Annotated in this window: 91 protein-coding genes and 1 pseudogene (1 of these 92 running past the window's edge); 50 read left to right on the top strand and 42 right to left on the bottom strand. The window is 71.7% G+C overall.

From position 1 onward, the window contains the following. The 3 genes in view from AB0K00_RS26515 to AB0K00_RS26505 are tightly spaced (at most 42 nt apart) and all read right to left on the bottom strand, a layout consistent with a single transcriptional unit that may run on beyond the window. Positions 1-1,707, bottom strand: partial view of an ATP-binding protein gene (locus AB0K00_RS26515; protein ID WP_363524868.1) — the 5' portion only. It extends 486 nt beyond the left edge of the window; the window shows 1,707 of its 2,193 coding nt (coding positions 1-1,707); the start codon lies at positions 1,705-1,707; its stop codon lies beyond the left edge, outside the window. Positions 1,708-1,749: 42 nt separating this feature from the next. Beyond that, the gene (locus tag AB0K00_RS26510) at positions 1,750-2,535 is read right to left on the bottom strand and encodes an ABC transporter permease (protein WP_363524865.1); all 786 of its coding nucleotides are present in this window, start codon (positions 2,533-2,535) and stop codon (positions 1,750-1,752) included. Next, complete coding sequence (locus AB0K00_RS26505) at positions 2,532-3,374, bottom strand: ABC transporter ATP-binding protein (RefSeq protein WP_363524863.1); 843 nt, start codon at positions 3,372-3,374, stop codon at positions 2,532-2,534. Before AB0K00_RS26505 ends, AB0K00_RS26510 begins: the two co-directional genes overlap by 4 nt. Before the next feature lie 78 nt (positions 3,375-3,452). On the opposite strand from AB0K00_RS26505, the gene AB0K00_RS26500 reads away from it, so the two are divergent. Genes AB0K00_RS26500 through AB0K00_RS26490 form a run of 3 tightly spaced genes read left to right on the top strand, consistent with a single transcriptional unit; the run spans position 3,453 to position 6,703 of the window. Next, entirely contained in the window at positions 3,453-5,444 is a 1,992-nt protein-coding gene (locus AB0K00_RS26500) for a protein meaA (protein WP_363524860.1), read from the top strand. A 54-nt stretch (positions 5,445-5,498) separates the two neighbouring features. Further along, a complete protein-coding gene (locus tag AB0K00_RS26495) occupies positions 5,499-5,987 on the top strand; it encodes a SigE family RNA polymerase sigma factor (RefSeq protein ID WP_363524857.1) in 489 nt (162 codons plus the stop codon). After that, positions 5,984-6,703, top strand: coding sequence for a hypothetical protein (locus tag AB0K00_RS26490; protein ID WP_363524855.1), 720 nt, complete (start codon positions 5,984-5,986; stop codon positions 6,701-6,703). Before AB0K00_RS26495 ends, AB0K00_RS26490 begins: the two co-directional genes overlap by 4 nt. 8 nt (positions 6,704-6,711) lie before the next feature. Here AB0K00_RS26490 and AB0K00_RS26485 read toward each other — a convergent pair whose 3' ends face one another. Beyond that, positions 6,712-7,341: a DUF4126 domain-containing protein gene (locus tag AB0K00_RS26485; protein ID WP_363524852.1), complete on the bottom strand. Its 630-nt coding sequence runs from the start codon at positions 7,339-7,341 to the stop codon at positions 6,712-6,714. An 89-nt stretch (positions 7,342-7,430) separates the two neighbouring features. Here AB0K00_RS26485 and nucS point away from each other — a divergent pair, with 89 nt between their 5' ends. Beyond that, positions 7,431-8,090 carry an endonuclease NucS gene (gene nucS / locus AB0K00_RS26480; RefSeq protein ID WP_363524849.1) on the top strand — a complete coding sequence of 220 codons (660 nt, stop codon included), beginning with the start codon at positions 7,431-7,433 and terminating at the stop codon, positions 8,088-8,090. Positions 8,091-8,212: 122 nt separating this feature from the next. On the opposite strand, the gene AB0K00_RS26475 is transcribed toward nucS, so the two are convergent. Then, positions 8,213-9,718 carry an aldehyde dehydrogenase family protein gene (locus AB0K00_RS26475; RefSeq protein ID WP_363524846.1) on the bottom strand — a complete coding sequence of 502 codons (1,506 nt, stop codon included), beginning with the start codon at positions 9,716-9,718 and terminating at the stop codon, positions 8,213-8,215. 102 nt (positions 9,719-9,820) lie between these two features. Here AB0K00_RS26475 and AB0K00_RS26470 point away from each other — a divergent pair, with 102 nt between their 5' ends. Then, positions 9,821-10,633 carry an alpha/beta fold hydrolase gene (locus tag AB0K00_RS26470; protein ID WP_363524843.1) on the top strand — a complete coding sequence of 271 codons (813 nt, stop codon included), beginning with the start codon at positions 9,821-9,823 and terminating at the stop codon, positions 10,631-10,633. Here the strand turns inward: AB0K00_RS26470 and AB0K00_RS26465 are convergent. The 3 genes from AB0K00_RS26465 to AB0K00_RS26455 all read right to left on the bottom strand — a co-directional run bounded on the left by AB0K00_RS26465 (position 10,630) and on the right by AB0K00_RS26455 (position 12,321). Beyond that, entirely contained in the window at positions 10,630-11,331 is a 702-nt protein-coding gene (locus AB0K00_RS26465) for an SDR family NAD(P)-dependent oxidoreductase (RefSeq protein WP_363524840.1), read from the bottom strand. The genes AB0K00_RS26470 and AB0K00_RS26465 overlap by 4 nt on opposite strands. Before the next feature lie 76 nt (positions 11,332-11,407). After that, positions 11,408-11,908, bottom strand: a complete 501-nt coding sequence (locus AB0K00_RS26460) for a MarR family transcriptional regulator (RefSeq protein WP_363524837.1) — start codon at positions 11,906-11,908, stop codon at positions 11,408-11,410. Positions 11,909-11,964: 56 nt separating this feature from the next. Then, positions 11,965-12,321 carry a DoxX family protein gene (locus AB0K00_RS26455; RefSeq protein WP_363524834.1) on the bottom strand — a complete coding sequence of 119 codons (357 nt, stop codon included), beginning with the start codon at positions 12,319-12,321 and terminating at the stop codon, positions 11,965-11,967. 137 nt (positions 12,322-12,458) lie between these two features. On the opposite strand from AB0K00_RS26455, the gene AB0K00_RS26450 reads away from it, so the two are divergent. The 6 genes from AB0K00_RS26450 (at position 12,459) to AB0K00_RS26425 (ending at position 18,255) form a co-directional block, all read left to right on the top strand. Then, positions 12,459-12,875, top strand: a complete 417-nt coding sequence (locus AB0K00_RS26450) for a hypothetical protein (RefSeq protein ID WP_363524831.1) — start codon at positions 12,459-12,461, stop codon at positions 12,873-12,875. A 30-nt stretch (positions 12,876-12,905) separates the two neighbouring features. Next, positions 12,906-13,889, top strand: a complete 984-nt coding sequence (locus AB0K00_RS26445) for an alpha/beta hydrolase (protein ID WP_363524828.1) — start codon at positions 12,906-12,908, stop codon at positions 13,887-13,889. 16 nt (positions 13,890-13,905) lie between these two features. After that, entirely contained in the window at positions 13,906-14,400 is a 495-nt protein-coding gene (locus tag AB0K00_RS26440; protein WP_363525058.1) for a DUF456 domain-containing protein, read from the top strand. A gap of 35 nt (positions 14,401-14,435) precedes the next feature. Continuing rightward, positions 14,436-15,191 (top strand): maleylpyruvate isomerase family mycothiol-dependent enzyme, encoded by a 756-nt coding sequence (locus AB0K00_RS26435; RefSeq protein WP_363524825.1) that lies wholly within the window; start codon positions 14,436-14,438, stop codon positions 15,189-15,191. Between the two features lie 930 nt (positions 15,192-16,121). Continuing rightward, on the top strand, positions 16,122-17,906 hold the full coding sequence (locus AB0K00_RS26430; RefSeq protein ID WP_363524822.1) for a 3-hydroxybutyryl-CoA dehydrogenase: 1,785 nt from the start codon (positions 16,122-16,124) through the stop codon (positions 17,904-17,906). A gap of 19 nt (positions 17,907-17,925) precedes the next feature. Then, positions 17,926-18,255 carry a hypothetical protein gene (locus AB0K00_RS26425; RefSeq protein WP_363524819.1) on the top strand — a complete coding sequence of 110 codons (330 nt, stop codon included), beginning with the start codon at positions 17,926-17,928 and terminating at the stop codon, positions 18,253-18,255. Here AB0K00_RS26425 and AB0K00_RS26420 read toward each other — a convergent pair. From AB0K00_RS26420 to AB0K00_RS26355, 14 genes are all read right to left on the bottom strand, one after another. Next, positions 18,246-19,259, bottom strand: coding sequence for a glycosyltransferase family 2 protein (locus tag AB0K00_RS26420; protein WP_363524816.1), 1,014 nt, complete (start codon positions 19,257-19,259; stop codon positions 18,246-18,248). The genes AB0K00_RS26425 and AB0K00_RS26420 overlap by 10 nt on opposite strands. Then, positions 19,256-20,074: a glycosyltransferase family 2 protein gene (locus AB0K00_RS26415; RefSeq protein WP_363524813.1), complete on the bottom strand. Its 819-nt coding sequence runs from the start codon at positions 20,072-20,074 to the stop codon at positions 19,256-19,258. The genes AB0K00_RS26420 and AB0K00_RS26415 overlap by 4 nt, the downstream gene beginning before the upstream one ends. A gap of 14 nt (positions 20,075-20,088) precedes the next feature. Beyond that, positions 20,089-21,579: an O-antigen ligase family protein gene (locus AB0K00_RS26410; RefSeq protein WP_363524810.1), complete on the bottom strand. Its 1,491-nt coding sequence runs from the start codon at positions 21,577-21,579 to the stop codon at positions 20,089-20,091. Further along, positions 21,576-22,589 (bottom strand): hypothetical protein, encoded by a 1,014-nt coding sequence (locus tag AB0K00_RS26405; RefSeq protein WP_363524807.1) that lies wholly within the window; start codon positions 22,587-22,589, stop codon positions 21,576-21,578. Before AB0K00_RS26405 ends, AB0K00_RS26410 begins: the two co-directional genes overlap by 4 nt. A gap of 54 nt (positions 22,590-22,643) precedes the next feature. Further along, positions 22,644-23,882, bottom strand: a complete 1,239-nt coding sequence (locus AB0K00_RS26400) for a glycosyltransferase family 4 protein (RefSeq protein WP_363524804.1) — start codon at positions 23,880-23,882, stop codon at positions 22,644-22,646. A 29-nt stretch (positions 23,883-23,911) separates the two neighbouring features. Continuing rightward, complete coding sequence (locus AB0K00_RS26395) at positions 23,912-24,790, bottom strand: sugar transferase (protein ID WP_363524802.1); 879 nt, start codon at positions 24,788-24,790, stop codon at positions 23,912-23,914. 57 nt (positions 24,791-24,847) lie between these two features. After that, positions 24,848-25,975: a DegT/DnrJ/EryC1/StrS family aminotransferase gene (locus AB0K00_RS26390; protein ID WP_363524799.1), complete on the bottom strand. Its 1,128-nt coding sequence runs from the start codon at positions 25,973-25,975 to the stop codon at positions 24,848-24,850. A gap of 38 nt (positions 25,976-26,013) precedes the next feature. Further along, positions 26,014-27,021: a Gfo/Idh/MocA family oxidoreductase gene (locus AB0K00_RS26385; protein ID WP_363524797.1), complete on the bottom strand. Its 1,008-nt coding sequence runs from the start codon at positions 27,019-27,021 to the stop codon at positions 26,014-26,016. 418 nt (positions 27,022-27,439) lie between these two features. Beyond that, a complete protein-coding gene (locus tag AB0K00_RS26380) occupies positions 27,440-28,702 on the bottom strand; it encodes a hypothetical protein (RefSeq protein WP_363524794.1) in 1,263 nt (420 codons plus the stop codon). Between the two features lie 10 nt (positions 28,703-28,712). After that, positions 28,713-30,023: a glutamate-1-semialdehyde 2,1-aminomutase gene (locus tag AB0K00_RS26375; RefSeq protein ID WP_363524792.1), complete on the bottom strand. Its 1,311-nt coding sequence runs from the start codon at positions 30,021-30,023 to the stop codon at positions 28,713-28,715. Between the two features lie 11 nt (positions 30,024-30,034). Beyond that, positions 30,035-31,642: a lipopolysaccharide biosynthesis protein gene (locus tag AB0K00_RS26370; protein WP_363524789.1), complete on the bottom strand. Its 1,608-nt coding sequence runs from the start codon at positions 31,640-31,642 to the stop codon at positions 30,035-30,037. Between the two features lie 8 nt (positions 31,643-31,650). After that, the gene (locus AB0K00_RS26365) at positions 31,651-32,616 is read right to left on the bottom strand and encodes a glycosyltransferase (protein ID WP_363524786.1); all 966 of its coding nucleotides are present in this window, start codon (positions 32,614-32,616) and stop codon (positions 31,651-31,653) included. Continuing rightward, complete coding sequence (locus AB0K00_RS26360) at positions 32,616-33,800, bottom strand: methyltransferase domain-containing protein (protein ID WP_363524784.1); 1,185 nt, start codon at positions 33,798-33,800, stop codon at positions 32,616-32,618. Before AB0K00_RS26360 ends, AB0K00_RS26365 begins: the two co-directional genes overlap by 1 nt. Then, positions 33,797-34,825 carry an SDR family oxidoreductase gene (locus tag AB0K00_RS26355; protein WP_363524783.1) on the bottom strand — a complete coding sequence of 343 codons (1,029 nt, stop codon included), beginning with the start codon at positions 34,823-34,825 and terminating at the stop codon, positions 33,797-33,799. The genes AB0K00_RS26360 and AB0K00_RS26355 overlap by 4 nt, the downstream gene beginning before the upstream one ends. 228 nt (positions 34,826-35,053) lie before the next feature. Between AB0K00_RS26355 and AB0K00_RS26350 the strand changes: the two genes are divergently transcribed. From AB0K00_RS26350 to AB0K00_RS26340, 3 genes are all read left to right on the top strand, one after another. Beyond that, entirely contained in the window at positions 35,054-36,286 is a 1,233-nt protein-coding gene (locus AB0K00_RS26350; RefSeq protein WP_363524780.1) for a class I SAM-dependent methyltransferase, read from the top strand. A gap of 6 nt (positions 36,287-36,292) precedes the next feature. Beyond that, positions 36,293-37,105: a sugar phosphate nucleotidyltransferase gene (locus tag AB0K00_RS26345; RefSeq protein ID WP_363524778.1), complete on the top strand. Its 813-nt coding sequence runs from the start codon at positions 36,293-36,295 to the stop codon at positions 37,103-37,105. A 79-nt stretch (positions 37,106-37,184) separates the two neighbouring features. Beyond that, entirely contained in the window at positions 37,185-37,814 is a 630-nt protein-coding gene (locus AB0K00_RS26340; RefSeq protein ID WP_363524775.1) for a PIG-L family deacetylase, read from the top strand. Here the strand turns inward: AB0K00_RS26340 and AB0K00_RS26335 are convergent. From AB0K00_RS26335 to mce, 5 genes are all read right to left on the bottom strand, one after another. Then, positions 37,811-39,163, bottom strand: a complete 1,353-nt coding sequence (locus AB0K00_RS26335; protein WP_363524772.1) for a hypothetical protein — start codon at positions 39,161-39,163, stop codon at positions 37,811-37,813. The two genes, AB0K00_RS26340 and AB0K00_RS26335, sit on opposite strands and share 4 nt — an antisense overlap. A gap of 255 nt (positions 39,164-39,418) precedes the next feature. Continuing rightward, positions 39,419-41,899, bottom strand: a complete 2,481-nt coding sequence (locus AB0K00_RS26330) for a hypothetical protein (protein WP_363524769.1) — start codon at positions 41,897-41,899, stop codon at positions 39,419-39,421. 121 nt (positions 41,900-42,020) lie between these two features. After that, a complete protein-coding gene (locus AB0K00_RS26325) occupies positions 42,021-43,268 on the bottom strand; it encodes a cell division protein DivIVA (protein WP_363524766.1) in 1,248 nt (415 codons plus the stop codon). Positions 43,269-43,580: 312 nt separating this feature from the next. After that, entirely contained in the window at positions 43,581-44,930 is a 1,350-nt protein-coding gene (ccrA, locus tag AB0K00_RS26320) for a crotonyl-CoA carboxylase/reductase (RefSeq protein WP_363524763.1), read from the bottom strand. Positions 44,931-45,087: 157 nt separating this feature from the next. Next, the gene (gene mce, locus AB0K00_RS26315; protein ID WP_363524760.1) at positions 45,088-45,564 is read right to left on the bottom strand and encodes a methylmalonyl-CoA epimerase; all 477 of its coding nucleotides are present in this window, start codon (positions 45,562-45,564) and stop codon (positions 45,088-45,090) included. Between the two features lie 73 nt (positions 45,565-45,637). On the opposite strand from mce, the gene AB0K00_RS26310 reads away from it, so the two are divergent. The 12 genes and pseudogenes from AB0K00_RS26310 to AB0K00_RS26255 all read left to right on the top strand — a co-directional run. Continuing rightward, positions 45,638-46,825, top strand: coding sequence for an acetyl-CoA C-acetyltransferase (locus tag AB0K00_RS26310; protein ID WP_363524758.1), 1,188 nt, complete (start codon positions 45,638-45,640; stop codon positions 46,823-46,825). A 72-nt stretch (positions 46,826-46,897) separates the two neighbouring features. Continuing rightward, positions 46,898-47,875 carry a methylmalonyl Co-A mutase-associated GTPase MeaB gene (gene meaB / locus AB0K00_RS26305; protein WP_363524755.1) on the top strand — a complete coding sequence of 326 codons (978 nt, stop codon included), beginning with the start codon at positions 46,898-46,900 and terminating at the stop codon, positions 47,873-47,875. Between the two features lie 45 nt (positions 47,876-47,920). Then, entirely contained in the window at positions 47,921-50,962 is a 3,042-nt protein-coding gene (locus AB0K00_RS26300; protein WP_363524752.1) for an FtsX-like permease family protein, read from the top strand. Beyond that, positions 50,959-51,828: an ATP-binding cassette domain-containing protein gene (locus tag AB0K00_RS26295; RefSeq protein ID WP_363524749.1), complete on the top strand. Its 870-nt coding sequence runs from the start codon at positions 50,959-50,961 to the stop codon at positions 51,826-51,828. The genes AB0K00_RS26300 and AB0K00_RS26295 overlap by 4 nt, the downstream gene beginning before the upstream one ends. Further along, entirely contained in the window at positions 51,825-52,475 is a 651-nt protein-coding gene (locus AB0K00_RS26290; RefSeq protein ID WP_363524746.1) for an ATP-binding cassette domain-containing protein, read from the top strand. Before AB0K00_RS26295 ends, AB0K00_RS26290 begins: the two co-directional genes overlap by 4 nt. Positions 52,476-52,546: 71 nt before the next feature. Then, on the top strand, positions 52,547-53,224 hold the full coding sequence (locus AB0K00_RS26285; RefSeq protein WP_363524743.1) for an Asp23/Gls24 family envelope stress response protein: 678 nt from the start codon (positions 52,547-52,549) through the stop codon (positions 53,222-53,224). A 115-nt stretch (positions 53,225-53,339) separates the two neighbouring features. After that, positions 53,340-55,013 (top strand): methylmalonyl-CoA mutase family protein, encoded by a 1,674-nt coding sequence (locus AB0K00_RS26280; RefSeq protein WP_363524740.1) that lies wholly within the window; start codon positions 53,340-53,342, stop codon positions 55,011-55,013. Positions 55,014-55,097: 84 nt separating this feature from the next. Beyond that, a complete protein-coding gene (locus tag AB0K00_RS26275; RefSeq protein ID WP_363524737.1) occupies positions 55,098-58,064 on the top strand; it encodes an FtsX-like permease family protein in 2,967 nt (988 codons plus the stop codon). Next, entirely contained in the window at positions 58,061-61,075 is a 3,015-nt protein-coding gene (locus tag AB0K00_RS26270) for an FtsX-like permease family protein (protein ID WP_363524735.1), read from the top strand. The genes AB0K00_RS26275 and AB0K00_RS26270 overlap by 4 nt, the downstream gene beginning before the upstream one ends. A gap of 12 nt (positions 61,076-61,087) precedes the next feature. Further along, positions 61,088-61,960, top strand: a complete 873-nt coding sequence (locus AB0K00_RS26265; protein ID WP_327005949.1) for an ATP-binding cassette domain-containing protein — start codon at positions 61,088-61,090, stop codon at positions 61,958-61,960. Positions 61,961-61,964: 4 nt separating this feature from the next. Continuing rightward, positions 61,965-62,846, top strand: a complete 882-nt coding sequence (locus AB0K00_RS26260; protein WP_363524732.1) for a tetratricopeptide repeat protein — start codon at positions 61,965-61,967, stop codon at positions 62,844-62,846. Positions 62,847-62,857: 11 nt separating this feature from the next. Then, positions 62,858-63,757: pseudogene (locus AB0K00_RS26255) on the top strand (arginase family protein); the annotation flags it as partial. A 1,417-nt stretch (positions 63,758-65,174) separates the two neighbouring features. Here AB0K00_RS26255 and AB0K00_RS26250 read toward each other — a convergent pair. Next, positions 65,175-67,064, bottom strand: a complete 1,890-nt coding sequence (locus tag AB0K00_RS26250) for a penicillin-binding transpeptidase domain-containing protein (RefSeq protein WP_363524729.1) — start codon at positions 67,062-67,064, stop codon at positions 65,175-65,177. Positions 67,065-67,270: 206 nt separating this feature from the next. On the opposite strand from AB0K00_RS26250, the gene AB0K00_RS26245 reads away from it, so the two are divergent. Continuing rightward, the gene (locus AB0K00_RS26245) at positions 67,271-72,130 is read left to right on the top strand and encodes an NAD-glutamate dehydrogenase (RefSeq protein ID WP_363524726.1); all 4,860 of its coding nucleotides are present in this window, start codon (positions 67,271-67,273) and stop codon (positions 72,128-72,130) included. Between the two features lie 630 nt (positions 72,131-72,760). Here the strand turns inward: AB0K00_RS26245 and AB0K00_RS26240 are convergent. Then, positions 72,761-74,212: a glycoside hydrolase family 3 N-terminal domain-containing protein gene (locus AB0K00_RS26240; RefSeq protein WP_363524723.1), complete on the bottom strand. Its 1,452-nt coding sequence runs from the start codon at positions 74,210-74,212 to the stop codon at positions 72,761-72,763. A gap of 185 nt (positions 74,213-74,397) precedes the next feature. On the opposite strand from AB0K00_RS26240, the gene AB0K00_RS26235 reads away from it, so the two are divergent. After that, complete coding sequence (locus AB0K00_RS26235; protein ID WP_363524721.1) at positions 74,398-75,570, top strand: ROK family transcriptional regulator; 1,173 nt, start codon at positions 74,398-74,400, stop codon at positions 75,568-75,570. Positions 75,571-75,610: 40 nt separating this feature from the next. Here AB0K00_RS26235 and AB0K00_RS26230 read toward each other — a convergent pair whose 3' ends face one another. Both AB0K00_RS26230 and AB0K00_RS26225 read right to left on the bottom strand, forming a co-directional pair. Further along, positions 75,611-76,612 carry an ABC transporter permease subunit gene (locus tag AB0K00_RS26230; protein WP_363524718.1) on the bottom strand — a complete coding sequence of 334 codons (1,002 nt, stop codon included), beginning with the start codon at positions 76,610-76,612 and terminating at the stop codon, positions 75,611-75,613. After that, the gene (locus AB0K00_RS26225) at positions 76,609-77,634 is read right to left on the bottom strand and encodes an ATP-binding cassette domain-containing protein (RefSeq protein ID WP_363524716.1); all 1,026 of its coding nucleotides are present in this window, start codon (positions 77,632-77,634) and stop codon (positions 76,609-76,611) included. The genes AB0K00_RS26230 and AB0K00_RS26225 overlap by 4 nt, the downstream gene beginning before the upstream one ends. Before the next feature lie 31 nt (positions 77,635-77,665). Between AB0K00_RS26225 and AB0K00_RS26220 the strand changes: the two genes are divergently transcribed. From AB0K00_RS26220 to AB0K00_RS26210, 3 genes are read left to right on the top strand one after another with little or no spacing between them, the layout of a single operon-like run. Then, a complete protein-coding gene (locus AB0K00_RS26220; protein WP_363524713.1) occupies positions 77,666-78,496 on the top strand; it encodes an ABC transporter ATP-binding protein in 831 nt (276 codons plus the stop codon). Positions 78,497-78,550: 54 nt separating this feature from the next. Then, positions 78,551-79,549: a transporter substrate-binding domain-containing protein gene (locus AB0K00_RS26215; protein WP_363524710.1), complete on the top strand. Its 999-nt coding sequence runs from the start codon at positions 78,551-78,553 to the stop codon at positions 79,547-79,549. Then, on the top strand, positions 79,531-80,493 hold the full coding sequence (locus tag AB0K00_RS26210; protein WP_363524707.1) for a hypothetical protein: 963 nt from the start codon (positions 79,531-79,533) through the stop codon (positions 80,491-80,493). Before AB0K00_RS26215 ends, AB0K00_RS26210 begins: the two co-directional genes overlap by 19 nt. 123 nt (positions 80,494-80,616) lie before the next feature. Here AB0K00_RS26210 and AB0K00_RS26205 read toward each other — a convergent pair whose 3' ends face one another. Further along, positions 80,617-81,390, bottom strand: a complete 774-nt coding sequence (locus AB0K00_RS26205) for an enoyl-CoA hydratase-related protein (protein ID WP_363524704.1) — start codon at positions 81,388-81,390, stop codon at positions 80,617-80,619. 62 nt (positions 81,391-81,452) lie between these two features. Here AB0K00_RS26205 and AB0K00_RS26200 point away from each other — a divergent pair, with 62 nt between their 5' ends. From AB0K00_RS26200 to AB0K00_RS26185, 4 genes are all read left to right on the top strand, one after another. Next, entirely contained in the window at positions 81,453-81,923 is a 471-nt protein-coding gene (locus AB0K00_RS26200) for a DUF6232 family protein (RefSeq protein WP_363524701.1), read from the top strand. A gap of 17 nt (positions 81,924-81,940) precedes the next feature. Beyond that, positions 81,941-84,157 (top strand): Hsp70 family protein, encoded by a 2,217-nt coding sequence (locus AB0K00_RS26195; RefSeq protein WP_363524700.1) that lies wholly within the window; start codon positions 81,941-81,943, stop codon positions 84,155-84,157. A gap of 33 nt (positions 84,158-84,190) precedes the next feature. Then, complete coding sequence (locus AB0K00_RS26190) at positions 84,191-86,530, top strand: Hsp70 family protein (RefSeq protein WP_363524697.1); 2,340 nt, start codon at positions 84,191-84,193, stop codon at positions 86,528-86,530. A gap of 99 nt (positions 86,531-86,629) precedes the next feature. Then, positions 86,630-88,252 (top strand): acetolactate synthase, encoded by a 1,623-nt coding sequence (locus tag AB0K00_RS26185; RefSeq protein ID WP_363524694.1) that lies wholly within the window; start codon positions 86,630-86,632, stop codon positions 88,250-88,252. A 16-nt stretch (positions 88,253-88,268) separates the two neighbouring features. Here the strand turns inward: AB0K00_RS26185 and AB0K00_RS26180 are convergent, their stop codons facing one another. The 3 genes from AB0K00_RS26180 to AB0K00_RS26170 are packed head-to-tail and all read right to left on the bottom strand — an operon-like array spanning position 88,269 to position 91,939. After that, a complete protein-coding gene (locus AB0K00_RS26180; RefSeq protein WP_363524692.1) occupies positions 88,269-88,949 on the bottom strand; it encodes a phosphonatase-like hydrolase in 681 nt (226 codons plus the stop codon). Positions 88,950-89,000: 51 nt separating this feature from the next. Beyond that, complete coding sequence (locus AB0K00_RS26175; RefSeq protein WP_363524690.1) at positions 89,001-90,512, bottom strand: phospholipase D-like domain-containing protein; 1,512 nt, start codon at positions 90,510-90,512, stop codon at positions 89,001-89,003. Continuing rightward, positions 90,509-91,939, bottom strand: coding sequence for a phosphatase PAP2 family protein (locus AB0K00_RS26170; protein ID WP_363524687.1), 1,431 nt, complete (start codon positions 91,937-91,939; stop codon positions 90,509-90,511). The genes AB0K00_RS26175 and AB0K00_RS26170 overlap by 4 nt, the downstream gene beginning before the upstream one ends. A gap of 36 nt (positions 91,940-91,975) precedes the next feature. Here AB0K00_RS26170 and AB0K00_RS26165 point away from each other — a divergent pair, with 36 nt between their 5' ends. Both AB0K00_RS26165 and AB0K00_RS26160 read left to right on the top strand, forming a co-directional pair. Further along, on the top strand, positions 91,976-92,791 hold the full coding sequence (locus tag AB0K00_RS26165) for a DUF1206 domain-containing protein (RefSeq protein ID WP_363524684.1): 816 nt from the start codon (positions 91,976-91,978) through the stop codon (positions 92,789-92,791). Next, entirely contained in the window at positions 92,788-93,717 is a 930-nt protein-coding gene (locus AB0K00_RS26160) for a diacylglycerol kinase family protein (RefSeq protein ID WP_363524681.1), read from the top strand. Before AB0K00_RS26165 ends, AB0K00_RS26160 begins: the two co-directional genes overlap by 4 nt. Here AB0K00_RS26160 and AB0K00_RS26155 read toward each other — a convergent pair. Genes AB0K00_RS26155 through AB0K00_RS26145 form a run of 3 tightly spaced genes read right to left on the bottom strand, consistent with a single transcriptional unit; the run spans position 93,692 to position 94,764 of the window. Then, a complete protein-coding gene (locus tag AB0K00_RS26155) occupies positions 93,692-94,063 on the bottom strand; it encodes a PLD nuclease N-terminal domain-containing protein (protein ID WP_363524678.1) in 372 nt (123 codons plus the stop codon). The genes AB0K00_RS26160 and AB0K00_RS26155 overlap by 26 nt on opposite strands. A gap of 27 nt (positions 94,064-94,090) precedes the next feature. Next, a complete protein-coding gene (locus tag AB0K00_RS26150; RefSeq protein WP_363524675.1) occupies positions 94,091-94,402 on the bottom strand; it encodes a DUF202 domain-containing protein in 312 nt (103 codons plus the stop codon). Continuing rightward, a complete protein-coding gene (locus AB0K00_RS26145; protein ID WP_363524672.1) occupies positions 94,399-94,764 on the bottom strand; it encodes a DUF202 domain-containing protein in 366 nt (121 codons plus the stop codon). The genes AB0K00_RS26150 and AB0K00_RS26145 overlap by 4 nt, the downstream gene beginning before the upstream one ends. 39 nt (positions 94,765-94,803) lie before the next feature. Here AB0K00_RS26145 and AB0K00_RS26140 point away from each other — a divergent pair, with 39 nt between their 5' ends. Beyond that, positions 94,804-97,329, top strand: a complete 2,526-nt coding sequence (locus AB0K00_RS26140; RefSeq protein WP_363524669.1) for an FtsX-like permease family protein — start codon at positions 94,804-94,806, stop codon at positions 97,327-97,329. On the opposite strand, the gene AB0K00_RS26135 is transcribed toward AB0K00_RS26140, so the two are convergent. Then, positions 97,326-97,511, bottom strand: a complete 186-nt coding sequence (locus AB0K00_RS26135; RefSeq protein WP_363524666.1) for a hypothetical protein — start codon at positions 97,509-97,511, stop codon at positions 97,326-97,328. The genes AB0K00_RS26140 and AB0K00_RS26135 overlap by 4 nt on opposite strands. Before the next feature lie 179 nt (positions 97,512-97,690). Between AB0K00_RS26135 and AB0K00_RS26130 the strand changes: the two genes are divergently transcribed. Beyond that, on the top strand, positions 97,691-98,470 hold the full coding sequence (locus AB0K00_RS26130) for an electron transfer flavoprotein subunit beta/FixA family protein (RefSeq protein ID WP_363524663.1): 780 nt from the start codon (positions 97,691-97,693) through the stop codon (positions 98,468-98,470). A 14-nt stretch (positions 98,471-98,484) separates the two neighbouring features. Further along, positions 98,485-99,435, top strand: a complete 951-nt coding sequence (locus tag AB0K00_RS26125) for an electron transfer flavoprotein subunit alpha/FixB family protein (protein WP_363524660.1) — start codon at positions 98,485-98,487, stop codon at positions 99,433-99,435. A 45-nt stretch (positions 99,436-99,480) separates the two neighbouring features. Here AB0K00_RS26125 and AB0K00_RS26120 read toward each other — a convergent pair whose 3' ends face one another. Continuing rightward, complete coding sequence (locus AB0K00_RS26120; protein WP_363524657.1) at positions 99,481-100,320, bottom strand: anti-sigma factor; 840 nt, start codon at positions 100,318-100,320, stop codon at positions 99,481-99,483. Then, the gene (locus AB0K00_RS26115; protein WP_363524654.1) at positions 100,274-100,894 is read right to left on the bottom strand and encodes a sigma-70 family RNA polymerase sigma factor; all 621 of its coding nucleotides are present in this window, start codon (positions 100,892-100,894) and stop codon (positions 100,274-100,276) included. The genes AB0K00_RS26120 and AB0K00_RS26115 overlap by 47 nt, the downstream gene beginning before the upstream one ends. A gap of 173 nt (positions 100,895-101,067) precedes the next feature. Between AB0K00_RS26115 and AB0K00_RS26110 the strand changes: the two genes are divergently transcribed. The 9 genes from AB0K00_RS26110 to gatA all read left to right on the top strand — a co-directional run bounded on the left by AB0K00_RS26110 (position 101,068) and on the right by gatA (position 113,427). After that, complete coding sequence (locus AB0K00_RS26110) at positions 101,068-101,889, top strand: DUF4397 domain-containing protein (RefSeq protein ID WP_363524651.1); 822 nt, start codon at positions 101,068-101,070, stop codon at positions 101,887-101,889. A gap of 14 nt (positions 101,890-101,903) precedes the next feature. Then, the gene (locus AB0K00_RS26105) at positions 101,904-102,560 is read left to right on the top strand and encodes a class F sortase (protein ID WP_363524648.1); all 657 of its coding nucleotides are present in this window, start codon (positions 101,904-101,906) and stop codon (positions 102,558-102,560) included. A 29-nt stretch (positions 102,561-102,589) separates the two neighbouring features. Further along, a complete protein-coding gene (locus AB0K00_RS26100) occupies positions 102,590-103,756 on the top strand; it encodes a cysteine desulfurase family protein (protein WP_363524645.1) in 1,167 nt (388 codons plus the stop codon). A 21-nt stretch (positions 103,757-103,777) separates the two neighbouring features. Further along, positions 103,778-104,848 (top strand): tRNA 2-thiouridine(34) synthase MnmA, encoded by a 1,071-nt coding sequence (gene mnmA / locus AB0K00_RS26095; protein WP_363524642.1) that lies wholly within the window; start codon positions 103,778-103,780, stop codon positions 104,846-104,848. Beyond that, complete coding sequence (locus AB0K00_RS26090; RefSeq protein ID WP_363524639.1) at positions 104,845-105,795, top strand: methionine synthase; 951 nt, start codon at positions 104,845-104,847, stop codon at positions 105,793-105,795. The genes mnmA and AB0K00_RS26090 overlap by 4 nt, the downstream gene beginning before the upstream one ends. A 38-nt stretch (positions 105,796-105,833) precedes the next feature. Next, entirely contained in the window at positions 105,834-107,984 is a 2,151-nt protein-coding gene (ligA, locus tag AB0K00_RS26085) for an NAD-dependent DNA ligase LigA (protein ID WP_363524636.1), read from the top strand. A 1,604-nt stretch (positions 107,985-109,588) separates the two neighbouring features. Further along, a complete protein-coding gene (locus AB0K00_RS26080; protein ID WP_363524633.1) occupies positions 109,589-111,598 on the top strand; it encodes an EAL domain-containing protein in 2,010 nt (669 codons plus the stop codon). Positions 111,599-111,649: 51 nt separating this feature from the next. Beyond that, positions 111,650-111,949, top strand: coding sequence for an Asp-tRNA(Asn)/Glu-tRNA(Gln) amidotransferase subunit GatC (gene gatC / locus AB0K00_RS26075; RefSeq protein WP_203846342.1), 300 nt, complete (start codon positions 111,650-111,652; stop codon positions 111,947-111,949). A 2-nt stretch (positions 111,950-111,951) separates the two neighbouring features. After that, the gene (gene gatA / locus AB0K00_RS26070; protein WP_363524630.1) at positions 111,952-113,427 is read left to right on the top strand and encodes an Asp-tRNA(Asn)/Glu-tRNA(Gln) amidotransferase subunit GatA; all 1,476 of its coding nucleotides are present in this window, start codon (positions 111,952-111,954) and stop codon (positions 113,425-113,427) included. Between the two features lie 49 nt (positions 113,428-113,476). On the opposite strand, the gene AB0K00_RS26065 is transcribed toward gatA, so the two are convergent. Further along, complete coding sequence (locus tag AB0K00_RS26065) at positions 113,477-113,653, bottom strand: DUF4236 domain-containing protein (RefSeq protein ID WP_360369307.1); 177 nt, start codon at positions 113,651-113,653, stop codon at positions 113,477-113,479. Positions 113,654-113,730: 77 nt separating this feature from the next. On the opposite strand from AB0K00_RS26065, the gene gatB reads away from it, so the two are divergent. Then, positions 113,731-115,224 (top strand): Asp-tRNA(Asn)/Glu-tRNA(Gln) amidotransferase subunit GatB, encoded by a 1,494-nt coding sequence (gatB, locus tag AB0K00_RS26060; protein WP_363524627.1) that lies wholly within the window; start codon positions 113,731-113,733, stop codon positions 115,222-115,224. The last annotated feature ends 119 nt before the right edge of the window (positions 115,225-115,343 follow it).

The raw sequence follows: 115,343 nt of genomic DNA, 5'->3' as shown, positions 1-115,343 counted from the left end.
CAGCGGCTGCGGCTTGAGGGCCGCGTCGCGGGCGGTGGTGTAGGCGAGCAGGTCGTCGATGAGCCGTCGCATCCGCACCACCCCGGCGCTGACCCGGTCGATGCTGGCGCTGGCCTCCCGGGCTTCCCGCGACTGCGGCACGGCCGGCTCGAGCGCGTCGTGCGCCATCTCGGCGTGCGCGGCGATGACCGTCAGCGGGTTCTTGAGGTCGTGCGCGACGATGCCGGCGAACGCGGTCAGGTCGCCCTCGCGCTCCCGCACCTCCGTGATGTCGTGGAACACCGCGATGGCGCCGCGCCGCCCGTCGACGTCGAGCGGGCGGCCGCTGACGGACAGCAGGGTGCCCTCGGGCCGGGCCGCGTTGCGGATGACCATCTCGACCCGGTCCGTCGACTCGCCGGCGAGGGCCCGGACCAGCGGCAGCTCCTCGATCGGGAACTCGGTCAGGCCGTCGGGCCGGTAGATGCCGTAGTGCTGCTGCCAGCCGTCGACGCCGTCCGCGTCGGCGTCCACGCCCAGCATCGCCTTCGCCGCGGGGTTGTGCACCAGGAACACGCCCTGCTCGTCGACGACGCCCACGCCGTCGCTGATCCGGTCGAGGATGCCGTTGAGCAGGTCGACCTGGCGGTGCGCGGTGCGTTCGGCCTCGCGCAGCTCGGCGGTCGCCGCGACGACCCGGGCTTCGGCGCGGGCCCGCCCGCCGGCCAGGGCCCACAGCATGCACACGACCAGCAGGGTCAGCATCGTGCCGCCGGCGCCGATCGCGAGCGGGGCGGTATTGGCCGGGCCGGTCAGGCCGGCCAGCCGGTTGGAGTCGGCGGTCAGGGTCAGCCGCCACTGCCGGTTGGCGATCGGGATGGTCACCTCCCGGCGCAGGTCCGGGTGGGCGATGCGGTGCAGGAACGCGACCCGGGTGTCCTGCCCGCCACCGTTGTCGGCCCACAGGTCGGCGTCGACCTTGCCCTGGGTGGCGTCGTCCAGGGCGCCGCCGACGAAGTTCTGCCCGCGCAGGCCGAAGACCACCCAGCCCTTGAACGTCTTGGTGCCCGCCGCGGTCGGGTTGCCGTACACCGGCGCTGCGATCGCGAACGACAGCTGCTGCCGCGTCACCGGCAGGGCCCGGTCGCGCAGCAGCACGTAGGTGTCGGAGACCGCCGCGGCACCGGCGCGCCGGGACTCGTTGAGCGCGGCGGTCGGCTCGGCGGACTGGGACAGGTCGGTGCCGGCCGTGGTGCTGGGCGCGCCGTCCAGCGGGCGGGAGAAGATGACGAACAGGTGCTCCCGGCCGCTGCCCTTGGCGGTCAGGTCGAGCCCGGTGACGCCGCGGTCACGCCAGAACCGCTCGACGTCGTCCAGCTGCGAGTCCTCCGCCGGCACGACGAAGACCAGCGACGTGGCGCCCGGCAGCCCGGCGTCCCGCAGCGGCGCCGTGGTGGTGGCGAAGTCGTCGAAGGTCAGCGTCTCGTGCGCCCCCACGGCGGCGGCGACGGTGCGCAGCGCATCCGGGTACCGGTGGATCTCGGTGCGCACGGCGGCCTCGGCGAGGGACGTGTCGCGGTCCATGACCGCGTTGGCGCGCGCCTGCTGGTTGTGCCGCAGTGAGGCGGCGGCATTCCAGGACGCCGCGAGGCCGAGGGCGAGGACGAGGAGCATCGCCAGGATGCCGACCGTGCCGGCATGCCGGACCGCCCTGCCCAGCCGACCCATCACCTCGCCCTGATCGGCGTCGCGGGCGCGGCCTTGAGCGAATTACCCCCGGTCGGTCCAGCGGAACGTGAACACGCACAGCGCCAGCCCGATGACGACCCACGCGGCGAGCGCGATCGCGACGTGGCCGAGCTGCCAGGCGCCGCCGACCTCCTGGGCCGCGAACGAGTCCGGCAGGAACACCGAACGCATGCCCTGGCACATCCATTTCAGCGGGAACAGCGACGCGATGGTGCGCATCCAGTCGGGGATGCTCGTGTACTGGAAGAAGACCCCGGAGATGAACTGCAGCACCAGCGCGACGGGGGTCACGATCGCCGGCGCGCCACGCCCGCTCCGGGCGAGGGAGGAGAAGGCGATCCCGCACAGCGTGCACGCGGTGATCCCGAGCAGCGACACCCAGGCGAACGTCGCCCATTTCTCCGCGGTCGAGGGCAACGGCAGGCCGTAGAACGCCGCGGCGGTCGCCACCAGCACCACGGTCTCCGCCGCGCCGATCGCGAGCACCATGACGACCTTGCCGATGAAGTACGCGGTGCGCGGCATCGGCGTGCCCCGCAGCCGCTTCAGGATGCCCTTCTCGCGCTCGATCGGGATCTGGATCGCCAGGGCCTGGAACCCGGTGGTCAGCAGCCCGGCGGCGATGATGCCGGCCGCGAAGTACTGCGTGAACGACACGCCGGGCGCGATCTCGGCGTCGAAGACCGCGCCGAAGATGACGAGCAGCAGGAGCGGGAAGACGAGCGTGAAGATCACCGACTCCCGGCTGCGCAGGAACTGCTTGATCTCCAGCCCGCCGCGGGCCAGGCCGAGCCGCAACGTCGTCATTCGCCGGCGCCGATCATCCGCAGGTACACGTCCTCGAGGCTGGGCCTGGCGACGGTCAGGCCGGGGACCTCGCCACCGAACTGCTCGGCGAGCCTGGCCACGACCGCGGTCGGGGTGTCGGTCTGCTCCTGCCGGGGGCCGTCGGCGGTGTGCCAGCCGACCGTGGCGGCGGCGGTGCCCCGGTTGCCGAGCCGCGACGGGGCGTCGACGGCGACGAGCTTGCCGCCGACGAGCACGCCGACCCGGTCGGCGAGGGTCTCGGCCTCGTCCAGGTAGTGCGTGGTGAGCAGGATCGTGGTGCCGACCGCGGCCAGCTGGCGGATCAGGCCCCAGAACTCGCGGCGCGCCTCCGGGTCGAAGCCGGTCGTCGGCTCGTCGAGGAACAGCAGCTCCGGCCGGCCGATGATGCCGAGCGCCACGTCGAGGCGGCGCTTCTGCCCGCCGGACAGGACCCTGGTGCGGGCGCCGCGCTTGTCGTTGAGCCCGACCCGCTCGATGACGGCGTCCGGGTCGTCGGCGTTGCGGTAGTACAGCGCGAAGTGGTGCACGACCTCGCGGACCGTCAGGTCGTCGAACTCCCCGGTGCTCTGCAGCACGATGCCGACCCGCTGCTTCCACGCCGCGTCGGCGTTCTGGGGGTCGACGCCGAGGACCGACGCCTCGCCGGACGTGCGCCGCCGGAACCCCTCGAGGATCTCCACGGTGGTGGTCTTGCCCGCGCCGTTCGGGCCAAGCAGGGCGAACACCTCACCGCGGTGCACGTCGAGGTCGACGCCGTCGACGGCGACATGTCCCCGGTACCGCTTGTGTAGCCCGCGCACGGTGATCGCTTCCGTCACGGCGTTCACTATAGGCACCAGGCATCCGGTGAGGATTTTCACCGCTCCGATCAAGTTACCCCTGAGTAAGGTGCTCCTATGGCGAAGCTCCCCGAGCGCGACCGCCCATGGGTCATGCGCACCTATGCCGGCCACTCGTCGGCAGCCGCTTCCAACGCCCTGTTCCGGCGCAACCTGGGCAAGGGGCAGACCGGCCTGTCGGTCGCCTTCGACCTGCCCACGCAGACCGGCTACGACCCCGACGCAGAGCTGGCGCGCGGCGAGGTCGGCCGGGTCGGCGTGCCGATCTCGCACCTCGGCGACATGCGCACCCTCTTCGGCGGCATCGACCTCGGCCTCGCCAACACGTCGATGACGATCAACGCCACCGCAATGTGGCTGCTGAGCCTCTACGTCACCGTCGCACGGGAGCAGGGCGCGCCCCTTGAGGCACTGGCCGGCACCACGCAGAACGACATCGTCAAGGAGTACCTGTCCCGGGGCACGCACATCTTCCCGCCGGGGCCGTCGCTGCGCCTGACCACCGACACGATCGCGTGGACCGTGGCGAACTGCCCGAAGTGGAACCCGGTCAACATCTGCTCGTATCACCTGCAGGAGGCGGGGGCGACCCCCGTGCAGGAGCTGGCGTTCGCGCTCGCCACGGCGATCGCCGTGCTCGACGCGGTGCGTGACTCCGGCCAGCTGCCACCGGAACGCTTCACCCAGGTCGCGGCGCGCATCTCGTTCTTCGTCAACGCCTCGGTCCGCTTCGTCGAGGAGACCGCGAAGATGCGGGCGTTCGGCGTGCTCTGGGCCCGCCTGCTGACCGACAGATACGAAATTTCCGACAAGTCGGCAAAGCGGTTCCGGTACGGGGTGCAGGTCAACAGCCTCGGCCTCACCGAGTCGCAGCCCGAGAACAACGTGCAGCGCATCGTGCTGGAGATGCTGGGCGTGACGCTGTCCCGTGACGCCCGGGCGCGTGCCGTACAACTCCCGGCCTGGAACGAGGCACTCGGCCTGCCCCGCCCCTGGGACCAGCAGTGGTCCCTGCGCATGCAGCAGGTCCTGGCGTTCGAGTCCGACCTGCTGGAATACCCCGACCTGTTCGAGGGCTCGCACGTCATGACCGCCCTCGTCGACGACCTGGTCGCCGGGGCGACCGCCGAGCTCGACCGGGTCCTGGAGATGGGCGGCGTCGTCGCGGCCGTCGAGTCCGGCTACCTCAAGAGTGCCCTCGTGGCGTCGCTGGCCGAGCGGCGCGGCCGGATGGAGCGCGGCGAGGACGTCGTGGTCGGCGTCAACCGCTTCCCCGAGACCGAGCCGTCGCCGCTGGTCGCCGCCGGTGCCGCGGCGATCGAGCAGATCGACCCGGCGGTCGAGGCCGCGGCCGTGGAGTCCCTGGCCGCCTGGCGCGCCTCCCGCGACGCCGGCGAGGTCGCCGCGACCCTCGACCGGCTGCGGGAGGCCGCCGGCGGCACGGGCAACCTCATGGAGGCCACCCTCGACTGCGTCCGCGCGGGCGTGACCACCGGCGAGTGGGCGTCCGTGCTGCGGGACGTCTTCGGCGAGTACCGCGCGCCCACCGGCCTCACCGGCGCGGTGTCCTCCTCCGCGCCCGGCACCGCGCTGGTCGCCGTGCGCGAGCGGGTCCGCCGCACCGCGGAGGAGCTCGGCGCCGGCCGGCTGCGGATGCTGGTCGGCAAGCCCGGCCTCGACGGGCACTCCAACGGGGCCGAGCAGATCGCCGTGCGTGCCCGCGACGCCGGCTTCGAGGTGGTGTACCAGGGGATCCGCCTGACCCCGGCACAGATCGTCGCGGCGGCGGTCGAGGAGGACGTGGACCTCGTCGGCCTCTCGGTCCTGTCCGGCTCGCATCTGGCGGCGGTCGCGTCGGTACTGGCGGGGCTGCGCGCCGAGGGGCTCGACGACCTGCCGGTCGTGGTGGGCGGCATCATCCCGCCCGAGGACGCGCTGGTGCTGCGCGCCTCCGGGGTGGCCAGAGTCTTCACGCCGAAGGACTTCGCGATCACCGACGTCGTCGACGAGCTCGTCACCGTCGTGCGGGAGGCGCACAAGCTCCCTTAGCCTGCAACCTTTCTCCGGTTCGCGTCGTCGTAGCGCGGAGAAAGGGGGAGGCCGATGCCGCAGGACGACGAGTTCCGCGAGTACGTCGCCGTGCGGATGGACCGCTGGCGCCGCACCGCGTTCCTGCTCTGCCGTGACTGGCACGCCGCCGACGACCTGGTGTCGATCATGGTGGGCAAGCTGTACTGGCACTGGGCGAAGGTCAGCCGGGCCGACAACCGCGACGCGTTCGCCCAGAAGGTGCTGACCCGCACCTGGCTCGACGAACGCCGCCGGCCCTGGTCGCGGGAGCGGGCCAGCGCGCACCTGCCCGAGCCGGTGCACAGCCCGCACGACCGCGTCGACGACCGGGCCTCGCTCAACGACCTGCTCGGTTCGCTCGGCCCGCGCCAGCGGGCGGTGTTGGTGCTGCGCTTCTATCTCAACTGCTCGGTCGAGGAGACCGCGGACCTGCTCGGCGTCTCCGCCGGCACGGTCAAGAGCCAGTCCGCGCGCGCCCTGGAAGCGCTGCGCCAACTCGCCGCATCGGGGGACCAGCGATGACACAGCAACTCTTCGACGAGATGATCGGCAACCCGCCGCCGTCCACCGTGGACGTCGACGGGATCGTGCGCCGCAAGACGGGCCAGCGCCGGCTGCGGCGCGCGGCGCTGGGCGTCACCGCGATGGTCGCGGTCCTCGCGGTCGTGGGCGTCGCCGCGCTCCTGCCCCACGGCGACCGTCCCGGCCCGGGCGTCGCCGATCGCCCCAGCGGGTCGGCGGCACCGTCCGGGGGCGTGGACTCCCGGCCGGATCCCAGCGCGTTCTTCGAGGAGTCGATGCGCAACTGGCTGCCGCAGCGGCTGCGGTGGCTCGACCTGCCGCCGAAGATCGTGCCGCCGTCGGACGGTGGTGTGCCGTCGACGGCACGGGCCCGGGTGGACGTCGCCGGACGTCAGGGCACCGTGGTGGTGACGGTCTGGCCGCGCGGCGTGGATGCCGCCGACGGCTGCGACGGCCTGCAGCAATGCCTGCCGTTGTCAGAACCGGGCGAGATCCCGTCCTGCGGCTGGATCCGCGACGTCGCGGTCCGGCCCGAGCTGGGGCTGACCAGGCCGGGCTGGGAGGTGCGGTGCGTCAAGGTGGGCGGCCGGGCGGTCTCGATCATGGTCACCAACCAGACCGGCGCCCCCACCGACCCGCTGCCCCAGGCGGAGCTGCCGGTCCACCTCGCCGACGTGCTCCCGATCATCGCGGTCCTGGTCGAATACGTGCAGTGACCGGTGCGTCAGGTGGGCCGGTACCCCTGGGACTGTGCCCACTTGGCGGCGGCCTTCTCCTCCTTGCGGCGCTTCCGGCGGCGCATCATCCACCAGAATGCGACGAACAGCAGCACCACGAACAGCAGCACCAGCACCGGCAGGATGATCGCGACCAGCGCCATGGAGACGCTCACGATGTCCTCGATGGTGCTCACGACCGGCGCGCCGAAGCCCGCCGTGCTCGCGTTGATCACGGGTCTGGACGCTGCCTTCATCCCGTGTACGCCCAGCGAGATCGCGCCGCCGACCACGATCGGCACCCATTGATGACTGCTGAAGAACGAGCCCGGGTCGGTCACGGTCACGGTCTCGGAGCTCGACGCCGCGCCGAAGGCGAGACCGCCCGCGGTCGGCCGCACGAACGTCTGGAGCACGTCGTTGACGTGGTCGACCACCGGCACCTTGTCAGCGACGAACTCGATCGCCAGCAGCATGGCGACGATCGCGAGGGTCCACCCGTTCTCCATCCACGACCAGTTGCCGGGCAGCGTGATGAGATCGGTATACCTCGCCAGCACACCGATCGCGAGCAACGGGATGTAGGCGTTCAACCCGGCCGATGTGGCCAGGCCGAGGCCCGTCAATGACTCCAGCACGCCCCTAGCATGACATCGACGCGCCACCCCGGCTCTGCGCACCGGGTGTCAGTCCGGCATCACCAGCCGCTGCGGCTAGGCTGTCGCGCGTGCGTCTCGTCATCGCCAAGTGCTCGGTCGACTACGTCGGCCGGCTCACGGCCCACCTGCCGCCCGCCATCCGCCTCATCATGGTCAAGTCCGACGGCTCGGTCCTGGTGCATTCCGACACCGGCGGCTACAAGCCGCTGATGTGGATGACCCCGCCCTGCCGCCTGGAGGAGTCCGAGGGACTGTGGAGGGTGGTCAACAAGGGCGGTGAGGAGCTGCAGATCACCGTCGAGGAGATCCTGCACGACGGCGCCCACTCCCTCGGCATCGATCCCGGCCTGGTCAAGGACGGCGTCGAGGCGCACCTGCAGGTGCTGCTCGCCGCCCACCCGCAGACCCTCGGCGAGGGCTACACGCTGGTCCGCCGGGAGTACATGACCGCGATCGGCCCGGTCGACCTGCTGTGCAAGGACGCCCAGGGCGCCTCGGTCGCGGTCGAGATCAAGCGCCGCGGCGAGATCGACGGCGTGGAGCAGCTCACCCGCTACCTGGAGCTGATGGGCCGCGACCCGCTGCTCGCCCCGGTGCGCGGCATCTTCGCCGCCCAGGAGATCAAGCCCCAGGCCAGGGTGCTGGCCGAGGACCGCGGCATCCGCTGCGTCGTCCTCGACTACAACGCCCTGCGCGGCCTGGTGAAAGACGAGCTCACGCTGTTCTAGACCTGCGCACCGGACCTCGATGGTGACGGCCGATTCAACCAAATCCTAGCCTGGCCATGGAAATTGATCTCCGGCGTCGTCACCTTCTGTAGTCTGCGCAGCCTACCAGTCCCGCGCGCCGGCTACTTGGAGCGGCCGTGGACGAGCTTCACGATCTTCAGGACCTGCTTCATGGTCTTCGGGGTGCGGTCGAAGGTCATGGTGGGCAGCAGGGTCGGGCCGCGGCGCTTCACGATCGCCTTCGCCCGGGTGAACTCGCGCAGGCCGTCCTCGCCGTGGATGCGGCCGAAGCCTGACCCGCCGACGCCGCCGAACGGCAGGGACGGCATGCCGGCGAAGGTGAGCGCCGAGTTGACCGACGTCATGCCGGAGCGGACGCCCCGGGCCAGCTCCAGGCCCCGCGACTTGGAGAAGATCGAGCCGCCCAGGCCGTACCCGGTGCCGTTGGCGAGCCTGACGGCCTCATCGGCGTCCTTGACGCGGGCGACGGTGAGCGTCGGGCCGAAGGTCTCCTCCTGCACGGCGGCCGCGTCCTCGGGCACGTCGACCAGGATCGTCGGGCTGACGAACGGCGGGCGGACCGCCTCGGCGCCGCCCAGGACCGCGCGGCCGCCACGGGTCAGCGCGTCCTCGATGTGGCGCCGGATGATGTCGATCTGCGACGGCATGGTGATCGGGCCGATGTCGGCGGTGCCCTCCTCGCCGACGGTGAGCTTCGCCGCGCGGGCGACCACGCGGCCGAGGAACTCGTCGTAGACGCCGGTGGCCACGTACACCCGCTCGATGCCGACGCAGGTCTGGCCCGCGTTGGTCAGGCCGCCCCAGACGCACGCCTCGGCGGCGGCGTCGAGGTCGGCGTCGGCGGCGACGATCATGGCGTCCTTGCCGCCGCACTCAAGCAGCACGGGGGTCAGCGACTCGGCGGCGGCCGCCATGACCTTCTTCCCGGTTGCCGTCGACCCGGTGAACGCGATCTTGTCGACCCCGGAGCGGCACAGCGCCCCGCCGACGTCGCCCATGCCGTGCACGATCTGCAGCACCGGCTGCTCCGGCACCACCTCGGCGAACCGGTCGACGATCCACTGGCCCACCGCGGGCGTGTACTCGCTCGGCTTGAACACCACCGCGTTGCCGGCGGCGAGGGCGTACGCGATGGAGCCCATCGGCGTCAGCACCGGATAGTTCCACGGCCCGATGACACCGATGACGCCGAACGGCAGGTATTCCAGGTAGGAGGTGTGCTCGGTGAGCAGGATCGACGAGCCGACCCGGCGCCGCCCGAGGACCTTGCGGGCGTGGTGCGCGGCCCAGGCCACGTGGTCGATCGCGCCGATCGCCTCGACCAGGGCGTCCGCGGTGGGCTTGCCGCCCTCGCGGTGCATCAGCTCGGCGAGCTCCTCGAGGCGGTTGGTGAGCACGCTGCGGAACGCGAGCAGCCGCTTGCGCCGGCCGGCGAAGCCGAGTCCGGCCCACCAACCCGCCGCGTCCCGGGCGCGCCGGACGGCGTCGGTGACATGATCGGGGGAAGCCACGGGGAAGCGGCCGACCTCTTCGCCGCTGGCCGGGCTGGTCGAGATCAGCGAGCCCTCGTCGATGGCGGGGACGCCGGGAGTTCGCGTGGCGGTCATGGCGCGAGTGTAAACCCGGAAATTACTCACGAGTAGCCCCGAAACCATGTCGAGAACGCCGCGCCCGCCACGACCGTCGGGCAGCAGCCATGAGGAGGAATCATGAAGGTCGAAACGCTGGTCGTGCCCGGGGCCACGCTGCGCTACGAGGTCCGTGGCAACGGTCCGGTCCTGTTGCTGATCTGCGGCGGGGTGTACGACGCCGAGGGTTTCTCGGGCCTCGCCGACGCGCTTGCCGAGGACCGGACCGTCGTCACCTACGACCGTCGCGGCAACTCGCGCAGCCGCCTGGACGGCCCGCCCGCGGTGCAGTCGGTCGAGGAGCACGGCGACGACGCGTACCGGCTGCTCGCCGCCGTCGGGGTCACCGAGGACGACCCGGCCGACGTGTTCGGCAACAGCTCCGGCGCCGAGATCGCCCTGGAGCTCGCGGCCCGGCACCCGGAGCTGGTGCGCACCGTGGTGGCGCACGAGCCGCCGGCGTTCGAGCTGCTCGGCGACGCCGTCCACTGGCGGGAGCTGATGCGCACGGTCGAGGAGACGTTCCACCGCGACGGCTGGGCCGCGGCGATGGGCGTCTTCGGCGAGGGCATGCACATGGCCGGCGAGGAGACCCCGGCGCAGGAGCCGTCCCCGGAGTTCATGGCGCGGATGCAGGGCAACCTGCCGTTCTTCGCCGGTTACGAGGTGCCGGCCTTCGGGGTGTGGGTGCCCGACCTCGACACGCTGCGCTCGAGCACCGCCCGGATCGTGCCCGCGGTCGGCGCGGCCAGCGCCGGCGAGGCCCCGCACCGCGTCGGCGTGGAGCTGGCGTCGCGGCTCGGGGTCGAGGTCGCCGAGTTCCCGGGCGGGCACGGCGGCCACGGCAACCCCGCGGTCTTCGCCCCGCGGCTGCGCGAGGTGCTGGCGCCTTAAGGAGCGTGCTCCTTGAGGATCCGCTCGGCGACGGTCATGGGATCGGCGAGCCGCCCCTCGGCGTGCGCGTCGATCCACCGCTGCTGGCCGGGGAAGTAGGTGCCGGACGCCGCGGCCCGGCGGATGTTGTCCTGCATGCCGGTGTCCATCTGCCCCGGGTCGACGCTGACGACGGTGATCCGCTCCTCGTCGGCGACCTGGGAGGCGACCGTCTCGAAGAAGGTCTCGCCGGCGGCCTTCGTGGTGCAGTAGAGCGACCAGCCGTCGATGATCCGGTGCGCTGCGCCGGAGGAGACGAAGAGCACCCGCAGCCGCGCCTCGCGGGGCGCCGCGCGCAGGAACGTGTTGGTCAGCACCACGGGCGCGGTCAGGTTGACCGCGATCGCGTGCGTGATCGCCTCGGTGCTGAGCTTGCCGACGGCGCCGATCGGATCGACGACGGCCGCGTTGTGCAGCAGCACCGCCTCGTCCGCGTCGCGCAGGAACGCCCGCAGCGTGTCGTGGTCGGGCAGCCAGTGGGCGTCGGCCACGTCGGTGGAGAAGAGGGTGATGTCGCCCGGCCGGTCGTCGCGGCCCTGGCGCTGTTCGGGGGTGAAGTGCCGGCCGACCGCAAGGATCCGATCGCCGCGCGCGTTGCACACATCGAAGAGGGCGGCGCCCAGGCCGCGGGACACCCCGGTGATCACGACGGCACGCATGCGGTCACTCTATTCCTGTCCGACCACGCGCCGACAGGCTCTGTGGTCCCGATGCGGTGACGGCTTTCCGGTTGGCTCAGCTTCGCGCCTTTGGTACCGGTGGACCCTTCGGCGCACCCGGGCAGGTCGAGCCGAGCCGGTCGGCGACCGCCCCGAGCGCGTCGGCCAATGCGGCGGTCTGTGCCTCGTCGAGGTGGTCGAAGATGAGCCGCCGCACGTCGGCCAGGTGCGCGGGGGAGACCTGCGCGGCGAAGCGGCGGCCGGCCTCGGTGACCCGGGCGATGCTGACCCGCCCGTCGCAGGCGTCGCCGGTCACCTCCACGTAGCCGAGGTCGACCAGCTTGCGCATGCGGTGACTGAGCCGGCTCTGTGACATGTTCATCTGGGCTGCCAGTTCCGACAGGCGCAGTCCCTCGTCCTCGTTGCTGAGCGCGGCCAGCAGCCCGTACTCCACGTGTACGAGACCGTGCGGGCGGAACGTGCGCTCCAGCTCCGGAAAACCGACGAGCACGACGGCCAGCAACGACATCCAAGCGCGCCGCTCGGTGTCGTCCAACCATCGTGTCTCGTCGTTCATGCCGTCCATGGTGCCTGGAGGTCCGGTACCGCGGCCAACGCCACGTCCGATACGCGTCAGAACCGGCCGATCGCGATGACCAGCGCGAGCGCGCCGAGCAGCAGGTTGAACGGCAGGACGCTGTATTCCTTGGCGCGCACGTGGTCGCCGATCGCGAGCAGCATCACGACGAGCAGGCCCACCGCGGCGATCGGGGTCAGGACGGGCGCGATGTCGGTCGCCCACGGCAGGATGAGGCCGAGGCCGCCGAGCACCTCCATCACCCCGATGAACTTGATTGTGCCGGCGCTGCGGCGCTGGGTCCAGGTCATGTTGGCCGGCAGCTTCTCCTTGGGCTGGATCACCTTCATCAGCCCGGCCGCGATGAAGGCCGCGCCGAGCAGGCCCTGCAGGACCCACAGAACGATGTTCATGGTTGCGTCTCCCTAAGTGTTTTAATCTTCAAGTACATAGTGGGGCCGTGATACTTGAAGCGTCAAGCACTGTCCTGGAGTCGACCGTCCTGGGTGGGTGAGCGTGGTTCACCTCCGGGCGGCCCACGGTGGGCCGCATGAGTACGACATCGACAACGGGCCGCCAATCCGGCTGGGTCACCGGCTTCGCCGTCTTCGCCGGCAGCATGATGGTCGTCATCGGCATCTTCCAGATCGTGGTCGGCCTGACCGCGATCTTCGAGGACACCTTCTACGTGCTCACCGACAACTACCTCTTCGGCTTCGACGTCCAGACGTGGGGCTGGATCCACCTGGCGCTCGGCGTGGTGGTCGCCGCCGGCGGGGTCGGGGTGCTCGCCGGCCAGGTCTGGGCGAGGGTCCTCGGCATCGTCCTCGCCGCGATCAGCGCGGTAGCCAACTTCCTGTTCCTGCCGTACTACCCGTTGTGGTCGATGCTCATCATTGCCGCGGACGTCGCGGTCATCTGGGCCCTCACCAAGTACGACCGGAACATGTGGGCCGACCACATGTGACACGCAATTCCGGGGTGTCACGATGCGGTGATGCACGTCACCACCCGCGGCCCCGTCGACGGCCCTCCGGTCCTGCTCATCCACGGCAACTGCTCATCATCGGGGTTCTGGGAGCCCCTGCTCCGTCACCTGCCGCAGGACTGGCGGATCGTCGCGCCGGACCTGCGCGGGTACGGCGCCAGCCCCGCACTCGGCGTCGACGCCACCCGGGGTGTACGCGACTTCGCCGACGACATCGCCCCGCTGCTGGACACCTTCGACCGCAAACCTGTCATCGTCGGGCACTCCCTCGGTGGCGGCGTCGCGATGCAGCTGCTGCTCGACCACCCTTCGTCCATCGCCGCGCTCGTGCTGGAGGCGCCGGTGTCGCCGTACGGCTTCGGCGGCACCCGCGACCTGGACGGCACCCCCACCACGCCGGACTTCGCCGGTACCGGCGGCGGCTCGGCCAACCCCGACTTCGTGCGGCTCCTCGCCGCCAAGGACCGTGGCACCGACGACCAGGCCAGCCCGCGCAACGTCATGCACGCCTTCTATGTCGCCGACGCCTCGTCGTTCGGCGACGACGAGGAGCTGCTGCTGGACACCATGCTCAGCACCGCCGTCGGCGACGACAACTACCCCGGCACCGGCACGACCAGCGACAACTGGCCCGGCGTCGGACCCGGCGACCGCGGGGTGCTCAACACGCTGTCCCCGCGCTGGCTGAACCTGTCCGGCATCGTCGACCTGCCGGTCAAGCCCCCGATCACCTGGATCCGCGGCGAGCAGGACGCGATCGTGTCCGACGCCTCGTTCTTCGACCTCGCCCAGCTCGGCAAGCTCGGCCTGGTCCCCGGCTGGCCCGGCGAGGACGCGTGCCCGCCCCAGCCGATGATCGGCCAGACCAGGGCGGTGCTCGCCGCGTACGGCCCGTACACCGAGATCGTCTACGAAGGCTGCGGCCACTCCCCGCACGTGGAACGCGCCGCGGACTTCGCCTCGGAATTGGCGCGGGTGGTCGCGTCCGCCTAGCCTGATCACCGTGGATATGACCGACAGCTCCGGCCTGGTGGCCTTCATCTCCGGCGCCGCGGTGCTGATCGGAGTCGTCGGTGTCCTGATCCCCATGCTCCCCGGCCTGCTCCTGTGCTGGGCCGGGGTCATGGTCTGGGCCGTCTTCGGCGGCCACGGCGCCACCGGCTGGACCGTCGCCGTCGCCGCGACCCTGGTGCTCGGCCTCGGCTTCGCCGCCAAGTACCTGGTCCCCGGCCGCAACCTGAAACGCGCCGGCGTGCCCAACCTGACCCTGTTCCTCGGCGGCGTCGTCGGCATCATCGGGTTCTTCCTCATCCCGATCGTCGGCCTGGTCCTCGGCTTCGTCCTCGGCGTCTTCGTCGTCGAACGCATCCGCCAGAAGGACAACGCCCTCGCCTGGCAGTCCACCAAGCACGCCCTCAAGGCCGCCGGCGTCTCGATGCTGATCGAGCTCGCCACCGCCCTGATCATCGCGGGCATCTGGGTCGCCGGCCTCCTCATCGCCTGAGCTTTTTTGTCGGGGGGTCGGCTTAGCATGTCGGCATGGAAATCGGGCAGCACATCGATGCGCTGGAGCGTGCCGGGCTCGACTTCGTCGACGCGGCGGAGAAGGCGGGCCTCGACGCCGCCGTGCCGACCTGCCCCGACTGGACGGTCCGCGACCTCGTCCAGCACGTGGGCTATGTCCACCGCTGGGCGACCGCCTATGTCCGCGACGCCCGGCCCGCCGTCCTCACCGACGACGAGGAGGAGGGCGCCGTCGGCCCCATGCCCGCCGACGCGGACCTCGTCCCCTGGTTCCAGGCCGGCCACGTCGCCCTCGTCGACCAGCTGCGCGCCGCCCCCGCCGACCTGACCTGCTGGCACTTCCTCCCGGCCGACTCCCCGCTCTCCTTCTGGGCCCGCCGCCAGGCCCACGAGACGATCATCCACCGCGCCGACCTCCACGCCGCCGCCGGCCAGCCCGACGGCGTCGACCGCGACCTCGGCGTCGACGGCATCGACGAGCTGCTCATGGCCTTCTATGCCGCCCGCGGCCGCCGCCTGCGCTGCGACGAGCCCGCCGTCCTCGCCGTCGAGGCCGCCGACGCCCCCCACTCCTGGACCGTCCGCATGGGCCCCACCGGCGCCGAGATCACCCGCGGCACCCCGACCACCGCCGACTGCACCCTCCGCGGCCCCGCCAGCGACCTCTACCTAGCCCTGTGGAACCGCCGCACCACCACCGACCTCCACGTCCACGGCGACCAGACCGTCCTGGCCCTCTGGCGCGCCCGCGCCACCATCCGCTGGACCTGACCAAGCCCACCCCGGCCCACCCGACGCACTCCATTTCGCCCCGCCAGCCGGCCCCGCCACCTCGCCCGCGCCAGCCCGCCCGCCCGCGCCAGCCCGCCCGCCCGCGCCAGCCCGCCCGCGCCAGCCCGCCCGCGCCAGCCCGCCCGCGCCAGCCCGCCCGCGCCAGCCCGCCTGGCCCGGCCCGCCCGCGCTCCGGCCCACCTCGCCCGCCTCCAGTTCGCCCGCGCCGGCCTGCCTGGCTCGGCCCGCGCGCTCCGGCCCGCCTCGCTCTAGTTCGCCCGCGCCAGCCCGCCTGTCCCGGGCCGCCGCGCTCCGGCCTGCCTCGCTCCAGTTCGCCCGCTTCGGCCTGCCTCGTCACGCGCCCGGTCCGTCTGCCGCTCCACACGTGCGCTGCGAGCATCTTCCTGGCTCGGCCTGGTCCGAAATGCCGGTTCGGCCCGATGCTTGGCCCCGGTCCGCGGGTCACATCCCTACCGGCGTGTGGCCTGCGGGTCGTGAAGGCGCCGACCTGCTGTTGGTGCCTATGGATGCGGTCCGTGTGCGTGATGGGGTAACGCGGTTGCCGTCCGTGCCGTCGTAACGGTGATGCCAAGCCAGGCCCGGCGTCCCCCACTCCGGTGGCCCCGCACCTGGATGGGCCTGCCTTCGCGTCTCGCGCGCAGGGCAGGCGAATTGGACGACAGACCTGGTGAGACGGAAACCTTGACCACCGGTCTTCGATTGCCGCGCGCATGCGCGTGTTTCGGCCGCGCCCCTGGGCGCAGGGCGTGCGAGCGAAGCGAGCATGGGGGGCTCCGGGGTGGGAACCCCCCGGCCGGCCGCGGCGGTAGCCGCCCGAAGCTAGGAACAGCCAGAAATCCCACACAACAGGGGAGAGGGTGGCGTGGGAGACTCGCCAGTAACCTGAGTGGTCGTTAGGGAGGTCGTGCGATGGGGCGCGAGTTTGGTTCCGTGGGGGTTGTCGGCCTGGGCACCATGGGCGCCGGCATCGTCGAGGTCTTCGCCCGCAGCGGGGTGGCGGTCACCGCGGTCGAGATCAGTGACACGGCGCTGCACCGCGGTGAGGTGACGATGCGCGGGTCGCTCGATCGGGCCGTCGCCAAGGGCAAGCTCTCCGCTGCCGACCGGGACGCGCTGCTCGGACGGGTCACGTTCGCCGTCGGGCTGGAAGCGTTGCACGAGGTGGACCTGGTGATCGAGGCGGTGCCCGAGCATCTGGACCTCAAGCAGCGGATCTTCGCCGAGCTCGACCGGGTCTGCAAGCCCGAGGCGATCCTCGCCACCAACACCTCCAGCCTGTCGGTCACCGAGATCTCGGTGGCCACGACCAGGCCGAACCAGGTCATCGGCATGCACTTCTTCAACCCGGCGCCGATCATGAAGCTGGTCGAGGTGGTGCGGACGGTGGTGACGTCGCAGGACGTGGTCACCGACATCGAGGCGTTGTGCGAGCGGCTCGGCAAGGTGGACGTGACGATCACGGACCGGGCCGGGTTCATCGCCAACGCGCTGCTGTTCGGATATCTCAACCAGGCCGTCTCGATGGTCGAGGCGAAGTACGCGACCCGCGAGGACATCGACGCGGCCATGAAGCTCGGCTGCGGGCTGCCGATGGGGCCGCTCGCGCTGATGGACCTGATCGGGCTGGACACCGCGTACGAGATCCTCGACACGATGTACCGGCGCGGCGGCCGGGACAGAAGGCACGCGCCGGTGCCGCTGATCAAGCAGATGGTGACGGCGGGGCTGCTCGGGCGGAAGTCGGGGCGGGGGTTCTACACCTACGAGAAGCCGGGCTCGCCGGTCGTCGTCGCCGACGAGGCCACGCCGGTGGCGGCCGACACCACGCCGGCCAGCAGGCACATCACGAAGGTGGGCGTCGTCGGCTCCGGCACGATGGCGACCGGCATCATCGAGGTGTTCGCGAAGGCGGGCTTCGAGGTCGTGTCCGTGACCCGGGGCGCGGAGAAGTCGGCGCAGGTGTGCGAGCGGTTGAAGACGTCGCTGAACAAGGGTGTCGTGCGGGGCAAGCTCACCGAGCAGGACCGGGACGCCGCGATCGGGCGGGTCACGTGGTCGGCGACGATCGATCATCTCTCCGACGTCGACCTGGTGGTCGAGGCGGTCGTCGAGGAACTGTCCGTGAAGAAGGCGCTGTTCGCCTCGCTGGACGAGATCTGCAAGCCGGGGGTCGTGCTCGCCACGACGACGTCGAGCCTGCCGGTCATCGAGTGCGCGGTCGCGACCGAGCGGCCCGCGGACGTGATCGGGCTGCACTTCTTCAACCCGGCGCCGGTGATGGGGCTGGTCGAGGTGGTCCGCACGATCCGCACCTCGGACGCGACCGTGAAGACCGCGACCGACGTGTGCCAGGCCCTGGCGAAGCACGCGGTGGTGTGCGCCGACCGGTCCGGGTTCGTGGTCAACGCGCTGCTGTTCCCGTACCTCAACGACGCGGTGAAGATGGTCGAGGCGTCGTACTCGACCGCAGACGATATCGACTACGCGATGAAGCTGGGCTGCGGGTATCCGATGGGGCCGTTCGAGCTGCTCGACGTCGTCGGGCTGGACGTGTCCCTCGCCATCCAGCGGGAGCTGTACCTGGAGCTGCGCGAGCCCGGCTTCGCGCCGGCGCCGCTGCTGGAGCACCTGGTGACCGCCGGTTACCTGGGCCGGAAGGTCGGCCGCGGGTTCCGCGACTACTCGAAACGGTGATCATCGGTACGCTGGAACGGTGAGCCCTCGTCGCAACCATCCCCGTCGCGACGCCGCACCGGAGCCGATCGATCTCGAACGGGTCAAGCGCGGCGTCGAGGGGGTGCAGGCGTGGAGCGACGGCGAGTGGCAGGTCCGCAACATCCCGGCGAGCGCGGCCACGAAGGCGTACCGGTGCCCCGGCTGTGACCAGGAGGTCGCACCTGGCGTGCCGCACCTCGTGGCGTGGCCGGCGGACGGCCGCGGCGACCTCGGCGACCGCCGTCACTGGCACACCGGCTGCTGGCGCGCCCGGGAGCGGCGCACCCCGAACATCCAGCGCAGCCGCAGCGCCCCGCGCTACGGCTGAGACAGGCCCGACCGCTGCGGCGCGGAATCAGCGGCGGGGGACGAGGGCACGGCGGAGATCGGCGCGGGCAGCGCCTGCGCGGGGATGAACGGCGAGCCGGCCGGGGCGGGCCAGCCGTTCAGCCACGACGCCCGCTGGCGCCACACGTCCCGCCACCCGGCTCCGGCGGCAGCGCGCACCAGTACACCGGCGGAAATGAGGAGCCGGGCAACCTTGGCGCGGCCGGGCGACCAGCGCAGCCGGACGAACGTCGTCTTGCCCCGCAGCACCATGATCCGCTTGTTGACCGTGCTGGACGCGGCGCCGCCGACGTGCAGCAGCTGCGCCTCAGGGACGAGGACCGGGCGCGCGCCGAGGTCGCGGGCGCGGGCGCTGAGGTCGATGTCCTCGCTGTACATGAAGTAGTCCGGGGTGAAGCCGCCCAGCTGCTGCCAGAGGGGCCGGTCGATGAGCAGCAGGCAGCCGGACACGGCCGGTACCTCGCCGCCGATCGCGCGGTCCAGGCCGGGCAGCTCGTCGGGGTTGAACAGCGGCGAGCGCCGGCGCAGCGACGACAGGCCGGTGGCGAAGCAGAAGTATCCCCATAGGCTCGGCAGCGCGTGCACCGAGTGGCCGTCGTCGGTGTGGTCGGCGCGCAGCGTCCGGCCGGTGTAGATCCGGCTCTCGGGGTGGCTGCCGGCGTATTCGACGAGGGTGCGGATCACGTCGCCGACCGGCTCGGTGTCCGGGTTGATCAGCAGGATCCAGCGGCCCGTGGCCCGCGCGGCGCCGAGGTTGACCGCGTTGCCGAAGCCGAGGTTCTCCGGCTGGCGCAGGACGCGGACCTCCGGATACGCGTGGCTGATCGCGGCGGCCGAGTTGTCGGTCGAGGCGTTGTCGACCACGATGATCTCGATCGGTACGGCGGTGCCCGCCTGCAGGCCCGCGAGGTTCTTGAGCGTCAGCTCGCGGGTGTTGTATGAGACGAGGACGACGCTGACGAGTGGTTCGGCGTTGCTGCTCACTGCTGTGCTCCGACTGCTCCGCGGGTGGACGTGTCGTGGCCCCATCCGACGTCACGGCGGCGGGCGGCGCGCGACGCGGCGACGGTGAGCGCAACGTAGCCCACCGCCGCAGGCAGAAGCCAGGGCCTGGGGAGCACGACGTCGCGCAACCACGAGGAGCGCGCCGCCGGACGGGCGGCACCCGCGGCGCGCAGGGCCGCGTTACCCGCTCGTACCCTGGCCAAACGCTTCACGAGATCCGAAGTGCGGCGGGGGGTCTCCACGACGGCGACGACTGCGGGCGTCTCGGCCTTCTCGCCCGGGCCGAAGAGGCCGTCCAGGAACAGGTCGTCGGCGACCACCTCGGGGAACGTGTCGAACCTGGCCCGGCCCGCCTCGGACAGGGCGATGACGCCGCGGCCGTAGAGCGCGTCGCGGTACGCGGGGAGCCGGCCGTTGATGGCGCTGTGCGCCTTCACCAGCAGCGGCCGGCCGCGGGTGTCGAGGGCCCGGTGCGCCGTGGCGGCCAGCAGTCCCCGGTCACTGAGCATCCCGGCGAGCACCCGCAGGTCCGCGGCGGTCAGCGGGATGTCGGCGTCCAGGTAGATGCGGGGGAAGCCGGTCGCGACGGCGTCGCCTGCGTTCAGGGCGCCCGACTTGCCCGGCTCCGGGCGGTCGATCACCCGCACGCCCGGCCGGCTCGCCGCGACCGCGGCGGTGTCGTCGCTGCAGCCGTTGGCCACGACGGTCACGTCGATGTCGGGGGCGAGGATGCCGTCGAGGCAGCGGCCGATGACCGCCGCCTCGTTGTGCGCGGCGATGACGACAGAGATCACCAATGCTCCAAAAATCAGCGCTGCTGCAGCGCGCCGACGGCGGCGCCGCGGGTGGTGCGGGCCGGGTGCGTGAAGCGCCACATCGCGCCGGCGGCACCGAGCTGCAGGGCGAGCACGACCACGAAGGTGCTGAACGAGAACGAGTCGAACGTGAGGCCGGTGAGCGCCGCGATGAGCGGGACGGCCGAGATGGCCGCGCACAGGTGGCGGTCGACCTCATTCTCTGCCCGGCGGAACGCGATGATCGCGAGGAACACGCCGGAGAAGTGCAGCACGACCATGCCGGCGATGCCGAGGTAGCCGTTGTTCATGAGCGTCATCAGCCACTGGTTGTCCAGGTAGCGGTACAGCTCGGGGATGAACGTGCCGGTGCCCCGGCCCAGCCAGGGCCGTTCGGAGGCGTACTGGAAGACGATGGCGTAGTCGTCGGTGCGGCCCTTGATGCTCGGGTCGTCCTCGGCGTTGCTGAACAGGGACCGCAGCGTGCCCAGCAGCCCGGGACGCACGACGGACAGCACGGCGAGCAGGCCGACGCTGACGACCAGCACGTTGAAGCGGAAGCGCCAGTTCCACGCCGGCCACATGCACAGCAGGGCGATGCCGACGGCGAGGATGCCGGTGCGGGACAGGGCCAGCGGGATCGAGCCGGCGATCACCAGCGTGGTGACGAGGAAGATCCGGCGCTCCAGCTTCGTCTTCGCGTAGCGGGCGTAGTGGATGCCCAGCGGCACCGCGAACGCCATGACGACGCTGAACTCGATGAAGTGGCCGGTGGTGCCGGCGACCCGGATGAGACCGCCGCCGCCGCGGTCGGCGAGGCCGACCAGCTCGCCCTGCAGGGTCAGGCCGGGGATGACGATGTTCTGGGTCAGGTCCTTCTTGGTGACGAACTGCAGGATGCCGAGCAGGGCGTTGATCCCGGTGCAGTAGACCAGGACCCGCTGCACGTCGTCGAGGCGCTCCCGGGTCGGCACGCCGTCGGCGGTCATGAAGACGATGCCCATGAACGCGAGGGCGCCGAGCAGGGCCCGGTCGGCGGAGTTGGCCTCCAGCACCGGCAGGCCGCGGAACTGACCGGCCGCATAGGACAGCAGCAGCGTCAGCAGGTAGACCACGAACGCCCAGCGCATCGGCTGCGGGCCGATCATCGCCAGGCGCGGGTGCAGCTTGGACAGCATCCACCACACGGCCAGCAGCAGGCCGATCAGCAGCCCGGGCCGGCCGACCGAGGTCAGGTCCGGCACCACGAGGCGGGAGGGCAGCAGCTGGATCAGCACCACGACCAGGACGAGCAGCGACGCGGCGTCGATGTGGCTGCGCCGACGGCGGGAGGCATAGGTGCGCTCGTCGACCAGGACCGGCAGCAGATCGGGCGACGGGCGGTAACCCTGGACCCGCTTCCGCTTCGGCTTGCGCTTGAAGATCCGCAGGTCGTCGGGCGCCACCGCGGTGGGTGGCGCCTTGCTACGCGTGCGGCTCTCGCCGGCAACGGTGCTGGAGGTCAACGGTTGCGCGCCTCAGCGTCCTTGTCGCGCCCCTCCCGGCCGGCCCACGGCGTGTTGCCCAGGGGCAGGATGATCGTCGCGTCGTCGGGCTCGACCCCGCGGCGATCGTCGTCCGGAGCGATCTCGGCCTGCCGGTAGGCGACGGTGAGTCCCGCGCCGGCGGCGTTGCCGTTGCCGGCGGCGTTGCCGTTGCCGGCGGCGTTGCCGTTGGCGACGGTGCTCTTGATCCTCGCGCTGCTGAGCACGGCCGTCTCGTCCTGCTTCGCCACGGCTTCCTTGCCGTTGGCCACGCTGTTGGTCCCGTTGACGCGGCCGGCCGGCATCCGGTCGGTGTCGGCGATGACGTCGGAGTCGTCACCGGGGTCGAGGTCGCCGGTCTTCTGCCGCCGCAACAGCTGGGCGCGGGCCCGGCGGCGCAGGATGTTGTCGCCGACGATGGTCACCGCGGCGGTGAGCAGCAGACCGACGCCGATGATGACGACGGCGGCGCGCTTGACCTTCGAGGAGACGACCTCGATGGTGTCGCCGGCGTCGAGGACCTGGGTGCTGATCGCGCGGCCCGCCTTGGGCTTGTAGCGCGCCTGCATCTCCTCGACCTCGCGGGTGATCTGCTTCTGCAGCCGCTGCACGGTCGCCTGGGCGGCCTCGGCGGTGGTCGCGGTCGCGGTCACGGTGAGGATGCTGGAGCGGTCCTCGGCGGCCACCTCGAAGGCCGTGGAGAAGCCCTCGCCCTCGATCTCCTTGTGGGTCTGGTTGGTGTTCAGCGAGATCGACAGGGCCTTGGCCATGATGTCCTCGCCGACCTCGACCCACGTGTTGGTCGACTGCAGCTCGGCCGGGGTGAGCGGGGTGCGGTCGGCCGGTGGGATCAGCATGACCTGACCGGTCGACGTGTAGTCGGGCTTGATCGTGAGCAGCGCCCAGCTGGTCGCGGCAAGGGTCAAGATGACCATCGGTGCCATGAGATACCAGCGCCGACCCATCAGCTTGGCGAGATCCCAGAGGTCCACGTCATCCCCTCACACAAGCGCGGTCGCCGGTCGGGCGGTATTCATTTGCGCGCATCACTGTCGTTGCTCTGCCTGACTGACGTCTGCGGGGCCGGCTTGCCGAATGATCGCCGATCCCGCTTTGTACCTCTCGCGGCGGGTGGACAGCAACTCGTCCCATAGTCGGACATATGCCGCCGCCTGGTGTTCCCAGGCCAACGTGTTACGGAACCGTGCGAGCGCGACATTGCGCATCGACGCGCGTGCCACCGGGTCGTCGAGCAGGCGGTGCAGTGCGACGGCGAACTCCTCGGGGGTGCCGTGCTCGACGTAGACCCCGGCGTCCCCGGCACTGCGCCGGGTCTCCCGCATGTCCACGCCGACGACCGGCAGTCCCCGGGCGAGGTATTCGACAGTCTTCGCCATTGTCGACACCTCGGCGTGCGCACTGCGAGGATCTGGCTGCAATCCGACCGAAGCCGTGCGCAACAACCGGTCGATCTCCTCGACGCCGAGCCAGCCGGTGAACTCCACGACGTCCTCGAGCTTGCGCTCGACGGTCAACGCCTTGAGGCTGTCCAGGCACTCGCCGTCACCGGCGACCACCAGGCGCCAGCCCAGCCGGCCGCGCAGCTCGACCAGGCGCTCGGCGGCCAGGATGGCGTTGTCGACGCCGTCCTGCGCACCGAGGACACCCAGGTAGACGATGGTGTGGTCGTCGATGTCGGCCGGCGCGGAGGCGACCGGCTTGACCTCGGCGGCCGAGGGGCCGTTGCGGACCACGACGACCCGGGCCGGGTCGCAGCCGCCGCGGCTGATCGCGAGCTCCCGGTAGGACTCGTTGGTCGACACGACCGCCGAGGCGGCGCGCTGCGACCACTTCTCGAAGCGCAGCAGCACCTTGTCCAGCAGCGAGCCGGGGCGTCCACCGCGGGCCTGGTACACCTCGGGGGACAGGTCGTGGTGGTCGAAGATCCACGGCCGGCCCAGCATCCGCATGAGCAGGGCGAGGGGGAAGAAGACGTCGGGCGGGTTGCACACCTGCGCGGCGACGGCCCGGTCGCGGATCACCGCGGCCATCAGGTGCCAGCCGATGCAGACGAAGGACCAGGCGAACTCGACGGCGAAGGACACCGCACCGCCGGAGGACTCGTACATCTTGTACGAGCGGACCTTGGCGTCGATGGTGCCCGGCACATGGGTGATCTTCGAGACGCCGCGCGGGCAGATCACCGTGACCCGGTAGCCGGCCGCCTCCAGGGCTTTCACCTCACGGATGACCCGCCGGTCCCGCTCGACCGGCAGATTAGCCACCGCGATCACGACATGCAGCCGTGGATCTTTCACCGTGCAACCGATCTGTTGAAGACGACCCCGACGGTCCGCCAGAGGATCGAGATGTCGTACCAGACCGACTTCTTCTCGACGTACGTGACGTCGAGCTCGAGGGCGGCCTTGAAGTCCAGGGTGCTGCGGCCGGAGACCTGCCAGAGTCCGGTCATGCCGGGCCGGCACGCGAAGCGGCGCTCCGCCTCCGGCGGGAACAGGTCGGCCTCCCAGGCGAGGACCGGGCGCGGGCCGACGAGGGACATCTCGCCGCGCACGACATTCCACAGCTGGGGCAGCTCGTCGATGCTGGTGCGCCGCAGGAAGCCGCCGATGGGCGTGATCCGCGGGTCGTTGACCAGCTTGTAGACGCCCTGCTCGCCGCCGTCGACGTCATCGTCGGAGGTGAGCATCTTCTTGACGAACTCGCGGTGCTGCGCGTCGCTGTTCTTGTTGCTCATCGTGCGGAACTTGATGATCTTGAACGTGCTCCGGTGCAGGCCCAGCCGCTCCTGCCGGAACAGCATCGGGCCCTCGCTGGTCCACTTGACCGCGAGCGCCACCACCAGCAGCACCGGCGACAGCATGGCGAGGATCGCCAGCGCGACGAGCCCCTCCGCGAGCTGACGCAGGGACCGCTTCGGGATGAGCGAGCGACCTTCGCGGTGCCCTTGGATCAGGCCCCAGCCGCTGCCGACCTTGCGCAGTACCCGCTGCGGCATCGGGATCTCGACGGTGGCGTCGTCGGGGATCTCGAGCTCGCCGCCGATCGGCGCGGTGGCCGGCTGGGGCAGGGACGAGATCACGACGGTGGCGTCATCCGTGGCCTGATCCGAGGACGAGGCCAAGGGCGGCGTGGTGTTCAGTGCTGCGTCGACGGCCTGTGGCGCGGTCAACGGCGACACCTCCTCACTGTGCGTTGGTGCGACAACGAACGAGCGAGCTGACGAAGATCAGAGCGCGGTGATCGCCTTGGCGAGGTGGTCCGCGACATAGGCGACCTCTTCGTCCCGCAGGTGCGGGAAGAAGGGAAGGGAGAGGATCTCGGCGGCGGCCTGCTCGGCCGCCGGAAGGCTGGTGGTCTGGTCGGTAGCGTATGCGTGCTGCCGGTGACACGGAACCGGGTAGTGGACCCCGGTGCCGATGCCGGCCTCGTCGAGCAGGCGGCGCACAGCCTCGCGCCCCGGCACCCGCGCGACGAGCAGGTGCCATGCGCTGTCCACTCCGGGCAGCGGTGCCACCAGCGGGATGCCGTGGGCGGCAAGGGCCTCCGCGTAGACCGACGCGACGCGCCGGCGCTGCCCGGTGGCTGAGTCCAGGTCGGCCAGCTTGCGGCGCAGGACAGTTGCCTGCAACGCGTCGAGCCGGCTGTTGCGCCCGATGTAGCGGTGTTCGTAGTGGTCGGTGCCTTCGGACCGGCCGTGGTTGGCCAGTGACCGGATCCGTGAGGCGAGCTGTGCGTCGTCGGTCACGACCGCGCCGCCGTCGCCCCAGGCGCCGAGGTTCTTGCCTGGGTAAAAGCTAAAGGTTCCGGCGACGCCGTAGGAACCGGCTCGAACCTTCTCACCTGAGGCGTCATCCGGGGCGTTGGCGCCGTGCGCCTGCGCCGAATCCTCGATCACGGCGAGGCCGTGCTTGGCCGCGAACGGCAGCACGTCGGCCGGCGGCACCATGTGCCCGTAGAGGTGCACCGGGATCACCGCGGCGGTCCGCTCGGTCACGCCGGCCTCCAGCGAGGCGGGCGTGACGAGGAGGCTGACCGGGTCCACGTCGACGAAGACGGGGGTGGCGCCGGTGGCCGCGACGGCGGAGGCGGTCGCGATGAACGTGTTGGCCGGGACCAGGACCTCGTCGCCGCCGCCGATGCCGAGCGCCCGCAGCGTCAGCTCGATCGCGTCGGTGCCGTTGGCGACCCCCACGGCGTGCGTGGTGCGGCAGTACGCCGCGAAGTCCTGCTCGAAGGCCTCGACGGCCGGCCCGCCGATGAAGCGGGAGTTGCCGGCCAGCGCGCGCACCTCCGCGACGACGTCTTCGACGATCGACGCGTGCGGTGTGGCGAGGTCATTGAACGGGATACGCACGGGACGTGAGGTCCTTTCCTGGAAGGAGAAGCAGCGGGTCAGACGTTGGCGTGCTGGGAGATCTCGACGGTGCGGCCGGTCGCCATGGACTCGGCGGCGGCCTCGAGGACCTCCACGACCGCGAGGCCGCGGCGGCCGTCGACCTGCGGGGTGCGGCCGGTCAGCGCCGACTGCACGAAGTCGCGGTCGACCTCGCCGAGGGGCTCGGTCATCGGGATGTGCGGCGCGGTGATGCCGCCGTAGCGGTACGACATCGGCACGGTGCCGTCCAGCGGGGCGCCCTGGACGCCCTTGTCGTAGATGCGCAGCCGGCCCTCGTCGAGCATGTCGTCGTAGACCGCCATGCGCTGGCTGCCGACCACCGTGACGCGGCGGACCTTCGACGGGTCGAGCCAGCTGACGTGGATGTTGGCGGTGGCACCGATCGCGCCGTACTCCAGCCGCAGGTAGGCGACGTCCTCGAAGGGCGTGCCGGCGTGGCTGGCGCCCCAGGCGCTCACCGCGGTCGGCGTGCTGCCCAGCACCATGTTGATGATCGAGATGTCGTGCGGCGCGAGGTCCCAGACGACGTTGACGTCGGGCTGGTAGAGCCCGAGGTTCAGCCGCGCGGTGTCGATGTAGTAGATCTTGCCGAGCTCCTCGGCGGCGACCATGTCACGCAGGTGCTTGACCACCGCGTTGTGCTCGAAGGTGTGCCCGGTGGCCAGGGTGAGCCCGGCCTCGTCGGCCATCGCGATGAGCTCGCGGGCCTCCGCGGTCGAGGCGGTCATCGGCTTCTCGACCATGACGTGCTTGCCGGCGGCGAGCAGGCGCTTCGCGAGGGGCGCGTGCGAGCGCGGCGGGGTGGCGATGATCGCGGCATCGATGAGGTCGATCACCTCGTCGAGGCTGGTGACGCAGAGCGCGCTCGGATACATCCGGCGCAACGGCTCGATCCGCTCCGTCTGCGCGTCGATCGCGACGACCAGGGACACCTCGGGGAGCGACGAGAGCACGCGGACGTGCTTCGCTCCCCAGTAACCACAGCCGATGACGCCAACCTTCATGACCGACCCTGCTCCCGAAGAATAATCATCGCGGCGCCCCCTCGGCAGTCGCCTAGCGACACTGGCGGATAACGCGTGTGGGAGGCAAGTGGGCACTGGCAATCTCGCCGTGTCGCATTCTTTACATGCCCTCTTTTAAGGCAACATGAAATGCCACTTCACGCGTTCAACAATAACAAAAAACGCAAATTAGAACTATGGTACTAATGTGGCGAAACGGACAGAAGTGATCTTCTGTTTCGCAGCTCAGCGTACATGTGGGCCCTGGAATGTGAATCTCGTTCCGGGGTGTAGCGACGTCCGTCGTTCCGCCAGGCAACCCTGCCCGAACGGCCGAGGAAATTCAGGCTTTAACTCTGGAGTGGATCATAGTTCGCCTGATAATTGCTTGTCCGACGATGACCGGATTGCCATGGGGTCATTTTCTGTCGACATAGTCACACGGCAGCGCAACGTGCCATCCGGGCGCCGCCAGCGGGGTCACCTCGACCGTGGCGGTGCCCGCCGGATCGGCCGCGCAGGCCGCCTCGGCACCCCGTAACCCGGTGTGCCAGTCCGGCCCGTCGGCGCGGGCGTTGTCCACCCGGAAGTTCACCGCACAGACCACCAGCAGCAGCGCCGCGAGCGCCCGCACCCCGGTCACGTCGTTGAGCAGCGCGACCAGGGTGACCAGGACCAGCAGGGCCGGCGCCACGTTGTAGCGAGGGGTGGCGATGCCGCTCAGCGCGACCGGCGCGATGTAGACCAGTGCGCTGTGCACCCCCGCCGCGATCACCAGCGTCCACCGTGGGCGGATGACCTTGCGCAGGCCGAGGACCAGCACCGCGGCGATGAGCAGCCACGCGACCGCGGCGAAGAGGATGCTGCGGGTGCTGACGGTCTGGCCGACCCACCGCTCGCCGAACAGGGCCGTCGGCACCGCGCGCAGCACGAAGCCGGTCACCGCCCGCACCGGGTCCGGCGCCAGGCCCTCCCGCTCGCTCGCCCCGGTCAGCAGCCCGAGCACCTGCACGGCCAGCGGCACCACGAACGCGACCGCCTTCGCCACCGCGTACCGGTCCCGGTGGAACCACAGGACGAACGCCACGAACGGCAGGTAGACGCCGGTGAGGATGTCGCTGCCCACGACCAGCACGATCCCGGCGCAGGTGAGGACCTTCCCGGCGGTCGAGGCGGGCCGGCACAGCAGGAACCAGAACAGCACGTACAGGCCGGTCCAGTGCAGGTTCGCGGGCGAGTTCAGCACGTCACCCTGCGCCATCGGCAGCACCGCGACCGGCACCGACACCACCAGCCGGGCCACGGTCGAGGACAGGTACTCCCCGCTCAGGGCGTACGCGGCGACCGCGAAGAGCGTCGTGACCAGCGCCGCGCCGATCGCGAGCGCGGCCGCGGCCTGCGACGCCGGCAGCAGCGCGGCGACGCCGGCGACCATGCGGGCGACCAGGTGGTAGTAGCCGGCGTAGGACGTGGTGAACGCTCCGGCGCCGTCGCGCGCCGCCTGGGTCAGGAAGATCTCGCCGTCCTCGGCCCAGATCGTGTCCAGCGCGCCGGGGCCCGGCTGCCGCAGGATCGAGGCGACCGTCCCGACCGCGAGGGCCCCCACAACCAGGGCGGCCTTCACCGGAGTGCGGGAAGGGCGCCGGACCTCTTGTTCCCGTTGTTCGCTGACTGCGACCACGATGTAACCCCTAGACGTAAGGGCGGAATACCGGCTTGACGGCACGGCCGACCAGATAGGCCTCGACGCCGTCGCTCAGCGCCTTGGCGTAGACGGCGAGGGCGCCGTCGACCGCCTCCACGGTGCGGTCGATGTCGGCGTCGGTGTGCGAGTAGCTGACCACGAACGACGGGGCGATCACGCCGCGGCGGATCAGCTCCTGCAGCAGCAGCGTCCGGAACGCCTGGGACCGCTCGCCCCGCTCGTCCTTGGTCAGGTAGATGAGGTTGCTGTCGCGGCCGGCCACGCCGACGAAGTCCTCGACCCCGTGCGCCGCCGCGGCCGCCCGCACCCCGTCGGCCAGCCGCCGCCCCTGCCGGTGCAGGTGCTCGATGACCGGCTCCTGCTCGTACACGTCGAGGACCGCCATCGCCGCGGCGAGCGTGTGTGTGTCGGCGCCATACGTCGTGGACAGCAGGAAGACCCGCTCCCGGTCGGTGTGCAGGCCGCCGAGCGCCATGATGTCGGGCCGGCCGACGAGCGCGGCGACCGCGAAGCCGTTGCCGAGCGCCTTGCCGTAGGTGGTCAGGTCCGCCTGGACGCCGTGCACGTGCGACGCGCCGCGCACGTGCCAGCGGAACCCGGTGATGATCTCGTCGAGGATCAGCACGATGCCGTGCCGGTCGCACAGCGCCCGCAGGCCGGACAGGAAGCCCGGCGCCGGCGGCTCGGTGGTCTCGACCTCCTGCACGAGGCAGGCGATCCGCCCGGGGTGCGCCGCTATCAGCGCCTCGACGCTCGCCAGGTCGTTGTAGCCGTACCGCACGGTCAGGTCACGGATCGCGGCCGGAATACCGGCCGGCATCCCGGTCGTGCCGATGAACCAGTCGTCGGTGGAGAAGAACGGGTGGTCGGCGCAGACCGCGACGAGGTCCCGCCCGGTGAACGCGCGGGCGAGCTTCACCGCGGCGCTCGTCGCGTCGGAGCCGTTCTTCGCGAACTTCACCATCCGGTCGGGCACCCCGAGCGCGGTGCGCAACCGCTGTGCCGCGGCCAGTTCGATGGTGGCCGGGCGGCTGAAGTTGAGCCCTTCCGCCATCTGCCGCGCCGCGGCCTGCACCACCGGCGCGTACCCGTGACCGAGGGTGACCGAGCGCAGGCCCATGCCGTACTCGACGAACTCGTTGCCGTCGGCGTCCCACACGTGACAGCCGCTGCCCCGCACGATGAAGCCCGGCGCCTCCTGCGGGAACTGGTCGTCGCCCTTCGCGTAGGTGTGCGCGCCGCCGGGAATGACGGCGTGCGCCAACGGCCGCAGGCGGTTGGACTCGTCGAACTGCAAGGAACTGCTCCCTAAGCTCTGCGCAGCATCGGTTGTACTTTCCGCATGACCATTCCCCGGGTGCGAGTGTCGAGCGCGAGCAGCAGGCCGCCGGAGATGCCGGTGGCGAGCACGCCGTAGACCACGAACTTGAGCACCCACGGGCCGCCGACCAGACCGAAGCGGTCGACCAGGAAGGGGATGAGGAAGCCCAGCGACCCGGCGATGAACGCCGGCACCGTCGGGCCGAGGATCTGCCAGGTGTTGACCTTCAGTACCCGCACGAACGTGATGTACATCATCAGAATCGTGATCGACAGCTCGACCGCGGACATGCCGATCGCGATCGCGGCGACCTGCGCCCGGTCGTCCTGGGTGCCATTGAGCCAACGGCCGATCAGGTAGAACGTGCCGACGCCGACGCACAGCTGGAACCAGGACAGCGCTGTGTTGATGCCGGGCCGCCCGACCGCCTGCAGGGCGGGGCCGAGCAGCACCCCGTAGACGTTGACGACGCCGACGATGCACAGCAGCTGCATGCCGGTCCCGGCCGGCGACCACTCCGGGCCGAGCAGCGCGACGAGCGGCTTCGCGGTGGCCGCGAGGATGCCCAGCGCGGGCAGCCCGGCGACGGCGGAGACGTGCATCATCTTCGCCAGCCGGTCACCCAGCTCCGCCGGCTTGCGCTGCAACCTGGCCAGCTCCGGCAGCGACACCTGTTGCAGCGACCGGCTGGTGACCTCGGTGAGCATGTCGGGCAGGCGCTGCGCGATGCGGTAGAGGCCGACCGCGATCGGGCCGAAGAACTTGGCGATGACCAGGATGTCCATGCGGATGGCCAGGAACACACCGATGCCGCCGAGGGCTGCCTGCGCGGAGAAGCCCCGCAGGTCTTTGACGGCCTGCCGCGGCAGCCGCCAGCGGGGCCGCCAGTCGGTGACCGTCCACAGCACGACCGCGCCGACCACGCCGGTCACCAGCTGCTGCGCCACGAGTGCCCATGCCTGGTAGTCGGCGAGTGCCATGACGATGCCGACCACGCCACCGATGACGGTCGCGATCAGCGTCCGGATTGCGAGGGGCCGGAACGTCATCTTCCGCCGCATGATCGCCTCGGGGACCACGGTCAGCCCTTGCAGCAGGATCATCGGCGTGAGCGCGACGCAGATCCGGGTGACCTCCGGCTGGTTGTTGAACGCCGCCCACAGCGGTGCCGCGCCGGCGGCCAGGGCCGTCAGCGAGAGACTGCCGAGGATGACGATCCAGAACCCGGCGTCGAGGTGGTCGGGGTCGAGCTTCTCCCGCTGGATGATCGTGGTGAGCAGCGTCTGCTGGAGCAGCATCTGCGTGATCATCACGAACAGCAGCGCCGTGCCGACGACGCCGAACGCGTGCGGGCCGAGCATGTGCGCCAGCACGAACGTGACGATGGTCGTGGTGCCGAGCCGGCCGGCGGTCAGTGCGTAGGACCAGAAGATCGCCGACTTGAGGCGCTTACGCGGCGCCTCCTCGGGGTCCTCGGCCTTGACGGCCGGCGGCGCCGGCGGCGTCGGCGGCTTCAGGGCACCGATCTCGATGGTGCTGTCCAGGTCGACGGTGCGGTCGAGCGGATCGACGGTACGGTCGACGCTCTGACTCATGCGAGCTCCTAGGCCTGCGACTGCTGCTGATCGTTCGGCTGTTCCCACGGCGGTGGGGCGATCGGGGTGCGGGTGATCGAGCGGCGGATCCGGCCCAGCTTGGCCCGCCCCCGGCGGGTGCCCCACGAGGTCAGGAACGCCCCGGTGGCCACCGCCCGCTCGGTCACGGGCAGCTCGTTGCTCATGAGCGCCTTGGTGATCTCCCAGGTCATCCTGGTGTGGTGGCTCTGGTCCGAGGCCGGCTTGCGCTTGCGGGTCTTGCCCTTGGCCGCGCCCGGCTCCAGCCACTCGAGCACCTCGTCGGTGTCGCGCTGGGCGCCGAACGTGTTGGTCGCGTGCATCCGGCGGAAGAACAGCCGCTGCGGCACCTGGACGAACTCGCCGCGCAGCGCCAGCTCGTGCAGCATCCGCACGTCGCTGGACAGGAACGGGCCGAGCAGCCGGGTCTTGCGCAGCACGTCGGTGCGGATCACGCCGAAGACCTCGTTGCAGAGGTTCCACTTGCGCGCATACCAGCTCACCCGGCTGCGCGAGCGCAGGTCGTGGGTGTCCATGGCGTCGTCCCACGGGCCGATCTCGTTGCCGTCGCTGTCGATCAGCATCGTCTGCGGGAAGGCCAGGATCGCCTCCGGGTGTGCGTCGAGCGCCTCCACGCACCGGCTGATCAGCGTCGGCGCGGCGAGGTCGTCGTGCGCGGCCAGGCGGAACAGCTCGCCGCGGGCCAGCTGCACCACCCGCCGGAAGTTGCCGGCCTCGCCGAGGTTCTCCGGGTTGCGGTACACCCGGACCCGCTCGTCCTTGGCGGCGTAGCGCTCCAGGATCTCCCAGGTGCTGTCCGTCGACAGGTTGTCGCAGACGACGATCTCGAAGTCGGGGTAGTCCTGCGCGAGCATGGACTCGATGGCGAGCGGCAGGTACTTCTCGACGTTGTACGTCGTCATACCGATCGTCACCCGCGGCTTGACCTCAGGCATCAGGCCACCAGAATCTCTGCGGTCACGCCGAGGTCGGCGAGGGACTTGGCGATCTCTTCCTTGTACGCCGGGTTCGTGATCACCACGGCCTTCGGCTGCAGCGTGGTCAGCGTCGACGGCGGGTCGACCCGGTGCCCGGTGACCGGCAGGAACCGGCCCCACTTGCGCGGGTTGAGGTCGACGACGCCGTGCAGGCCCAGCTCGCGGTCGGCGAGGGTGAGGAACTGCACGCCGCGCGAGCCCGCGCCCCACAGCACCGGCCGGGCGCCGTCGGCGTTGAGCGTCGCGATCGTGGTGCGCCAGCGCTCCCGCTCGGCGTGGTGCCGCTCCGCGAAACCGGCGATCGCCGCGAGCTGCTTGTCGCGGGCCCGGAACGACGGCAGCTCGCCGGTGTGCGCGACGTGACCGCCGGCGCGCGGCCGGTTCGCCGACACCTCGATGTAGCGGAACATGCCCGAGAACAGCGTGCCGGTCGACTCGACCGTCCAGCCGGCCCGGCCGAAGATGCTCGCCAGGGAGTACGCGTCGAAGTACGACACGTGCGGGTAGATGACCTCCCAGCCGGCGGTCGCGAGGTCGTACACCGCGTCGGGGACCTCGACGTAGCCGAAGACCTCGCGCCCCTTCGCCTGCTCCCGCAGGTCGACCAGGAACTCGTGCGGGTCGTCGAGGTGCTCGAACCAGTGCCGCGAGGTGAAGAAGTCATACGCCGGCAGGCCGGCGACCCGCGGGGCGAGCCCGCTGTGGAAGGTGGTCGCGCCGCTGGTGCCGGTCTCGCCCGCGTACATCGCGTCGTAGCCGACGCCGGTCGCGCCGCTGACGTGGGTGAGCTCCTTGAGGAACTCGCCCTGGCCGCAGCCGATGTCGAGCACGAGCTTGCCGCTCAGGTCGTACCGCTCGCTGAGGCTCTGCACCAGGTCCGCGGAGAACCGCTGGAACGCGGGGGAGAAGTGCAGGTTGGTGTCCATCGTCGTGTCGTAGACCAGCAGGTCCGGGTCGAACGCGACGTTGCGGACATACGCGCAGCGCGGGCAGTGCGCCAGCTCCATCTTGCCGACCGGGGACGCGACGGCGTCGCCGTGCGCCTCCCAGTGCACCCCGCACAGGACCGGGATGTCACCCAGGTCGGCGAACGGGACCAGCCGCTCCTCGCCGCACGCGTCGCAGACACGGTCCGTGCTCATGCCACCCACCGCAGGTTGTTGTCGAGCTTGCCATCGGCCATCAGCGACTTGATCCGCTTGATCCGCTGGTGGGTCTCGCTGCCGAACTGCTCGATCGTGAGGCCGTGCCGCTGGTACTGCTCGATCAGCTGCTCGACGCCGAGCTTGACGGTCCACTTCGGCTGGAACTCGGGGACCTCGGCCGCGATCAGGTCGCAGGTGACCCGGTAGTTGCGCAGGTCCGTGCCGGCGCCCTCGGCGAAGGTGACCTCGCTGCCCGGCACCACCTCCGACACCAGCGTCGCCACGTCGCGGATCAGGTAGTTCTCGCTGCTCTTGCCGACGTTGTAGGCCTTGGCATGCACCCGGGCCCGGTCGACCTCCAGCAGCGCCAGGAACGCGGCGGAGATGTCCTCGATGTGCACCAGGGGCCGCCACGCCTTGCCGTCCGACAGCAGCCGGACCTGCCCGGTGAGCAGCGCGTGCGCGGCGAGGTCGTTGACCACCAGGTCCCCGCGCAGCCGGGGGGAGAACCCGTAGGCCGTGGAGTTGCGCAGGAACACCGGCGAGAAGTCGTCGTCGGCGAGCTCCAGCAGGCCCTGCTCCGACAGGATCTTCGACTCGCCATAGGGCGTCACCGGCTGGAAGCCGGCCGTCTCGTCCAGCGGGGTGTCGTCGGCGCCCTTGCCGTAGAGCGAGCAGGACGACGAGAACAGGAACCGCTGCACCCCCGCGGCCTTCGCGGCCTTCGCCAGGCGGATCGTCGAGCGGTGGTTGACGTCATACGTCAGGTCGGGGTTGAGGTTGCCCAGCGGGTCGTTGCACAGCGCGGCCAGGTGCATGACCGCGTCGAACCCGGTGACGTGGGACGGCTCGACGTCGCGGAGGTCGACGCGCAGCGTCTTGACCTCCTCGGGGGCCGGCCCGAGGACGCAGTCCGCGAACAACCCCGTGTCCAGACCGACCACCTCGTGCCCGGCCTGCCGGAGTATCGGCACCAGCACGCTGCCGATGTATCCGTCGTGACCAGTGACGAGAACGCGCATGGTGAAGCTCCCGAACGCTCGGCGGGTGGAAGGCGAGTCTAAGAGGGACCGAAAGTGCCCTCGGTGGTGTGTCGGACTTCTTACTCTGGCGTTGAACCGCTGTCTTCTGTGACCGCTAGCTTCTTGGCTTGGATTCTGCCTTAGGCTGACGCGTCCACATCTTGCTCCCGCGGTATAGCTTCCGCCTTGTAGCAGGAGCCTAGCGCCAACGATTATTTTGGGGGACGCATGCCCGTTGTCTCGTGCCGGCTCTGTGGCGCCGAGCTCACCGAGACCTTCGTCGACCTCGGTATGTCACCTTTGTGTGAGAGCTATGTCTCCGCAGACAAGGTCGACGCGCCGGAAACGTTCTACCCACTGCACGTGCGCACCTGCTCTGAGTGTCTGTTGGTGCAGCTCCCGGCGTACGTGGCGGGTGAGGAGATCTTTTCCGACTACCTCTACTTCTCCTCCTATTCATCATCCTGGGTGGAGCACGCACGGCAGTACTCGGTCGCGATGATCGAGAAGCTCAACCTAACGGCCGAGAGCCTGGTCGCCGAAGTGGCCAGTAATGACGGGTACCTTCTGCAGCACTTCGTGACCGCGGGTATTCCGGTGATCGGCGTTGAGCCAGCCGGAAATGTCGCAGCGGTGGCCCGCGAAAAGGGGATCCGGACGGAGGTGTGCTTTCTCGGACCGGAAACCGGCGAATCGGTCGCGGCGCAATACGGCCGCGCAGACCTGGTTGCCGCAAATAACGTCTATGCGCACATTCCGGACATTATTGGCTTCAGCCAAGGTCTGGCAAACTTGGTCAAACCGGACGGATTGGTCACGCTCGAGTTCCCGCACCTGCTCCGCCTGATCGAGCGCCGGCAGTTCGACACGATCTACCACGAGCACTACCAGTACCTGTCGCTGCTCACCGCGTCGCGGGCCCTCGCCAAGGGCGGGCTGACCGTCGTCGACGTGGAGGAGCTCGGCACGCACGGGGGTTCGCTGCGCGTCCACGCGCAGCGGAGTGAGACGGCGGGTGAACCTTCGGTCGCCGTCAAAGCCGTCCTCGACGCCGAGGCCACGGCCGGACTGCACACCTTCGAGGGGCACCAGGGTTTCGCCGACGAGGTCTTCACCATCAAGCGCGACCTGCTCGACTTCCTGATGCGGGCCCGCGCCGAGGGCAAGCGGGTCGTCGGCTACGGCGCCCCGGGCAAGGGCAACACCCTGCTCAACCACTGCGGCATCCGCGAGGACCTGCTCGAGTACACGGTCGACCGGTCGCCGCACAAGCAGGGCATGTTCCTGCCGGGCACGCACATCCCGATCCATGAGCCGGAGCGCATCGCCGCGGACCGGCCCGACTACGTCCTCGTCCTGCCGTGGAACCTGCGCACCGAGATCAGCGCGCAGCTGTCCTACGTGCGTGACTGGGGCGGCAAGCTGGTCTACCCGATCCCGGCTCTCGACGTTGAGGGGTAGTTTGTCGTGAAGGTCGTCCTGTTCTGCGGTGGTCTCGGCATGCGGATGCGCGAGGGCACGAGCAACGTGCCCAAGCCGATGGCGATGATCGGCGATCGGCCGCTGCTGTGGCATGTCATGCGCTACTACGCCCACTTCGGACACACCGACTTCGTCCTCGCCCTGGGCTACGGCGCGGCCGTGGTCAAGGACTACTTCCTGCACTACGACGAGACGCTGTCCAACGACTTCACCCTCGTCGGCGGCAACCGTGACGTGCAGCTGTTCTCGACCGACATCACCGACTGGAACATCACGTTCATCGACACCGGCCTCAAGGCCACGATCGGTGAGCGGCTCATGCGCGTGCGCAAGTACGTCGAGGACGAGCCGATGTTCCTGGCCAACTACGCCGACACGCTGACCGACGCGCCGCTGCCGGAGATGGTGGAGCGTTTCCGGGAGTCCTCCGCGGCGGTCAGCATGCTCGCCGTGCCGCCGGTCTCCACGCACCACGTCGTGGAGATGGGCCCCGACGGTGCCGTCTCGCGGGTCCGGGACTTCCGCGAGCTGATGACCTGGGAGAACGGCGGCTACTTCATCATGCGGCCGGACATCTTCGACGCCCTGCGCGACGGCGAGGACATGGTGCCGCACGCCTTCGACCGGCTCATCCCGGACCGGAAGCTGCTCGCCCAGCAGTACGACGGGTTCTGGCGCGCGGTCGACACGTTCAAGGACCGCGCGGAGATGGAGGAGGCCTACAACCACGGCAACTGCCCGTGGATGCTGTGGGATTCCGCCCGCCGCCCGTCCCTCGTCCCCACGCAGCGCGCATGACCGGTCCGGAGCGTAGCGGAGGGGCCGGTCATCAGGGGCGCAGTGTCAGATCAGGCGGCCGGAGCGGAGCGGAGGTCGCGTGATCGAGTTTTCGCTGGCCGGCGTGCGATCCGTCGTCGCCCTGGGTGCCCACCCGGACGACATCGAGATCGCCGCCGGCGGCCTGCTGCTGTCCCTGCCGGCCGGCGTCACCGTCGACTACGTCCTGGCGACCGGCGTGCCGGCCCGCCAGGACGAGGCCCGCGCGGCCGCGACCGCGTTCCTGTCCCAGGGCACGGTCACGTTCCACCTCAACGACCTGCCCGACGGCCGCCTGCCCGCGCACTGGAACGCGACCAAGGAGATCGTCGAGGCCGCGGCCCGGCTCGGCACCCCGGACCTGGTTCTCGCGCCGTCAACCGACGACGCGCACCAGGACCACCGGTTGCTCGGCTCGCTGGCCTCGACCGCGTTCCGGGACTCCCTCGTCATGCACTACGAGATCCCGAAATGGGACGGCGACCTGTCCCGGCGCAACGTCTACGTGCCGCTGTCCCGCGAGCAGGGCCGGCGGAAGGTCGAGCTGCTGCACGAGCACTTCCCGTCGCAGAAGGCCCGCGACTGGTGGGACGACGAGGTGTTCCTCGGCCTGGCCCGGATCCGCGGCATGGAGTGCCGGGCCCACTACGCCGAGGCGTACACCGTCACGAAGTCCGTGGTGCGCTTCTAAGGTCCTTGGGTGACGGGCTTGCCGCCATCGAGGTAGACGTTGCTGGCTTCCCAGGTGACGCCGTCGAGGTCCTCGTTGGAGGCAGGCCCGTACCGGCTGTTCTGCACGAACACGTTGTTGCGGAACACGACCTTCTCCGCCTTGGTGTCCGGGCGCAGGTTCACCGTGTAGTTGCCGCCGGTGAACAGGTTGTCCTCGACCAGGAGGTCGCTCAGCTTCGGGGCGGTCTCCGAGCCGAGCTGGAAGCCCGCGTTGAACGGGTCGTTGGTCGTCGGGTTGAACGCCTCAAGGGTGTTGTGCCGCACGATCATGTGCTCGCCGCCGGTCGTCTGCAGGATGTCCTGGTGGTCCTTCTCATCGGTGAAGACGAGATCGTGGATCCAGTTGTCCTCGATGACGGCGCCGTCGGAGACGCGCGGGCCCTCGTTGAGGTGGTGCATGTTGACGCGGCGCATCGTGTAGTGGCCGAAGCCGACACCGAGCCCCTGGCCCTCGCCCACGATCTCCGTGTCCTCGATGAGCAGGCTCGCGCCGGGCACCACGTCGTCGAACACCCGGATGATCATGCCGCCCTTGTTCTTGCAGCTGATCTTCGACCGCTTGATCGTGACGTTCTTCGCCTTGATGTCCAGGCAGTCGGTGAGGATCTTCCCGTCGATGACGGCGTCGTTCTGGGTGATCGCATACGGTCCCGTGTACGGGGTGAGCACCGTCCCGGCGGGCACGCCCGTGTTGTCCGGGCCTGGCCAGGGCTTCGCCGCCTTGACCGGACCCGCGACCAGGCCGGCGCCGGCGGTCGCGTGCTTCTTGCCCGGCTCTGAGAAGGCGTAGCTCGCCTTGTAGGGCTGGTCGTCGACCGTCGAGTCCGTGACCACCGCGGGGGCGCCGGCGAAGTGCTGGAAGCCGGTGGCGCAACCGTGGACCTTCACCTTGGTCGCGGTGTAGCCGCCGTTGCCGACGCCGACCATGTCCTTGGCGTCGCACCACACCTCGGTGTTCTCCACGACGGTGCCGCTGACGCCGGGGAACACCCGGATCGCCACGGTGCCCTTGTGGTGGACGGTCGAGTTGATCACTTTCACGTTGTCGGCCTTGATGTGCAGCGCCGTGGTCAGCTGTTGCCCGTCGATGACGGTGCCGGCGGTGCTGATGACGGTGGCCTTCTCGCCGCTGCTCGGCTGGCCCTTCGACCCGCCCGACGCATACTGCACGACCGCGAACGTGCCGGCCGCCAGCACGAGCACGATGGCGACGCCGATCGCGACGCGACCGGTGAGCCGGCGTGGTCTGGAAGGCGGGGCGGTGTGGCGTCCGGGCTGGTTTCGTTGCACCTGCTCCGTGCTGCTCACGCCGTCACCTCCGCTGCGCTGCGGCGCCGCCGTGAGCTCAACCTGCAATCCCGGTGAGCGGCTCCTTCGCGACGCTTCGGACCGCTCACAAAATCCCCCTTGTACGTGACTCGGCGCGCAGACCCGCGGACGATACGTGATCCGTCACCACGTCCTCAACCTGAGTGTCGGCTTTCCGCACCTGGCGCACAGGGACTTTCGGCAGTTCGGACAGGCTGGACCGACGTGATGTCAGACTTCTCGCCCGATCTGCCGCTATTCGGCGGAGACCTTCACCTTGCCGTTGCCGTTGGTCCCGCCCCCAGCGGTGCTCGTGGCCGGGGCGGTGGTTGCCGCGGACTGCGTCGGGGCGGCGCCGGCCGGCGCGGTCTCCGCGTCCCGGCGGGCGGCCTCCCGGATCGCCTCGGCAGCCCGCTCGGCCTCCGCGACGGTTTGCGCGGCGCGCTCGGCGGCCTCGGACCCGGCGGCGTTCGCGAGCTCGTCGATCTCCTGTGCCCGCCGCTGCGCGGCCTCGACCCGCTCCTCGGCCTGGCGCAGCCGCTCCTCGGCCGCGGCGACCTTCTCGCTCAGCGCGTCGGCGTCGACGGTCTGCTGCCGCAGCTCGGCCAGGCGCGCCTCGGCGGCCGCGACCTGGGTCGTCAGGTCCGACTCCTGCGAGCGCAACCCGGCCAGCTCGGTGCTCAGCGCCGCCTCGGCCTGGGCGACCTTGCTGGTCAGCGCCGTCTCCTGCTCGCGCAGCTCGGCGAGGCGGGACTCCGTGGTCGCGGACTCCTTGACCCGCCGCCGCAGCTCGGCCTCCTGCGCCGCGGCCTCGGTCAGCCGCCCCTGCAGCGCCGTCTCCTGCGTCCGCAGCTCGGCGAGCCGGGCCTCGGCGTCGGCGGCCTCCTTCGCCCGCTCCCGCAGCTGCGCCTCCTGGGCCGTCAGCTCGGTGATCCGCTGCTCGGCGGCGTCGGCCGCGGCCAGCCGCTCGGTCAGCGCCCGCTCCTGCTCGCGCAGCTCGGTCAGGCGCGCCTCGGTGGCGGTGACGTCCTTCTCCCGCTGCTCCTGGCCGTCCTGCGCCGCGGCGGTGGCGGCGAGCCGCTCGGTGAGGGCCTGCTCCTGCTCGCGCAGCTCGGCGAGGCGCGCCTCGACGGCGGTGGCGTCCTTGAGGCGCTCGCGGAGGGCGACCTCCTGCGACTGAACCTCGGCCAGCCGGGCCTCGGCCGCGGCGAGCTTCGCCGTGACCGCCTCGACCTCGGCGGCCTTGGCGCTCGCCTCGGTGGCGGCGGTGGCTTCGGCGGCGGTCACGGCCGAGGCCGCCTCGGTGCGCAGCGCGTCGGCCTCGGTGTTCGCGGCGGCGCGGAGCTGGTCGGCCTCGGCCTTTGCCGTGGCGCGTGCCTCGGCGAGCTCGCGCTCGGCCGTGGCGCGCAGCTCGGCGAGCTCGGTGTCATGGGCGGCGCGCAGGTCGCGCAGCTCCTGCTCGATCGCGGCGCGGGCGGCGGCCGCCTGCTGCGCGGCCTCGGCGCCGGCCTTCTGCGTCGCCTCGTCGGTGCGCTTCTGATGTGCCTCGGTGGCGGTGGCGTGCGCCTCGGCGGCCGCGGCCTCGGCCTTCGACACCGCCGTGTCGGCGATGGCCTTCGCCTGCGCGGCAGCCTGCTCGGTGACGGCGGTCGCGGACTGCTCCGCCTGGGCGGCGACGGCCGCGGCCGCCTCCTGCGCCTGGGCGGTGACGCTCGCAGCCTGCTCCTCGGCCCGCGCGGCGACGGTGGCCGCGGCCTCCTGCGCCTTGGTCGCGACATCCGCGGCGGCCTGCTGTGCCTGCGCGGTCACCGCCTCGGCCTGCTGCTGTGCCTGCGCCGTGACCGCGGCCGCCTGCTGCTGCGCCTGCGCGGTCACGGCGTCGGCCTGCTGCTGTGCCTGCGTGGTCAGGGCGGTGGCCTGGTCCTTCGCCTGCGCGAGGGTGGCCGCCGCCTGCTGCTGCGCCTGCGCGGTGACGGCGTCGGCCTGCTGCTGGGCCTGGGTGGTGACGGTGGTCGCGTGCTGCTGCGCGGCGGCGGCGTGCTGGTCGGCGTGGGCGCGGACCTGCGTCGAGTGCTGCTCGGCGCTCGCCCGCAGCGACTGCAGCTCCTGCTCCGCCTGGAGCCGGGCCTGCTCGAGCTGGGCGGTGACGGCGGCGGTGATGCGCTGCGCCTCGGCGTGTGCCTGCGTGACGATCCGCTCGGCCTCGGCGCGTCCGGCGGCAGCCCGCTCCTCGACCGCGCGGGTCTCCGCGTCGAGGGCAGCGCGACGCTCCGTAACCAGACGCTCCTCCTCCGCACGGCGGGCGGCGAGGGCGAGCTCGAAGTCCTCGTTGGCCTTCGCGGCACGGCCACGGGCGTCGGCGAGCAGCCGCTCGGCCTCACCCCGCAGGCCGGAGATGTCATGCACGGCGTTGGCGCGGATCGACTCGGCCTGATCTTCGGCGAGGCCGAGGATCTGCTCGACGCGGGCGCCCAGGTGCCGGAACGAGACTTCGCCCACGGGACCGCGTCGCCGCAGGTCAGCCAGCTCCATCTGCAGGTCCTGGACCTGTGACGCGAGCGCCTGGACCTGGCCCCAGACCTCTTCGTTCTCCAGCTTCAGGGCATGGATCTCGTTCTCTGACTGAGTCCAGTACTTGTCGACCTGGCTGCGGTTATACCCACGCAGTGCGGTCTCGAAGTCGGGCTCTGAAGAGACGCCGCCCGGGCCTGTGTCGAAGAGGTCGCCGTCTGCCATAACACCCATCCTCACACGCAACGTCCCGCCACGCGCAATTACACACCGCGCATGACGGGACGTGCGATCGAACTCCCCGTGAATGATCGAGAAGCGGCCGGATCACCGCGCCCCGCGAGCGTCAGGCAGAGACCTTGTCACCGTCGCCGGACTTGGCCTTCTTGGCGTCGGCCGGGCCACCCTGCTGCGGCGGCTGGACCGACGGCATGATCCCGGCGAGACCGGAGAGCATCTGGCCGAGCTGCGAGGTGACCGCGTCCTTCTGGCGGGTGAGGTCGTCGACCTCGCGCCGGGCGCGCTGCGTGGTCTCCTCGGCTTCGGCGCGAGCCTCGCTGAGCTGACGGTGTGCCTCGGCGCGAGCCTCGTTGACCGTCTTCTCCGACAGGTTCTTGGCCTTCTCGAGGGTCTCGGCGGCGCTGCGCTCGGACTCGACCCGACGGGCCTCGGCCCGCTGCTCGATCTCCTTGGCCCGGTCCTCGGCGGCCCGTGCCCGGCTCTCGGCCTCGCCGACCAGCTTCTGGGTCGCGGCGACCGCGGAGGCGTGGCGGGCGGACTCGTCGCGCTCCGCCTTCTCCTGCCGCTCGGCGATCTCCAGCGCCAGGGACTGCAGGTCCTTGTCGCGCTTGTCGCGGGCGTCGGTGAGCAGCTTGGTCGCCTCGGCGCGCTTCTCCTCCGCCTCGCGGGCGGCCTTGGCACGCAGCTGGGTGATCTCCCGCTCGGCGGTGGCCCGCAGCGTCGCCACCTCACGCTCGACGGTCGCCTTCAGCTCGGCCACCTCGTGCGCGGTCGCGGTGCGCAGCTGCTTGGTCTCCCGCTCGGCGTCGGCGCGCAGCGTGTCAGCCTCGCGGCGGGCCTGGACCCGGACCTCGGCGGCCTCCCGCTCGGCGGCGGTGCGCACGTTGCCGGCCTCGCGCTCAGCGGTCGCCTTCATGGCGGCGGACTCGGCCCGCGCCTTGTCGGTGATCTCGCGAGCCTCGAGACGCGCGGCGGAATTGATGCCCTCGGACTCCCGCTTGGCCTCGCTCCGGTGGTCGTTGGCCTGCTCCTCGGCGAGCCGCAGGATCTGCTCGACCCGCGTGCCCAGCCCCGACAGCGTCGGACGGTTGTTCTCTTCCAGCTGCTTGTTCGTGTCGCTCAGCTTCTGCTCCATCGTGCCGAGCCGCTGCTCGGTCTGACGGATGCGCCGCTGGGACTCGGCGAGGCGACCCTCGGCCTCTTCGCGAGCCTGGTTGGCCTGCTGGAGCTGCGCGTTGATGCGCTGCATCTTGGCGTCGACCTGGGCACGGTCATAGCCGCGCAGGACGACACTCAGCTCTTCGTGGTCCGAGCCGTTCTGAAAGAAGTCAACCGAGGACTGCTGCTGGGGCATTGGCACATACTTGCAGACCACGGGGGGGCTTTCGCAAGGGTGCAACGGCACTCTTCCGAGATGGTCACAAGGTCAACTTCACCGTGGCAGGACACGCCACGTTTTTGTCCTGCTTTGTCGGCGTGTCGACTGGCCGTCCGGCCAGCTCAAGGTCACCGAACGGCGCGCGGACCGAGAGAATGCCCACCCTGGATGACATGGCGTTTTTGCCGGCAGCGGGCAAAAACAACCGTGCCGGGAGGGCCACATCGTTGTGACCGTCCCGGCGCGGGGTCCTTCGGATGGGCCTGCCTCCGCGTCTCGCGCGAAGGGTCAGCTGTCGCGGAAGCGGTTGATCGCCTGTTCGTGCTTGGCGCGCAGGTCTGGGTCGCGGACGCCCAAGCCTTCCGAGGGGGCGAGGCAGAGCACGCCGACCTTGCCCTGGTGCGCGTTGCGGTGCACGTCGTGGGCGGCCTGGCCGGTCTGGTCCAGTGCGTACGTGCGTGACAGCGTCGGGTGGATCCGGCCCTGGGCGATGAGCCGGTTCGCCTCCCACGCCTCGCGGTAATTGGCGAAGTGGCTGCCCACGATGCGCTTGAGGCTCATCCAGAGGTACCGGTTGTCGTACTGGTGCATGAACCCGGAGGTCGACGCGCAGGTGACGATGGTGCCGCCGCGCTTGGCGACGTAGACGCTGACGCCGAACGTCTCGCGGCCGGGGTGCTCGAACACGATGTCCGGGTCGTCGCCGCCGGTCAGGGAGCGGATCTCCGCGCCGAACCGCCGCCACTCCGCGGTGTCCTGGGTGTGCTCGTCCTTCCAGAAGGTGTACGAGGAGCGGTCGATCACCAGTTCGGCACCCATGGCCCGGCACAGGTCGGCCTTCTGCGGGCTGGACACGACGCAGACCGGGGTCGCGCCGCCGTTGAGGGCGAACTGCGTCGCGTAGGAGCCCAGGCCGCCGGACGCGCCCCAGATGAGGACGGTGTCGCCCTGCTTCATCTGGGCGCCGTGGTGCGAGACGAGCTGCCGGTACGCGGTGGAGTTGACCAGCCCGGGGCAGGCCGCCTCCTCCCAGGACAGGTGGGTGGGCTTCGGCATGAGCTGGTTGGCCTTGACCAGGGCCAGCTCGGCGAGGCCGCCGAAGTTGGTCTCGAAGCCCCAGATCCGCTGCTGCGGGTCGAGCATGGTGTCGTCGTGGCCGGCGGCGTCCTCGAGCTCGACGCTCAGGCAGTGCGCGACCACCTCGTCGCCCGGCTTCCACTTGCTCACGCCCGGGCCGACCTTGAGCACCACGCCGGCGGCGTCGGAGCCGACCACGTGATAGGGCAGGTCGTGGCGCTTCGAGAGGTCGTTGAGCCGGCCGTACCGCTGCAGGAAGCCGAACGTCGAAACCGGCTCGAAGATCGAGGTCCAGACGGTGTTGTAGTTGACCGCGCTGCCCATGACCGCGATCAGCGCCTCGCCGGGGCCGACCTCCGGGGTCGGCACCTCCTGCACGTGCAGGGACTTGCGGGGGTCCTTGTCGCGGGTCGCGAGCCCGTCGAACATGTCGGTCTCGTCGGCGCGCACGACCACGCCGCGGTACGACGCCGGCACCGGCAGGCCGGCCACGGCGCGGAGCTCGGCTGCCGGGTCCGCGGCCCGCTCCGCCTGCATGATCGCGTCGAGGATCTGCTGCACCGCTGGCTCCTAACGTCCGGGATGAAGGCAACAAGCGTGGGACCCCGGAAAGTGGGGTGCCTATGGGGATCGGCGACACATCTCGATGCCCTCAACCGGACGTTACTGAACGGTAGCTAGCTCAGGAACGGGCCTGTGAAGAAGTCCACTGGCCAGTTCAGGAGTGGTTGCTCGAAGTTGCGCGGAATGGCTCCACCAGCTCCACGAGTACGCCCCCGGCGTCCTTCGGGTGAACGAAATTGATGCGCGAGTCGGACGTGCCGCGGCGCGGCGACTCGTACAGCAGGCGGACGCCGCGGGACCGCAGCTCGGCGCAGGTCGCATCGATGTCGATCACCGTGTACGCGAGCTGTTGCAGGCCCGGACCGCTGCGGTCCAGGAACTTCGCGATGTTCGAGGCCGGGCTCAGCGGGGCGAGCAGCTGCAGGCAGCCGCCGTCGGTGGTCGGCCCCACCGAGAGCATCGCCTCGCGCACCCCCTGCTCCTCATTGGTCTCCTCATGCACCACGCGCATGCCGAACACGCGTGCGTAGAACTCGATGGCTACGTCGAGATCGGCCACCGCGATACCCACGTGATCGATGCGGAGGATGCCGACGGGTGAGATATCCAACTGCGGGTCGGAAGACGTCATAGCGATAGTCTGAATCCCTAGTAATCGTTCAGTCGCGACGGTGCGATGTGAACCATCTCTCGGAGGCCACCCGATGACTCAATCGGTGATCGTCAACGGCGCCCGCACGCCGATGGGACGACTGCTCGGCGCGCTCAAGGACTTTCCCGCCACCAAGCTCGGCGGCGTCGCGATCAAGGCGGCGCTGGAGCGCTCGGGCGTTTCGCCCGAGCAGGTGCAGTACGTGATCATGGGTCAGGTGCTGACCGCCGGCGCCGGCCAGATCCCCGCCCGTCAGGCCGCGATCGACGCCGGGATCCCGATGTCGGTGCCGGCGCTGACCGTCAACAAGGTCTGCCTGTCCGGCCTCGACGCGATCGCCCTCGCCGACCAGCTGATCCGGGCCGGCGAGTTCGACATCGTGGTCGCCGGTGGCATGGAGTCGATGACCAACGCCCCGCACCTGCTGCTCGGGCAGCGTCAGGGCTACAAGTACGGCGACGTCGTCATCAAGGACCACATGGCCCTGGACGGCCTGACCGACGCCTACGACCAGGTGTCGATGGGCGAGTCGACCGAGCGCCACGTGGCGCGGCTGGGGATCACCCGCGAGGCGCAGGACGCGTTCGGCGCCGCCAGCCACCAGAAGGCCGCCGCCGCGCAGAAGGACGGGCGCTTCGCCGAGGAGATCGTCCCGGTGGAGATCCCGCAGCGCAAAGGCGAGCCGTTGCTGGTCACCGACGACGAGCAGATCCGGCCGGAGACCACGGTCGAGACCCTGGCCAAGCTGCGGCCGGCGTTCAGCAAGGACGGCACCATCACCGCCGCCACGTCCTCGCCGATCTCCGACGGCGCCTGCGCGGTCGTGGTCATGAGCAAGGCGAAGGCGGAGGAGCTCGGGCTGACCTGGCTCGCCGAGATCGGCGCGCACGGCAACGTCGCGGGCCCCGACAACTCGCTGACCAGCCAGCCGTCCAACGCGATCCAGCACGCCCTGGGCAAGGCCGGCCTCACCACCGCCGACCTCGACCTGGTCGAGATCAACGAGGCGTTCGCCGCGGTGGGCGTGCAGTCGACCGCGGACCTGGGCATCGACCCGGCGATCGTCAACGTCAACGGCGGCGCGATCGCGCTCGGCCACCCGATCGGCATGTCCGGCGCGAGGCTCGCCCTGACCCTCGCGCTGGAGCTGCGCCGCCGCGGCGGCGGGCTCGGCGCCGCGGCCCTGTGCGGCGGCGGCGGGCAGGGCGACGCGCTCCTGCTCCGTGTCCCGAAGCAGTGAAGTGTCCCCAAGCGGTGAACCAGCGATCATTCAGGACATGAGCGAAGGCAGCGAAGCCAAGGAACCGCAGCGGTGAGCGTCCGGCGGTCGCGGGACGTGCCCGATCTGGTCGCGAAGGCGCGGGAGGGCGACCCCCGTGCCGTCGCGCGGCTGGTGTCGCTGGTCGAGGACGGCGACGAGGTGCTGCCGCAGGTCGCGGCGGCCCTCGCGCCGTTCGCCGGCGACGCCCACGTCATCGGGCTGACCGGCGCTCCCGGCGTGGGCAAGTCGACCACCACCAACGAGCTGGTCCGCGCGTTCCGCAAGGCGGGCCGTCGCGTCGGCGTGCTCGCCGTCGACCCGTCCAGCCCGTTCACCGGCGGGGCGATCCTCGGCGACCGGGTCCGGATGCAGGACCACGCCACGGACCCGGGCGTCTACATCCGCTCCATGTCCAGCCGGGGGCACCTCGGCGGGCTGTCGGCGGCGACCCCGCAGGCCGTGCGGGTGCTCGACGGCGCCGGCTGCGACCCGGTCGTCGTGGAGACCGTCGGCGTCGGCCAGGCCGAGGTGGAGATCGCCGGACTCGCCGACACCACCCTGGTGCTGCTCGCGCCCGGCATGGGCGACTCGATCCAGGCGGCGAAGGCCGGCGTGCTGGAGATCGCCGACATCTTCGTGGTCAACAAGGCGGACCGGGACGGCGCCGACGCCACGTACCGCGACATCCAGGGCATGATCGGCCTCGGCGAGCGCGCGCCCGGCCAGTGGCGGCCGAGGGTGCTGCGCAGCGTCGCCGCGCGGGCCGAGGGCATCGAGGAGATCGTGGCGACGATCACAGAGCACCGTGAGCATCTGAAAGACACGGGGGAGCTGCGCCGCCGGCGGGAGCGACGAGCGGCCGCCGAGATCGAGGCGATCGCCCTGGGCACGCTGCGTGCCCGCATGGAAGACCTCCGGGACGGCGAGGTCCTGGCCGGTCTTGCGAAGAGCGTCGCTGACGGTGACCTGGATCCGCACACCGCGGCGGCCGAGCTGGTGACCATGACCGAGCAGCGGAACGACCGCTAAGGTCTGCGGGTCAACCTTCAGCTCGACCAGCACAGGGGGCACATCTTGACGGCCTGGACCGTCATGTTGCGTGGCATCAGGTATCGGGCCGGCCGGTCGTTCGTGGTCTTCCTCCTCGCCGTGACGGCGACCACGGCGGCCGTGCTCGCACCCGCGTACAGCCGTGCCGCGCAGCAGTCCGTGCTCACCGACGGCCTGTCCGCCGCGTCCACCGACGCGACCGGGCTGACCGTCGGGGCAAAGGGCACCGCAGACAGCGCCGCGTTCAAGGACCTCGCCGAGATCCGGCTGGCCATGAACGCCGTGCTCACCAAGGACCAGCTGCTCGCCGACCGGCTCGACCTGCCGGTCGCGGCAATCGACACCGAGGTCGCGTTCGGTGACGTGGGCGCCAAGCTCGCGTACCGCGACAACGCCTGCTACCACCTGAAGATCGACGGCGACTGTCCCGACAACCCGGGCGAGATCGCGGTCAGCCGGCGCACCGCCACGGCCCGCGACCTGAAGGTCGGTGACCACCTCACCGTCCGCATGGGGCCGGCGACCGGCGGGCACGACAAGACCTTCACGATCCGCGGCATCTACACCCCGACCGACGGCGACGCCGCGTACTGGGGCCGCACCTCCTACTTCAGCGCCGCCGCGGGAGGCGAGGGGGAGCGGGCCGACGCCCTGTTCTCCATGACCGAGGACGACCTGCGCCTGGAACGCACGGCGACGCTGGCGACCCGCCTGGAATACCCGCTGCGCGCCGACCGGGTCAGGCTCGACGACGTCGCCGGGCTCCGCGACGGCATCCAGACCCTGGGGGACCGGCTGCGGGGCGAGGAGCTCGAGGTCACCACCACCCTCCCGGCGGTCCTGCGCGACATCGACACCGACCGCGCCAGCATCGGCCGCACGGCGCCCGTCATCGCCGTACCATTGCTGCTTTTGTGTTGGTTTGTGCTTTTTCTGCTTGTTGCCTCGCTCACCGACGAGCGGGCGCCCGAGATCGCGCTGGCGAAGCTTCGTGGCTATCCGTCCGGGCGGGCCGCCAGGTTCGGCCTCGGTGAGGTGCTGCTGCTGACCGTCGCCGCGGTGCCCGTCGGGATCGTCGCCGGGCTGCTGCTCGTGCAGGGCGCCGCCGGCGCCCTGCTCGCCGACGGGGTCCGGGTCGAGGTGCGCTGGCCGGTGTTCGCCGCCGCCGGCATCGCCCTGGCCGCGGGCCTCGCCGCCGCCGTCCTCGCCGGCCGGCAGACCCTGGCCAGGCCCGTCCTGGGCCTGCTGCGGCGGGTCCCCGAGCGGGGCGGCTGGCGGGCCGGCGTCGCGGACGGCGTCGTCGTGGCGCTCGCCGCGGCCAGCCTCGCCGCCGCCGTCAACGACCGCGGCTCACCCCTCGCGCTGCTCGCGCCGCCGCTGCTCGCGGTGGTCCTCGGCGTCGCCGCGGCCCGGCTGCTCGGCCTGTGGTCGCACGCGCGGCTGCGCATCGCCCGCCGCCGCGGCCGGATCGTGCCGCTGCTGTCCGCCGCGCAGCTGTCCCGCCGCCCCGGTGGCCAGCGGCTCGTCGTCGTGGTCACCGTCGCGGTGGCGCTGCTGACGTTCGCCGCGACCGCGTGGGACGCCGCCGCGCAGGCCCGCCGCGACACCGCCGACGACACCGTCGGTGCGCAGCGGGTCCTCACGGTCGCGGCCGACCACCCGTCCGCCCTGGAGGCGGCGGTCGACAAGGCCGACCCCGGCGGCCACGCCATGGCCGTCGTGCGGGCCAGCCAGCGCTTCGACAACGCCCCCATCGAGCTGCTCGGGGTGCAGTCCGCCCGGCTGGCGGGCGTCGCGGTGTGGCGCGGGCACTCCGCGGCCGAGGTCGGCGACCTGGCCGCGCGGCTGCACCCGAACGTCGCCGCGCCGCTGCGGATCGGCAAGGACCTCGCCGCCGAGATCTCCGTCGACGCGCTGCCGGCCAAGCCGGCGCTGCGGGTCGCCGCGATCGTCGCCGCACCGGGCCAGCCACCCCGCACGGTCGCGCTCGGCGGGCTGGTGAAGGGGACGAAGACCTACCGCGCGACCCTCAACGGCTGCGCGGACGGCTGCCGGCTCGTCGGCCTGGCCATCGGGCGGGCCGCCGGCGGCAGCGACCCCTTCACCGTCAGCGTCGCCGTCCGCGGCCTGCAGAGCGACGGCGGGCCCCTCGTGCCCGGCTTCGACCTCGCCGGACGCTGGCAGGCGCGGCACAGCGGCGGCGGCGCCCAGGTCAGCGTCCGGGCCGGCGCCGCGCTCGGCGTCGACGTCTCCGGCAGCGACCCCGCCGACGCCGTCGTCGAGCACGTCGACACGCCCGACGCGCTGCCCGCCGTGCTCGCCGGTGGCGCGCCCACCGACGACGCGACCGCGGCGGCGTTCAAGCTGCCGGGCTTCTCCGACCAGCCGCAGCCGTTCACGGTCGCGGCACACGCCGCCGGCCTGCCCAGGGCGGGCCGGCGCGGGGTGCTCTTCGACCTCGACTACGCCACCCGGATGGCCGAGCGGGGCGCCAGCCTCGCCGACAACGCCACCCTGCGCTACGAGGTGTGGGCCTCCGCCGCCGCGCCCGCGGACCTCGACCGGCGGCTCGCCGCGGCCGGGGTGCAGGTGCTGCGCACCGAGACCATCGACGGGCAGCTGTCGCAGCTGGCCCGCCGCGCGCCGGCGCTCGGGCTGTGGCTCTACCTGCTCGCCGGCGGGGCCGCGATCCTCCTGGCGATCGGCGTGGTGCTGCTCACCGCGTACGTCGGGGTCCGGGCCCGCCTCTACGAGCTGGCCGCGCTGCGGGTGGCCGGGGTGCGGGCCGGGCAGCTGCGCAGGGCGGTGTTCCGGGAGTACCGGGCGCTGCTCGGCCTGCCGCTCGTCGTCGGTCTCGCCGCCGGCCTGGTCGGCGCGATGGTGATGCTGCCCGGGATCCCGCTCGTCACGGTCGGGGTCGCCTCGCCCGTCGCCCTGCGGCTCGGCATGGGCGCGTTGCCCGTGGCGGTCGCCGTCATCGTGGTCGGTCTGTTCGCGGCGGTACTGATGGTGCTGCGGCTCATGGGACGCGCCACGCCGGAACGACTGCGGGACGGTGCCCAGTGACCGGACTCTCGGTGACCTGTCGTGGACTGGTCTACATCTACCGCCTGGAGGGCTACGACGTCGTCGCCCTGTCCGGGGTCGACCTGGACATCTCCCCGGGCGAGTCGGTCGCGCTGCTCGGCCCGTCCGGCTCCGGCAAGTCGACGCTGCTGTCGCTGCTCGCCGGGCTCCTGCCGCCGTCGGCGGGGCGGGTCAGCGTCGGCGCGCACGACCTGGTCCGGGCCACCCCGGCGGAGCTGCAGCAGCTGCGGGCCACCGACGTCGGGGTGGTGCTGCAGGGCGCCTCGCGCAACCTGCTGCCCTACCTGACGGCGGAGCAGAACGTGCGTTTCGCCCAGCGGGGCGCCCCCGCCGACCGGCGGCGGCAGCTGCCAGACCCGCGCGAGGTGCTCGCGACCGTCGGCCTGAGCGGGCGGGGACGCAACCGGCAGCGGCCGCAGCGACTCTCTCCTGGTGAGCGTCAACGGTTGGCGCTCGCCGTCGGGCTGGCCGCCCGCCCGGGACTGCTGCTCGCCGACGAGCCGACCAGCCAGCTCGACACCCACGCCCGCGACGAGGTGCTCCTCGCCCTGGACGCGGTCCGCCGGGCCGGCACGACCGTGGTCGTCGTGACGCACGACCCGGATGTCGGCCGGCGGATGGGCCGCACCGTCACCATCCGGGACGGGCGGGTCGGTGCCGAGGGCCGGCGCGGAGAGGACTACGCGGTGGTCGGTCGCGACGGTACGGTGCACCTGCCGCAGGAAGCGCTGCGCCTGCTGCCGCCCGGTTCGCTGGTCGGCGTCGAGCCGCAGCCCGACGGCACGGTGCTGCTGGTGCCCGCCCGGTCCCCGGTGTTGTCGCAGATGTTGGAGGACGTGCAGTGAAGACGTTGACGGTCGACGGCGTCACCGTGGCCTATGAGCGTGACCACCCGGTGCTGCGGGACGTGTCGGTGGTCGTCTCACCGGGCCAGATCCTTGCCGTCACCGGACCCTCCGGGGCCGGCAAGACGACCCTGCTGTGGGCGATGGCGGGCCTGCTGAAGCCCGCGGCCGGTGTCGTGGCCGTGGACAGCACGCCGTTGCGCGACCGCGACCACGCGGTGGCCGAGAAAGTCGTGCTGATCCCGCAGGACAACGGGCTCGCCGCGATCCTCACCGCGCAGGAGAACATCCAGGTGGCGATGATCGCCGGCGGTGCGCCGCCGGCCGACGCCCGGCGGGCGACCGTGTCGTCGCTGGAGCGGCTCGGCCTCGCCGGCCAGGCCGACCAGCTGGTCGAGGAGCTCTCCGGCGGCCAGCAGCAGCGCACCGCGATCGCCCGCGGGCTGGCCCTGCACGGCGCCGTGGTGCTCGCCGACGAGGTGACCAGCGAGCTGGACTCCACCAACCGGCAGAAGGTCATGGAGATCCTGCAGGAGGAGGCCCGCCGCGGCGCGGCGGTCGTCTTCGCCACCCACGACCCCGAGGCCGCGGCCGCCTGCGACCGTGAACTTCATCTGTCCGACGGCGTCGCGCAACTCGTCCGCTAAAAGGACGGTCCCCGTGGTGGCCGGGCGCGAGTACGCTCGCGCTCGGCCACCGACCTAGGGGAGTTTTTGACATGACCGACGTGACCGCGGGTCTCCCCGCACAGCGCACTGATGTGGACGACCCGGACATGACCGGCGACGCGCTCTCCATCGAGCCGGCCGCTCCGGGGTCCGTGGCGGGCGCCACCACCGGCGAGCGGGTCAGCGCGTTCGCCTCCGACACCGCCGAGCGGGTCGGCGAGTTCGCCAGCACGACCGCCGACCGGGTCGGCGAGTTCGCCACGACCACCGCGGCCGCGTCCGGGCGGATCGCGTCGCAGGTCGTCGACCGGCTGCGCAACAACGCCGAGCTCGCCGCCGAGCGGGGCACCACCACCATCGCCGACGAGGTGGTCGAGAAGATCGCCGGCATCGCCGCGCGCGAGGTCCCCGGCGTCTACGACCTGGGCGGCGACGTCGCCCGCGTCTTCGCCTCGGTCCGCGACCGGATCGGCCTCGGCGACGACGAGCGCGAGCACGGCAACCGCGGCGTGAGCGTCCGGCTCGAGGGCCGTTCCGCGGCCGTGCAGGTCACGCTCGTGATCGAATACGGCTTCGTGCTGTACTCCGTGGCCGAGAAGGTCCGCGCCAACGTCATCGGCGCGGTCGAGAACCTGCTGGGCCTCGAGGTCACGTCGGTCGACATCGTGGTGGACGACGTCCACGTGAGCGACAAGCTGCCCGAGTCGGTCGAGGCGTCCGCAGCGTAAGGGTCACGCTTCGGAGGGTGGGAGTTCACCCACCCTCCTTAGCGATCGTTCAGGAAGCGCATACCATCGACGGTGAGACGGACACCCCGATCACCCCGAGGAGCGCCGACACCCGATGGACGCCCACGACATTGCCGAGGGCCGCGCCCGCTGGCAGCGCCGCTATGACGAGGCCCGCAAGCGCGACGCCGACTTCACCACCCTGTCCGGGACCCGGGTCGACCCGGTCTACGGCCCGCCCGAGGGCGCCGACGTGCCCGGCTTCGAGCGCATCGGCTGGCCCGGCGAGTTCCCCTACACGCGGGGCCTGCACCCGACGGGGTATCGCGGCCGCACCTGGACGATCCGGCAGTTCTCCGGCTTCGGCAACGCGCAGCAGACCAACGCCCGCTACAAGATGCTGCTCGGCGCGGGCGGCGGCGGGCTGTCCGTCGCCTTCGACATGCCCACGCTGATGGGCCGCGACTCCGACGAGCCGCAGTCGCTCGGCGAGGTCGGCCACTGCGGCGTCGCCATCGACTCCGCCGCCGACATGGACGTGCTCTTCGACGGCATCCCGCTGGCCGACGTCACCACCAGCATGACCATCTCCGGTCCCGCGGTGCCCGTCTTCTGCATGTACCTGGTGGCCGCCGAGCGCCAGGGCGCCGACCTGAGCGTGCTGGACGGCACCCTGCAGACGGACATCTTCAAGGAGTACATCGCGCAGAAGGAGTGGCTCTTCCCGCCCGAGCCGCACCTGCGCCTTATCGGCGACCTGATGGAGTTCTGCGGCAAGGAGATCCCGCGCTACAAGCCGCTGTCGGTCTCCGGCTACCACATCCGCGAAGCGGGTTCGACGGCCGCGCAGGAGCTCGCGTACACCCTGGCGGACGGCTTCGGATACGTGGAGCTGGGTCAGTCGCGCGGCCTGGACGTGAACCGGTTCGCGCCCGGCCTGAGCTTCTTCTTCGACGCGCACATCGACTTCTTCGAGGAGATCGCGAAGTTCCGCGCCGCGCGGCGGATCTGGGCCCGCTGGCTGCGCGACGTCTACGGCGCCACCAGCGAGAAGGCGTTGTGGCTCAAGTTCCACACGCAGACCGCCGGCGTGTCGCTCACCGCGCAGCAGCCCTACAACAACGTGGTCCGCACCGCGGTCGAGGCGCTCAGCGCGGTCCTGGGCGGCACCAACTCGCTGCACACCAACGCCCTCGACGAGACCCTGGCGCTGCCCACCGACGAGGCCGCCGAGATCGCCCTGCGCACCCAGCAGGTGCTGATGGAGGAGACCGGCATCACCAACGTCGCCGACCCGCTCGGCGGCTCCTGGTATGTCGAGGACCTCACCGACCGCATCGAGGCCGAGGCCGAGGCGATCTTCCAGCGGATCCGCGACATGGGCGGCGACGGCACCATCACCGCCGGCATCCTGCGCGGCATCGAGGACGGCTGGTTCATGTCGGAGATCGCCGACAGCGCCTTCATCTACCAGCAGGCCGTCGAGAAGGGCGACAAGCGGGTCGTCGGCGTCAACGTGCACACCGGCTCGCTGACCCGGGAGCTGGACATCATGCGGGTCTCGCACGAGGTCGAGATCGAGCAGAACAAGCTCCTCGGTGCCCGCCGCGCCGAGCGCGACAACGCCCTGGTCGAGCGCAAGCTGGCCGAGATGGTCGACGCCGCGCGCGGCGGCGGCAACATGATCCCGGCGATGCTCGACGCGTGCCGGGCCGAGGCAACCCTCGGCGAGATCTGCGGCGCACTCAAGGACGAATGGGGCATTTACCGCGAACCGGCACGTTTTTAAGGGCACCGTTACCTAATCTCAATGCAACCGGCTCCTCCCCCGGGTGGTCTACCTACGAACGACCTTGACCATGGGGGAGGGGCCTTGCTGGCACTCGTGCTCGCAGCGCTGCGGGCCCGGCGGGCGCAGGCGATGACGTTGCTGCTGCTGAGCACGCTCGCCGCAGCCGCCGCGGCCGCCGCGCCGTGGTATGTCCTGGCATCCACGGAACGCATTGCGACCCGCCACGTGGCAGCCGCGCCGATCCAGGAGCGGTCCCTCGAAACGGTCGGTGAGGGTGCCGTCGAGGGTGGCTCCGTCGTCGCGCAGCTGGAGGCGAACGCGGCGCTCACCGCCTCGGTCGTGGAGCTCGGCGGGTTCACCACCTATACGCAGGCATACCTGGTCGGCTCGCTGATCGCCGCCACGCCGCAGGACGGCGGCAGCGCGCTGGGCGTGAAGCGCGAGACCGACTCGCCGCTCACGCTGCGCACCGGCGCCTGCGAGCGGGCCGCGATCGAGGGCCGCTGCGCCACCGGCGACACCGAGGTGATGCTCAGCTACCGCACCGCCCGCTGGCTCGGGGTCAAGCCCGGCGACCCGATCAGCTTCGACGCGACCGACGGCGCCGGGCCGCAGCAGTTCACGGTCGTCGGCATCTACCGGCCGCTCGACCCGACCGAGCCGTTCTGGAGCAGCAACGCCCAGCTGATCGCCGTCGACCTGCCGACCGGCGCGCCGCCGGAGATCACCGAGCCCGTCGACGACGCGGTGCTCGCCGGCCCGGCCGTGTTCGACCGGCTGCGCCCGGCCAAGCTGCGGATGGTCGTCGACATGGTCGCCGAGCCGGCGCTGCTGGTCGACAACTCCCCGTCGGAGGTCCGCGCGTTCCTCGACGCGGCGACGGTCAAGGCCGCCAACAACCGGCTCACGCTCTACACCAGCCTGTACGCCACGGTCGAGCGGGTCGAACGGGACCGGCAGCTGGTCAGTCTCGGCGTGCCCGTCGGCGCGTTCCAGCTGCTGCTGCTGTGCTGGTTCGCGCTGTACCTGGCGGTCAAGTACACCGGTGAGGAACGCCGCCCGGACGTCGGCCTGGTCAAGCTGCGCGGTGCCACCCGCGGGCGCACCTGGGCCCTCGTCGGCGGGCAGAGCGCGGTGCCGATGCTGGCCGGGGCGCTGCTCGGGCTGCCGCTGGGCTACCTGGTGGCGACCGCGGTCACCGGCGCGATCCAGGACGCCACGGTCGTGCGGCAGGCCGCGACGCTGTCGGTCCAGGCGGTGGTGGTCGCCGTGGTCGGCGCGCTGCTGGCGGCCCTGCTCGCCGAGCGGCGCTCGCTGGGCGCGACCGTCGCGGAGCTGCTGCGCCAGACCCCGGGCAAGGCCAGGGCCTGGCGCGACCTGTTCGACCTCGTCCTCGTCATCGTCGCGGGGATCGCCCTGTACCAGGTGAAGCACCGCGCCTCCGGTGACGCCGCCGGGCTTGCGCTGCTGGCGCCCGGCCTGGCCGCGCTCGCCGGGGCGCTGGTCGCGTCCCGCGCGATCACCGCGGTAGCCGGCCGGCTGGTCGAGGGGGCGCTGCGGCACGGCCGGCCGGCCCGCGCGCTCACCGCCATCTACCTCGCCCGCCGGCCCGGCGTACACCGGCTGGCCGCACTCATGATCGTGACGGTGGCGCTGCTCGGCACGTCGTTCGTCACCTGGAGCGCCGGCGAGCGCGCCGGGCACACCCGGGCCGAGCTGGAGGTCGGCGCCGAACGGGTCCTCAACGTCCGCGCCGAGAACCGGCTCGCCCTGCTCCGGGCGGTCCGCGCCGCCGACGGGTCGGGGCGGCAGGCGATGGCGGTGGTCCAGTCGCTGCGCTCCGGCCAGGACCGGGTCCTGCTGGTCGACTCCCCGCGCCTGCCGGCCGTCGCGGCCTGGCGGCCCGAATACGGGATGACCGCCGAGCAGGCCGCCGCCGCGCTGCACCCGCCGGCCCCCGACCCGATCATGATCACCGGCGGGGAGCTGGCCTTCGACCTGGACGTCCGGGTCACCAAGCCCGAGTCGGGCCGCACGCTGTTCTTCGAGGCGGTGCTCGCCGACCCGGCCGGCGCCCGTCTCGTCGCCCGGGTCGGCCCGCTGCAGGACGGCGCCGCGGTGCTCAAGACCCCGATCCCGGCCTGCGCCAAGGCGCCCGGCTGCCGGCTCAGCTCCCTCGCCATCACGCAGAGCACGCTGGAGCAGAAGGTCTTCTTCGCCGCCCGCCCCGGCATCGAGGTCACCGTCCGCGGCCTGTCGGACGGGCAGCCGGCGGTGACCGCCGAGTCCCTCGCGGACCGCGCCCGCTGGCGGCTGGCCGTGTCGCCGGCGCCGCCCAACCTCATCGTCACGCCGACCGGCGGCGGGCTCCTGCTGCGGGTCGCGCCGATCAGGCCCGGCCCGGCCAGCGACGCCGGCGTCTACCCGGTCGACACCCCCGCCCCGCTCGCCACGATCCGGGCGAGGAAGCTGCAGAGCCGCATCGCCGGCGACCAGCGCGTCACCTACGGCTCGGCGTCCATCGCCGAGCGGGTCGTCGGGACCGCGACCCGCCTGCCGCGCCTCGGCGAACAGGGCGTGCTCGCCGACCTCGAATACGCCGACCGGCTCGGCGCCGACTTCGGCGCGGGCGAGTCGATGCAGGTCTGGCTCGCCGCCGGCGCGCCGGCCGACATCAGGTCCCGGCTGGAGGCGCAGGGGCTGATCGTGATCGGCGAGGAGTCCATCGACGACACCGCCGCCCGCTATGCGGCCTTCGGCCCGCCGCTGACCCTGCAGTTCATGCTGCTGTCGGCGGTCATCGGGGTGGCGCTCGCGATCGGCTCGGCGTTCATCGTGGCCGCCGTCGAACGCCGGCCGCGGGCCGCGGAGCTCGCCGCGCTGCGGACCCAGGGCGCGCCGGCGCGGGTCGTGCAGCGGGTGGCGGTCGAGGGGTACCTCATCCTCGCCGGCGTCTCTGTGCTCACCGGGATCCTGCTGGCCGTGCTCATCCGCGCGTACGTCGGCGACGTCCTGCCCTACTTCGCCGACGGTTGGAGCGCTCCGTGATCGGGCTGGTGCTGTCGATGATCCGGGCCCGTCCCGGGCAGGCACTCACCGCGTTCGTCCTGGCGATGTTCGCCATGGCGGCCGCGGTCAGCGCACCCGTCTACGTCACCACGGCCGACCGCGCCGTGGTGGCGAGCGAGGTCGAGGCGGCACCTGTCAGCGAACTGGTCGTCCAGGCACGGCGGGACACCAAGGCGGGCGACCGCGCCTTCGAGGACCTCGTGCCGAAGGTGTTCACGTTCCCCGGCTTCACCACCGTCTTCAGCGCCGAGATCAACGCCTACGTGAACGGCACCGCCCCCGGCGTCGAGGCGGTCGCGCCGCGGTTCGTGTACCGCGACGACTCCTGCGCGCACGTGCGCTTCCTCGAAGGCCGCTGCTTCATCAGCCAGAGCGAGATCATTCTCAGCAAGCCGACCGTCGACCAGCTCAAGCTCAAGGTCGGTGGCACGCTGGAGGTCGCCGCCGGCGCGTACGACCCCGAGGGCCGCGAGTGGATGCCCATCGGCGCGTTCACCACGATGACGGTCGTCGGCGCGTACGAGCCGCTCGACCGGACCGAGCAGTACTGGGCCGACTTCGACTACTTCGACGAGCGCCCCACGGACCGGCTGGTCACCGCGCCGATCCTGGCCGGCCGGCTCTCGCTGGAGTCGATCGAGCGCCCCAACGAGCGGCAGGCCCTCGACGTGGTCATCGACCACGACGCGATCACCGGCGACAGCCTCGCCGCGGTCAACGCCGCCGTCGAGAGCGGCCGGGCGCAGCTGGTCGGCCTGTCCGGGGCGCCGACGGTGAAGGCCGACCTGCCGGACCTGCTGAAACGCATCGAGCGCAACCGCAGCCTCGTCGCGCAGGTCGTGCCGGTCGCTGCGGTGCCGCTCGTGCTGCTGTGCTGGTTCGTGCTCTTCGTCGCCGTCGCGTCGGCGACCGCCGAACGCCGGCTCGAGCTGGGGCTGCTGTCGCTGCGCGGCGCCACCCTCCCGCGCCGCTGGTGGCTCGCCGCCGGCGAGAGCATCGTGCCGGTCCTGTTCGGCGGCGCCGCCGGCTTCCTCCTGGGCCACTACCTGGTCCGGCTCGCCGCCTGGCTGCTGCTGAGCACCAGCGGCGACGTACCGCTGTCCGCCGGCGCCAACCGGTGGGCCCTCGTCGCGCTCGGCGGCGCCCTGCTCGCCGCGGGGCTGGCCCAGCGCGCCGAACTCGCCAAGAAGACCATCGACCTGCTCCGCAACGTGCCCAGCCGGATGTCGCGCTGGGGCGCCCCGGTCTTCGAGGTCGCCGTGGTGGTCCTCGCCGTCGTCGCCGTGCTGCAGTTGCGGGAGGGCGACGGTGGGCTGACCGGCTTCGCGATCTTCGGCCCGTCGCTGGTCGTCATCGCGTTCGGCCTGCTCGCCGCCCGTGGCGTGCTGCCCCTCGCCGAACGCAACGGCCGGCGCGCCCTGCGCCGCGGGCGGATCGGGCCGACCCTGGCCGCGTACGCGATGGCCCGCCGCCCCGGCAGCCAGCGGATCCTCGCCCTGTTCGTGGTCGCCATCGCCCTCGCGTGCTTCGCGGCGACCGCGGCGACCGCCTCCGACGACAACCGCGACACCCGCATCCGGGTCGAGCAGGGCGCCGACCGGATCATCACCCTCGAACAGGCCGGCCGCACCGAACTGCTCGGCAAGGTCCGGGCGATCGACCCCGCCGGCGACTTCGCCATGGCCACGATGATCCTGCCGCCGCCGGACGACTCCGGGGTGCCGCCGATGCTCGCGGTGGACTCCCAGCGCCTCGCCCGGGTCGCGCTGTGGGACGACAAGCACTTCACCGCCGCCGAGGCCGCCGCCGCGATGCGCCCCGACGTGCCGCGCGAAAGCGTCATCCTCGACAACAAGGACGTGACCCTCGACATCACCGTCGACAAGCTCTACGACGCCTTCCGCGTCCGGTTCATCGTCGTCGTGGTGCCCCTGGACGGTTCCGCCGTCGGCGAGGTCGACTTCGGCGCGCCGCAGCTGGGGCGCCACACGTACGTCAAGAACCTGCCGATGTGCGTGAACAAGTGCCGCCTCGCCGCGCTGCAGATCAGGCAGCCGGAGGGCCGCGGCTTCGACGCCACGATCACCCTGCACGGCATGGCCCAGCGCGGCGAGACGATCACCGACTTCGGCAACCCCGACGAGTGGCGGGTCCCGGAGAGCCCCGGGCCCCGGCTCATCGTGCCCACGCTCAGCTCCGCCGGCGGCGGCCTGCGCATGGACGTGTCGAACTACAAGGGCGCCGACGTCGCGTTCCGCCTCCTGCCGACCGACGTGCCCGTGCCGATGCCCGTCGTCATGGCACGCACCGCCGGCATCGACGACCACATGTCCGGCTTCGACCAGACCCGGGTCGTCGTCCAGGTCGCCGGCGAGGTCGCCCAGGTCCCCCGCATGGGCGTGCACGGCGGCCTCGTCGACCTCGAGTACATGGACCGGCTCTCCAGCGGCGGCGGCGACACGCTGCACCCGCAGATCTGGCTCAACGACCGCGCCCCCGCCGACATCCTGGACCGGATCCACGCGCAGGGCCTCGTCGTCGTGTCCGACCAGCGCATCGCTCCGCTGCGGGCCGCGCTCGACGAGCAGGGGCCGGCGGTCGCGCTGCGCTTCCACGAGCTCGCCGCGGGCCTCGCGGTGCTGCTCGCCGGCGGCGCGCTCTGGCTCGTGACCGCCCTGGACCGGCAGCGCCGCGGCGGCGAGCTGCGGGCCCTGCGGGCGCAGGGCGTCGCCCGCCGCGACGCGTCCGCCAACGGCTACCTGGCGCTGGTCGGCACCGCGGCGGTCATCGGGCCGTTCGCCGCTCTGGCAAGCTGGCTGCTGGTGCGCGAACATCTTCCGGTGTTCACCGACGACCCCGGCACCTTCCCGGTGCCGATCTGGCCGTCGCCGCTCCCGGTCGCCGCCGCCTGGGTGGCGTCCGTGCTGACCCTCACCGGCGTGGCGCTCCTCGCCGGTGCCCGACTCCGTGCCGCGACCAGACAGCGATAAAGGGGACTGCTCATGAACGGGTTGGCGGTGGCCTGCCGACGGGTCGTGCACATCTACCGGGCCGAGGCCGGCGACGTCGTTGCCCTCGCCGGCGTCGACCTGTCGATCGGCCCGGGGGAGACCCTGGCCCTGGTCGGGCCGTCCGGCTCCGGCAAATCGACGCTGATCGCGCTGCTGGCCGGGCTCATGCGCCCGTCCGCCGGCAGGGTCAACATCGGCACGTATGACATGGGCAAGCTCTCCGACGGCGAGATCGCCCGCCTCCGCGGCACCGAGATCGGCGTGGTGCTGCAGGGCGCCGCCCGCAACCTGCTGCCCTACGCGACGCTGCACCGCAACATCTGGCTCGCCCAGCGGCGCGCCGCCCGCACCGAGGGCATCAAGCTCGACGACCCGGACCGCATCCTGGACCTGGTCGGCCTGCCCGGCCTCGGCCGCTCCCGCATCGACGAGCTCGCCCCCGGCGCCCGCCAGCGCGCCGCGCTCGCCGTCGGCATCGCCGCCGGGCCCGGCCTGCTGCTCGTTGACGAGCCGACCAGCCAGCTCGACACCGCCGGCCGCGACGAGGTCCTCGAGGCCCTCGAGACCGTCAACCAGGAGCGCAACACCACCATCGTCGTCGTCACCCACGACGGTGACGTCGGCACCCGCCTCGGCCGCGCCGTGACCATCCGCGACGGCCGGGTCGGCGCCGAAGGCCGCGACGGCCAGGACTTCGCCGTCGTCGCCGGGGACGGCACGGTCCAGCTGCCGCCGGAGGTCCTCGGCGACTTCCCGCCCGGCACCCTCTTCACCGTGGAGCACATCGACGGCGCCGTCACACTGGTGGCGGGTGGATCGGACCGGTCACTTGCGGCAGACCACTTGGGGCACGTGCAAAACTAGCTTCATGAGCGACCCAAGGCAGACCCAGTCGATCTTCACCCGCGGGGCGGTGGACCTCGGCGCCCTAGCCCGGAGCAATCAGGCCGCGGCGCAGCGATCTGCCCAGCCTGCCGCCGCGCCGAGCTCCGCGTTCGTGTTCGACGTCACCGAGACCAACTTCCAGGACGCCGTCCTGCAGCGTTCGGTCACCACCCCGGTCGTCCTGGACTTCTACGTCGACGGCAGCCAGCCGCACCAGCAGTTCTCCCCGCTGCTGGAGAAGCTCGCCGCCGACGGTGAGGGCACCTGGCTGCTCGGCCGCGTCGACATCGAGGCCAACCCGCGGCTCGCCCAGATGTTCCGCATCCAGGGCATCCCGTTCGTCGTCGCGATCGTCGGCGGGCAGCCCGTCGACGCGTTCAACCAGATGCTGCCCGAGGCCCACCTGCGCCAGTGGATCGACGCGGTCCTCAAGGCCGCCGGCGTCGAGGTCCAGCACGGCGACGACCCGCGCCTGCTCGCCGCCGACGACGCCCTCATGGACGGCGACCTCGACGCCGCCGAGCAGGCGTACCGCAACATTCTCGCCGACACGCCGGCCGATCCGATCGCCGAGTCCGGGCTGGCCCAGGTCGCCCTCCTGCGCCGCACCGCCGGGCTCGACCCCGCGGTGGTCCTCGCCGCCGCCGGCGACGACGTGCCCTCGCAGCTGCTCGCCGCCGACATCGAGGTGCTGACCGGCCAGGCCGACCTCGCCTACAAGCGCCTCATCGACCTTGTCCGCCGCACCCCCGGCGACGAACGCGAGACGGTGCGCAAACACCTCGTCTCGCTGTTCACCGTCGCGGGGCCCGACGACCCCGCGGTCGCCAAAGCCCGCCGGGCGCTGGCGAGCGCACTCTTCTGAGCCGGGGCGGGATGCGCCGGATCGCCGTCGTCGACGCACCGAGCAACCTGGGGTTACGGCCACCGACCGCAACCTCGGTCCCCGGCTGCGCGAAAGCCCCCGGCTCGCTGCGCGACAGCGGCCTGCTGGTCCGGCTGGGCGCCCGCGACGCGGGGTGCATCACCCCGCCGCGGTATGACCCGGCCGGCTGGGAGCCCGGCGACGGCGTCGCCCAGGCGGATGAGATCGCGGTCTTCGTCCGCCGCCTGGCCGACCGGATCGGCACCGTCCTGGCCTCCGGCGACTTCCCGGTCGTCCTCGGCGGCGACTGCTCGATCCTGCTCGGCGCCGGCCTGGCGATGCGGCGGTACTCCGCCGACCTCGCCGGCCGGGTCGGCCTCGTCTACGTCGACGGCCACTCCGACTTCCGCCACGAGGGCAACGCCTCCTATGTCGGTGCCGCGGCGGGGGAGGCCCTCGCCCTGGCCACCGGCCGGGGGCAGAGCAACCTGGCCTCGATCGAGCAGCGCCGGCCCTACTTCCGCGACGTCGACGTGGTCCTGCTCGGCATCCGCACCCATGACGAATACCGCCTCGACCTGCAGGCGGCGGGGATCGTCGCCCGCGCGGTGCCGGAGCTGCGCTCCCACGGCGCCGCCCGCTCCGCCCAGTGGGCCCGCGACCAGCTGCGCGACTGCGCAGGCTTCTGGGTCCACGTCGACGTCGACGTCCTCGACCCGGCGGTCATGCCGGCGGTCGACGCCCCCGACGTGGGCGGGATCGCCTACCGGGAGCTGGAGATCCTGCTCAGCGGCCTGGTCTCCGACCCCCGCTGCGTGGGCGTCCAGGTCACCGTCTTCGACCCGGACTACGACCCCGACGGCCAGTATGCGCGGGAGGTCACCGACGTCCTGGTCGCCGGCCTCGAGCCCCTCGTCACGTCCGCCGCCCTCGCGGCCGACGACCTCACCCCGGTGGTGTCCGCCCCGCCGCTGCAGGCACCCGCCCCGGCCGCTGAGCCGGCCGCTGCGCCCCTGATCGTGCCTGCCCCCGGACCTGCCTCCGGCCCGGTGTTCGAGCCTGCCGCCGCGCTTTCCTCACGGCCAGTGCCCGAGCCGGCCTCTGCGCCGGTGCCTGAGCCGGCCTCTGCGCCGGTGTTCGAGTCGGCTTCCGGGCCGGTGTTCGAGCCGGCGTCCGTGGCGGTGTTCGGGCCGGCTGGGGACCGGGTGGACGCGCTGACCACCGAGCAGGCGGACGCGCCGGCCGAGGCGCCGCCAGGCGAGCCCGCCGACCTGGACGCCGAGTGGGCCGCCGGCCCGGGCGATGGAGCATCCGCCGACCAGATCACCGAGCCGGCGGACGGCGCCGATGTTCCACCCGAGGATGCGCCCGCCGCGGAGTTCCCTGCCGACCCCACCGACGACTTCCCGGGTGAACCGGCGGACGATCTGGCCGCCGACGCGGTCGAGGACCTCCCGGGCGACCCGGTGGACGTCGTGCCCGCCGACCCGCCCGCCGACCTGGCCGAGGACCTCCCGGGTGACCCGGCCGACGATCCGGGGGATGATTCCTCCGACGGCCCGGCCGAGAATTTGGCGGCGGAGGTCGAGCCGGCCTCTCCTGACGCCACCGAGACGTCGGTCAATGCCCCCGACGGTCCCTCGCCGGCAGAGCACGCCACCGCGGGGACACCGGTCGGCGCCGTCGACACGGACCTCGAACTGCCACCGGTCGCCTGGGTCGACGTCCGGACCGGCGCGGTGGTCGACCTCGCCGCCGACCGGGCCGCCGGCCGCGCCGGGGCGGGCAAGGCCGAGGCGCCCGAGACGCCGAGGCTTCCCGCGTACAGTCGCGGCGCTGTGATCGGAATCACCACCCGCAAGCCGATCGACCTCGACGCAGTGGAGCCGGCCGGTCCCGCAGACGGCGGCTGGGTCACCGTCGGCAGCGGCGCCGGCGCGCCCGCCGAGCCGGCCGGCACCGAGCCGAGCGCGGATCAGGGCGCGGAGGACGGTGGCGGCGCGCTGCCGTTCGGGCGCCCCGGGCGGAAAGGCCGCCGGGCGCCCCGGCTGGCGTTGACGCTCGCGCCGATCTCGGCACCGCCGTCCTCGGGTCGCCTCGCCCGCCGCAGCGACCCGCATGACGACCCGCCCGGCCAGGACCGCGACGGCGTCGTGCCGTTCGTGCCGGCGCAGAGCAGGACCCCGCGGGAACCCGTCGAGCCGCCCGAGTCGCCGTTGACGGATGTGGTGCCTGCTGCCCGTACCCCCGATGAGGACCGGACACCGAAGCAACGATGACGTGCAACGGCCCCACCCGCCGTCGGCGAGTGGGGCCGTTTGCCGCTGGTCAGCCGATGGTCTGGAAGAACTTCCCGGCGATCGGGACGGCCGCCGCGGTGCTGGCGCCACCGTTCTCCACGAAGACGCAGAAGGCGATGTCGCCGCGGTATCCCATGAACCAGGAATGCGTGTGCGCCGGGTCGTTGTCGTATTCGGCGGTGCCGGTCTTGCCGCGCAGGTCGCCGGGGAGATCCTTGAGCTGGTTGGCGGTGCCGTCGGTGACGACCTCGCGCATCATCTGCCGCAGCGCGTCCAGCGACGCCTGGTTGAGCTGCGGGCCGTCAGCCGCCGGGCTCTTCGGGGCGGGGTCGAGCACCAGCTGCGGCTGCTTCCACTGACCGCGGGCGATCGCGGCGGCGGCGCCGGCGAGGGCGACCGGTGAGGAGAGCGTGGTGCCCTGGCCGAACGCGGCCGCGGCCTGCTCGGACTTGGAGCCGTTCGAGGAGACCTTGCCGGTGAAGACGTCGACGCCGAGGTCCCACGGGATGCCGATGCCGACGCTCTGCGCGGTCTTCGCCAGGCCGTCGGGGGCCAACTGCGGTGCCAGGCTGGCGAACGCGGTGTTGCACGACTTCGCGAAGTCGACCCGGAACGGCACGTTGCCGAGCTCCATGTCGTGGGAGTTCTTGAACGTGCGGCCGTCGACGGTGAGGTTCTTCGGGCAGGGGACCACCGTCTCGCCGGTCGTGCCCTTGTCGAGCACGCCGAGCGCGGTGATCGTCTTGAACGTCGAGCCGGGCGGGGTCTGGCCGGTGAGGGCGAAGTTGTTGCCGGCCGCGCCGGGGCCGTTGGCGACCGCGACGAGCGTGTTGTCGCTGACCCGGATCGCGACGAGCGCGGAGCGGCGGGTGTCGAGGGCGAGGGCCGCCTCGGCCGCGTTCTGGATGTTGACGTCAAGGGTGACCTTGATCGCCGAACCCGCCGCCGGGTCTGCGGTGAAGAGCTTCTTGTCCGGGGTACCGGTGGGCATCGGCACCACGACGGAGACGCCCGGTTTGCCCTGCAGTGCCGCGTCGTACTTCTGTTGCAGCCCGGACAGGCCGACGACGTCGCCGACCTTGTACTTGCCGGGGTTCTTGTCCATGATCTCCTTGGTCACCTCGCCGGACGTGCCGATCAGCGCACGGGCGAACTGGGCGGAGGGTCCCAGGGTCTGCGTCGAGTTGCGGGTGACGACGCCGGGCGTCGAGTTGAGCTTGTTGGCGACGGTGTCGTAGACCTCCTTGCGCAGCGTCACGACCTCGACGAACGCGTCGGGCTTCGCGGCCTTCACCTTGTTCGGCAGGCCGGACAGGTCGACCTGCACCTTGGCCGTGGTGAAGGCGTCGCCGAGGTTCTTCACCACGATGTTGATATCGGTGACCGAGCGTGGCTGCACGCCGATGATGACCACGGGCTTGCTGCTCACGATCGGCTGGCCGGCGCCGTCGAGGATGCTGCCGCGGGAACCCGGCGTCTTGCGCACGGCGATCTTGTCGGTGGGCTCCAGCGTCGGGTTGATGGTCTTGGCGTCCCAGACGACGGTCCACTGCTTGTCGACCCGCTTGGCCTTGACGGTGGTGTCGTATTCCCAGGTCGAGCCGGAGACCGGCCACTTGACCGTGACGACGGCGCTGGCCTCGTCCTTCTTGACCGCCGGCGAGCCCTTGATGGCCAGCTTGGGCGGGGTGGCGGCGAGGTCGCCGGCGACCGTGGTCCACAGCTTCTGCGCCGCGTCGCCACTGAGCGCTTTGCCATCCGTGCCCACGAACTTCATCCCGGCGATGTTGCCCTGCTCCCACGCGGCGAGGAACGTCTTCAGCGCGTCGTCCGGTGGCTTGCTGGAGCAGGCGGGCAGGGCGCCCAGCAGCGTCAGCCCGGCGAGGAGGGCGATCATGCGACGAAATGAAACGGCCATGGGGGCGATTCTGCGTCATGAAAGCCACGATCCGCACGCCCCAAGATCGGAAAAGTTGGACAATTGGTATGGGCGGGTGCTGGTCGATCGGGTAACCGACGCTGCTGAACCGGTTGCTGGGGCATACGCCGATCAGAATTGTCGGCGGTACGTCTTAGGCTGTGCGGGACAACCCACAGCGTCGTGGGTGAGGGGAGAACAGACCGATGAACCGGCCCACGGCAACGGTGCGCACTGCGGTCGCCGAGCCAGCGATCGAGGACGACGAGTTAGCCCAGCCTGTGCCCAACGCTGAGCACCTCGTCGCCGAGGCGGTGGTCCTGGCCGCCGCGCAGGACGTCGATCCCGGCCTGGTTGCGCAATACTGGCGACTCGTCCCCGACGAGGAGCTGGCCAGCTGCCAGGTGTCGAAGATGGTCGCGGCCACGGGCTCGCACCTGGAGCTCGCGGGGCAGCGGGTCCCGGGGGAGCTGAAGCTCCGTCTGGGGCTCAGTGTGACCGGCGGCACATCGCTGGAGATCGTCACCGACGACATGCCCTTCCTCGTCGACTCGGTCACCAGCGCCCTGTCGTCGCGCAATCTCGACGTCAACCTGCTCGTCCACCCGCTCGTCGTGGTGCGCCGCCAGCCGCTTGGCGCCCTGGAGGAGATCCGGGTCGGGCTCGAGCCCGAGGACGCCGCCCCCGGCGACATCGTCGAGAGCTGGATCCGCATCGAGATCGACCGCATCCGCGACGAGCGTGACCTCGAGACGGTCCGCACAGACCTGGCCCGCGTGCTCAACGACGTGCGCGAAGCGGTCGAGGACTGGCCGAAGATGCGCACCCAGGCGCTCACGCTCGCCGACGAGCTGGGCAGCGCGCAGCTGCCGGTGCCGGACAAGGACATCACCGACTCCGTCGAGCTGCTGCGGTGGCTCGCCGACGACCACTTCACGTTCCTGGGCTTCCGGCAATACAAGCTGATCAAGGGCGACGGCGGCGAGGACCTGCTGCAGGCCGTCCTCGGCACCGGCCTGGGCATCCTGCGCGCCGACCAGCCGCACCCGCGGGTGCTGAGCTCCATGACCACCGAGGCGTATGCCAAGGCGCTGGAGAAGCGGCTGCTGATCATCACCAAGGCCAATTCCAGGGCGACCGTGCACCGCTCGGCGTATCTGGACTACATCGGCTTCAAGCAGTTCGACGCCGATGGCAACGTGACCGGCGAGAAGCGCTTCCTGGGGCTGTTCTCCTCCGCGGCCTATCGCACCAGCGTGCGGGACCTGCCGGTGGTCAAGCGCAAGGTCGCCGAGGTGGTGGAGCGCTCCGGCCTGTCGCCGCGCAGCCACTCCGGCAAGGACCTGATGGAGACCCTGGAAACCTATCCGCGCGACGAGCTGTTCCAGATCACCACCGACGAGCTGTACCGCTCCGCGATGAGCGTGCTGCGCCTGGCCGGGCGGCGGCAGCTGCGGCTGTTCCTGCGCCGCGACGCCTATGGCCGGTTCATCTCGTGCCTGGTCTACCTGCCCCGGGACCGGTTCACCACCGCCAATCGGCTGCGCATCCAGCAGATCCTCCTCGCCGAGCTCAACGGCATCGGCGTCGACTACACGACCAGGGTCAGCGAGTCGAAGTTCGCGCGGGTCCACTTCATCGTGCGCACCGAGCCCGGCAACCCGCCCGGCGACGTCGACGTCGACGACCTGACGGAGCGGCTCGCCGAGGCCACCCGCCTCTGGGACGACGACTTCCGGCTCGTGCTGGAGCGCAAGCTCGACGACGAGCACCAGGCGAAGGTCCTCTACCAGCGATACAGCGGCGCGATCTCGGAGACCTACAAGGACGAGCACACGCCATTCGAGGCGGTGAAGGACGTCGCGAAGCTGGAGCTGCTCGACGAGCCGGGCCAGCTGGTCATGCACGTCTATCGGCGCCGCCAGGACGAGTCCGACATCCGGTTCAAGGTGTATCGCTACGGCGAGCCGATGATCCTGTCGGCGGTCCTGCCGGTGCTGCACTCCCTCGGCGTGCGGGTCACCGACGAGCGGCCGTATGAGATGCACCGCGTCGACGGCACCATCTATCTCTATGACTTCGGCCTGCAGCTGCCCGCCGACTCGCGGGCGATCGCCGAGGTGCGTCCCCACCTGGAGAACGCGTTCTCCGCCACCTGGCGCGGCGAGGCCGAGGTCGACGGGTTCAACACCCTCGTCATCAAGGCCGGGCTCACCTGGCGCGAGGTCGTCGTGCTGCGCGCCTACGCGAAGTATCTGCGCCAGGCCGGCACGGTGTTCTCGCAGGACTACATGGAGTCGACGCTGCTGCAGTATCCGGCGATCGCCTCCAAGCTCGTCGCGCTGTTCGCGGCCCGGTTCGACCCGCGGCTGCAGCTGTCCGAGGACAGCCGCGCCGTGCAGTCCAAGGAGCTGGTCTCGGCGATCCACGCCGACCTCGACGGGGTGACCAGCCTCGACCAGGACCGCATCCTGCGCTCGTTCCTGATGCTGATCCAGGCGACGCTGCGCACCTCGTTCTTCCAGCGCGGCGAGGCCGGACGCCCGAAGTCCTACACGGCGTTCAAGCTCGACCCGCAGTCGATCCCCGACCTGCCGGCACCACGGCCGAAGTTCGAGATCTTCGTCTACTCGCCGAGGTTCGAGGGCGTGCACCTGCGCTTCGGCGCGGTCGCCCGGGGCGGGCTGCGCTGGTCCGACCGGCGCGAGGACTTCCGCACCGAGATCCTCGGCCTGGTCAAGGCGCAGATGGTGAAGAACGCGGTGATCGTGCCGACCGGGGCCAAGGGCGGCTTCGTGCTCAAGCAGGTCCCGGGCGACCGGGACGAGGCCGTCGCCTGCTACCAGCTGTTCATCTCCGCCCTGCTCGACGTCACCGACAACCTCGACGGCGGCAAGGTCGTCGCCCCTGCTGACGTAGTCCGGCACGACCCCGACGACCCGTATCTCGTCGTCGCCGCGGACAAGGGCACCGCCACGTTCTCCGACATCGCCAACGAGATCTCGACCCGCTACGGGTTCTGGCTCGGCGACGCGTTCGCCTCGGGCGGCTCGGCCGGCTATGACCACAAGCGGATGGGCATCACCGCCAAGGGCGCCTGGGAGTCGGTGAAGCGGCACTTCCGCGAGCTCGGCGTCGACACCCAGACCACCGACTTCACTGTGGTCGGCGTCGGCGACATGTCCGGCGACGTCTTCGGCAACGGGATGCTGCTCTCCCGGCACATCCTGCTGGTCGCGGCCTTCGACCACCGGCACATCTTCATCGACCCCACGCCGGACCGGACGGCGTCGTTCGAGGAGCGGCAGCGGCTGTTCGACCTGCCACGCTCATCCTGGGACGACTACGACAAGTCGATCATCTCCACCGGCGGCGGGGTCTATCCCCGCACGGCGAAGTCGATCCCGCTCACGTCCGAGGCGAAGGCGGCGCTGGGCATCCCGTCCTCGCTGACCTCGCTGACGCCCAACGAGCTGATGCACGCCATCCTCGCCGCCCCCGTCGACCTGTTCTGGAACGGCGGCATCGGCACCTACGTCAAGGCCAGCAGCGAGTCGCACGCCGACGTCGGCGACAAGGCCAACGACCACATCCGGGTCAACGGCCGGGAGCTGCGCGCCAAGGTCGTCGGCGAGGGCGGCAACCTCGGCCTCACCCAGCTCGGCCGGATCGAGTTCGCCCTCGGCGGCGGCCACATCGCCACCGACTTCATCGACAACTCCGCCGGCGTCGACTGCTCCGACCACGAGGTCAACATCAAGATCCTGCTCGACCGCGCCGTCGCCGCCGGCCAGCTCGACCAGGCCGACCGCAACCCGCTGCTGGCCCAGATGACCGACGAGGTCAGCGACCTCGTGCTGCGCGACAACTACGACCAGGCCACCGCGCTGGGCAACGCCCGCGCCCAGTCCCGGTCGCTGCTGCCGGTACACAAGCGCCTCATCGCCGACCTGGAGCGCCGCGGCCAGCTCGACCGGACCCTGGAGGGACTGCCGACCGACGAGGAGCTCGACTCCCGCGCCGCCGTCGGCGTCGGCCTGACCTCACCCGAGTTCGCGGTCATGCTGTCCTACGTGAAGATCGTGCTCGAGCACGAGATCCTCGACTCCGGCCTGCCGGACGAGGAGTGGACCACCGAGGTGCTCGTCGACTACTTCCCGACCGCGCTGCGCGACCGGTTCGTCGAGGCGATGGCCGAGCACCCGCTGCGCCGCGAGATCGTCACCACGGCCGTCGTCAACGAGGCGGTCAACCGCGGCGGCACGTCCTTCTTCCACCGCGCGTCGGAGGAGACCGGCGCCGGCTCGGCGGACGTGCTGCGCGCCTCCGTCGTCATCCGCGAGGTCTATGGGCTCAACGCCCTGCGCGTCGCCGTCGAGGCACTCGACAACCAGATCCCGACCGAGTCGCAGACCGAGGTCTACCTGGAGATCCGGCGCCTGCTCGACCGCGCCGTGCGCTGGCTGGTCTCCAACCGCCGCCTGCCGATCGACGTGCCCGGCGAGATCGCCCGGCTGCGCCCCGGCATCTCGCGCCTGCTCGGCGAGCTCGACACCCTCTTCCGGGGCCGCGAGCGCGACGCCCTGCACGCCAACACCGTCCAGCTGCGCGAGCTCGGCCTGCCCGACGAGCTGGCCGAGCTCACCACCCGCATCATGTATGGCTTCGGCCTGCTCGACATCGTCGAGGTCGCCTCCCAGACCGGCCGCGACGTCAACGAGGTCGCCACGGTCTACTACGTGCTGTCGGAACGCTTCCGCATCGACGACCTGCTGTCGAAGATCTCCGACCTGCCCCGCGAGGACCGCTGGCAGACCCTGGCCCGCATGGCGCTGCGCTACGACCTGTATGCGGCGCTCGCGGCCCTGACCGCTGAGGTGCTCAACGGCACCGCCCCCTCCGGGGACGCCGAGGCCCGCGTCGACGAGTGGGAGCAGAGCAACGCCACGTCGATCGCCCGTACTCGCAATGCGATCGGCGAGTTCGGCGAGTCTCCTGGGGACCTCGCCGCGCTGTCCGTCCTTCTTCGCCAGATCCGCACGCTCGTTCGGGCTTCTGCGGCCTGACGTTTGCTTCGTGATCCGGAAGGTCCCCCCGGGGCCTTCCGGATCTGGGCTTCCTGTTCACCCCCCAAGATCCTCTGGTCGTCTTCCGTTGAGGTTCGCGTGGGGGTACGCCGCCTGGACTGATTTCTGGTGCAGGTCCGCGTAGGTCGGTGGTTCCGCGCAGCCTCCGGCCGCGCGAATGGGTGGCGTGGTTGCGGTCCGTGCCGTGTCGAGGTGATCCCAAGCCAGGTCCGAACGCACATGATCCAGCGCCGTCGAGGTCATCATTCGGTGGTGCCACACCGTCGCCAGTTCCAAAAAACGAACAACCCGAACGATCCCAGGGGTCAGAGCCCCGCAGATCCTTCGGGTTGTTCGACCGATGATCGATGGCTTTGTTTTTTGGCCAGCGACGGTGTTGTAGCACCGAATGATGCGCTCGACGGCGCTGGATCATGTGCGTGCGGACCTGGCTTGGTATCACCGCAACTACGGCACGGACGGTGACCGCGCTACCCATTCGCGCGGCCGGAGGCTGTGCGGAACCACCGACCTACGCGGACCTGCACCAGGAATCACTCCAGGCGGCGTACCCCCACGCGAACCTCAACGGAAAGACGACCACAGGATCTTGGGGGAGTACGAATACCGTCAGGCAGCCAAGCCCAGCGTCTCAGCAGCGGCACGGCCGTTGGCGTGGCTGGCGCCCCAGGTGGTGATGAAGGCCCGCACCCCAGCCGGCCGCCACGAGGACGGCCACCCCATCTCGACGACAGTGACCGGGTGGGTGGTGGCCAAGGCATCGACCAGGGCACGGGCGCCCGGCAGCCGGTGGACGTTACGACCCACGACGACGATCGGACGGGTGCCCGCCACGGCGCGCAGCTCGGCCGGGTCGGTCTGCGCCGCTACCACGCGGATCTGCTCGGTGCCGTTGACGTGCGGGCCGAGCCCCCACGGGACGCGGCCGGCGGCGATCGACGACTCCGACTCCAGCTGGACGATGAGCGGGGCGGAGGAGCGGTCGACCGAGCCCTCGATGCGCACGGCGCTGAGCGCGGCCGGGTACCCGAGCCCGGGCTCCTCCCGGTCGGTGCGGTCGCCTTGGCGGGTCCAGTCGGACAGGGCCTGGACGCGGGCGGCGGCCTCCTCCAGGCGGGCGAGGGGCAGGCGGCCGTCCTGGACGGCGGTGACGATCTCGTCCACGCAGGCGAGGGTCAGCTTCTCGTCGACGTCGGCGCCGATGCAGAGCAGATCGGCGCCGGCGGCCAGGGCGAGGACGGCGCCGGCCTGGGTGCTGCCGGCGTAACGGGCGGCGCCGAGCATCTCCAGGGCGTCGGTGACGACGACGCCGGTGAAGCCGAGCTCGGTCCGGAGCAGGTCGACGAGGACGGCCTTGCTGAAGGTGGCCGGGGCGTCGCCGGTCAGGGTGGGTACGCGGATGTGCGCACTCATGATCGACTTGGCGCCGGCCTCGACGGCTGCCGCGAACGGCGGCAGCTCGCGGCGGCGGAGCTCCTCGAAGGAGATGTCGACGGTCGGCAGCTCGAGGTGGGAGTCGGCGAGGGTGGCGCCGTGGCCGGGGAAGTGCTTGGCGCAGGCGGCCACGCGGGCGCTCTGCAGGCCGAGCACCGCGGCGGCGGTGTGCGCGGCGACGAGGTGCGGGTCGGCGCCGAAGCTGCGGGTGCCGATGATCGGGTTGTCGTCGGCGGTGTTGACGTCGACGGTGGGCGCGAGGTTGAGGTTGAGCCCCAGCTGGTCGAGCTCGGCGCCGATGGTGCGGTACACCCGGCGGGTGATCGCCGGATCGCCGAGCGCGCCGAGCGCGGCGTTGCCCGGATACGGGCTGCCGAGGCGGTGCGCCAGGCGGGTGACGTCGCCGCCCTCCTCGTCGATGGCGATCAGCACGCCGTCGCGGGCGGTGTGCAGGCTCGCGGTGAGCGCGGCGACCTGGTCGCGGTCCACGATGTTGTAGCCGAACAGCAGGTGCCCGGCCATCCCCTCGGCGAGCAGGTCGACGGCCCAGGCCGGGGCCTGTGCGCCAGGGAAGGCGCCGAGCAGCGTGCCCAGCGCCAGCCGGCGGAGTCCTGGATCGTTCGACACGGTGTTCCCCCCTCAGCGCGTGGACCAGTGTTGAACACTCGTCTGATGCGCTATCCACGATCGTAAGAGCATCTTGACCAGTTGTGCGTAGGCCGTGCGGGTGGTGTGACCGTACGCTTTCCGGTATAGGTTGCCCGAGGCAATCTAATAGGAAAGTTTCTTAAATACTAGGGGTGTTCATCACCATGAGTTCTGCTCGTCTTCCAGGCACCCCTAGGTTGCTGCGCGCGCTCAACGACCGCGCCGCCCTCGAGCTGCTGCTCAGCAAGGGTCCACTCACCCGCGCGCAGCTCGGTGAGCTGACCGGGCTGTCCAAGGTCACCGCGTCCCAGCTGGTGGAGCGCCTCGAGGAGCGTGGGCTCGTGGCCCGCGTCGGCGAGCAAGCCGGCGGCCGGGGGCCCAACGCCCAGATGTACGCCGTGGTCCCCGCGACCGCGTACGTCGTCGGCGTCGAGGCCGGCCCGCAGCACGTCGTGGCCGGCGTGGCCGACATCACCGGCAAGATCGTCGGGCGCACCGACGTGTCGATCGGCGAGGGCGACGACCCGGTCAAGGTCGTGCACGCCGCCGTCGTCGAGGCGGCCGGCGAGGCAGGTGCGCCGATCGACCGCATCCGCCGGATCGTGCTCGGCACGCCCGGCCTGGTCGACCCGAAGAGCGGCGAGATCACGTTTGCCTGGGACCTGCCGCGCTGGCACCGGGGGCTGCTCACGGCGCTGCGCGAGGACCTCGGCCGGCCCGTCGCGTTCGAGAACGACGTGAACCTCGCCGCCATCGCCGAGCAGCACAGCGGCGCCGCGCTCGGCGCGAAGGACTTCGTGCTGGTCTGGCTGGACCGCGGCGTCGGCACCGCCGTCGTGCTCGGCGGGCGGCTGCACCGCGGCAGCGTCGGCGCGGCCGGCGAGATCGGCTACCTGCCGGTCGCGGGCACCCAGGTCAGCCGCGACGCGTCGCGCCGGGCGAAGAGCGGCTTCCGGATGCTCACCGACGCCGCGGCGGTGAAGGCGGTCGCGAAGACCCACGGGTTCAAGGCCTCGGGCGCCGGAGAGGCGATCAGGGCGGCCATCGCCGCGGGCACGGCCGGGAGCCCCTTCCTGGACGAGCTGGCCCGCCGCATCTCCCTGGGCGTGGCGTCGGTCGGACTGGTGCTCGACCCTGAGCTGGTCGTCCTCGCCGGCGAGATCGGCCAGGCCGGCGGCGCCGACCTCGCGCAGCGGGTGCAGCACGAGGTCGCCGCGATCGCCGTGGTCTCCCCGCGGGTCGTGGCCACCGAGGTGTCCAGCGAGCCCGTTCTCAACGGCGCCATCCTGACCGGTCTCGACGCGGTCCGGGAAGAGGTCTTCGGCGACACCGCGTGAACCGCCGCCGGGCCCGGTCGCAGACCGGGCCCGGACGACGCTAGTTCGTGTCGCGGCGGCGCATCGAGACGAACGCGCCGGCCAGCAGCACCGCGACCACCAGCGTCAGGACCAGCCCGGCCTGCTGCCAGCTGCCGGACAGCACGGTCGCGGCCGGCGAGCAGCCCGTGTCGGAGCAGGACGCCGGGGTGCTCTCGAACGCGGTCGACTTGTTCATCCACGCCGAGACCCAGCTGGACAGCCGGTACTTGGCCGAGTAGTCGACGCCGCCGATCACCTGGAACAGGATGATCGCGCCCAGCTCGTAGACGACCAGGTACGCGATGCCGACCCCGAGCGCCGTCGACGTGTGCCGGCCCATCGAGGCGATCGCGAACCCCAGTGCCGTGCCGGCCATCGCCAGCAGGGCCACGCGGACCGCGGTGATCAGCAGCGACATCCAGTCGGCGAACCCCATCACGTTGACCGAGTCGTTGACCGCGTCGACCGCCACGAAAGCGCCGGTCCAGGCAGCGAGGTACACCACCGACACCAGCGCGACCCCGGCACAGGCCGCGATCAGTTTGGCGGCGAGGACCCTGCCTCGCCGCGGGGCCCAGAGCAGCAGGTTGAGCATGCCGCCGGAGCTCCATTCCACGCCCACGAACGACGCGCCCAGCACGAAACCGGCGACCGTCAGCACGATCGCTGCCGTGGTGAACAGGGACGGCCACTGGCGGCTGAACGAGAAGCCGAAGTCGAGCATCGTGTCGGTGGTGGGGCGCGCGCCGTAGTCGCAGCCGCGGGGGAAGTTCACGCCGGGCGGCGCGGTCTCCGTGCCGCTCTGCACCGCCTCGCACAGCGCGACGTTGCGGTCGTAGATGACCGCGGCGGCCTCCGCGCGCTGGCCGGCGGTGCGGATCTCGGCCTCGGTCGGCGTGCTGCGGGTCAGCGTGAACCCGAACGTCAGGAAGGCGAGCAGCGTCGCGATGAGCACGAGGGTCACCAGCGTGACCCGGCGGCTGAACAGGCGGGCCCACTCGGCCCGCAGCAGCGGAGTCATGCCTGCCGTCCGTTCTCGATGATCTGGCCGGTGACCTCGAACGGTGGCCCGGGCGGGGGCCCGTCGTGGCCGGGCCAGTCGGAGTTGTCGACCGGGCGGAACTGCCCGCGGCGGGGGCCACCGCCGGTCAGGGTGAGGAACGCGTCCTCCAGCTGCGCGACCGGTGCCAGCTCCCGCACCCACAGGTCGTGCAGGCCCAGCGCGCGGGACACCCAGGCGGGGTCGGCCAGGTCGTGCACGACGATCTGGTCGCCGGAGACGGTGACCTGCGCACCGGCGTCGGCGAGGATCTGCGCGGCCCGGGGCACGTCGTCGACGCGGACCCGGTAGGTGCCGCGGTCGTTGGCGGCGAGCACCTCCGACACCGGGCCGGCGGCGACCCGGCGGCCGCGGGAGATGATCGTGACCGAGTCGCAGATCTGCTGGATCTCGGCGAGGATGTGGCTGGAGATGACCACGGTCGAGCCGCGGTCGGCCTGCTCGCGGAGCAGGTCGCGCATCTCCCGGATGCCGGCCGGGTCCAGCCCGTTGCTCGGCTCGTCCAGGATCAGCAGCTCGGGGTCCTTCAGCAGGGCCGAGGCCACCGCGAGGCGCTGCTTCATGCCCATCGAGTAGGTCTTGACCATGTCCTCGGCGCGGCTGGCGAGGCCGACCTGGTCCAGCACGACGTCGACCCGCTGCTTCGGCACGCCGCCGGCCTTGGCCAGCAGCAGGAGCGTCTTGTGCCCGGTGAAGTTGCCGAAGAACGCCGGCGCCTCGACGATCGCGCCGACCCGCGACACCACCTGCGGCAACGCCCTCGGGACCGGCTGGCCGAGGATGCGCATGTGCCCCGAGTCGGCCCGCAACAGCCCGAGCAGCGTCTTGAGCGTCGTGCTCTTGCCGGACCCGTTGGGCCCGAGGAAGCCGTGGATCTGCCCCTGGTGGACCTCCATGTCGAGGTGGTCCAGCGCGACCCGTGGCTTGCCGAACAGTGTCTGGTAGGTCTTCACCAGACCGGCGATTTCCAGTACGGCACTCATCCCCGCGCACGATACGGCTTTTGTCCAGCGGATGGGGGGCAGGGCCAGCGCCGGGGCGGCGACGTGGTTGGATTGGCCCGTGTCTGATGACCTTGTCATCGCGGTGGACAAAGCGACGGTGACCCGCAACCGGTCCGACCTCATCCGATCGGTGAGCTGGCAGGTCGAGCTCGACGAGCGCTGGGTCGTGCTCGGCCCTAACGGTGCCGGCAAGACCACGCTGCTCAACCTCGCCGGTGCCCGGCTGTATCCGACCCGCGGCACGGTGACCGTGCTGGGGGAGAAGCTCGGCCGCACCAACATCAACGAGCTGAAGACCCGGCTCGGGTTCTCCTCCGCGGGGCTGCAGCTGCCGGGCGACGAGACGGTCCGTGACGTCGTCATCACCGCCTCGTGGGCGGTCGTGGGGCGCTTCACCGAGCGGTATGACCGCATGGACGAGTCCCGCGCGCAGGCGCTGCTGGAGCAGTTCGGTGTCGGCGCGCTCGCCGACCGGCTCTACGGCACCCTGTCCGAGGGCGAGCGCAAGCGGGTCCAGATCGCCCGGTCGCTGATGGTCGACCCGGAGCTGCTGCTGCTCGACGAGCCGACCGCCGGGCTGGACCTCGGCGCCCGCGAGGACCTCGTGCGGCGGCTGTCGGAGCTGGCCGCCGACCCGGACTCGCCGGCGATCGTGCTCGTCACGCACCACGTCGAGGAGATCCCGCCGGAGTTCACGCACGCGCTGCTGATGCGTGACGGCGGCGTCGTGGCACAGGGCCTGCTGCGCGACACCGTGACGGCGGAGAATCTCTCCAAGACGTTCGGGCTGCCGCTGCGACTGTCGATCGTGGACGGTCGCTACCACGCGCAGGCAATGTAGAAAACTGTCACACCCGAGCGGTACCGTTCGATGCATTCGAACGGGGGGTGCGTGGTGGCCGAGCCAGGGGACGACCCGCCAGCCGACGATCCACCCGGCGACCCTGAGCCCGCGCCGGTGCGCCGCACCCGGGTCGCGCGCCTGGTCGCGTGGGTCGTCGTGCTGGTCGCGGTGGTCGTCGTGGCGGTGGTCGTGGTCATCGACGTCGGCCCGCCGTCCGAGGCCGACCTGCGCCGCAGCGCCATCGGCGGGCGCGGCGAGCTGCTCATCGGGGTCAAGGACGACACCCCGGGCGTGAGCCTGCGCGACAAGGCGACCGGCGAGTATGCCGGGTTCGACATCGACATCGCCTATCTCATCGCCGGCGACCTCGGGTTCCGCCCCGACCAGGTGCGGTTCCTGTCGATCGAGACCGAGGACCGGGCGCGCATGCAGGCCCGCGACCGCGACGGCAGGTTCGTCACCGTCGACCTCGTCGTCGCCAGCTTCAGCATCACCAAGGAGCGGTCGGAGCAGCCCGGGGTCCGTTTCGCCGGGCCATATCTGAGCACCCAGCAGTCGGTGGTCACCGGCAAGGCGCACAAGCCGGTCAGCAGCCTCGAGGACCTGCGCGGCGAGCGGGTCTGCACCCTCGCCACGTCCACGTCCAGCGAGGTCGCGCAGAGGGCCGGCGTGACCCTCTCCGGCAAGAACGAGATCAGTGCCTGCGTCGCCGGGCTCAAGGCCGGCGAGTTCGACGCCGTCACCACCGACGCCGCGATCCTCGCCGGGTTCGTCGCGCTGGACGGCGGCCAGACGTTCGTGCACCACGACGTCGGGCTCACCGGCGACGAGCGGTGGGGCGTCAACTGCGGCGACAACGAGGCCCTGCAGACACTGGTGAATCTTTACCTGTATCGCTCCGCCCACGACCCGACCGACCGGCGGTGGGAGCAGGCATACGACCGGTATCTGCGCAGTGAGCAGCGGTTCAGCCCCAACCAGCAGGTGGCCATCGACCATCAGCCCGAGGTGCCGAAGGTGGACGTGCGCCAGTGGCCGTGGGAGAGGTAGGCGACCGGCAGTGGCTGCTGCCGTTGCTGCCGACGTTTCCGATCGTCCTGCTGGTGCTGCGGCTGTGGTATCTGAGCCGGCAGAACGTGCCGACGATGCTGCTGTTCGTGCAATACGTCAGCCCGCTGGGCCTGCTCAGCACGCTGGTGATCGCGCTGCTGTGGGTGTTCCCGGCGACGCTGCTGCTGACCCGGGTCCTGGGCGCGCTGCTGGAGCTCAGCGACCCCGCCGCGGCCGCGACGTCGCGGCTGGCCGCGGCCGCCCGGCGGATCCCCGACTGGGTGGTCGTCGTCGCGCTGGTGATCGGCACGCTGACCTGGCAGCTGCGGTTCCTGCCGACGCTGGTCATGGTCGCGCTGTCGATCCTGGGCCTGGTGGTGCGGCAGCGGGGCGCCAACACCGGCGCAGCCGCAGCCGCGACCGGCGTGGTGCTGCCGTTCGTGGCGGCGCTGCTGCAGTACACCTTCCTCGGACCGGCGATCGTCGAGGCCTTCCGGCAGCGCGAGCCGGTCACCTTCGTGCTGCTCGCGCTGCCGCCGCTGGTGACGCCGCTGCTCACGGGCCCGGTGCCGGCGTGGGCGGCCCGGCCGGTGACGCACTGGCCGGCGGTGGTGGCCGCGTTCGCGGCGCCGTTCCTCGTCGGGGTCGTGTTCCTGCGCGCCCCGATCCTGCCGACGGTTGCGATCGACACCGACGACGGCGTCCTCGTCGGCTCGGTGATCACCGTCGACGACCGGATGACGACGCTGCTGGACACCGGCGGCACCGTCCAGTTCGTGCTCAACGAGCGGATCCAGGCGAAGGTGCTCTGCGACGCCGGCGACCGCCCGCCCGGCAGCAGGGTCGACGCGCACGGCTGGTCGGTCGAGCAGACCGCCCTGACGTGGATCGCGCCGACCCGCCGGCCCGCTCCGGTCGACCCCCGCTGCGAGGGCCGACGCTAGCCCGGATTCCCCTGGATCAACGGCTTGCGGCAGCCCAGACGACCAAGCCCGGTGCGCGCGGCCGCTTCACTGCACGGTACCGCACGCCACCTAATGGATCTTCGGATACATCGCTCTGCGTAGTCAGGCGAAGTTCGGCTTGCGTTTTTCCACGAATGCGGTCATGCCCTCGGTCTTGTCCTCCGTGGCGAACAGTGCCGCGAACAGCTGGCTCTCCCACGCCAGGCCCGAGGCCAGATCCATGTCCAAGCCGCCGTCCACCGCAAGCTTAGCGGCCCGCAACGCGTGCGCCGGCCCGCGCACGTAGGGCTCGACCATCGCCTTCGCCGCCGCGTACACCTCCGCGGCCGGGACGACCTTGTCGACCAGGCCGATCGACAGCGCCTCGGCGGCCTTCACGAACCGCCCGGACATGATCAGGTCCTTGGCACGGGCCGGCCCGACGAGGCGCGCCAGCCGCTGCGTCCCGCCCGCCCCCGGGATGATGCCGAGAGTGATCTCCGGCTGGCCCAGGGTCGCGTCCTCGGCGGAGACGCGCCAGTCCGCGGTCAGCGCGAGCTCGCAGCCGCCGCCGAGCGCATACCCGTTGATCGCCGCGACGACCGGCTTCGGGATGCGCGCCACCGCGTCGAACGCGCCGGTGAGCGCCGTGGCCCGGGAGCCCATCTGGGAGTAGCCCATGCCGGCCATCTCCTTGATGTCGGCGCCGGCGGCGAAGACCTTGTCTCCCCCGTACAGGATGACCGCCCGCACGTCCGGGTCCGCCGTCGCGGCGCCGGCCGCCTCGCGCAGCTCCTCCTGGATCTGGATGTTCAGCGCGTTGACCGGCGGACGGTCCAGCCGGATCGTACCGATACCATCTTCGATCTCCAGCCGGACCAGCCTGCTGTCGCCCACAGTGTCTCCTCAACGTCGTTGTCGTTGCCCGCAGCGTATTCCGGCGTACCGTCGGATGTGCCATGGCGACCACGTACTACCGCGACCACGCGGTGCACATCAGCTCCGAGGGTGTGCGCGTCGATGACGCGTGGTATCCGCTGGACACGCTCACCTACATCTGGCACCAGCGCACCGGCCGGCTCGTGCAGGGCGCCTACATGCTCGCCACCCGCGGCGGCGCCGTCGTGCTGATCGTCGGGCTGCTCGTGGCCGCCGGCATGGCCGCGCGCCGGATCGACTTCAACGGGCCCGACTCCACGATGTACATCGCGGGCGGCATCCTCGGCATCATCGTGATCGGCGGGATCGTGGCGTTCAGCGTCGAGGGTCTGCTCGACCTGCTCGACCGGGCACACGATCACGGCAAGGGCATCCACGAGATCTGGGTGCGCACCCGCGACGGCGACTCGATGATCTTCTCGACCAGCGACTCGCCGAAATTCGGGCAGATCTATCGCGCCCTGCAGCGGGCCGTCGAGCAGTCGGCGTAACCCTTAGGATTCCGGGCATGGTGGCCCTGGGCGTGGACTTCGGCACGTCGCACACCGTCGCCGTGGCCCGCTGGCCCGACGGCCGCGCCCGCCCCCTGCTCTTCGACGGCACGCCGCTGCTGCCGTCGGCGACGTTCTGGGACGACGGCGCGCTCGTCGTCGGCCGCGACGCCGTGCACAGCGCCCGCCGCGCCCCGGCCAGCTTCGAGCCCAACCCGAAGCGCCGCATCGACGACGGGCATGTGCTCCTCGGCGAGCGGGAGGTGCCGGTCCACGACCTGCTCGTCGCCGTCTTCCAGCGGGTCCGCGCCGAGTTCGTCCGCACCGCCGGGGGACCGCCGGTCACCGTCACCGTCACCCACCCGGCCAACTGGGCCTCCACCCGGCGCAAGGCTCTCGCCGCGGCGGTGCGGGCCGCCGACCTGCCCGAGGCGACCCTCGTGCCCGAGCCGGTGGCGGCCGCGACCTACTTCGTGCGGGTCCTGCGCCACCTGGTGCCCGTCGGCTCCGCCGTGGTGGTGTACGACCTGGGCGCCGGCACCTTCGACGGCAGCGTCGTCGCCCGCACCCCGACCGGCTTCGAGGTCCTCGCCGTCGACGGCCGCGACGACCTCGGCGGCCTCGACTTCGACGAGATCGTCCTGGCGATGATCGGCCGCACCCTGCCGCCCGAGCGGTGGCAGCGGCTGATCACGCCGTCGACGATCGAGGAGGCGCGGGCCGCCCGGACGCTGCGCGACGAGGTCCGCGAGGCCAAGGAGCGGCTCTCCCGCGCCTCCTCGGTCACGGTCCTGATCCCGCTGCTGGACGTCGACGTGCAGCTCACCCGCGAGGAGTTCGAAGCGGCGGCCCGGCCGCTGGTGGAGCGTTCCGTGCGGGTGCTGACCGAGACGGTCCGGCTGTCGCGGGTCACGGCCGAGCAGGTCGCGGGGATCTTCCTGGTGGGCGGGGCGAGCCAGATCCCGCTCGTCGCCACCGAGCTGCACCGCGCGTTCGGCCGGCCGCCGGTGACGATCGAGCAGCCGGAGATGGTGGTCGCCGAGGGCAGTGTCCTGGTCGGCGCACGGGTCGACAAGCCGACCGGCGCCGTCGTGCCCGCGCCCCGTCCGCCTTCGGGTGGTGTACGGGGTCGCGCCCCGTCGAGCAGCGTGCCTTCGGGCGGTGCCCGGGCCGTCGCCGCCGGGAATGCCGTGGTTCCGGTGTCCGCCGAGCCCGTCTCCGGGGGCGTGGCACCGGTGCGTCCGGATCCCGTGTCGGGGCAGCCGGCGCCGTCGGGGTCGCCGGTCGCGCTGCCGGGGTCGCCGGTCGCTCCGTCCGGGTCGCCCGCGTCCTTCGGTGCCGGGTCGCCCGCGTCCTTCGGTGCCGCGCCGCCGGCGTCTTTCGGTGCCGCGCCGCCCGGGGCGCCCGCGCCGTCCGGGTCGTTCGGCATCGCGCCGTCCGGGTCGTTCGGCGTCGCGCTGCCGGGATCGCCGGCGTCGTTCCATGCCGCTCCGTCCGGGTCGCCGGCCGCTCCGCCGGGGTCGCCGGTTGCGCCGCCAGGGTCGCCTGCCGGGCCGCCGGTGTCGCCTGCCGCCGGGCCGGCCGGGGTGGCGCCGGTCTCCGGGGCGCGGGCGCCGGTTTCGCCGGGATCCGTGCCGTTCGGCCCTTTGCCGTTCAGCCCGGCGCCGCCCGTACACCGGATGCCGCCGCAACCCATGCCGTATCCGCCGCCACGTCCGGTCTACTACCAGCCGCTCCCGCCGCAGGTGGTCTACGTGCCGCAACCGATGCCGTATCCGCCGCCGCCGCGCCGGATCGCGCCGGGGGCGATCCGCTGGCCCGCGGGCTTCCTGACGCTGTACGGCGTGCTCATGTACATCCTGACCGCGCTGCTCACCCTGGCCCTGATCGTCTACAAGCTGCCGAACTCCGGCGCCACCACCTCGGACTCGTCGTGGCAGGCCGGGCTCTACGGCGCGCTGATCAGCCTCGGCCTCGCGGTGCTGTTCACGCACGGCGCCCGGCGGCTACGCCGCGGCAGCAACGGCCACGTGTGGTACCCGATGGCGCTGTGCCTGCTCGTCGCCGCCGGCGGGGCGTACAGCGCACGGGACTCGGGCCAGCCCGCCTGGCTCGGCCTCAGCGTCGTGTACGGCGGGTCCGCGCTACTCCTTCTGCTGCCCAGCGCACGGGCCTGGGTCCGGCCGCTGCGCCCCCCGCCGGTCGGCAACGCGACCGGAGCGCCCGAGGCGTGAGAAGAGTCGTACCCGCCGCCTAGACTTCGGGGCATGCCAACGCCAGGGATTCGGCTCGGTGTCGACTTCGGCACCTCCAACACCGTCGCCGTGGTGCGGTGGCCGGACGGGCGGTCCCGCGCGCTGCTGTTCGACGGCTCGCCGCTGCTGCCCTCCGCCGTCTATGCCGAGCCCGGCGGGACCGTGATCGTCGGCCGGGACGCGGTGCACAGCGCCCGGCTGGAGCCGGCCCGTTTCGAGCCCAACCCGAAGCGCCGCATCGACGACGGCACCGTGCTGCTCGGCGACCGGGAGATCCCGGTCAACGAGCTCGTCGCCACCGTCCTGCGGCGGGTCCGCGACGAGTGGACGCGCACCGTCGGCGACGTTGCGTCCGAGGTGACCGTGACGTTCCCGGCGTCGTGGGGCGCCACCCGGCGGCTCGCCGTCGCCGACGCCGCGGCCGCCGCCGGCCTGGGCCAGGTGCGCCTCGTCCCGGAGCCCGTCGCGGCCGCCGCCTACTTCACCCAGGTGCTCGGCAAGGACGTGCCGGTCGGCTCGGTCGTGGTCGTCCACGACTTCGGCGCGGGCACGTTCGACGCCAGCGTCGTGGCCCGCACGCAGGGCGGCTTCGAGGTCCTCGCCGTCGACGGGCGCGACGACATCGGCGGCATCGACGTCGACAACGCGATCGTGGCCCACATCGGCGCGATCTGCCAGCCGCAGGCCCCGCAGGAGTGGCAGCGGCTGATGAGCCCGCAGACGGTCGAGGACCGGCGGGCCCGGCGGCTGCTGTTCGACGACGCCAGGGTCGCGAAGGAGCGGCTGTCCCGGCAGCCGGCGTCCGATCTGACCGTGCCGCTGCTCAATATCGACGTGCACCTCACCCGCGACGAGCTGGAGCGGCTCGCGCAGCCGCTGCTGGAGCAGACGGTCCGCGTCACGCAGGGCGTCATGCGGTGGGCGCAGCTGAGCGAGGGCAGCATCGCAGGCGTGTTCCTGGTCGGCGGCTCCAGCCGGATGCCGCTGGTCGGCACGCTGCTGCATCGCGCGCTGGGCACGGCCCCGGTGGTGATCGAGCAGCCGGAGCTGGTGGTCGCCGAGGGCAGCATGCTGACCGGCTCGACGGAGATCCCCGCGACGGCGGCGCCCGCCCCGGGACCGGCGACGGGTGTGATCCCGCAGGTGCCGGGCTTCGACTGGCAGCCACCGGCCCAGACCTCCGGCGGCCCGCAGTCCGGCGCCGGACAGTTCGGCGCGGCGGCGGGCGCGGGGCAGTTCGGCGGCGGTCAACCGAGTGGCGGCCAACCAAGCGGTGGTCAGTTCGGGGCCGCACAGTCTGGCGCGGGGCAGTTCGGCGCGCAGCAGCCCGGCGGCGGCCAGTTCGGCGCGGCGCCGGCCGGCGGCGGCCAGTTCGGTGGTCAGCCCGGTGGTCAGCCCGGTGGGGGCCAGTCCGGCGCGGGGCAGTCCGGCGCGGGGCAGCAGGCCGGAGCCGGTGGGGCGGGGCAGTCCGGGGCGGATGTGCCGCTGTGGCCTGAGGCGGGCACGTTCGCCGCGGAGGCCGCCGCGAGCGCCGCGCCGATGTCAGGGGTGCCCATGTCGGCGCCGCCGGTTTCGTCGCCGCCCGGCGGTGGATATCCGACGTATCCGGCGTCGGCTCCGCCCGGGAACTACGCCGGCAGCCAGGCCACGTCCCAGCAGAGCGGCTACGGCGTGCCGGCCTCGGGTCCGCCCGTGAACTACGGCCCGCAGGTCTCCGTGCCGCCGGCCAACTACAACCAGCCGATGTCGGCGCCCCCGGCGAACTACAACCAGCCGATGTCGGCGCCCCCGGCCAACTACAACCAGCCGGCGTCGGCGCCGCCGGCGAACTACGGACAGCCCGCGCCGGGCCAGCAGGGCTACAACCAGCCCGCCTCGGCGCCGCCGGCGAACTACAACCAGCCGATGTCAGGGCCGCCGGCGAGTTACAACCAGCCGATGTCGGGACCGCCGGTCTCGTCGCCGCCGGTGTCCGCGCCGCCGAACCGGGCGGCGGGGAACATCTTCGTGTCCAGTGGCAGGGGGCCGGTGAGTCCCACAGCGCCGGCCGAGCCGGCGACCCGCTACGACGAGTTCGGCAACCCGGTCCGGCAGGGCGGCACGCAGCAGCGGCCGGCGTATCCGCAGCCCTCGCAACGGTCCGGGCAGTCGCGTCCCGCGCCGCGCGGCGACGAGCGGCGGCCGGGTGGCGGGACCAGACGGCGGGGACCGTTCGCGCGTGCGATGCTCACGCTGCTGGTGCTCGTGCTGCTGGTCGCGACCCCGCTCGTCGCCGGATATGTCTCCTTCTATCTCACCGCCGACCACTGGCCGCCGCCGGCTGACAAGTGGTTCGACACCTCCGGGCGATGAAGGCTCCGCGGCGATGAAGGCTCCGGGGGCGATGAAGGCTCCGCGGCACGGTGAAAGTGAGTAACATTCGCGTCGGTCGGACCTGATCGAGGAGGGTGCATGACGCAGATCGACGGGCACGGCGGGGACCTGGCTCTCGCGGCGCTGCGGGGCTTCGGGGTCGAGGAGCTGTTCACGCTCTCCGGCGCCCACGTCTTCCCGCTGTATGACGCCGCCCACAAGACCGGCGTGCGGATCGTCGACGTGCGGCACGAGCAGTCCGCGGTCTTCGCCGCCGAGGCCGTCGCCAAGCTGCAGCGCCGCCCCGGGCTGGCCGTCCTGACCGCCGGCCCCGGCGTCACCAACGGCATCTCCGGCCTGACCAGCGCCTCGTTCAACGGCGCGCCGGTGGTCGTGATCGGCGGGCGGGCGCCGCAGTTCCGCTGGGGCTCGGGCAGCCTGCAGGAGATGGATCACCTGCCGATCGTCCGCGCGGTCACCAAGCACGCGGAGACCATCCTTGCCACCGATCAGGTGTATGCCCGCATGCAGGCCGCGGCCCTCGCCGCGCTGACCCCGCACCGGGGGCCGGTCTTCGTCGACCTGCCCCTCGAGGTGGTGTTCTCGCAGGAGAACGGGATCGAGGCGGCGCCGGCACCGGCCGTGCCGCATGTGGAGCCGGACCCGGACGAGGTCGCGCGGGCGGTGCAGCTGCTCGCCGCGGCGCAGCGACCGGTGATCATCGCGGGTTCCGACGTGTGGGCCGGGCACGCCACCGCCGCGCTGCGGGAGGCGGCTGAGGCGCTGCGCGTGCCGGTGTTCGCCAACGGCATGGGCCGCGGCACGCTGCCGCCGTCGCACCCGCTCGCGTTCTCCCGGGCCCGCAAGGCGGCGTTCGGCGGCGCGGACGTGATCGCGGTTGTCGGCACCCCGCTGGACTTCCGGCTCGGCTTCGGCGACTTCGGCGGCGCGCAGGTCGTGCACGTCACCGACGCGCCGTCGCAGCGGGCCGGGCACGTCACCCCGGCCGCCGCACCGTCGGGTGACCTGCGGGCGATCCTGGCGTCGTTCGCGTCGTACGCGGGACTCGTCGCCGATCACGAGGATTGGATCGAGGCGCTGCGGGCCGCCGAGGACGCCGGTCGGGTCCGGGAGCGGCAGGCACTGGACGCGGACACCGATCCGATCAAGCCGAGCCGCGTCTATGGCGAGCTGCGCAAGGTCCTCGCCGACGACGCCGTCACGATCGGCGACGGCGGCGACTTCGTCTCCTATGCCGGCAAGTATCTCGAGCCGTCGCAGCCGGGCACCTGGCTCGACCCGGGGCCGTATGGCTGCCTCGGCACCGGCATGGGCTACGCGATGGGGGCCCGGGTGACGTATCCGGACCGCCAGATCTGCGTGCTGATGGGCGACGGCGCCGCCGGCTTCTCGCTGATGGACGTCGAGTCGCTGGTGCGCCAGCAGCTGCCGGTCGTGATCGTGGTCGGCAACAACGGCATCTGGGGGCTGGAGAAGCACCCGATGCGCAACATCTACGGCTACGACGTCGCCGCCGACCTCCAGCCGGGGCTGCGCTACGACGACGTCGTCAGGGCGCTCGGCGGGGCCGGCGAGACGGTGGAGAAGCCGGGCGACCTCGCGGGCGCGTTCGGCCGGGCGTTCGCCTCGGGCGTGCCCTACCTGGTCAACGTGCTCACCGACCCCGAGGACGCCTACCCGAGGTCGTCGAACCTGGCGTAGGGCCACGCCACAACGGCTATTCCAGACCCAGGAGCCGGGGCAGCGAGCCGATCGACCCGATCACCTCGTGCGCCCCGGACGCCTGAAGGGCCTGCCGGTCACCGGCGCCGGTGAGGACGCCGACGAGCAGGCCGGCGCCGGCGCGCTGGCCTGCGATCAGGTCCAGCGGCGTGTCGCCGACGACGACCATGCGGCGCACGTCCTCGACGCCCAGCTTCAGCGCGGCGACCAGCATGAAGTCCGGGAACGGCCGGCCGCGGCCGGCGTCGGCGGGGGAGAGGACCAGGTCGACCTGGCCCCACCAGCCGAGGGCGTCCATGATCGCTTCCTGGGTGGCGCGGGCGAACCCGGTCGTCAGGGCCACCTTGATCCCCGCGGTCCGCAGCGTCTTGATGGCCTCCAGGGCGCCGGGGATCGGCAGCACGGCACCCTCGTCGACGAGCAGGCCGTAGGCCTCTTCGAAGGTCTCGTTGGCGGCCTGGGCGCGGCGCTCGTCACCGTCGAGCAGCAGCCGGAAGACCTCGATGCGGCTCTGCCCCATCGTCTTGCGCACGACGGCGAGCATCCGGTCGTGCTGCGGGGTGCCGGGCGCGACGCCCTCGCCCGCGAAGGCGACCGTGAAAGCCTGCTCGACCAGGCCGTCGTCCCGCACCGTCGTCCCCGCCATGTCGATGCAGGCGAGCTGCCACGCTGTCATCGCCCTATACGACCACGTCGACAAGGCGGGTGGGTGAACGGCGCAAAACGCTCAGAAGGCACCCGCCCGGCGCAGCCGCCGTGGCCTGCCATCGGGGTCGTGAATGGTGTTGTAGACCACACGTGCCCAGGCCGCCGTGCGGCGCGGTACCCGCGGCGGGTGGTAGGGCAGCAGCCGTCCGGCGGGGCGGGGGCCGATCCGGCCGGAGTCGTGCCACGCCTGCAGCGCCTTGGCGGAGGCGTCGAAGATCTCCTCGATCGGGCCCTCGGGCAGCTCGTCGAGCTCGAGGTGCTCCCGGCAGAGCCGCTCCCGCAGGTCCCGGGCGTAGGTGCCGGAAGGGTCGAGGATCGCGCAGGTGAGCTCCGAGTCGTGGGTCCAGGAGCGCAGCGACACGTTGTCGGAGCCGGTCGTGACCCAGGTGTCGTCCACGACGCAGACCTTGGCGTGCACGTAGATGGGGGTGCCCGCGGCGTTCTCCGGGCTGAAGACGTGCAGCCGGTCGCCGCCCGCCTCGCGAAGCATGGCGAGCGCCCGGGAACGGCCGTACAGCTGCGGCATGCTCCCGAACCTGCCGGGCCGGTCCGGATGGCGCGGCACGACGGCGACCAGGTGCAGGCCGGGGTTCTCCCGCAGCGCGTCGGCGAAGCAGCTGGCGACCTTCGGCGACCACAGGTACTGGTCCTCCAGGTAGATCAGCCGCCGGGCCTGCCTGACCGCCTTGCCGTAGCCGCGCGCGACGCTGAACTCGCCGTCCGGGGCGAACGGGTAGCCGCCGCGGCGGTAGGGGTACGTCCGCAGCAGCTGCACGCTCAGCGCCCCGGCCGGCGCCGGGTCGGGCAGCTGCGGCGGCAGCCGGTCGGGGTCCAGGTTCTCGTCCTCGACCTTGCCCTGCACCCAGTGCAGCGGGTTGCGTGACAGCGCCGACGGGTCCTCCCAACGTTCCCGGAACGTGGCCTCGACCTGGCCGACCACCGGCCCGCGCAGCTCCAGCTGCACGTCGTGCCAGGGTGCGCGGCGGCCGTACTTCGGGGTGATCTCCACCGGCTGCGGGTCCCCCTCGTGCGCGGGGGTGTCGCGGCGGCCGTGGCACAGGTCGATCCCGCCCACGTAGGCCCGGTCCAGCTCGGGCCGGGTGGGGTGGCGCAGGACGACAAGCTTCTGGTGGTGCGAGCCGCCGACGCGGACCCGCATGTCACGCAGGCACTCGCCGCCGGCGGCCTCGATCTTGCGGGCGAAGCGCCGGTTCTCCGCCGCGCTGAACTGCAGCGCGTTCCAGTGCGAGCGCCAGAGGAGTCCCTTGACGCGGACCCCGCGCTCGGCCGCGGCGCACAGCACCGAGCCGATCGACGGGCCGTGCTTGCTGACCCGCTGGCTCGCGTCACCGCGCCAGTCGGTGAACAGCAGCAGGTCCCCGCGCTCCATCCGTTCGATCGCGGCGTACAGCTCGGCGAAGTACTCCTTGCCGTCGATCAGCGGCCGCACGGCGTTGCCGTCGGTCCACGCTGTGATCCTGGTGTGCGGGTTGCCCCGCTCCTCCTCCGTGAGGAACCAGTCCTGGTTCATCGTGAGACGCCCGCGTCCTGGAGCTCACCGGCCGGCGCCGGGACCGGCTCCGAAGCGACGTCGCCGTTGGGTCTGATCAGCCAGTACATGGCGCACAGCCACAGTGCCGACAGCAGCACGCTGCCGAGGATGTCGGTCGGGTGGTGCATGCCGCGGTACATGCGGGAGACGGCGACCCACAGCGGCATCGCGACGGCGAGGACCGGCAGCACCCACCGCCACCAGGCCCGGGTTCGCGGCACGATCAGCACGGCGGCGGTCGCCCAGATCAGGATCGTGGCGGCGACGTGGCCGGACGGGAAGCTCGACGTCGGCATCGGACCGTCCATGTTCTCCACGTCGGGGCGGGCCCGGTCGACGATCGCGGCGCTGGCCAGGAACAGGGTCAGCTCGCCGAACATCACCGACAGCAGGAAGATCACCGGGCGCCAGCGGCGGATCGCGGCGAGGGACACCGCGCCGATCACGAGGCCGATCGCGAGGATCGCGTGGGTGTTGCCGACCTCGCTGCCGACGATGCTCACGTGCCCGAGCGCGTCGCTGCGGTGCGCGGCGAACCAGTGCGGGATCGTGGAGTCCCACAGGACGTTGCCGTTGCCGTCGCGGTACCGGGCGAGGGGGAGCCCGACCGCGACGAGCGCGCCGAAGGTGAAGACCCAGGCGACGGCGGCCCCGGCGAGCGCCCAGCCGGTGCCCGTCCGGTGCTCGTGCGGCTCGGTGGGGCGCAGGTCGTCGGCGGCCTCGGGCTCCAGCCCCTCCTCCAGGGGTTCGGTGACCCGCAGGCCCTCGTGGTGGCGCAGCAGTTCGAACGCGGTGGCGCAGAGCCCGATCCAGGCGATGCCCAGCGACCAGCCGCCGATCACGTCGGACAGGAAGTGCACGCCAAGCGCCAGCCGGCTGAACCCGACCAGCGCGACGATCACGCCGACGCCGATCACCGCCACCCTGCGCCAGCGGGGGCGCAGCGCCGGCAGGAACACCAGCAACAGCGCCGTGTAGCAGATCAGCGAGTTGAGGGAGTGGCCGCTGGGGAAGCTGTTGCCACCGCCGTGCGCGACGGGCTGCTCGACGACGGGGCGCAGCCGGCCGACCGCCAGCTTGAGGGTGGGGTCGAGGATGAGCCCGCCGACTGTGGTCGCGACCAGGAACCCAGCCAGCCTGTACTGCTTACGGACCAGCACCAGCGTGGTGCCGATCGCGACGAGCCAGGCCATGACGCCGAAGCTGCCGAGCCGGCTGATGCCACCCATCAGCGTAACCAGGAAGTCACTCGGCGCGACGGCCTCGTTGAGCTCCTCGGCGATGCCGCGGTCGACCGACTCCAGAGGTACCCAGCGCACCCGGACGGCGATGATCAACAGGCTGAACAGCAGGGCCGTGCCACCGAAGCCGGCCATGCGCAAAAGAGCGGATCTGGAGGTCCTCACGTTTGCCAGCATGCCCAGTCGGGGGAGAACGAGAACATGACGGCCGCCAATACAGCACACCGCGCCACGCAGAGTGACCTTTTCAAGAATCTGACCAAGGTCGGGTTCATCGGATACGGGCTGCTGCACCTCGCGCTCGCGTGGGTGGCGGCGCAGATCGCCTTCGGCGTGGGCGGGCAGGAGGGTGACCAGTCCGGCGCCTTCCAGAAGCTCGCGGAGCAGCCGTTCGGCAAGGTGCTGCTCTGGTTCACGCTGATCTGCCTGGTCGCACTCGCCCTGTGGCAGGTCGCCCTGGCGATCTGGGGCCACCGCGACGTGCGGGGCAAGGAACGGATCTGGGAGCGGGTCGCCTCGGCCGCCCGCGTGGTGATCTACGCCGCCCTGGCGTGGACCGCCGGCAAGGTCCTCACCGGCACACCGTCGTCCAGCGCCGACCAGCAGGAGCAGGCCACCGCCGGGATCATGGCCAAGCCGGCCGGCGCGTGGCTCATCGGGCTGATCGGCCTCGGCGTCCTCGCGTTCGGCGTCGGGATGCTCTGGTACGGGTGGAAGCGCAAGTTCGAACGCAAGCTGAACTTCGGTGCGGCGCTGCCCAAGACCCGCAAGACCGCGGTCCGCGCCGGGCAGATCGGCTACGGCGCGAAGGGTGTCGCGTTCGGCATCGTCGGCATCCTGCTGCTGCAGGCGGCGGTCACCAACGACCCCGGCAAGTCCCGTGGCCTCGACGCGGCGTTGCACGCCCTGGTCGAGCAGCCGTTCGGCAAGTTCCTGCTGCTCGCGGTGGCGCTCGGCGTCGCGGCGTTCGGCGTGTACTGCTTCTTCCAGGCCCGGTACCGCAAGGTCGGCACGTGACGCAGCGCGCCGCCGTCATCGTCAACCCGTCCAAGGTCATCGACCTCGACGAGCGGCGCAAGGAGATCTGTGACCTGCTCGCCGAGGCGGGCTGGCCCGAGCCGCTCTGGCTGACCACCACGCCCGAGGACCCCGGCTGTGGCATGGCGGTCCAGGCCGTGGAGGCCGCCGTCGACGTGGTGCTCACCTGTGGCGGCGACGGCACCGTGATGGCCGTCGCGTCGGTGCTCGCCGGCACGGACGTGGCCCTGGCGCTGGTGCCGTCGGGCACCGGCAACCTCCTGGCCACCAACCTCGGCGTCACCCGCGACGTGCGGGCCGCCGTCGACCTGGCGGTCCGGGGTGACCGGCGCCGCATCGACGTCGGCATCGTCGACGGCGCCGACACCAGCACCGGGCACCCCGGCACGTTCACGGTCATGGCCGGGATGGGATTCGACGCGGAGATGCTCGACGCCACCCCCGACACGATGAAGCGCCGGTTCGGCTGGCCCGCCTACGTCGTGGCCGGGCTCCGCACGCTGCGCCGCAAGCGGGTACCGATGCGGATCCGGCTCGACGGCGGCACGTGGCTGCGCCGCCGCGCCCGCACCGTGCTGGTCGCCAACGTGGGGCGCCTGCAGGGCGGGATCCCGCTGCTGCCGGATGCCCAGCCCGACGACGGCTGGCTGGACGTGGCGATCCTGACCCCCCGCGACCTCACCGACTGGATGCGGCTCGGGTGGGGCGTGATCATGCGCCGGGGTGACAGCCGGCAGCTGGAGACCTTCCGGGCGAAGAAGGTCGAGGTGCACAGCGACCGCGAACAGGCCCGCGAACTCGACGGCGACGTCGTCGCGCCGGCCCGCATGCTCGTGGCGACGATCTCACCCGCCGCGCTCCTGCTCTGCGTGCCGCGGGCTACCCCTCCTCCTCCCGGCGCTTGAGATCCTCCTCCCAGCGGCGCAGCAGCTCGGCGTCGTCGCGGGAGCGGCTCGTGTCGATGCCGCGCAGGAAATCGGGGTCGTCATCGGGTGCGACCGGCTTGGCCTGCCTGCGGCGCGGGCCGCCTGCCGGGCCGCCGGCCGAGGCAACCCCGGCGGGCTGCTCGGTCGCGAGCGGACGGCCCGCGAAGAACCAGGCGATGACGCCGACGACAGGGAGCAGCAGGATGACGAGACACCAGACGACCTTCGGTAGCCCACGGACGTCGTCGCGGTCCGTGGACAGGCAGTCGATCAACGCGACCAGCGTCGCGACCAGCACGATGAGAAAGGGCAGTGCACGTCCCATGGCGCCATCATGACGCAGCGAAGCGCCCTATGACACCAGCAAGAGGGTGCCCGTCACGCAGTACAGGAGGATGAGCGTGACGATGAGCGGTAGCGTGCGGCGCACCGGACGGGTGATCGAGCGGATTCTCACCCGGGCGAGGTGAATCGCGCCGGCCCAGGTGAGACCGACGGCGGCGACCGCGACGAGGGCGACCGGCCGGGGTGTCTGGAGCACGGCGAGCCGCGCCAGCAGCAGTGCCATCACGGTGAACGACACGGTCGTGCGCCGCCAGGACAGCACGGTGCGCTCCAGCTGGGTGTCCAGCGGGGTGTCGTCGTCGCGGGTCGGACCGCTCACAGGAACGTCGCCACCAGCAGGGCGACCGCGCCGAGCGCGACGATGAGCGACAGGATGCCGGGGAAGCGCGACGGCGGCAGCGCCTCACCCAGCCGCATCGCCCGTTCGCTGCGGGCCCAGTGGTCGATCGCGCGGATCGCGACCAGGCCGCCGAGCGCGAAGAGCGACACTGCGATCACGACCCGCAGCCGGTGGCCGGGCAGGAACTGCGAGACCGCCAGCCCGCCGCCGACCAGGGCCAGGGCCGTGCGTAGCCAGGCCAAGAACGTGCGCTCGTTCGCCAGGGAGAAGCGGTAGTCGGGCGTGCGGCCGACGGATCGCACCTCGTCCGGATCGAACCAGCGTCGGATGATTGCCCACATCGACACCATTGTCAGACTCCCTAGGTACAGTCGCGGCCGATGCTGCGAACAACTCTCGCCGGGCTGCGTGCTCACAAGCTACGGCTGCTGCTGACCGCGACCGCCATCATGATCGGAGTCGGGTTCCTCGCCGGCACCCTGGTCTATGGCGACACGGCCAAGGCCGCCTTCTACGACGACCTTGCCCGCGCCGCGAAGAACGTCGACGCGTCCGTCGGCTCGTCCGGCTTCAGCGAGTCCGGCCAGCGGTTCGACCCCGGCATCGTGGAGGAGATCAAGGCGGTGCCCGGCGTGGCGCACGCCGACGGCCGGATGGCCGAGCGGCTGCCCATGCTCGACGACAAGGGCCGGCTGATCTCCTACTTTGGCCGGATCGGCTGGGCGCTGTCCACCCCCGGTGATGATCATCTGTCGATGTACGACATCGGCACCGGCCGGCAGCCGCAGCGCGCCGGCGAGATCGCGGTCGACGACACCACCGCCAGGATCTACGGCTTCGAGGTCGGCGAGCGGATCTCCGTGGTCGGCCCCGACCAGAAACCGGTCGCGCTGACGCTGGTCGGCATCATGGACCTGGGCGCCAACAAGCGCTTCGCGGGCTTCACCGTCGCCGCGCTCACCCCGGAGGACATGCGGACGCTCACCGGCGCCGACGGCTACGCCCAGGTCGTCGTGTCCGCGCAGCCCGGCGTCACGCAGCAGCAGCTCGCCGACCGGCTGGAGTCGGCCCTCGGCGGCCGGGCCTGGGTGACCACCGGTGCGCAGCTGCGCGACGACTACGCCAGAGCCGCCGCCAAGTACGTCGACGGCTTCCTCATCGTGATCTTCGGCTTCGGGCTGATCGCGCTCGCGGTGTCCGTCTTCGTCATCTACAACACCTTCGCGATCCTGGTCGCCCAGCGGATCCGGGAGCTGGCGCTGCTGCGCTGCGTCGGGGCGTCCAAGGGGCAGCTGTTCGGCTCGGTGATCCTGGAAGCCGTCGTGGTCGGCGTCGTCGCCTCCCTCGGCGGCCTGCTCGTCAGCACCGTCGTCGGCGAGGGCCTGCTCATCGGCCGCAACACCGTCGGCAGCGGGGTGCGGGTCGACCGGCTGATCGTCGAGCCCCGCACCGTGCTGGTCGGCGTCTTCGCCGGGACGCTGTTCACGGTGATCGCGTCGCTGCTGCCGGCGGCCACCGCGAGCCGGATCCCGCCGATCGCCGCGCTGCGCACGACCACCCTGTCGGAGGTCGCCCCCGGGCGCCGGCTGCTGCGCATCGCCCTCGCGGCGGTGCCCGCGGCGGCCGGTGGGCTGCTGATGCTCTACGGCACCACGGTGCCCGGGTTCACCGGCGTGCCGATCGTGTTCCTCGGCGCGATCGCGGTCTTCACCGGCATCGTGATCGCGGCGCCGCTGATCGTGTCGCGGCTGACCGCCTGGGCGGGCTGGCTGCCGGCGAAGCTGTTCGGCGCCGCCGGCCGCCTCGCGGTCACCAACGCGCTGCGCAACCCCAAGCGGGTCGCGGCCACCACCAGCGCCCTGATGGTCGGCCTGGCGCTCATGAGTGTCTTCAGCGTGCTCCTGGCGACCGCGCGGGCCCAGGCGGAGCAGGAGCTGGACGAGAACTTCGCGGTCGACTACATCATCAGCGGCGTCTACACCCCGGGCGGGCAGAGCCGGAAGGTGCCCCTCGCGGTGACCGCGACCCTGCGCTCCCGCAGCGAGCTGGCCGCGGTCGCCGCCGCCCGCAGCCGCAGCGGCGACGTCGACGGCCGCGCCGCCGAGATCTGGTCGATGGAGCCCGGCGCGCTCGACACCGTCCTGCGGCCCGAGATCACCGCGGGCTCCGCCGGCGCGCTCAAGGCCGGCACGGTCGCCCTCAACCGGTTCTTCGCCGACGAGATCGGCGCCCGGGTCGGCTCCGAGGTGCGGGTGCGCACGCTGACGCTGACCGTCGCCGCGCTCTACGACGACGCCCCGACCGACGGCCAGGCGCTGCTGGACTGGAGCGACTACGCCACCGCGTTCGGCCCCGGCGACCCCGACCAGGTGCTGGTCAAGGCCGCGGAGGGGATCGCGCCGGAGGACTCGCGGGCCGCCGTCGACGCGTCGCTGGTCCAGGCACCGCTCACCCAGGTCAGCAGCCAGGCCGAGTGGCGGGCCCGGATCACCGGCTCCCTCGACGAGCAGCTCGGCGTGTTCTCCGCGCTGCTGGGCATGTCGATCGTGATCGGCCTGACCGGCATCGCCAACACCCTCGCCCTGTCGGTGCTGGAGCGCACCCGCGAGTCGGCGCTGCTGCGGGCGCTCGGGCTGTCCCGCGGCCAGCTGCGCGGGATGCTGGTGCTCGAGGCGATGCTGATGGCCTTCGTCGGCGCGGTCGTCGGCGTCGGCTTCGGCGTGCTCGTCGGCGTGTCCGCCTCGGTCGGCCTGATCCGGCAGTTCGGGCACGGGCACCCCGTCGTGCCCTACGGGCAGCTGCTGCTCTATGTCGTCATCGCCGCCGTGGCCGGCGCGGTGGCCGCCGTGCTGCCTGCCCGCCGCGCGGCCCGCACCGAGGTGGCGGCCGTGATGGCCGACGACTAGGCGGGCATCTGCCACAGCTCGCGGATGGTCTCGGTCACGCAGTGCTCGCGTGGGCGGCCGCAGGTGCACAGATGCCCGTCCGGCTCCTCGCACCGGCGGTGTGTGACCTTTTCCGCAGCGTGCTGTGCCACCGCCGCGGAGAGCGGCCGCGCGGGCTCGAAGAGTCCGGTGTTCTGTGACATTTCCCCCACCCCCGGCTTCAGGGTGAGCCGTCGGGTGACAGTTTTCACCGCGCTTGCCAACCTACTGTCGAGTAACATCCGGGAGGCGAACCTGTTACCGCCTGAGTTGAGCCGTAACGTGGGGCGCAAGTGGGCCGCGACGACGCGGCAACTGTCAAGCAGGAGGACCTCGGACCGCGATGAAAATCGTCGTACTCGTCAAGCAGGTGCCGGACTCCGGCGCGGACCGCAACCTGCGCAGTGACGACAACACCGTCGACCGCGCGTCGGCCAGCAACGTGATCAACGAGATGGACGAATACGCGATCGAAGAGGCGCTGCGCCTCCAGGAGGCGCACGGCGGCGAGGTGGTCATCCTGACCGTCGGGCCCGAGCGCGCCACCGAGTCGATCCGCAAGGCCCTGTCCATGGGCCCGGACTCAGCCGTCCACGTCGTCGACGACGCGCTGCACGGCTCGTGCGCCGTCGCCACCTCGAAGGTCCTCGCCGCCGCCATCGCCCAGCAGCGCGCCGACCTGGTCATCTGCGGCGCGGAGTCCACCGACGGCCGGGTGCAGGTGATGCCGCACATGATCGCCGAGCGGCTGGGCATCGCGGCGCTCACCGGCGCCCGCAAGCTCACCGTCGAGGGCGCCTCGCTCACCATCGAGCGGCAGACCGACGAGGGCTTCGAGGTCGTCACCGCCGCGACCCCGGCGCTGGTCAGCGTGTGGGACACGATCAACGACCCGCGCTACCCGTCGTTCAAGGGCATCATGGCGGCCAAGAAGAAGCCGCTGCAGACCCTGTCGCTGGGCGACCTGAACATCGCCGCGGGCGAGGTCGGCTTCGACGGCGCGACCAGCATCGTGGTCGAGCACACCAAGCGCCCGCCCCGCCAGGCCGGCAACAAGATCGACGCGGGTGACGACGGCGGCACCAAGCTCGTCGAATACCTGGCCTCCGAGAAGTTCGTCTAAGGGAGTTCGAAACCATGGCTGAAGTACTGGTCGTCGTCGAGGCCTCCCAGGGCACCGTCAAGAAGGTCACCCTCGAGATGCTGACCCTGGCCCGGACGCTCGGCGACGTCTCCGCCGTCGTCCTGGGCGGTTCGGCAGCGGCGCTTGCCGACAAGCTCGGCGAGTTCGGCGCCTCGACGATCTACGCCGCCGAGGGCGAGGACCTCGACGGCTACCTGGTGGCCCCCAAGGCCACCGTCCTCGCGTCGCTGATCCAGCGTGTGTCGCCCGCCGCGGTCCTCATCGCCTCCAGCCAGGAGGGCAAGGAGATCGCCGGCCGGGTCGCCGTCAAGCTCGACAACGGGCTGCTCACCGACGTCGTCGCCCTGGACGCCGACGGCGTCGGCACGCAGGTCGTCTTCGCCGGCTCGACCATCGTGAAGTCGAAGGTCAGCAAGGGCCTGCCGATCGTCACGGTCCGGCCCAACTCGCTCACCCCCACCCCGGCGCCGGCCACCCCGTCGGTCGAGCAGGTCGAGATCGCCCTGACCGACAAGGACCGGCTGGCCAAGGTCGTCGAGCGCAAGGTCGAGGCGAAGGGCGCCCGCCCCGAGCTGGCCGAGGCCTCGATCGTCGTCTCCGGCGGCCGCGGCGTCGGCAGCGCCGACAACTTCAAGCTGGTCGAGGAGCTCGCCGACCTGCTCGGCGGCGCCGTCGGCGCGTCCCGCGCGGCCGTCGACTCGGGCTTCTACCCGCACCAGTTCCAGGTCGGGCAGACCGGCAAGACGGTGTCGCCGCAGCTGTATGTGGCGCTCGGCATCTCCGGCGCCATCCAGCACCGGGCCGGCATGCAGACGTCGAAGACGATCGTCGCGGTCAACAAGGACTCCGAGGCGCCGATCTTCGAGCTGGCCGACTTCGGCGTGGTCGGCGACCTGTTCAAGGTCGTCCCGCAGGCCGCCGAGGAGATCCGCAAGCGCAAGTAACGCACCGATGTGCAGAAGGCCGCCTCACCGGGCGGCCTTCTGTCGTTACGGCAGCGTGCCGCGCAGCAGGCTCTTGCCGGAGTGGGTGGCGTCGCCGTCGTGCGGCTCGGCGGAGATGTCGACGATGTTGAACCGGTGCAGGTCGAGGGTCCCCGGCACGGTCAGCTCCTGGTCGGCCTTCGCGCCCATCACGCCCAGCGCCTGCATCCGCAGGTCGGGACCCTGGAGGCTGGTCGAGTCCAGCAGCCACGCCTCGTAGTCGCCGTCGGTCTGGTCCGGCATGCCCTCCGCGTGGACGAGCAGCTTGCGCTCCCCGTCGACGCTCACCAGGCAGGCATACCCGCCCGCGCCGGCCGGTGCGCCCGGCAGCGCCTCCAGGGACACCCTGGGCGAGCCGGTGGGGCAGGACGCGACGGTGGGGGTCGCCGGCCGGTCCCGCAGGACCAGCGCCGTGCCGGCCGCGGCCGCGACCGCCGCCACCACGGCCGCGGCGGCGGCGATGCCGGCGGTGACGCCCCAGCCCGGACGGCGCCGGGCCGTGCGCCGCCGGTCGAGCTCGTCCATGGGGGGCGTGGACGGCACCCGTACCCCATCCGCTGACGGAACACGAGCAACCGGCGGGTCGGTGTGCAGGGTCACGGCGGGCGGGGGCGTGGCCCGGTCGGTCGCCGCCAGCTCCGCCCGGATCCGCTGCCACACGTGCTCCGGCGGCGGCGGAAGCTCGCGCAGCCGTTGCGTCTGCCGGCCGAGGCCGGCCACGTCGCGCAGCTCGTCCATCTCGGTGCGGCACCGCCCGCACGTGTCGAGGTGGCCGGTCTCGTGCTGGTCGAGGGTCTCCTCACCGAGCGCCAGAAGCACCAGCCGCTCGGGCTCCAAATGTGACACCGTCCACCTCCCATCGACTGCGTAGTCTGGCCATCCCGCGGCGCAGGTGACTCTTGACCGTGCCCAGCGGCAGGCCCGTCACCGCCGCGATCTGCGGATGGGTCAGGTCGTCGTAGAACGCCAGCTCCAGCACCCGCCGCTGCTCGCCCGGCAGCTGGGCCATCTCGTCGGCGACGACGAGGCGGTCGACCACCCGGTCCGGCGGCGCCTCGACCTCGCCGACGGGCGCGAGCCGCCGGACCGAGTCGGCGATCCGGTCGTCGCGGGCGGCGGCGCGGATCTGGTCGACGACCTTGCGCCGGGCGATCCCGAGCAGCCAGCCGAGCATCGAGCCGCGGGCCGGGTCGAAGCCCTCCCGGCCGAGCCACGCCGCGACGAACGTGGCCTGGGTGACGTCCTCGGCGTCGGTCGTGCTCGCCAGACCCCGGGCGGCGAGGTGGAACACGGCCGGCCCGTAGCGCTCATACGCCAGTCGCAGCGCACGCTCGTCGCCGGCACGGAACAGGTCCGTGAACCCGTCGTCACCGTCGCTCGGGTGCTCGACGCCCGCCGAGCTCACCGTGGTTGCCGCCATCGCACAGGCACGTCCTGAAGCTATCGCATCTCAAAGGGGACTTCCGCTTACGTGTTCGGCGCGGACGGGTCCTCCGGATGCACTTCGTGGCCATTTCCACTCGACGCATCCGGTCGCCCGGCGGCCCGCGTATCCCTGGCCGTCAATCGCATTCCGACAAAGGAGCGCCACAGATGCGCATTCGCAGGACACTTGCCGGGCTCGCCGTCGTGGCCGCCGCCACGGTCGGCGCCGGTGCCCTGGCCGCGACCCCCGCGCACGCGGCCGGGCCGTCGAAGGTCTCGGTCGTGCACGGCATCCCCGGCCAGCCCGTCGACGTCTACGTCAACGGCGCCAAGACGCTGGACAACTTCCAGCCCGCCACGGTCGCCGGCCCCCTCGACCTGGCCGCCGGCAAGTACGACATCGTGATCGTCAAACCGGGCGACCCGGTGACCAGCCCGATCATCAAGGTCGACCAGGCCGCGGTCCCTGCGGACGCCAACATCACCCTGGTCGCGCACCTGACCGCCGACGGCAAGCCGACCCTCACCCCGTTCGTCAACGACGTGAGCAAGGTCGCCGCCGGTAAGGCCCGCCTGGTCGTGCGGCACACGGCGGCGGCACCCGCGGTCGACGTGCGCGCCGGCGGCCAGCCCGTGTTCAAGGGCCTCACCAACCCGAACGAGGCGAAGGCCGACATCGCCGCCGGCACCGTCAGCGCCGACGTCGTCCTCGCCGGCACGACCACCGTGGCGATCCCCGCGGCGAGCCTGACCCTGGCCGAGGGCAGCTCGACCATCGTCTACGCGGTCGGCTCCGCGTCGGACAAGACGCTCGGGGTGGTCGCGCAGAAGATCGAAGGACTGCACTCGGCGCCGGGTGGCGTGCCCAGTGGCACCGGTGGGCTGCTCGATCAGCGCACGCCGTGGGTCTGGTACGCCGTAGCCTGCGCCGCCCTGATCGTCCTCGCGGGTGGCGGGGCGCTCGCCGTCCGCCGCCGGGCCCGGGCCTGATGCACGGTTCGTCCTTGACGGGCACGCTCCGGGGCCACGGCTCCGGGGCGTTCCCCGTACCGGTGGCGGTGGTCCTGCTCTTCGCTCTTGCGGCCTGCTCGGGTGACCCGCCGCCGAGCGTCGGGGGTGCGGCCGCGTCGGCTCTCGCCAGCCCTTCCGCGCCGGTGACCAGCGGGGTGCCGGTGCAGGCCGGCGCGTTACCGGCCGCGGCGGCGACGATCACGCCGACCCGGTTGCAGGTCGGCCGGTTGCGGCTGACCGCGCGGGTCGACCCGGTCGGCATCGACGCCGCGACGGGCGACTTCGCGGTCCCGCCGAGCATCGACGAGGTCGGCTGGTACCGGTTCGGCCCCGGCCTGGAGGCGACCGCCGGCTCGATCGTGATCGCCGGGCACGTCGACAGCGCCGAACAAGGGAAGGGGGCGTTTTTCAGACTGCGCGAATTGACTCCGGGGGATGCGATGACCGTTACTGGCAGTGACGGCTCTTCGCGCGTGTTCACGGTCGTGGCCAGGGAGATCTTCGCCAAGACCGCCGTTCCGCTGGAACGATACTTCGCCCGGGACGGGGCGGTGCGGCTGACGTTGATCACGTGCGGTGGCCCGTTCGACGCCCGAACCCGTCACTACCGTGACAACGTGGTGATCACCGCGCAGCCAGTGGAGCGGTAAGGAGCGGGCGGCCGTTAGGCTTGGGCCCGATGTCGTACCTCGACCATGCCGCCACCACGCCGATGCTCCCGGAGGCGCTCGACGCCTTCGTCGCCGCCGCGGGTGCAGTCGGCAACGCCTCGTCGCTGCACGCTCCCGGCCGCCAGGCCCGCCGCCGGGTGGAGGAGTCGCGGGAGCAGATCGCCGCCGCGCTCGCCGCCCGACCGTCCGAGGTCATCTTCACCGGCGGTGGCACCGAGAGCGACAACCTCGCCGCCAAGGGCATCTTCTGGGCCCGGCGGGCCCGGGACCCGCGCCGCAACCGGGTCGTCGCCAGCTCCGTGGAGCACCACGCGGTGCTCGACGCGGTTGCCTGGCTGGAGCGGCACGAGGGCGCGGCGGTGACCTGGCTGCCCGTCGACGCGCGCGGCCGGGTCTCCGCCGCGGATCTCGCCGCCGCCCTAGCCGGCGACGACGTGGCGGTCGCCACCGTGATGTGGGCCAACAACGAGGTCGGCACGATCCAGCCGGTCACGGAGCTGGCGGCGGTCGCCGCCGCGGCCGGGGTGCCGTTCCACACCGACGCGGTGCAGGCCGTGGGGCAGATCCCGGTCGACTTCGCGGCCAGCGGCGCCGCCGCGCTCACCGTCAGCGGGCACAAGCTCGGCGGCCCGATCGGCGTCGGCGCCCTCCTGCTCGGCCGGGAGGTCGAGTGCACGCCGCTGCTGCACGGCGGCGGCCAGGAGCGCGACGTGCGGTCCGGCACCCTCGACGTGCCCGGGATCGTCGCCCTCGCCGTGGCCGTCGAGCTGTCGGTCAAGACCCAGCGGGAGACCGCGGAGCGGATCGGCCGCCTGCGCGACGACCTCGTCGCCCGCGTCCGCGACGCGGTGCCCGGCGCGATCCTCAACGGCGACCCCTCGGACCGGCTGCCCGGCAACGCGCACTTCTCCTTCCCCGGCTGCGAGGGTGACGCGCTGCTGCTCCTGCTCGACGCGCAGGGCATCGCCTGCTCGACCGGTTCGGCCTGCTCGGCGGGGGTGGCGCAGCCCTCGCACGTGCTGATCGCGATGGGCGCCGGCGACGCCGAGGCGCGCTCGTCGCTGCGCTTCACCCTCGGGCACACGTCGACCGTCGACGATGTCGACGCGCTCGTGGCGGCGCTGCCCGGTGTGGTGGAGCGGGCGCGGAGGGCGGGCGCGGTCAAATCGCGTTGACCCGCGGCTAGGCTTCTTGGTGTGAGAGTGCTGGCGGCGATGTCTGGTGGGGTCGACTCCGCGGTCGCGGCCGCCCGGGCGGCCGAGGCGGGTCACGACGTGACCGGGGTCCACCTTGCCCTGGCCCGAAACCCGCAGACGTATCGCAGCGGCGCCCGCGGCTGCTGCACCCTGGAGGACGCCCGCGACGCGCGGCGCGCCGCCGACGTGATCGGCATCCCGTTCTACGTGTGGGACATGGCCGAGCAGTTCCACGAGTCCGTGGTCGACGACTTCGTCGCGGAGTACGCGGCCGGCCGCACGCCCAACCCGTGCCTGCGGTGCAACGAGAAGATCAAGTTCGAGGCGGTGCTGGACCGCGCCGTCGCCCTCGGCTTCGACGCCGTCGTCACCGGCCACCACGCCCGGCTCGGCGCCGACGGGCTGCTACGCCGCAGCGTCGACTACGGCAAGGACCAGTCCTACGTCCTGGCGGTCCTGACCGCCGCGCAGCTGTCCCGGGCGATGTTCCCCCTCGGCGACTCGACCAAGGCCGCGGTGCGCGCGGAGGCCGCGGCGCGCGGGCTCGCGGTCGCGGACAAGCCGGACAGCCACGACATCTGCTTCATCGCCGACGGCGACACCCGCAAGTTCCTCGCCGACCGGCTGGGCTCACAGCCCGGGGACATCGTCGAGGCGACCACGGGCGCGGTCATCGGGCAGCACGCGGGGGCATATGCGTACACCGTGGGCCAGCGACGAGGACTGGACCTGCGGATCTCCGCGCCCGATCGCAACCCTCGCTACGTGCTCTCGATCACGCCGGCCACCAACACGGTGACGGTCGGGCCGTCCTCCGCGCTGGAGGTGTCCACGGTCGTCGGGGTGCGACCCATCTGGCACGTCCCTGACGCCCCGGTGGAGTGCTCCGTCCAGCTGCGGGCCCATGGCTCGGTGTTCCCGGCGTCGGTGTCGTTCGACGGTTCGTCGCTGGTCGCGTCGCTGTCGTCGCCGGCGCGTGGGGTCGCCGCCGGGCAGGCTCTTGTTTGCTACCAGCCTTCGCCTTCGGGAGACATCGTGCTCGGATCAGCCACCATTTCGGAAACTTCATGACATTTCCCTGGCCGGTGGGGTCTGCCACCGGGGTCGGTTCCATGCCCGGCACCGACATCGCCGAGGCGCAGCGGATCGTGCTCGGCGAGCTGCCCGACCTGCCCTACCTGCCGGAGCTGCCCGACCGCGGTCCCGGCGCCGACATGATCGGCCGGGGCGGGGCGCTGCTGACCGAGCTGCCCATCGAGCTGTACGCGGGGCGCTGGCAGGTCGCCGCCCGCCCCGGCCACGACCTGCGGGTCGCGCTGGACTTCCTGGACCGCGACCTCGACACGGTGACGGCGCAGGCCTCGGAGTTCGCCGGCACGTTCAAGATCCAGGTGCCGGGTCCGTGGACCCTGGCCGCCTCGCTGCAGCTGCCGATCGGCGGCGCCGTCCTGCGCGACCACGGCGCCACCCGAGACCTCGCCGCGTCCCTCGCCGACGGTGTACGCGCGCACGTGGCCTCTGTCCGGGCCCGGCTGCCGCAGGCGACGATCCTGCTGCAGGTCGACGAGCCCTCGCTGCCCGCGGTCCTGGCCGGCCGGGTGCCGTCGGAGAGCGGATATGCCACGCTGCGCTCCGTCGACGAGTCGGTGGCGCGCACCGCGCTCTCGTCGGTCTTCTCGGCGGCCGGCGTGCCGGTGGTCGTGCACTGCTGCGCCGCCGACGTGCCCCTTGCGCTGCTGCGCTCGGCTGGGGCGCTCGCGGTCGGGCTCGACCTGTCGCTTGTCGGCGATCTTGATTCGCTTGGCGAACAGATCGATGCCGGCATGGGCGTCTTCGCCGGTGTGTCAGGTCCGTCGCCGGCCGGGACTGTCCGGGATCTCTGGCGCAAACTGGGCTTCCCGCTCACCTCGCTCGCGGTGCAGGTCGTCGTCACGCCGCCGTGCGGGCTCTCGGTGCCACCGGTACCGGTGTTCCGTGCCCTGCGCGACGCCGGCCGGCGGCTCACGGATGATCTGTAGGCAGTTTTTCTGTCGTACCCGGGCGGTAAATTCGTGGCATGAGTGACGCAGGGACCGAGCCCACCCTCGAAGCGCGCGAGCGGCACACGGAGCTGTCCCGCGAGCTGGACGAGCATCAGTATCGGTATTACATCCTGCAGTCCCCGGCCGTCGACGACGCGATCTACGACCGGCTGATGCGCGAGCTGGAGGCGATCGAGGCCGAGTTCCCGGCGCTCGTCACCCCCGACTCGCCCAGCCAGCGGGTCGGCGGCACCTTCTCCACCGACTTCGCGGCCGTCCACCACGCCGAGCGCATGCTCAGCCTCGACAACGCGCTCGACGACGACGAACTCGCCGCCTGGATCCAGCGCACCGAGCGCGACGCCGGCAGCCAGCCGCGCTACCTGTGCGAGCTGAAGATCGACGGCCTCGCCATCAACCTCACCTATGAGCACGGCCGCCTGGTCCGCGCCGCCACCCGCGGCGACGGCCGCACCGGCGAGGACGTCACGCTCAACGTGCGGACCATCGCCGACATCCCGGAGCGCCTCGCCGGCACCGACGTGCCCGACCTGCTCGAGGTCCGCGGCGAGGTGTTCTTCACCCTCGCCGGCTTCGAGGAGGTCAACGCCGCCCAGGTCGAGGCCAGCGAGCGCCCGTTCGCCAACCCGCGCAACGCGGCCAGCGGCAGCCTCCGCCAGAAGGACCCGCGCGTCACCGCCTCCCGCCCGATGCGCATGCTGGTCCACGGCTTCGGCGCCCGCGAGGGCTTCAACCCCGCGAGCCAGTCCGAGGCATATGAGCTGATGCACGCCTGGGGACTGCCGACCTCGCCGCGCTGGCAGGTCTTCGACGACGTTGCGGGCGTCCGCTCCTACATCGCCGACTATGGCAAACGCCGCCACAGCATCGAGCACGAGATCGACGGCGTCGTCGTCAAGGTCGACCAGATGTCCATCCAGCGCCGCCTCGGCTCCACCAGCAAGGCACCCCGCTGGGCGATCGCCTTCAAATACCCGCCCGAGGAGGCGATGACCAAGCTCGTCGGCATCGAGGTCAACGTCGGCCGCACCGGCCGGGTGACCCCGTTCGCCGTGATGGAGCCGGTCTTCGTCGGCGGCGTCACCGTCGCGCAGGCCACGCTGCACAACGCGCAGGAGGTCGTCCGCAAGGGCGTCCTCATCGGCGACACCGTCGTCATCCGCCGGGCCGGCGACGTCATCCCCGAGGTCCTCGGCCCCGTCGCCGACCGCCGCGACGGCACCGAGGTCGCCTTCGCCATGCCGACGCACTGCCCCTCCTGCGGCACGCCCCTCGCGCCCGAGAAGGACAGCGACGTCGACATCCGCTGCCCCAACGCCCGCCTCTGCCCCGCCCAGCTCCGCGAGCGCCTCTTCGCCCTCGCCAGCCGCAGCGCCCTGGACATCGAAGCGCTCGGCTGGAAGTCCGCCGCCGCCCTGCTCGAGTCCGTCATCACCAACGAGGCCGAGCTGTTCGACATCGACGCCGACAAGCTCGCCAAGGCCCCCTTCTTCGTCAACAAGGACGGCTCGCTCAGCAGCACCGCCCACCAGCTGCTCGCCAACCTCCAGGAGGTCAAGCAGCGCCCCCTCTGGCGGATCATCGTCGCCCTTTCCATCCGCCACGTCGGCCCGACCGCCGCCCAGGCCATGGGCAACTCCATCGGCTCGATGGACACCATCGCCAAGGCCACCCCCGAGGAACTCGCCGCCGTCGAGGGCGTCGGCCCCACCATCGCCCGCGCCGTGCACGACTGGTTCACCGTCGACTGGCACCGCGACATCGTCGAGCGCTGGGCCGCCGCCGGCGTCCGCATGGTCGAGGACCAGATCACCTCCGGCCCCCGCCCCCTCGACGGCATCACGGTCGTGGTCACCGGCTCCCTCGAGCGCTTCTCCCGCGACCAGGCCACCGAGGCCGTCACCTCCCGCGGCGGCAAGGTCTCCGGCTCCGTGTCGAAGAAGACCCACTTCGTCGTGGTCGGCGAGTCCCCGGGCTCCAAGGCCGACAAGGCCGCCACGCTGAAGGTCCCGATCCTCGACGAGTCCGCCTTCGAGGTCCTCCTCACCGCCGGCCCGGACGCGGCCCGCGCCGTCGCCCAGCCCACCGACGAGCCCGTCACTGTCGCCCTCGACCCCGTTCCCGCCGCCGAGCCCTCCGCCCCCCTGCCAGACCCACCCGCGTAGCCTTTTTCACCGCCTCGCGACCGGCAGCGCTGTCTGGTTGCCGAGGCGCCTTGCCGGGTTGCCTGCTCGGCGACCGTGCAGGCGCTTCCGCCTCCGCGCCGAGCCGGACGGTGGCAAGGTCGACGTTCGACGGACCAGCGTGCAGGCGTCTCACCCTCACTCGCCGCCCGGCTGCGGAATCGCATGAACTGTCGAACAGCGGTCCGGTCACCACCACGACCGGACCGCTGTTCGATCACGGCCGCAGGAGCCGCTACCGCTGCCGGCCGCCTGCTACCCACTGCCGTGATCCGTTGCCCGTTGCCCGCTGCCGCTGCCCGTCGTCGCCTGTCCGCTGCCGCCGTCAGTCCGCCGCCGCCCGCCTGCTTGCCGTCGTCCGCTGTCCGCTGCCTGTCCGCCGTCGCCGCCAGCCGTCCGCCTGCCGTCAGCCCGCCGCCGTTGCCCGCACGCCGCCGTTGCTGCTGCCCGCCGTCGTCGTCCGGCGCCCCCGCCCGGCGCCCGTCGTCGCCAGTCCGCTGCTGGCCGCCCGCCGTCCGTCGTCGCCGTTGCTGCTGCCCGTCGTCGTCGTCCGCCGTCGCCCGTCGCCCGTCGCCCGTCGCCCGTCGCCCGCCGCCCGTCGCCCGCCGCCCGTCGCCCGCCGTCGTCCGCCGTCGCCCGTCGCCCGTCGCCCGTCGCCCGCCGTCGCCCGTCGCCCGTCGCCCGTCGCCCGTCGCCCGTCGCCCGTCGCCCGTCGCCCGCCGCCCGCCGCCCGCCGCCGTCCGCCGTCCGTCCGCCGTCCGTCCGCCTGCCGTCGTCCGCCTGCCGTCGTCCGCCGCCGTTGCTGCTGCCTGTCGTCGTCCGCCGCCTTCGCCCGTCGCCCGTCGTCGCCGGCGTGTGTGGGTCGCCGCGTGGGGATCGCACGCAACGTCGTCACAGATCGGAGTTGCGTGCTGGGCGTCAGAACGACCACGGGACGCCTTCGACCCCTTCGTGATCAAGCATGGGATCCGGGATTAGAGCAGCGACGGACCACCTGAACAGGACCCCGGCGGCGTTGTTGCGCTGTTTGGCCACCTGTTCGTCATGGTGTCCAGCTGCGGATTCTGGGCGCTCGGCCGCCGGATCGTCCCGGTGCCGGGACACAGGGCCGGCAGGCCCCTGGGCTGTCTGGCGGCAGAGTCGATCGAGGCGACCAGTCCGCGGATTCGAACACGGCGGCATAGCGTGCGATCGCCTGGGCGACCGCTCGTTCGGCGCCGAACGGGCACGCCCCTGCGTGGCGCCGCGGTCGTCAATCGACTACGGCCAGTGCTGCCTGATCGCGCGGGCGTCCGTGTCGGCAGCGGTCAATGTCGCGGGCTTCAGGCCCGGGCGGCGGCAGAACAGAGCTTTCCGTCAGGAATAGGTTGCGGAAGGTGACCGAAAAGGCGTGACGGAACGTCCGGGAATCGCTACTCAGTAGTGATTATTGCGACCGGTGGACTATTGCAGGTCGCCCGGTCGGACGAATGACGGGCGTTTTGTGCATCGATTCAGCATCCTTTCCGGTTTCGGCACCGGTTCAGGGTGCAGGCTCGCAGAGCGTTACGACGGAGTGGTCGGCGGCACCCGAAGCGGGGGAGTGGATGGAGCAGAGCGCGCTGCGCAACATCGCGCCGCCTCGGCATGCTCATCGATTCTTCGCGTACGTGGCGATGGTGGTCGGAGCGGGCGGGGTGCTGCTGGCCGTACACCTGCCCGGAGGGTTTCCGCACAGCCTGCCGGCGGCGTTCTGGGTCCTCGCGGGCTGCGCCGTGGTCGCCGACACCAAGCCGTTCGTGCAGGTGGGCCGGGACGACGTGCTGCTCACGTTCCCTTCGGTCTGCTTCACGTTCGCGATCCTGCTGGAGTTCGGGTTTGCGCCGGCGGTGCTGGTGCAGCTGGCGGCGGTGGCGATCACCGCGGGCTGGTTGCGGCACACGGTGTGGCGGGCCGCGTTCAACGCCGCGCAGTACTTCGTGTCGTTCGCGGTGGCCGACCTGATCGTACGAAGGTCCCATCATGTGGGCTGGATCGTGGTGGCGGCGGTGGCGTGGTTCGTGGCCAACAACCTGCTGGTCTCGACCGCGGTGTGGCTGCGGTTCGGGAAGGGGTGGCGGGCGCGGTTCGTGCGGGCGGTCCGGCTGGACGCGCTGGCCACCGGCGCGCTGCTGCTGTCGGCGCCGGGGCTGGTCGCGGCCGCCGGGGTCGACGTCCTGCTGATCCCGTTGGCGCTGGTGACGTTGTACGCGGTGCGCCGGATGACCGCCCTCTCGGCGCAGCGGGCCCTCGAAGCGCGGCAGGACCCGCTGACGGGGCTGGCCAACCGTAAGGGGCTGGAGCGGGCCGTCGCCGACCGGCTGCAGGAGCACGCGGAGCGGGCGGCGAACCAGGAGGCCGCCCGGCGCCTGGCGCTGCTGCTGCTGGACCTGGACGGGTTCAAGCAGGTCAACGACTCGCTCGGGCACAGGGTCGGCGACCGGCTGCTGGTCGAGGTGTCGCGGCGGCTGAAGGAGCGGGCCGACGCTGAGGTCGGGCGGCTGGGCGGCGACGAGTTCGCGATCGTCGTGCCGCACCTGCGGGACGTCGCCGACGCCAGGGTGCACGCAGAGAAGATCATGGACGTGTTGCGGGAGCCGGTGCTGCTGGACGGGTTGCCGATCGACGTCGGTGGGTCGGTGGGCGTCGCGGTGTACCCGGAGCACGGCACCGACTTCGAGGAGCTCATGCAGCATGCCGACGTGGCCATGTACGACGCGAAGGGCCGCGGCGACAATCTCGCGGTGTACGCGCCCGAGGCGGACCACAACTCCCCGGAGCGCCTGAGCCTCCTCGCCGACCTGCGCAAAGGGCTCGAGAGCCCGGATGATCACGGCATCGCGCTGTACTACCAGCCGCAGGTCGAGCTGGCTACCGGCGAGGTGGTGGGGTTGGAGGCGCTGCTGCGGTGGCAGCATCCGGAGCGGGGGCTGGTCGACCCGGAGGAGCTCATCAAGGTCGCCGAGCACAGCTCGGTGATGCGGCTGCTGACGTTCCGGATCATCGACGACGTGATCGATCAGCTCGCCGCGTGGGGCGAGGCCGCCGGGCGGGTGCGGGTGGCGGTCAACGTGAGCGTCCGGGACCTGCACACTGGCGAGATCGCCGACCGGATCGCGGCGAAGCTGCGGCAGACGGGGATCGAACCGGAGCGGCTGGAGCTGGAGATCACGGAGAGTGCGCTGATGGCCGACCCGCGGCGGGTGCTCGCCACCCTGGCCAGGCTGGAGCGGCTCGGGATCGCGATCGCGCTGGACGACTTCGGCACCGGGTACTCCTCGATGCTGCACCTGCGCCGGCTGCCGCTCAAAGAGGTGAAGATCGACCGCTCGTTCGTGCTGGGGGTGGCCACCGACCCCGACGACGCCGCGATCGTGCGGTCGATGATCGACCTGGCACGGGCGCTCGGGCTGCGGATCGTGGCCGAGGGCGTCGAGGACGAACGCACCTGGCGGATGCTCGTCGAGGCGGGCTGCGACCTGGCCCAGGGCTGGTACTTCGCCCGGCCGATGCCGCCGGAGCGCCTCCTCGACTGGCTGACCCGGCACCGACGGTCGACCGTCGCGCACAGCAACTGACGCGGACGAAATAGACTGCGTCGAGCCGACTGTTGAAGGAGCATTGCGCCCATGGCCACCATTTCCCGCGAAGAGGTGGCGCATCTCGCGCGCCTCGCGCGGCTTGCAGTCACCGATGACGAGCTCGACACCTTCGCCGGGCAGCTCGACGTGATCCTGCAGGCCGTTGCCCAGGTGGGCGAGGTCGCCGCGGTTGACGTGCCGCCGACGTCGCACTCCGTCCCGCTGACCAACGTGTTCCGCGACGACGTCGTCGTGCCGGGGCTGACGCGCGACGAGGCGCTTTCGGGTGCGCCCGACGCCGAGGACAACCGCTTCCGCGTCCCGCGGATCCTGGACGAGGAGGCCTGAGCATGACTGACGTGACGAAGCTGACGGCGGCCGAGCTCGGTCGCCGACTCGCCGCCAAGGACGTGTCCGCGGTCGAGATCGCCACCGCCCACCTGGACCGCATCGACGCGGTCGAGGGCAAGGTCCACGCGTTCCTGCACGTCGACCGGGAGGGCGCCCTGGCCGCGGCCCGTGCCGTCGACGACGCCCGCGCCAAGGGTGACGCGGTCGGTCCGCTCGCCGGGGTGCCGATCGCGGTCAAGGACGTGATCACCACCAAGGGCGTGCCGACCACCGCCGGGTCGAAGATCCTGGAGGGCTGGCGGCCGCCGTATGACGCGACGATCACCACCCGCCTGCGGGAGGCCGGGCTGGTCATGCTCGGCAAGACCAACATGGACGAGTTCGCGATGGGCTCCTCCACCGAATACTCCGCCTACGGCCCCACGTTCAACCCGTGGGACACGGGCCGCATCCCCGGCGGGTCCGGCGGCGGCTCGGCCGCTGCCGTCGCCGCCTACGAGGCGCCCCTGGCCATCGGCACCGACACCGGCGGCTCGATCCGCCAGCCGGCCGCGGTCACCGGCACCGTCGGCGCGAAGCCGACCTACGGCGGCACGTCGCGCTACGGGCTGATCGCGTTCTCCTCCTCGCTGGACACTCCGGGGCCCTGCGCCCGCACCGTCGAGGACGCGGCGCTGCTGCACGCGATCATCGGCGGGCACGACCCGCGGGACTCGACGTCGATCCCGCAGCCGGTGCCCGACGTCGTCGCCGCAGCCCGGCTCGGTGCGACCGGTGACCTCAGCGGGGTCCGGCTCGGCCTGGTCAAGGAGTTCGCCGGTGACGGCGCCGAGCCCGGCGTCGCCGCCGCCTACCGTGAGTCGGTCGACGCGCTGGTCAAGCTGGGTGCCGAGGTCGTCGAGGTGTCGTGCCCGAGCTTCAAGTTCGCGCTGCCGGCCTACTACCTGATCGCGCCGAGTGAGTGCTCGTCCAACCTGGCCCGCTTCGACGGGGTCCGGTTCGGGCTGCGCAGCGGCGACGACGGCAAGCACTCCCTGGAAGAGGTCATGCAGCTGACCCGGGAGGAAGGATTCGGGCCGGAGGTCAAGCGCCGGATCATCCTGGGCACCTACGCGCTGTCCGCGGGCTACTACGACGCCTACTACGGGCAGGCCCAGAAGGTGCGGACCCTGATCACCAGGGACTTCGAGCAGGCATTCCAAAAAGCGGACGTGCTGGTCGCGCCGACCACACCGTTCGTGGCGTTCCCGCTCGGGTCGCGCACGTCGGATCCCTACCAGATGTATCTCGCGGACCTGTACACGATCCCGTCGAACCTCTACGGCGGGCCCGCGATCTCGGTGCCGGCCGGACTGTCCGAGGGGCTGCCGGTCGGGCTGCAGATCATGGCGCCGACGATGGCCGACGACCGGATGTACCGGGTCGCCGCCGCCCTCGAGTCGGCGCTGCCGCCGCTGACCCCGCCCGCGCTCTAGGCACGTTGATGGGGCGGTTCCCGCACGAACCGCCCCTCGTCAACGCAGGTCAGCCACGGCCACCCTGGCGCCACGAGAACGGGCCGGGAAGGTCGACGCGGTTCTTCTTGCTCCGCGAGTTCCAGGACCACGGGCCCAACTTGAAGCTCCAGGAAGAGAAGCCCTCCTGGGTGAAGTGGAAAATGAACGGGCCGAACTTCTTGCTCTTCCGAAACTGCACCGGCATGGCGTTCTCCTCTCCAGGTGAGCAGTTGATACCCAATGCCGCGCGTGGATACACCAGAGGCTGAAAGTAGGCGTTACATGAGCACCGTGACCCAGCTGTCGTATGACGAGGCGATGGCCCGCTTCGAGCCGGTCATCGGCCTGGAGACGCACGTCGAGCTCGGCACCAACACGAAGATGTTCTGCGGCTGCCCGACCGACTTCGGCGCCGAGCCCAACACCCAGGTCTGCCCGGTCTGCCTCGGCCTGCCCGGCGCGCTGCCGGTCGCGAACCGCGCCGCGATCGAGGCGACGATCCGCATCGGGCTCGCGCTCAACTGCTCGATCGCGCCGTGGGGCCGCTTCGCGCGCAAGAACTACTTCTACCCGGACATGCCGAAGAACTTCCAGATCAGCCAGTACGACGAGCCGCTGTGCGTCGACGGGTACCTCGACGTCGACGTGGACGGCGAGCTGGTCCGCATCGGCATCGAGCGGGTCCACCTGGAGGAGGACACCGGCAAGTCGCTGCACGTCGGCGGCTCCACCGGCCGGATCCACGGCGCCACCGAGTCCCTCGTGGACTACAACCGGGCCGGCATCCCCCTCGTCGAGATCGTGACCAAGCCCGTGCCCGGCACGGGTGCCCGGGCGCCGCAGATCGCGAAGGCCTACGTGACGGAGCTGCGCGACGTCATCCGTACGCTCGGCGTCTCCGACGTGCGGATGGAGCAGGGCTCGATGCGCTGCGACGTCAACACGTCGCTGAACCGGCCCGGCGCCGAGTGGGGCACGCGGACCGAGACGAAGAACGTCAACTCGCTGCGCAGCGTCGAGCGGGCCGTCCGCTCCGAGATCATCAGGCAGGCCGGGGTACTGGAGAGCGGCGGCACGATCACCCAGGAGACCCGGCACTTCCACGAGACGACCGGTGACACCACGTCGGGCCGCAGCAAGGAGACGGCGACCGACTACCGCTACTTCCCGGAGCCGGACCTCGTGCCGCTCGCCCCGGCGGCGGAGTGGGTCGCCGAGCTCAAGGCGGCGCTGCCCGAGCTGCCGCGGATCCGCCGGCAGCGCCAGCAGGCCGACTGGGGCTTCTCCGACCTCGACATGCAGTCCGTGCTCAACGCCGGCGCGTGGGAGCTGATCGAGGCGACGGTCGCGGCCGGCACCACCGCCGCGGCCGCGCGCAAGTGGTGGCTGGGGGAGCTGGCCCGGCACGCGAACGAGACCGACACCGAGCTCGACGCGCTCGGCGTGAGTCCCGAGGCGGTCGCGCAGCTGCAGCAGCTCGTCGACGCGGGCAAGATCAACGACAAGCTGGCCCGGGTCGTGCTCGAGGGCGTCATCGCCGGGGAGGGTACGCCGGCGGACGTCGTCGCGGCACGCGGCCTGGAGGTCGTCTCCGACGAGGGTGCGCTGACGAAGGCGGTCGACGAGGCGATCGCGGCCAACCCCGACATCGCCGCGAAGATCCGCGAGGGCAAGGTCGCCGCCGCCGGCGCGCTGGTCGGCGCGGTCATGAAGTCGACCGGCGGCAAGGCCGACGCGAAGACCGTCCGCGAGCTGGTCATCGCCCGCCTGTCGTAGCGGCCGGCCGGCCGACCCCCCCCCCCGGGGTGGGGGGGGGGGGGCGGCCCCCCGGTGCGCCGGGGAGGCGGCCCCCGGGGGGGGGCCGACCGGGGGGGGGGTGGGGCCAACAAGGGCGA

This window comes from Dactylosporangium sp. NPDC049525 (assembly GCF_040676755.1).
Classification (GTDB): domain Bacteria; phylum Actinomycetota; class Actinomycetes; order Mycobacteriales; family Micromonosporaceae; genus Dactylosporangium.
The sequence above is the reverse complement of the archived record's forward strand: the minus strand, read 5'-3'. Positions and strand labels throughout refer to the sequence as shown.

What these genes read in the sequence shown, in the direction of transcription:
- AB0K00_RS26510 (WP_363524865.1), bottom strand. Translation starts at nt 2,535, where the DNA reads ATGACGACGTTGCGGCTCGGCCTGGCCCGCGGCGGGCTGGAGATCAAG.
- AB0K00_RS26500 (WP_363524860.1), top strand. Translation starts at nt 3,453, where the DNA reads ATGGCGAAGCTCCCCGAGCGCGACCGCCCATGGGTCATGCGCACCTAT.
- AB0K00_RS26495 (WP_363524857.1), top strand. Translation starts at nt 5,499, where the DNA reads ATGCCGCAGGACGACGAGTTCCGCGAGTACGTCGCCGTGCGGATGGAC.
- AB0K00_RS26490 (WP_363524855.1), top strand. Translation starts at nt 5,984, where the DNA reads ATGACACAGCAACTCTTCGACGAGATGATCGGCAACCCGCCGCCGTCC.
- AB0K00_RS26475 (WP_363524846.1), bottom strand. Translation starts at nt 9,718, where the DNA reads ATGACCGCCACGCGAACTCCCGGCGTCCCCGCCATCGACGAGGGCTCG.
- AB0K00_RS26470 (WP_363524843.1), top strand. Translation starts at nt 9,821, where the DNA reads ATGAAGGTCGAAACGCTGGTCGTGCCCGGGGCCACGCTGCGCTACGAG.
- AB0K00_RS26465 (WP_363524840.1), bottom strand. Translation starts at nt 11,331, where the DNA reads ATGCGTGCCGTCGTGATCACCGGGGTGTCCCGCGGCCTGGGCGCCGCC.
- AB0K00_RS26460 (WP_363524837.1), bottom strand. Translation starts at nt 11,908, where the DNA reads ATGAACGACGAGACACGATGGTTGGACGACACCGAGCGGCGCGCTTGG.
- AB0K00_RS26455 (WP_363524834.1), bottom strand. Translation starts at nt 12,321, where the DNA reads ATGAACATCGTTCTGTGGGTCCTGCAGGGCCTGCTCGGCGCGGCCTTC.
- AB0K00_RS26450 (WP_363524831.1), top strand. Translation starts at nt 12,459, where the DNA reads ATGAGTACGACATCGACAACGGGCCGCCAATCCGGCTGGGTCACCGGC.
- AB0K00_RS26445 (WP_363524828.1), top strand. Translation starts at nt 12,906, where the DNA reads ATGCACGTCACCACCCGCGGCCCCGTCGACGGCCCTCCGGTCCTGCTC.
- AB0K00_RS26440 (WP_363525058.1), top strand. Translation starts at nt 13,906, where the DNA reads ATGACCGACAGCTCCGGCCTGGTGGCCTTCATCTCCGGCGCCGCGGTG.
- AB0K00_RS26435 (WP_363524825.1), top strand. Translation starts at nt 14,436, where the DNA reads ATGGAAATCGGGCAGCACATCGATGCGCTGGAGCGTGCCGGGCTCGAC.
- AB0K00_RS26430 (WP_363524822.1), top strand. Translation starts at nt 16,122, where the DNA reads ATGGGGCGCGAGTTTGGTTCCGTGGGGGTTGTCGGCCTGGGCACCATG.
- AB0K00_RS26385 (WP_363524797.1), bottom strand. Translation starts at nt 27,021, where the DNA reads ATGAAGGTTGGCGTCATCGGCTGTGGTTACTGGGGAGCGAAGCACGTC.
- AB0K00_RS26370 (WP_363524789.1), bottom strand. Translation starts at nt 31,642, where the DNA reads ATGAGTCAGAGCGTCGACCGTACCGTCGATCCGCTCGACCGCACCGTC.
- AB0K00_RS26365 (WP_363524786.1), bottom strand. Translation starts at nt 32,616, where the DNA reads ATGCCTGAGGTCAAGCCGCGGGTGACGATCGGTATGACGACGTACAAC.
- AB0K00_RS26360 (WP_363524784.1), bottom strand. Translation starts at nt 33,800, where the DNA reads ATGAGCACGGACCGTGTCTGCGACGCGTGCGGCGAGGAGCGGCTGGTC.
- AB0K00_RS26355 (WP_363524783.1), bottom strand. Translation starts at nt 34,825, where the DNA reads ATGCGCGTTCTCGTCACTGGTCACGACGGATACATCGGCAGCGTGCTG.
- AB0K00_RS26350 (WP_363524780.1), top strand. Translation starts at nt 35,054, where the DNA reads ATGCCCGTTGTCTCGTGCCGGCTCTGTGGCGCCGAGCTCACCGAGACC.
- AB0K00_RS26330 (WP_363524769.1), bottom strand. Translation starts at nt 41,899, where the DNA reads ATGGCAGACGGCGACCTCTTCGACACAGGCCCGGGCGGCGTCTCTTCA.
- AB0K00_RS26325 (WP_363524766.1), bottom strand. Translation starts at nt 43,268, where the DNA reads ATGCCCCAGCAGCAGTCCTCGGTTGACTTCTTTCAGAACGGCTCGGAC.
- mce (WP_363524760.1), bottom strand. Translation starts at nt 45,564, where the DNA reads ATGACGTCTTCCGACCCGCAGTTGGATATCTCACCCGTCGGCATCCTC.
- AB0K00_RS26310 (WP_363524758.1), top strand. Translation starts at nt 45,638, where the DNA reads ATGACTCAATCGGTGATCGTCAACGGCGCCCGCACGCCGATGGGACGA.
- AB0K00_RS26285 (WP_363524743.1), top strand. Translation starts at nt 52,547, where the DNA reads ATGACCGACGTGACCGCGGGTCTCCCCGCACAGCGCACTGATGTGGAC.
- AB0K00_RS26280 (WP_363524740.1), top strand. Translation starts at nt 53,340, where the DNA reads ATGGACGCCCACGACATTGCCGAGGGCCGCGCCCGCTGGCAGCGCCGC.
- AB0K00_RS26265 (WP_327005949.1), top strand. Translation starts at nt 61,088, where the DNA reads ATGAACGGGTTGGCGGTGGCCTGCCGACGGGTCGTGCACATCTACCGG.
- AB0K00_RS26260 (WP_363524732.1), top strand. Translation starts at nt 61,965, where the DNA reads ATGAGCGACCCAAGGCAGACCCAGTCGATCTTCACCCGCGGGGCGGTG.
- AB0K00_RS26250 (WP_363524729.1), bottom strand. Translation starts at nt 67,064, where the DNA reads ATGGCCGTTTCATTTCGTCGCATGATCGCCCTCCTCGCCGGGCTGACG.
- AB0K00_RS26245 (WP_363524726.1), top strand. Translation starts at nt 67,271, where the DNA reads ATGAACCGGCCCACGGCAACGGTGCGCACTGCGGTCGCCGAGCCAGCG.
- AB0K00_RS26235 (WP_363524721.1), top strand. Translation starts at nt 74,398, where the DNA reads ATGAGTTCTGCTCGTCTTCCAGGCACCCCTAGGTTGCTGCGCGCGCTC.
- AB0K00_RS26230 (WP_363524718.1), bottom strand. Translation starts at nt 76,612, where the DNA reads ATGACTCCGCTGCTGCGGGCCGAGTGGGCCCGCCTGTTCAGCCGCCGG.
- AB0K00_RS26225 (WP_363524716.1), bottom strand. Translation starts at nt 77,634, where the DNA reads ATGAGTGCCGTACTGGAAATCGCCGGTCTGGTGAAGACCTACCAGACA.
- AB0K00_RS26220 (WP_363524713.1), top strand. Translation starts at nt 77,666, where the DNA reads ATGGGGGGCAGGGCCAGCGCCGGGGCGGCGACGTGGTTGGATTGGCCC.
- AB0K00_RS26200 (WP_363524701.1), top strand. Translation starts at nt 81,453, where the DNA reads ATGGCGACCACGTACTACCGCGACCACGCGGTGCACATCAGCTCCGAG.
- AB0K00_RS26195 (WP_363524700.1), top strand. Translation starts at nt 81,941, where the DNA reads ATGGTGGCCCTGGGCGTGGACTTCGGCACGTCGCACACCGTCGCCGTG.
- AB0K00_RS26190 (WP_363524697.1), top strand. Translation starts at nt 84,191, where the DNA reads ATGCCAACGCCAGGGATTCGGCTCGGTGTCGACTTCGGCACCTCCAAC.
- AB0K00_RS26185 (WP_363524694.1), top strand. Translation starts at nt 86,630, where the DNA reads ATGACGCAGATCGACGGGCACGGCGGGGACCTGGCTCTCGCGGCGCTG.
- AB0K00_RS26180 (WP_363524692.1), bottom strand. Translation starts at nt 88,949, where the DNA reads ATGACAGCGTGGCAGCTCGCCTGCATCGACATGGCGGGGACGACGGTG.
- AB0K00_RS26175 (WP_363524690.1), bottom strand. Translation starts at nt 90,512, where the DNA reads ATGAACCAGGACTGGTTCCTCACGGAGGAGGAGCGGGGCAACCCGCAC.
- AB0K00_RS26165 (WP_363524684.1), top strand. Translation starts at nt 91,976, where the DNA reads ATGACGGCCGCCAATACAGCACACCGCGCCACGCAGAGTGACCTTTTC.
- AB0K00_RS26155 (WP_363524678.1), bottom strand. Translation starts at nt 94,063, where the DNA reads ATGGGACGTGCACTGCCCTTTCTCATCGTGCTGGTCGCGACGCTGGTC.
- AB0K00_RS26145 (WP_363524672.1), bottom strand. Translation starts at nt 94,764, where the DNA reads ATGTGGGCAATCATCCGACGCTGGTTCGATCCGGACGAGGTGCGATCC.
- AB0K00_RS26140 (WP_363524669.1), top strand. Translation starts at nt 94,804, where the DNA reads ATGCTGCGAACAACTCTCGCCGGGCTGCGTGCTCACAAGCTACGGCTG.
- AB0K00_RS26135 (WP_363524666.1), bottom strand. Translation starts at nt 97,511, where the DNA reads ATGTCACAGAACACCGGACTCTTCGAGCCCGCGCGGCCGCTCTCCGCG.
- AB0K00_RS26130 (WP_363524663.1), top strand. Translation starts at nt 97,691, where the DNA reads ATGAAAATCGTCGTACTCGTCAAGCAGGTGCCGGACTCCGGCGCGGAC.
- AB0K00_RS26125 (WP_363524660.1), top strand. Translation starts at nt 98,485, where the DNA reads ATGGCTGAAGTACTGGTCGTCGTCGAGGCCTCCCAGGGCACCGTCAAG.
- AB0K00_RS26115 (WP_363524654.1), bottom strand. Translation starts at nt 100,894, where the DNA reads ATGGCGGCAACCACGGTGAGCTCGGCGGGCGTCGAGCACCCGAGCGAC.
- AB0K00_RS26110 (WP_363524651.1), top strand. Translation starts at nt 101,068, where the DNA reads ATGCGCATTCGCAGGACACTTGCCGGGCTCGCCGTCGTGGCCGCCGCC.
- AB0K00_RS26100 (WP_363524645.1), top strand. Translation starts at nt 102,590, where the DNA reads ATGTCGTACCTCGACCATGCCGCCACCACGCCGATGCTCCCGGAGGCG.
- AB0K00_RS26090 (WP_363524639.1), top strand. Translation starts at nt 104,845, where the DNA reads ATGACATTTCCCTGGCCGGTGGGGTCTGCCACCGGGGTCGGTTCCATG.
- ligA (WP_363524636.1), top strand. Translation starts at nt 105,834, where the DNA reads ATGAGTGACGCAGGGACCGAGCCCACCCTCGAAGCGCGCGAGCGGCAC.
- AB0K00_RS26080 (WP_363524633.1), top strand. Translation starts at nt 109,589, where the DNA reads ATGGAGCAGAGCGCGCTGCGCAACATCGCGCCGCCTCGGCATGCTCAT.
- gatC (WP_203846342.1), top strand. Translation starts at nt 111,650, where the DNA reads ATGGCCACCATTTCCCGCGAAGAGGTGGCGCATCTCGCGCGCCTCGCG.
- gatA (WP_363524630.1), top strand. Translation starts at nt 111,952, where the DNA reads ATGACTGACGTGACGAAGCTGACGGCGGCCGAGCTCGGTCGCCGACTC.
- AB0K00_RS26065 (WP_360369307.1), bottom strand. Translation starts at nt 113,653, where the DNA reads ATGCCGGTGCAGTTTCGGAAGAGCAAGAAGTTCGGCCCGTTCATTTTC.
- gatB (WP_363524627.1), top strand. Translation starts at nt 113,731, where the DNA reads ATGAGCACCGTGACCCAGCTGTCGTATGACGAGGCGATGGCCCGCTTC.